Source organism: Yinghuangia soli (assembly GCF_021502675.1).
In the GTDB taxonomy this organism is placed as follows: Bacteria; Actinomycetota; Actinomycetes; order Streptomycetales; family Streptomycetaceae; genus Yinghuangia; species Yinghuangia soli.
The window spans coordinates 1-113773 of sequence record NZ_JAKFHA010000023.1; the positions used below are offsets into that span (position 1 = coordinate 1).

The 113773-nt window shown below is 70.9% G+C and carries 106 protein-coding genes, 1 tRNA gene and 1 pseudogene (1 of these 108 cut by a window edge); 72 read left to right on the forward strand and 36 right to left on the reverse strand.

All coding sequences use genetic code 11. The features are described 5' to 3' along the window. From LZ495_RS29410 to LZ495_RS29425, 4 genes and pseudogenes are all read left to right on the forward strand, one after another. A pseudogene (locus tag LZ495_RS29410) lies at positions 1–120 on the forward strand (IS5/IS1182 family transposase); the annotation flags it as partial. 84 nt (positions 121–204) lie between these two features. After that, the gene (locus LZ495_RS29415; protein ID WP_284701870.1) at positions 205–366 is read left to right on the forward strand and encodes a hypothetical protein; all 162 of its coding nucleotides are present in this window, start codon (positions 205–207) and stop codon (positions 364–366) included. 379 nt (positions 367–745) lie between these two features. Beyond that, positions 746–1198 (forward strand): hypothetical protein, encoded by a 453-nt coding sequence (locus LZ495_RS29420; protein WP_235055981.1) that lies wholly within the window; start codon positions 746–748, stop codon positions 1196–1198. Positions 1199–1633: 435 nt separating this feature from the next. Next, positions 1634–2206 (forward strand): HD domain-containing protein, encoded by a 573-nt coding sequence (locus LZ495_RS29425; protein WP_235055982.1) that lies wholly within the window; start codon positions 1634–1636, stop codon positions 2204–2206. On the opposite strand, the gene LZ495_RS29430 is transcribed toward LZ495_RS29425, so the two are convergent. Together LZ495_RS29430 and LZ495_RS29435 are read right to left on the reverse strand one after the other, a co-directional pair. Continuing rightward, positions 2174–2644 carry an NUDIX hydrolase gene (locus LZ495_RS29430; protein ID WP_235055983.1) on the reverse strand — a complete coding sequence of 157 codons (471 nt, stop codon included), beginning with the start codon at positions 2642–2644 and terminating at the stop codon, positions 2174–2176. The genes LZ495_RS29425 and LZ495_RS29430 overlap by 33 nt on opposite strands. Positions 2645–2656: 12 nt before the next feature. Then, entirely contained in the window at positions 2657–3406 is a 750-nt protein-coding gene (locus LZ495_RS29435; RefSeq protein ID WP_235055984.1) for a helix-turn-helix domain-containing protein, read from the reverse strand. Positions 3407–3547: 141 nt separating this feature from the next. Between LZ495_RS29435 and LZ495_RS29440 the strand changes: the two genes are divergently transcribed. The 14 genes from LZ495_RS29440 to LZ495_RS29505 all read left to right on the forward strand — a co-directional run bounded on the left by LZ495_RS29440 (position 3548) and on the right by LZ495_RS29505 (position 11486). Beyond that, entirely contained in the window at positions 3548–3895 is a 348-nt protein-coding gene (locus tag LZ495_RS29440) for an SCO3933 family regulatory protein (protein ID WP_235055985.1), read from the forward strand. Positions 3896–3898: 3 nt separating this feature from the next. Then, the gene (locus tag LZ495_RS29445; protein ID WP_235055986.1) at positions 3899–4396 is read left to right on the forward strand and encodes a hypothetical protein; all 498 of its coding nucleotides are present in this window, start codon (positions 3899–3901) and stop codon (positions 4394–4396) included. Beyond that, on the forward strand, positions 4387–5298 hold the full coding sequence (locus LZ495_RS29450) for an FtsK/SpoIIIE domain-containing protein (RefSeq protein ID WP_235055987.1): 912 nt from the start codon (positions 4387–4389) through the stop codon (positions 5296–5298). Before LZ495_RS29445 ends, LZ495_RS29450 begins: the two co-directional genes overlap by 10 nt. Before the next feature lie 89 nt (positions 5299–5387). Further along, complete coding sequence (locus tag LZ495_RS29455; RefSeq protein WP_235055988.1) at positions 5388–5603, forward strand: hypothetical protein; 216 nt, start codon at positions 5388–5390, stop codon at positions 5601–5603. After that, positions 5600–5779, forward strand: coding sequence for a hypothetical protein (locus tag LZ495_RS29460; RefSeq protein ID WP_235055989.1), 180 nt, complete (start codon positions 5600–5602; stop codon positions 5777–5779). The genes LZ495_RS29455 and LZ495_RS29460 overlap by 4 nt, the downstream gene beginning before the upstream one ends. Beyond that, positions 5776–6030, forward strand: a complete 255-nt coding sequence (locus LZ495_RS29465; protein ID WP_235055990.1) for a hypothetical protein — start codon at positions 5776–5778, stop codon at positions 6028–6030. Before LZ495_RS29460 ends, LZ495_RS29465 begins: the two co-directional genes overlap by 4 nt. Positions 6031–6248: 218 nt before the next feature. Then, positions 6249–6407, forward strand: a complete 159-nt coding sequence (locus LZ495_RS29470) for a hypothetical protein (protein ID WP_235055991.1) — start codon at positions 6249–6251, stop codon at positions 6405–6407. Further along, a complete protein-coding gene (locus tag LZ495_RS29475) occupies positions 6404–6637 on the forward strand; it encodes a hypothetical protein (protein ID WP_235055992.1) in 234 nt (77 codons plus the stop codon). Before LZ495_RS29470 ends, LZ495_RS29475 begins: the two co-directional genes overlap by 4 nt. Before the next feature lies 1 nt (position 6638). Continuing rightward, the gene (locus LZ495_RS29480) at positions 6639–6824 is read left to right on the forward strand and encodes a hypothetical protein (protein ID WP_235055993.1); all 186 of its coding nucleotides are present in this window, start codon (positions 6639–6641) and stop codon (positions 6822–6824) included. Between the two features lie 87 nt (positions 6825–6911). Next, on the forward strand, positions 6912–7847 hold the full coding sequence (locus LZ495_RS29485) for a DNA cytosine methyltransferase (protein ID WP_308268658.1): 936 nt from the start codon (positions 6912–6914) through the stop codon (positions 7845–7847). Further along, positions 7844–8494: a DUF2637 domain-containing protein gene (locus LZ495_RS29490; RefSeq protein WP_235055995.1), complete on the forward strand. Its 651-nt coding sequence runs from the start codon at positions 7844–7846 to the stop codon at positions 8492–8494. Before LZ495_RS29485 ends, LZ495_RS29490 begins: the two co-directional genes overlap by 4 nt. A gap of 16 nt (positions 8495–8510) precedes the next feature. Then, positions 8511–9929, forward strand: coding sequence for a replication initiator (locus LZ495_RS29495; protein WP_443732555.1), 1419 nt, complete (start codon positions 8511–8513; stop codon positions 9927–9929). Further along, complete coding sequence (locus LZ495_RS29500; protein WP_235055996.1) at positions 9919–10116, forward strand: helix-turn-helix transcriptional regulator; 198 nt, start codon at positions 9919–9921, stop codon at positions 10114–10116. Before LZ495_RS29495 ends, LZ495_RS29500 begins: the two co-directional genes overlap by 11 nt. Then, entirely contained in the window at positions 10113–11486 is a 1374-nt protein-coding gene (locus LZ495_RS29505) for a tyrosine-type recombinase/integrase (RefSeq protein WP_235055997.1), read from the forward strand. Before LZ495_RS29500 ends, LZ495_RS29505 begins: the two co-directional genes overlap by 4 nt. A 209-nt stretch (positions 11487–11695) precedes the next feature. On the opposite strand, the gene LZ495_RS29510 is transcribed toward LZ495_RS29505, so the two are convergent. Then, a tRNA-Arg gene (locus LZ495_RS29510) sits at positions 11696–11767 on the reverse strand. Positions 11768–11939: 172 nt separating this feature from the next. On the opposite strand from LZ495_RS29510, the gene LZ495_RS29520 reads away from it, so the two are divergent. From LZ495_RS29520 to LZ495_RS29645, 26 genes are all read left to right on the forward strand, one after another. Continuing rightward, entirely contained in the window at positions 11940–12329 is a 390-nt protein-coding gene (locus LZ495_RS29520; RefSeq protein WP_308268659.1) for a response regulator, read from the forward strand. 294 nt (positions 12330–12623) lie between these two features. Next, positions 12624–12839, forward strand: a complete 216-nt coding sequence (locus LZ495_RS29525; protein ID WP_235055998.1) for a KTSC domain-containing protein — start codon at positions 12624–12626, stop codon at positions 12837–12839. A 265-nt stretch (positions 12840–13104) separates the two neighbouring features. Next, positions 13105–14757: an arginine--tRNA ligase gene (gene argS, locus LZ495_RS29530; protein ID WP_235055999.1), complete on the forward strand. Its 1653-nt coding sequence runs from the start codon at positions 13105–13107 to the stop codon at positions 14755–14757. A 339-nt stretch (positions 14758–15096) separates the two neighbouring features. Next, positions 15097–16488 (forward strand): diaminopimelate decarboxylase, encoded by a 1392-nt coding sequence (gene lysA, locus LZ495_RS29535; protein ID WP_235056000.1) that lies wholly within the window; start codon positions 15097–15099, stop codon positions 16486–16488. 260 nt (positions 16489–16748) lie between these two features. Further along, the gene (locus LZ495_RS29540) at positions 16749–18041 is read left to right on the forward strand and encodes a homoserine dehydrogenase (RefSeq protein WP_235056081.1); all 1293 of its coding nucleotides are present in this window, start codon (positions 16749–16751) and stop codon (positions 18039–18041) included. Continuing rightward, positions 18038–19153, forward strand: coding sequence for a threonine synthase (thrC, locus tag LZ495_RS29545; RefSeq protein WP_235056001.1), 1116 nt, complete (start codon positions 18038–18040; stop codon positions 19151–19153). The genes LZ495_RS29540 and thrC overlap by 4 nt, the downstream gene beginning before the upstream one ends. Positions 19154–19539: 386 nt before the next feature. Then, the gene (thrB, locus tag LZ495_RS29550; protein WP_235056002.1) at positions 19540–20454 is read left to right on the forward strand and encodes a homoserine kinase; all 915 of its coding nucleotides are present in this window, start codon (positions 19540–19542) and stop codon (positions 20452–20454) included. Between the two features lie 562 nt (positions 20455–21016). Continuing rightward, positions 21017–23071: a transcription termination factor Rho gene (rho, locus tag LZ495_RS29555; protein ID WP_235056003.1), complete on the forward strand. Its 2055-nt coding sequence runs from the start codon at positions 21017–21019 to the stop codon at positions 23069–23071. Positions 23072–23298: 227 nt separating this feature from the next. Continuing rightward, on the forward strand, positions 23299–23523 hold the full coding sequence (gene rpmE, locus LZ495_RS29560) for a 50S ribosomal protein L31 (protein WP_235056004.1): 225 nt from the start codon (positions 23299–23301) through the stop codon (positions 23521–23523). Positions 23524–23702: 179 nt separating this feature from the next. Next, positions 23703–24776, forward strand: a complete 1074-nt coding sequence (gene prfA, locus LZ495_RS29565) for a peptide chain release factor 1 (RefSeq protein WP_235056005.1) — start codon at positions 23703–23705, stop codon at positions 24774–24776. 155 nt (positions 24777–24931) lie between these two features. After that, positions 24932–25777 carry a peptide chain release factor N(5)-glutamine methyltransferase gene (prmC, locus tag LZ495_RS29570; RefSeq protein ID WP_235056006.1) on the forward strand — a complete coding sequence of 282 codons (846 nt, stop codon included), beginning with the start codon at positions 24932–24934 and terminating at the stop codon, positions 25775–25777. Between the two features lie 130 nt (positions 25778–25907). Then, positions 25908–26555, forward strand: coding sequence for an L-threonylcarbamoyladenylate synthase (locus LZ495_RS29575; RefSeq protein WP_235056007.1), 648 nt, complete (start codon positions 25908–25910; stop codon positions 26553–26555). Further along, complete coding sequence (locus tag LZ495_RS29580; protein ID WP_235056008.1) at positions 26552–27181, forward strand: arsenate reductase/protein-tyrosine-phosphatase family protein; 630 nt, start codon at positions 26552–26554, stop codon at positions 27179–27181. The genes LZ495_RS29575 and LZ495_RS29580 overlap by 4 nt, the downstream gene beginning before the upstream one ends. Positions 27182–27321: 140 nt before the next feature. Beyond that, positions 27322–28596 carry a serine hydroxymethyltransferase gene (gene glyA / locus LZ495_RS29585; protein WP_235056009.1) on the forward strand — a complete coding sequence of 425 codons (1275 nt, stop codon included), beginning with the start codon at positions 27322–27324 and terminating at the stop codon, positions 28594–28596. A gap of 268 nt (positions 28597–28864) precedes the next feature. Next, a complete protein-coding gene (locus LZ495_RS29590) occupies positions 28865–30172 on the forward strand; it encodes an MraY family glycosyltransferase (protein ID WP_235056010.1) in 1308 nt (435 codons plus the stop codon). A gap of 203 nt (positions 30173–30375) precedes the next feature. Continuing rightward, positions 30376–30780 carry a Cg1360 family ATP-synthase-associated protein gene (locus LZ495_RS29595; protein ID WP_235056011.1) on the forward strand — a complete coding sequence of 135 codons (405 nt, stop codon included), beginning with the start codon at positions 30376–30378 and terminating at the stop codon, positions 30778–30780. A gap of 100 nt (positions 30781–30880) precedes the next feature. Continuing rightward, positions 30881–31126 carry an AtpZ/AtpI family protein gene (locus tag LZ495_RS29600; protein ID WP_235056012.1) on the forward strand — a complete coding sequence of 82 codons (246 nt, stop codon included), beginning with the start codon at positions 30881–30883 and terminating at the stop codon, positions 31124–31126. Positions 31127–31213: 87 nt separating this feature from the next. Beyond that, positions 31214–32023, forward strand: coding sequence for a F0F1 ATP synthase subunit A (gene atpB, locus LZ495_RS29605; RefSeq protein ID WP_235056013.1), 810 nt, complete (start codon positions 31214–31216; stop codon positions 32021–32023). A gap of 76 nt (positions 32024–32099) precedes the next feature. Then, a complete protein-coding gene (gene atpE, locus LZ495_RS29610; protein ID WP_235056014.1) occupies positions 32100–32324 on the forward strand; it encodes an ATP synthase F0 subunit C in 225 nt (74 codons plus the stop codon). A 29-nt stretch (positions 32325–32353) separates the two neighbouring features. After that, positions 32354–32908, forward strand: a complete 555-nt coding sequence (locus LZ495_RS29615) for a F0F1 ATP synthase subunit B (protein WP_308268660.1) — start codon at positions 32354–32356, stop codon at positions 32906–32908. After that, positions 32908–33723: a F0F1 ATP synthase subunit delta gene (locus LZ495_RS29620; RefSeq protein ID WP_235056015.1), complete on the forward strand. Its 816-nt coding sequence runs from the start codon at positions 32908–32910 to the stop codon at positions 33721–33723. Before LZ495_RS29615 ends, LZ495_RS29620 begins: the two co-directional genes overlap by 1 nt. A 115-nt stretch (positions 33724–33838) precedes the next feature. Next, positions 33839–35482 carry a F0F1 ATP synthase subunit alpha gene (gene atpA, locus LZ495_RS29625; RefSeq protein ID WP_235056016.1) on the forward strand — a complete coding sequence of 548 codons (1644 nt, stop codon included), beginning with the start codon at positions 33839–33841 and terminating at the stop codon, positions 35480–35482. A 19-nt stretch (positions 35483–35501) separates the two neighbouring features. Further along, complete coding sequence (locus tag LZ495_RS29630; protein ID WP_235056017.1) at positions 35502–36410, forward strand: F0F1 ATP synthase subunit gamma; 909 nt, start codon at positions 35502–35504, stop codon at positions 36408–36410. A gap of 2 nt (positions 36411–36412) precedes the next feature. After that, complete coding sequence (gene atpD, locus LZ495_RS29635; protein WP_235056018.1) at positions 36413–37861, forward strand: F0F1 ATP synthase subunit beta; 1449 nt, start codon at positions 36413–36415, stop codon at positions 37859–37861. Between the two features lie 238 nt (positions 37862–38099). After that, the gene (locus LZ495_RS29640; protein ID WP_235056019.1) at positions 38100–38474 is read left to right on the forward strand and encodes a F0F1 ATP synthase subunit epsilon; all 375 of its coding nucleotides are present in this window, start codon (positions 38100–38102) and stop codon (positions 38472–38474) included. A gap of 60 nt (positions 38475–38534) precedes the next feature. Continuing rightward, entirely contained in the window at positions 38535–39134 is a 600-nt protein-coding gene (locus LZ495_RS29645) for a DUF2550 domain-containing protein (RefSeq protein WP_235056020.1), read from the forward strand. A 1-nt stretch (position 39135) separates the two neighbouring features. On the opposite strand, the gene LZ495_RS29650 is transcribed toward LZ495_RS29645, so the two are convergent. Next, a complete protein-coding gene (locus tag LZ495_RS29650) occupies positions 39136–39708 on the reverse strand; it encodes a cob(I)yrinic acid a,c-diamide adenosyltransferase (RefSeq protein ID WP_235056021.1) in 573 nt (190 codons plus the stop codon). Between the two features lie 79 nt (positions 39709–39787). On the opposite strand from LZ495_RS29650, the gene murA reads away from it, so the two are divergent. After that, entirely contained in the window at positions 39788–41062 is a 1275-nt protein-coding gene (gene murA / locus LZ495_RS29655) for a UDP-N-acetylglucosamine 1-carboxyvinyltransferase (RefSeq protein ID WP_235056022.1), read from the forward strand. 98 nt (positions 41063–41160) lie between these two features. Here the strand turns inward: murA and LZ495_RS29660 are convergent, their stop codons facing one another. Continuing rightward, a complete protein-coding gene (locus LZ495_RS29660; protein ID WP_235056023.1) occupies positions 41161–41484 on the reverse strand; it encodes a hypothetical protein in 324 nt (107 codons plus the stop codon). Positions 41485–41608: 124 nt separating this feature from the next. On the opposite strand from LZ495_RS29660, the gene LZ495_RS29665 reads away from it, so the two are divergent. Beyond that, the gene (locus tag LZ495_RS29665) at positions 41609–42460 is read left to right on the forward strand and encodes a 3-hydroxyacyl-CoA dehydrogenase family protein (RefSeq protein ID WP_235056024.1); all 852 of its coding nucleotides are present in this window, start codon (positions 41609–41611) and stop codon (positions 42458–42460) included. Between the two features lie 268 nt (positions 42461–42728). After that, positions 42729–43034 carry an STAS domain-containing protein gene (locus LZ495_RS29670; protein ID WP_235056025.1) on the forward strand — a complete coding sequence of 102 codons (306 nt, stop codon included), beginning with the start codon at positions 42729–42731 and terminating at the stop codon, positions 43032–43034. Positions 43035–43131: 97 nt separating this feature from the next. Here LZ495_RS29670 and LZ495_RS29675 read toward each other — a convergent pair whose 3' ends face one another. From LZ495_RS29675 to LZ495_RS29685, 3 genes are all read right to left on the reverse strand, one after another. Beyond that, positions 43132–44172, reverse strand: a complete 1041-nt coding sequence (locus LZ495_RS29675; protein WP_235056026.1) for a hypothetical protein — start codon at positions 44170–44172, stop codon at positions 43132–43134. After that, a complete protein-coding gene (locus tag LZ495_RS29680; RefSeq protein WP_268823504.1) occupies positions 44169–44759 on the reverse strand; it encodes a SigE family RNA polymerase sigma factor in 591 nt (196 codons plus the stop codon). Before LZ495_RS29680 ends, LZ495_RS29675 begins: the two co-directional genes overlap by 4 nt. A 113-nt stretch (positions 44760–44872) precedes the next feature. Beyond that, the gene (locus tag LZ495_RS29685) at positions 44873–45535 is read right to left on the reverse strand and encodes a hypothetical protein (RefSeq protein WP_235056028.1); all 663 of its coding nucleotides are present in this window, start codon (positions 45533–45535) and stop codon (positions 44873–44875) included. Positions 45536–45946: 411 nt separating this feature from the next. Here LZ495_RS29685 and LZ495_RS29690 point away from each other — a divergent pair, with 411 nt between their 5' ends. Next, on the forward strand, positions 45947–47989 hold the full coding sequence (locus tag LZ495_RS29690; RefSeq protein ID WP_308268661.1) for an ethylmalonyl-CoA mutase: 2043 nt from the start codon (positions 45947–45949) through the stop codon (positions 47987–47989). Positions 47990–48105: 116 nt separating this feature from the next. Here the strand turns inward: LZ495_RS29690 and LZ495_RS29695 are convergent, their stop codons facing one another. Next, on the reverse strand, positions 48106–51111 hold the full coding sequence (locus tag LZ495_RS29695) for a LamG-like jellyroll fold domain-containing protein (protein WP_235056030.1): 3006 nt from the start codon (positions 51109–51111) through the stop codon (positions 48106–48108). Between the two features lie 1498 nt (positions 51112–52609). Here LZ495_RS29695 and LZ495_RS29700 point away from each other — a divergent pair. The 3 genes from LZ495_RS29700 to LZ495_RS29710 all read left to right on the forward strand — a co-directional run bounded on the left by LZ495_RS29700 (position 52610) and on the right by LZ495_RS29710 (position 58885). After that, positions 52610–55342: a hypothetical protein gene (locus LZ495_RS29700; RefSeq protein WP_235056031.1), complete on the forward strand. Its 2733-nt coding sequence runs from the start codon at positions 52610–52612 to the stop codon at positions 55340–55342. A gap of 103 nt (positions 55343–55445) precedes the next feature. Further along, positions 55446–55910 carry a hypothetical protein gene (locus tag LZ495_RS29705; protein WP_235056032.1) on the forward strand — a complete coding sequence of 155 codons (465 nt, stop codon included), beginning with the start codon at positions 55446–55448 and terminating at the stop codon, positions 55908–55910. A 1829-nt stretch (positions 55911–57739) separates the two neighbouring features. Beyond that, complete coding sequence (locus tag LZ495_RS29710; protein WP_308268662.1) at positions 57740–58885, forward strand: S8 family serine peptidase; 1146 nt, start codon at positions 57740–57742, stop codon at positions 58883–58885. Positions 58886–58888: 3 nt separating this feature from the next. Here LZ495_RS29710 and LZ495_RS29715 read toward each other — a convergent pair whose 3' ends face one another. After that, positions 58889–59773 carry a PhzF family phenazine biosynthesis protein gene (locus tag LZ495_RS29715; protein WP_235056034.1) on the reverse strand — a complete coding sequence of 295 codons (885 nt, stop codon included), beginning with the start codon at positions 59771–59773 and terminating at the stop codon, positions 58889–58891. 374 nt (positions 59774–60147) lie between these two features. After that, entirely contained in the window at positions 60148–60753 is a 606-nt protein-coding gene (locus LZ495_RS29720; RefSeq protein WP_235056035.1) for an SH3 domain-containing protein, read from the reverse strand. 232 nt (positions 60754–60985) lie between these two features. Here LZ495_RS29720 and LZ495_RS29725 point away from each other — a divergent pair, with 232 nt between their 5' ends. Continuing rightward, a complete protein-coding gene (locus LZ495_RS29725; protein WP_235056036.1) occupies positions 60986–61159 on the forward strand; it encodes a hypothetical protein in 174 nt (57 codons plus the stop codon). A 105-nt stretch (positions 61160–61264) separates the two neighbouring features. Here the strand turns inward: LZ495_RS29725 and nucS are convergent, their stop codons facing one another. From nucS to LZ495_RS29740, 3 genes are read right to left on the reverse strand one after another with little or no spacing between them, the layout of a single operon-like run. Continuing rightward, positions 61265–61924, reverse strand: coding sequence for an endonuclease NucS (nucS, locus tag LZ495_RS29730; RefSeq protein ID WP_235056037.1), 660 nt, complete (start codon positions 61922–61924; stop codon positions 61265–61267). Positions 61925–61934: 10 nt separating this feature from the next. Then, complete coding sequence (locus LZ495_RS29735; protein ID WP_235056038.1) at positions 61935–62417, reverse strand: hypothetical protein; 483 nt, start codon at positions 62415–62417, stop codon at positions 61935–61937. Beyond that, positions 62414–62689, reverse strand: a complete 276-nt coding sequence (locus tag LZ495_RS29740) for a hypothetical protein (RefSeq protein WP_235056039.1) — start codon at positions 62687–62689, stop codon at positions 62414–62416. The genes LZ495_RS29735 and LZ495_RS29740 overlap by 4 nt, the downstream gene beginning before the upstream one ends. Before the next feature lie 351 nt (positions 62690–63040). Between LZ495_RS29740 and LZ495_RS29745 the strand changes: the two genes are divergently transcribed. From LZ495_RS29745 to LZ495_RS29765, 5 genes are all read left to right on the forward strand, one after another. Continuing rightward, positions 63041–63433, forward strand: a complete 393-nt coding sequence (locus LZ495_RS29745) for an SCO5389 family protein (RefSeq protein WP_235056040.1) — start codon at positions 63041–63043, stop codon at positions 63431–63433. A 439-nt stretch (positions 63434–63872) separates the two neighbouring features. Next, the gene (locus LZ495_RS29750; protein ID WP_235056041.1) at positions 63873–65504 is read left to right on the forward strand and encodes an acyl-CoA synthetase; all 1632 of its coding nucleotides are present in this window, start codon (positions 63873–63875) and stop codon (positions 65502–65504) included. After that, a complete protein-coding gene (locus tag LZ495_RS29755) occupies positions 65501–67021 on the forward strand; it encodes an aldehyde dehydrogenase family protein (RefSeq protein ID WP_235056042.1) in 1521 nt (506 codons plus the stop codon). The genes LZ495_RS29750 and LZ495_RS29755 overlap by 4 nt, the downstream gene beginning before the upstream one ends. Positions 67022–67577: 556 nt before the next feature. After that, positions 67578–68375 carry a hypothetical protein gene (locus LZ495_RS29760; RefSeq protein WP_235056043.1) on the forward strand — a complete coding sequence of 266 codons (798 nt, stop codon included), beginning with the start codon at positions 67578–67580 and terminating at the stop codon, positions 68373–68375. Positions 68376–68701: 326 nt separating this feature from the next. After that, complete coding sequence (locus LZ495_RS29765) at positions 68702–69667, forward strand: hypothetical protein (protein ID WP_235056044.1); 966 nt, start codon at positions 68702–68704, stop codon at positions 69665–69667. A gap of 214 nt (positions 69668–69881) precedes the next feature. On the opposite strand, the gene LZ495_RS29770 is transcribed toward LZ495_RS29765, so the two are convergent. The 4 genes from LZ495_RS29770 to LZ495_RS29785 all read right to left on the reverse strand — a co-directional run bounded on the left by LZ495_RS29770 (position 69882) and on the right by LZ495_RS29785 (position 76815). Next, on the reverse strand, positions 69882–72212 hold the full coding sequence (locus LZ495_RS29770) for a WD40 repeat domain-containing protein (RefSeq protein WP_235056045.1): 2331 nt from the start codon (positions 72210–72212) through the stop codon (positions 69882–69884). 191 nt (positions 72213–72403) lie between these two features. Then, complete coding sequence (locus LZ495_RS44250) at positions 72404–73867, reverse strand: flavin-containing monooxygenase (RefSeq protein WP_308268663.1); 1464 nt, start codon at positions 73865–73867, stop codon at positions 72404–72406. 62 nt (positions 73868–73929) lie between these two features. Beyond that, positions 73930–75660 carry a hydroxysqualene dehydroxylase gene (locus LZ495_RS29780; RefSeq protein ID WP_235056046.1) on the reverse strand — a complete coding sequence of 577 codons (1731 nt, stop codon included), beginning with the start codon at positions 75658–75660 and terminating at the stop codon, positions 73930–73932. A gap of 462 nt (positions 75661–76122) precedes the next feature. Then, the gene (locus LZ495_RS29785) at positions 76123–76815 is read right to left on the reverse strand and encodes a TetR/AcrR family transcriptional regulator (protein WP_235056047.1); all 693 of its coding nucleotides are present in this window, start codon (positions 76813–76815) and stop codon (positions 76123–76125) included. A gap of 193 nt (positions 76816–77008) precedes the next feature. On the opposite strand from LZ495_RS29785, the gene LZ495_RS29790 reads away from it, so the two are divergent. Beyond that, on the forward strand, positions 77009–78376 hold the full coding sequence (locus tag LZ495_RS29790; RefSeq protein WP_235056048.1) for an NAD(P)/FAD-dependent oxidoreductase: 1368 nt from the start codon (positions 77009–77011) through the stop codon (positions 78374–78376). A gap of 21 nt (positions 78377–78397) precedes the next feature. Here the strand turns inward: LZ495_RS29790 and LZ495_RS29795 are convergent, their stop codons facing one another. Then, on the reverse strand, positions 78398–80758 hold the full coding sequence (locus LZ495_RS29795) for a CHAT domain-containing WD40 repeat protein (RefSeq protein ID WP_235056049.1): 2361 nt from the start codon (positions 80756–80758) through the stop codon (positions 78398–78400). Positions 80759–80907: 149 nt separating this feature from the next. Between LZ495_RS29795 and LZ495_RS29800 the strand changes: the two genes are divergently transcribed. Continuing rightward, a complete protein-coding gene (locus tag LZ495_RS29800) occupies positions 80908–81363 on the forward strand; it encodes a hypothetical protein (RefSeq protein WP_235056050.1) in 456 nt (151 codons plus the stop codon). A 36-nt stretch (positions 81364–81399) separates the two neighbouring features. On the opposite strand, the gene LZ495_RS29805 is transcribed toward LZ495_RS29800, so the two are convergent. Next, positions 81400–82416 carry an LLM class flavin-dependent oxidoreductase gene (locus LZ495_RS29805; protein ID WP_235056051.1) on the reverse strand — a complete coding sequence of 339 codons (1017 nt, stop codon included), beginning with the start codon at positions 82414–82416 and terminating at the stop codon, positions 81400–81402. 284 nt (positions 82417–82700) lie between these two features. Here LZ495_RS29805 and LZ495_RS29810 point away from each other — a divergent pair, with 284 nt between their 5' ends. Together LZ495_RS29810 and LZ495_RS29815 are read left to right on the forward strand one after the other, a co-directional pair. Further along, a complete protein-coding gene (locus tag LZ495_RS29810) occupies positions 82701–84476 on the forward strand; it encodes a 3-hydroxyacyl-CoA dehydrogenase family protein (protein WP_235056083.1) in 1776 nt (591 codons plus the stop codon). Between the two features lie 359 nt (positions 84477–84835). Further along, on the forward strand, positions 84836–85243 hold the full coding sequence (locus LZ495_RS29815; protein WP_235056052.1) for a hypothetical protein: 408 nt from the start codon (positions 84836–84838) through the stop codon (positions 85241–85243). A gap of 98 nt (positions 85244–85341) precedes the next feature. Here the strand turns inward: LZ495_RS29815 and LZ495_RS29820 are convergent, their stop codons facing one another. Further along, a complete protein-coding gene (locus LZ495_RS29820; protein WP_235056053.1) occupies positions 85342–85527 on the reverse strand; it encodes a DUF397 domain-containing protein in 186 nt (61 codons plus the stop codon). Between LZ495_RS29820 and LZ495_RS29825 the strand changes: the two genes are divergently transcribed. The 8 genes from LZ495_RS29825 to LZ495_RS29860 all read left to right on the forward strand — a co-directional run bounded on the left by LZ495_RS29825 (position 85526) and on the right by LZ495_RS29860 (position 92989). After that, positions 85526–86062: an ATP-binding protein gene (locus tag LZ495_RS29825; protein ID WP_235056054.1), complete on the forward strand. Its 537-nt coding sequence runs from the start codon at positions 85526–85528 to the stop codon at positions 86060–86062. The two genes, LZ495_RS29820 and LZ495_RS29825, sit on opposite strands and share 2 nt — an antisense overlap. Before the next feature lie 62 nt (positions 86063–86124). Then, complete coding sequence (locus LZ495_RS29830) at positions 86125–86685, forward strand: hypothetical protein (RefSeq protein WP_235056055.1); 561 nt, start codon at positions 86125–86127, stop codon at positions 86683–86685. Positions 86686–86807: 122 nt separating this feature from the next. Further along, positions 86808–87257: a hypothetical protein gene (locus LZ495_RS29835; RefSeq protein WP_235056056.1), complete on the forward strand. Its 450-nt coding sequence runs from the start codon at positions 86808–86810 to the stop codon at positions 87255–87257. A gap of 47 nt (positions 87258–87304) precedes the next feature. Next, complete coding sequence (locus LZ495_RS45470; RefSeq protein WP_235056057.1) at positions 87305–87613, forward strand: Rv1322 family protein; 309 nt, start codon at positions 87305–87307, stop codon at positions 87611–87613. 355 nt (positions 87614–87968) lie between these two features. Further along, positions 87969–88745 carry an ABC transporter ATP-binding protein gene (locus LZ495_RS29845; RefSeq protein ID WP_235056058.1) on the forward strand — a complete coding sequence of 259 codons (777 nt, stop codon included), beginning with the start codon at positions 87969–87971 and terminating at the stop codon, positions 88743–88745. Positions 88746–88748: 3 nt separating this feature from the next. Next, positions 88749–90710, forward strand: coding sequence for an ABC transporter permease (locus LZ495_RS29850; RefSeq protein WP_235056059.1), 1962 nt, complete (start codon positions 88749–88751; stop codon positions 90708–90710). A gap of 135 nt (positions 90711–90845) precedes the next feature. Further along, complete coding sequence (locus tag LZ495_RS29855; RefSeq protein WP_308268664.1) at positions 90846–92312, forward strand: sensor histidine kinase; 1467 nt, start codon at positions 90846–90848, stop codon at positions 92310–92312. Positions 92313–92326: 14 nt separating this feature from the next. Continuing rightward, on the forward strand, positions 92327–92989 hold the full coding sequence (locus LZ495_RS29860) for a response regulator transcription factor (protein ID WP_235056085.1): 663 nt from the start codon (positions 92327–92329) through the stop codon (positions 92987–92989). 45 nt (positions 92990–93034) lie between these two features. Here LZ495_RS29860 and LZ495_RS29865 read toward each other — a convergent pair whose 3' ends face one another. The 7 genes from LZ495_RS29865 to LZ495_RS29895 form a co-directional block, all read right to left on the reverse strand. After that, complete coding sequence (locus tag LZ495_RS29865; protein ID WP_235056060.1) at positions 93035–94000, reverse strand: hypothetical protein; 966 nt, start codon at positions 93998–94000, stop codon at positions 93035–93037. 58 nt (positions 94001–94058) lie between these two features. After that, positions 94059–94463, reverse strand: coding sequence for a tetratricopeptide repeat protein (locus tag LZ495_RS45015; RefSeq protein ID WP_235056061.1), 405 nt, complete (start codon positions 94461–94463; stop codon positions 94059–94061). Further along, positions 94460–96979: an Hsp70 family protein gene (locus LZ495_RS45020; RefSeq protein WP_235056062.1), complete on the reverse strand. Its 2520-nt coding sequence runs from the start codon at positions 96977–96979 to the stop codon at positions 94460–94462. Before LZ495_RS45020 ends, LZ495_RS45015 begins: the two co-directional genes overlap by 4 nt. A 3-nt stretch (positions 96980–96982) precedes the next feature. After that, entirely contained in the window at positions 96983–97555 is a 573-nt protein-coding gene (locus tag LZ495_RS29880; protein WP_235056063.1) for a nucleotide exchange factor GrpE, read from the reverse strand. Positions 97556–97610: 55 nt separating this feature from the next. After that, positions 97611–98012: a hypothetical protein gene (locus LZ495_RS45025; protein ID WP_235056064.1), complete on the reverse strand. Its 402-nt coding sequence runs from the start codon at positions 98010–98012 to the stop codon at positions 97611–97613. A 47-nt stretch (positions 98013–98059) separates the two neighbouring features. Next, complete coding sequence (locus LZ495_RS29890) at positions 98060–101467, reverse strand: tetratricopeptide repeat protein (RefSeq protein ID WP_235056065.1); 3408 nt, start codon at positions 101465–101467, stop codon at positions 98060–98062. Between the two features lie 285 nt (positions 101468–101752). Then, positions 101753–102811 carry a glycoside hydrolase family 18 protein gene (locus LZ495_RS29895; RefSeq protein WP_235056066.1) on the reverse strand — a complete coding sequence of 353 codons (1059 nt, stop codon included), beginning with the start codon at positions 102809–102811 and terminating at the stop codon, positions 101753–101755. 155 nt (positions 102812–102966) lie between these two features. Here LZ495_RS29895 and LZ495_RS29900 point away from each other — a divergent pair, with 155 nt between their 5' ends. The 3 genes from LZ495_RS29900 to LZ495_RS29910 all read left to right on the forward strand — a co-directional run bounded on the left by LZ495_RS29900 (position 102967) and on the right by LZ495_RS29910 (position 105100). Next, positions 102967–103572, forward strand: a complete 606-nt coding sequence (locus LZ495_RS29900; protein WP_235056067.1) for a sigma-70 family RNA polymerase sigma factor — start codon at positions 102967–102969, stop codon at positions 103570–103572. Beyond that, positions 103569–104417 carry a maleylpyruvate isomerase mycothiol-dependent enzyme family protein gene (locus tag LZ495_RS29905; protein WP_235056068.1) on the forward strand — a complete coding sequence of 283 codons (849 nt, stop codon included), beginning with the start codon at positions 103569–103571 and terminating at the stop codon, positions 104415–104417. Before LZ495_RS29900 ends, LZ495_RS29905 begins: the two co-directional genes overlap by 4 nt. A gap of 236 nt (positions 104418–104653) precedes the next feature. Next, positions 104654–105100 (forward strand): anthrone oxygenase family protein, encoded by a 447-nt coding sequence (locus LZ495_RS29910; protein ID WP_235056069.1) that lies wholly within the window; start codon positions 104654–104656, stop codon positions 105098–105100. On the opposite strand, the gene LZ495_RS29915 is transcribed toward LZ495_RS29910, so the two are convergent. The 8 genes from LZ495_RS29915 to LZ495_RS29950 all read right to left on the reverse strand — a co-directional run. Then, the gene (locus tag LZ495_RS29915) at positions 105097–106323 is read right to left on the reverse strand and encodes a styrene monooxygenase/indole monooxygenase family protein (protein WP_235056086.1); all 1227 of its coding nucleotides are present in this window, start codon (positions 106321–106323) and stop codon (positions 105097–105099) included. The two genes, LZ495_RS29910 and LZ495_RS29915, sit on opposite strands and share 4 nt — an antisense overlap. Before the next feature lie 116 nt (positions 106324–106439). After that, the gene (locus LZ495_RS29920; protein ID WP_372498665.1) at positions 106440–107078 is read right to left on the reverse strand and encodes a GTP-binding protein; all 639 of its coding nucleotides are present in this window, start codon (positions 107076–107078) and stop codon (positions 106440–106442) included. Beyond that, positions 107059–107472 (reverse strand): DUF742 domain-containing protein, encoded by a 414-nt coding sequence (locus LZ495_RS29925; protein WP_235056070.1) that lies wholly within the window; start codon positions 107470–107472, stop codon positions 107059–107061. The genes LZ495_RS29920 and LZ495_RS29925 overlap by 20 nt, the downstream gene beginning before the upstream one ends. A 6-nt stretch (positions 107473–107478) precedes the next feature. Further along, entirely contained in the window at positions 107479–107922 is a 444-nt protein-coding gene (locus tag LZ495_RS29930) for a roadblock/LC7 domain-containing protein (protein WP_235056071.1), read from the reverse strand. Beyond that, positions 107919–110357, reverse strand: a complete 2439-nt coding sequence (locus LZ495_RS29935) for a sensor histidine kinase (protein ID WP_235056072.1) — start codon at positions 110355–110357, stop codon at positions 107919–107921. The genes LZ495_RS29930 and LZ495_RS29935 overlap by 4 nt, the downstream gene beginning before the upstream one ends. A 196-nt stretch (positions 110358–110553) precedes the next feature. Beyond that, positions 110554–111567, reverse strand: coding sequence for an ABC-2 transporter permease family protein (locus LZ495_RS29940; protein ID WP_235056073.1), 1014 nt, complete (start codon positions 111565–111567; stop codon positions 110554–110556). 3 nt (positions 111568–111570) lie between these two features. Then, positions 111571–112698, reverse strand: coding sequence for an ABC transporter ATP-binding protein (locus tag LZ495_RS29945; protein ID WP_372498666.1), 1128 nt, complete (start codon positions 112696–112698; stop codon positions 111571–111573). Between the two features lie 190 nt (positions 112699–112888). Then, on the reverse strand, positions 112889–113773 hold the 3' portion of the coding sequence (locus tag LZ495_RS29950; protein ID WP_235056074.1) for an AI-2E family transporter. 405 nt of this gene lie beyond the right edge of the window; the window shows 885 of its 1290 coding nt (coding positions 406–1290); its start codon lies beyond the right edge, outside the window; the stop codon is at positions 112889–112891.

The window sequence follows — 113773 nt, forward strand, 5'->3', positions numbered from 1 at the left end:
TGGCTCCACGGCTTCCGCCGCCTACGGATCCGCTGGGAACGCCGCGACGACATCCACGAAGCCTTCCTCGCCCTCGCCACCTGCCTCATCACGCTCAGGCACGTACAACGCCTTTGTTAGGACCACTTACGCCACGGCGGGGTCTCGCTCGGGCTCAACGGCACGGCCGACCCGACGGACGTCGCCGAACGAGCCGGCCACAGTGTGGAGACGCTGCTGCGGGTCTACGCCAAGTGCATCGACGGGCGCCGCGACGCGAACAACAAGCTGATCGAGGAGCGCTTGAACGAGGGCCTGGCGAAGCCGGACAAGGCGGCGAAGGGCGGCAAGCGCAAGAAGAAGGGCAAGGGGAAGAAGCACAAGTGAATGAGGTCAGGCCCACTGACCTGCGCGAACACAGCGGCCCGCGGTCCTCACGGACTGGCGGGCCGTTTCGCACCTGTTTCGCAGATGGCGACAAACAGCCGCTCAGAGCGGCATGCGGCTGCACATGGTCTGGACCCTACAAACAGTAATGGCCCCTGGTGAGGGGCCATATCCGCTGGTCTTGCGAGGTGCCCCCGGCAGGATTCGAACCTGCGCACACGGCTCCGGAGGCACCTACAATCCCAAGCATATGTGCAGGTCAGAAGCTCGGAGGCCCTTCGTTATCAGGGTGCTCGCCACGAGTACGCCACGACCGGGTTGCGGCCCCTGCACCCCGCCCCGAGGGGCACTGACGTCATATGAGGCATAGCGTGGAGGCATGAAGTGGCTGGTCTTGGTGCCCGCAGCCATCGCCGTGGCTGCCTTGCTGAGCGGATTTCTCAACCATCAGTACAGGCAGCCGCGTGGTCGTCACAAGGTGAAGATGGACCTGGAGATTCTTGGGCTTCTGCCGAAGGACAGCGGAATCAGAACGAAACTTCTTGGCCACATCGACGCCACCATTAAGGGCATTATCGAGGTTGAGGATTCGCGGCGACGCGACTGGCAGGGTATTTGGCTAGCTGTTGTCTTCCTCGTGACTTCGGGTTCCTTGTTCTACGGCGCATCTGAGAACGACGGTGACTGGTGGTGGCTTGCGTCTGGGGCGATCGTCGCGTTCGTCGGAACGATGGGACTACTGGTCAGCGGCCCTAAAAGGCAGCGAGACATCGGGGGGTCGCCGATCGATCAGGTGGATGGCGATCAGGGCCGTGATCATGTGAAGCGTTGAAGCCGCTGGGGGTGGCGATCCCGCGCAATTCGATAGGTGGAGCGACGGTTTGCCGAACCTTGATCGCCGGGGCGGGAGCATGAACGGGGGCCCGTAAACTTGATCGGTGAATGTGGGGGGCTTGCCACCCCACCCGAATTCCCACATTGGGCCCCCGTTCTTGCTCCCGGTGGGCCCCCGGCTATCGAGGTTCGGCAAAGCTTCGTGGAGCCGGTCCCACGGATCGAGTCGCGCGCCTGCACTTCGTGGGCGCGCGGTGGCCGCCGCCGGCCGGGACCGGCGGAACGCCGCACGCCCGGCCGAGCGGCGAGCCGGCCGCGCGCCCGGCGCGCGTGGCGCGCCGGGCTTCTTGAACACGTAGGGAAACTTTTGACGCACCCCGCGTCGCGCGTTCCGGCTAGGGCCCGTCTCCGCGGAGCACCTACTGTGGCTGTCATGGGAACGGACCTCGCGACCCCCTCGGCTGCGGCAGCGCTGGCAGAGAAGATGCTGCCCCCACTCGGTGACCGTTGGGCACATGTCCAAGCCGTCGCCGCCAAGGCGGAAGCCATCGCTGTTGTCGTGCCCGAAGCAGACCGGAACCTGTTGGTGGCCAGCGCCTGGCTGCACGACATCGGATACGCGCCTGAGATTCGCCACACCGGCTTTCACCCGCTGGACGGCGCGAGATTCGGAGCGACTCAAGGTGCCAGCCGTCGCCTGTGCTGCCTGATCGCACATCACTCAGGCGCCGTGTATGAGGCTGAGCAGCGCAACCTGGCCACCGACCTTGCGGACTACGAGCGTGAGGACGGCCCGGTTCTGGACGCCCTGATCTACTCCGACATGACGACCGGTCCGCAGGGCCAGTCGTTGCCGTTCGAGGCGCGCATCGACGAGATTCTCGTCCGCTACTCGGCCGGTGACCCGGTGCACACGGCGATCACGAACGCACGCCCGTACCTGCGCGCTGCGGTACAGCGGACAGAATCTCGGCTAACCGATGTAGGGCTCAGTCCGGCCTTCTAGGTAGTGGTCGATTCGCATCCGCATCGACGGATGGATGCTCAGTGTGTCCAGCCGATCGACCGCAACGAACTCGACCTCCTTCGTCTCGCTGCTGGTCCGGAGTTCCCCGCCGAGCACACGGGTGGTGAAGCACACGCTGAACTGCTGGCGGACCTCGCCGTCGTCGTACGCCATGACGTGCCCCGGGTTGGTGTAGATCCCGATGATCCCGGTGACCTCGACGTCGATTCCCGTCTCTTCCTTCACCTCGCGGACCGCCGCGTGAGCGATCGATTCGCCGAGGTCCATGCCGCCACCGGGCAGCGCCCAAAGGTCGTTGTCGGTCTTGTGCACCAAGAGGATTCGCCCGGCTTCGTCTGTCGCAACTGCGGTGACGGACGGAACGAGGCTGTTCGCCGGCGGGGCTTCTGGGTCGTCCAGATAGTCGATACGAGCCATGCCATCAGCTTGTCACGACACCTCGGCGACCGGCCTTGCGCTCTCCCAGACACGATCAAAGCTGGCCATGTAGTGGGTGTACACGCGTCCCCCGGAGACTTGTCGCAGGTGGAGAACCGGGTTTTGCGCCGCTGGCGCCCCGTAGACATGCGTGTTGACCAAGGCATCCCGGTCGAAGCGGTAGATGGAGTTGTACAGCACCACACCGTGCAGACGAACATCGACACCCGGCTGTGCCAATGCCGGACGCAGGTAATTGAGCGCCAGCCGTACACGCGCCGCGAGGCCGTCGCCGATGCCCTCTTCATCCCCGCGCGCACGTACCGCAGGGCTATCAGGATCGCCGAGAAGGATGCGTACCCGCGTCCCTGAACGTCCCTTCTCCGCAAGAACATCGGCTAGATCGGCGCGTGTGTCGGCGAGGAACAACCCTGCGAACGCCAGTAGATCGATGGACTCACGGGAGCGGCCCAGCAGCGTTGACCACAGCTTGGCTGGCACGGCGCTGCGGTTCGGGTACATCGTGACTAGTTCGGCCTGACTGGCCCGCTTGGTGTGCGGGTCATCTTCGACACTTGGCCACAGGTAGATCTCATCCGCACCGAGGTAGCGTGCAGCACCTTCGCGGTGTGCACGGTGCGGAACGCGTTCTTTGGTGATCCACCGCTCCACGGTCTTGGGGTCAACACCGAGGTGTCCAGCGAGATCGCTGATCTTGATTCCCTTGTCAGCAACGGCATTTCGCAGCCGCTCGTTCGCCATGTCCACGCACCCCCGCGCGTAGTAGGGACGTTTCGAGAGTACTGAAGACGTCCCTGTACGTCCATGCCGGAGGTCCCGACGTCCCCGCATGCCGCGGTTTCTTTGTGAGGCAAGGAAGTTGCGACTCTCAAGGAGATGGACATGGTTGCGATTCCGGTGGACGTGACGGCAGCGATGGTGATGGTGGCCATGCCGCCGGTGCCGAAGGTCAAGGACAAGCGCACGGGTGAGATCGCGGTGGACCACGAGACCGGCGTTCCGCTGGTGAACGTGACGGTGAACTTCGTCTTCGACGGCGCGGTGGAGTTGCTGACGGTGGCGGTCCCGGAGACCGGCATCGCCGATGACCTGCTGCCCGGTGCGATGGTCGCGATGACCGGGATGGTCGCGCGGTCCTGGGAGATGGAGTTCAACGGGCGCAAGACCCACGGCGTCTCGTTCCGCGCTGTCGCGGTGACCGCGCTCGCGCCGGCCGGGAAGCAGGGCTGAGCGATGGCCTCGGATCTGGTCGTGGGCCTTGAGCTGCTGGGCCTGTCCTCGCCGTTCGTGGCGATCGGCGTGATGCGGATGAAGTACCTGGCCGGCCTTTCGCCTGAGGGGCGGGCCGGTATCCGGCTGGCGCGGCGCGCTCAGCGCGACTGGGTGCAGCTCGCGCTCAACCTCGGCCTGAAGTGGGAGGAGCCCACGGCGGGGCGTCGCGAGTTCGCGTGGCTGAACAACCCGCAGTTGCCGCGGGGCCGCACGCCCCGGGTCGAGGTGCCGCGGTTCCGGGCCGAGCCGATCGAGGGCGGGTTCGTGGCCACGGTCGGCACGATGCACGGTGTGGGCCTGGCGGAGGTGCAGAAGCAGGCCGAGCACCTGCGCAACGCCTGGCGCTGTGAGCGGGTCACGGTCGAGCAGGACGTCCCGGGCAAATTGAAGATCCGGGCGCTGATCACCGACCCGCTGACCGTCCCGTACAGCCCGAGGAAGGGCGCGACATGGGCCTGACCAGCGTCCTGCTCGGGCGTGACGAGGTTCGGGAGGAGATCCGACTGCGGCTGTCCGGCGTGCCGGGCATGACCGTGGTCGGCCTGCCGGGCTACGGAAAGACGCAGCTCATCATGCACCTGGTCGGCGAGTTGGCGGACTGCCCGTACGTGCAGTTCGCGTTCCTGGACGGCAAGGGCGGCCCGGACTACGACGACGTCGCACCGCGGGCGTTCGTGCACCTGGGCGACGACATCAAGGAAGCCCTGGAGCTGGTCCGGTACCTGTACGAGCTGATGCAGCAACGCCAGGGCGCCCTGCGCGAGCACCTGGGCGTGAAGAACCTGTGGCACGTGGGCCCGTCCGCGCTGTGGCCGCTGATCGTGCTGGTCGTGGACGAGGCGCACACGTTCTTCTACACCGGCAAGGGCACCACCCGCGAGGAGGCCGCCGCCGCACACGAACTGGTACGGCTGATCGAGCAGTTGGTCAAGAAGGGCCGCAACGTCGGCTTCTTCACCGTCCTGCTCACCCAGAAGGGCACCGGGGACGCGATCCCGACGCAGATCCGGGACGTGTGCACCCTGAAGGTCGCGTTCGCGGTCGCCACGATGGAAGCCGCGGACGCCGGCCTGGGGCAGGCGATCCGGATGTACCCGGACGCACACCCGATGTTCCTGCAAGACCCGAAGTACATCGGGGTCGCGACCATCGCCCGCGAGGGCGCCAAGGGCTTCACCCGGGTCCGCATCCCCACGGTTGACGAAGACGCCGTGGCCGAACGGGCCCACAAGTACAGGTTCCTGGCGTCCGACCCGGCTGGCCTGTTCGACGTGGCCTGCCGCACGCTCGGCAGCCCCGGGCCGGTCCCGCTGCCGGTGCCCGACGTGGACGCCGACGACGGCGCCGATCTGGTCGCCTAGCCCGACCGCATTCACCGTACCTCCGGCGGCGTGACCGCATCACGCCAGGTCCCTACCCGACCCATGCCCGAATCGAAAGGAGAACCGGCATGACCGACCGCCCCACGCTCTCCGAGGTCACCGCGCTCATCCGCGAGTTGAAGGAACTCATCGTGGACGGCGTCGGCGACCCGGCCGAGGTCATGGACCACAAGGCCGACCTGTTCGAACGCACCGCGCTCCACGACCCCGGCATGCCCGGCATCGCCGACGTCGCCCGGGACGCCCGCACCTACGCCGACCGGCTCAACGGCCGGCTGCCGTGACCGACTCCCCGGAACCGTGCACCGCGTGCGAGGGCGGCCAGACCGTGACCGTCCCGGTCCGCGTCGGTCGCGCCCGCCGCCGTGTCGGCAGCCAGGACGGCTGGTGCCTGCGGTGCTTCGGCACCGGCACCGAACCCGCTTCCTGCGACGAGACCCGAGAGGAGGACAACCCGTGATCTTCGGAACCGACTTCGAGGACGCACCGCGCGTGCCGACCCTGGGCGGCTGGCTCGCCGACAGTGCCCGCGAACTCTGGCACGGCGACGGCTTCACCACCCAGTGCCGCGACTGGCTCGCCGGCCGCCCGGTCCGCCGGACCTCGGTGCCCGTGCAGTCGCTCGGCGGCTGGCTCGCCACCGGCAGCGCGTACGCCGCACGCCGGTCCGTGCCCTGCTGCACCGACCCCGACTGCCCGCACCTGACCTGAAAGGAGGGCCCGTGATGTACCCCTGCCCCGACTGCGACGGCTTCCCCGTCGTTGCCACCGGCCATGGCACCGAACGCTGCCCGGCCTGCCACGGCACGGGCAACGACACCGCGACCGCACCTGCGCAGTAGCTCCGCCCCGGCCGGACGCCTCCAACCACCAAGTCATCGGCGTCCGGCCGGGTCACCCACCACCCACAAGGAGTGAGGAGAACTCCAGTGAACACCAGCGACATCACCGGCGCACCGCGCTACTCGGCCATGTGCAGCGTCTGCTCGGGCGCCGGAACCGTCCAGCGCGGCTGGGTCTTCCTGCGTCTGCGCCCGTGCCGCCACTGCCGCGGCACCCGCTACGCCACCGCGGCCGGCGCCCGATGAACGACTACTTCGGCTACGACCCGGACGAGTACCGGGCCCGCGTCCTGGACGATGCCGACCGCTCCGCCGACCTGGCGAACGGCTTCAACGCCTACGACGCGCTTCCCGGTCGCGACCGCGCATTCTCCGACGTCCTCTACGACGCGCTGACGCCGCCGCTCACCGCCACCGGCGAACTCGACTACGGCCAGTACCCGCCGCCCGGTCACAGCTTCCCGCGCGTGGGATGACATGGGCGTCGCCCTCGACTGGACAAGCGGATCGCACTGGGGCGGATCGCACGAACCCTGTGTGATCTGCGGCGAGTTGACGTTCCTCGTCTCCGACCGCGGCCGCCCCTGCCACAAGGAATGCGCCGAACGCTGGTACGACGCCCACCCCCACGTGGAGCCCTTCGGCCCGCACTGGCGCACCTGAAATCCCCGATTCCCCGGTACGGCACCGGCCGGCCACCCGCGCCCCGGTGCCGTACCGCACCACGCCTCCATCCGAAAGGAGTGCCTCGTGCTCGCCTCGACACCTGCACCCGGCTTGCGGATCGGGTCGCTGTGCTCCGGATACGGCGGCCTGGACCTGGCCGTGACCGACGTCGTCGGCGGCTCGGTCCTCTGGCACGCGGACAACGCCCCGGCCGCCGCCGCGGTGCTCGCCCGCCACTGGCCCGGCGTCCCGAACCTCGGCGACATCAAGACCGTCGACTGGCAGTCCGTTCCGCCCGTCGACCTGGTCACCGCCGGCTACCCGTGCCAACCGTTCTCGTCCGCCGGCCAGAAGAAGGGAGTCAACGATGCCCGGCACCTTTGGCCCCATGTCGCTCGTGCCCTGGGCCTCCTTCGACCTCGTTGGGTCGTGTTGGAGAACGTGGGGCATCACCTCCGGCTCGGCTTCGACGTCGTGCTCGGTGACCTTGCCCGCCTCGGGTTCGATGCGCGGTGGTGCTGTGTACGAGCGTCCGATGTGGGAGCGGCCCACGAGCGTCGCCGGCTGTTCGTCCTCGCGTGGGACGCGGCTGTTGCCGACCCCGCGGGCCTCGGACCACACCGGTCCCGGACTGCGCGGGAACGGCGGGCTGAACCTGCGCACCGCGGTCCGGCTGTTGCCGACCCCGGCGGCGCGGGACTGGAGGTCCGGCCGGTCGAACCTGCTGGGCACCAACGCCAGACCGCTGAACGAGGTGGCGCAGATGACGTTGGCACCTGGGGCCACTACGCCGCAGCCGTCGCCACGCAGGAAGCGGCGACCCGCCCCGCCCCTCGGCCAGTTGACGATCTGGGACGACTGAATCCCGGGTTCTCCGAGTGGCTGATGGGCCTGCCTGCCGGCTGGGTCGCCGACACCCCGGGGCTGTCCCGCACCGCGCAACTGACCGTGCTCGGCAACGGCGTGGTCCCGGCCCAGGCAGCTGCGGCACTGAATGCGCTGATCGGAGAGTCCTGGTGACCAAGACCCTTGCCCGCCTGCGCCTTGACCCGCTGCTCGTTCAGGCGGCCATCGCCGGTGCGCTGTCGTTCTCGCACCTGCACGACATCGCCCAGGCGGCCGGCCAGTCCGGCTGGCAGGCCTGGGCCTACCCCGTGTCCGTCGACCTGCTATTGGTCGCGGCGTGGCGCCGCCTGGTCGCCGCCCGCGACATCGGGGCCGGCCAGTTCATGCCGTGGCTGTGGTTCCTCGTCGCGCTCGCCGCGTCGCTCGGCGCGAACGTCGCCACCGCCGGACTCCTCGACCTGGAGAACCCGCCCGCGTGGCTGCGGCTGACGGTCGCCGGATGGCCGGCTCTGGCGTTCCTCGGCGGCACGCTCCTCGTCCACCGACCCGCCGCGGTTCGGCAGCCCGCACCCACGCCTGAACCAGCGCCGGCCGTCGAGGTCCTTCCCGACCTGGACGTCGAACCCGAACCGGTGGCTCTGCCTGCGCCTCCCAAGCCACCTGCGGTGGTTGCCCCCGCGCTGCTGGACCACGCGCGCCGCATCGCCGACACACACCGCCGAACGACCGGCCACCCGATGACCCCGGACGCTCTCCGAGCCCGACTGGGCGTCCCCGCCCCGCTCGCGGCACAGATCGCCGCGCACCTCGAACTCACCTGACCACCCTGGAGGAACCTTGCCCCAGCTGCTCGCGGGGGACGTGGCGCCGGCGGCGCTCGCCGATCTGGCCCGCGCCGCCCGCCACGGACGCAGTGCCGGACTTTTCGCGCAGCTCGAACGCCTCGGCGGCTGCGCCGACCCGATCCGCCTCGACGGCCACCGCACCGACATCGACACCACCAGCGGCGAAATCGTCCACACGGTGACCGCACACGACCTGCCCGCCGGCGCGCTGCTGGTCCGCTGCAACAACCGCCGCACCACCCGCTGCCCGGCCTGCGCCGAGACCTACCGCCGCGACACCTACCACCTCATCAGCGCCGGACTGGCCGGCGGCAAAGGCGTCCCGGACGACGTCGCCGCGCACCCGCGCGTGTTCGTCACGCTGACCGCCCCGTCGTTCGGGCCCGTGCACAACCGCCCGGACTCCGGACGCTGCCGCTGCGGCACCCGCCACCGCCCCGATGCCGCCGAACTCGGCACCCCGCTCGACCTGGACACCTACGACTACACCGCCGCGGTCCTGTGGAACGCGCACGCCGGAGCGCTGTGGGCGCGCTTCAGCATCGAACTTCGCCGCGCTCTGGCCGCCGCGGTCGGGCTGACGCAACGCGTCTGCGCCGAGTTGCTGCGCCCATCGTTCGCAAAGGTCGCTGAGTACCAGCGGCGCGGCGCCGTGCACTTCCACGCGGTCATCCGCCTCGACGCCGGACGCCGCGCCGGAGACGACATCACCCCACCACCCGACGGATACGGCGACTGGCACCACGTACTCGAGTCCGCCGTGCGCGTTGCCGCCGGCCGAGCCCGCGTCCCCGGACCCGACGCAGAAGGCACCGACCTGCCGAGCCACTTCGTGTTCGGGCGACAGGTCGACGTCCGGCCGATCCGCAGCAACGCACTCGCGGACGGGCCGCTCACCGATCGGTCGGTCGCCGGCTACATCGCCAAGTACGCCACCAAGGGCGCCGAGACCGCGACCGGGACGCTCGACCGCCGCATTGCCAGCCTGGCGGACCTGGACCGGCACGACCTGACCGACCACGCCCGCCGCCTGGTCGCCGCCTGCTGGACCCTCGGCACCCGTCCCGGCCTCGAACACCTGCTCCTGCGCAAGTGGGCCCACATGCTCGGCTTCCGCGGCCACTTCACCACCAAGTCTCGCTGCTACTCCACCACCCTGGGCGCCTTACGTGCAGTCCGCATGCTGTGGAACGAGACCCGCCGCCGCGCCGCCGCAGAAGCCGCCGGACACCCGCTGCCCGACCCGGACACCACACTCGTCCTCGCGCACTGGGAGTACGCCGGCCACGGACACACCGCCGGCGAATCCCTCATCGCCGCAGGACTCGACCGCACCCGACAACTCGGCCATGAAGCCGCACGAGAAGCACGCGCCGAACGGGACGAGGAAGGAGCGGACGATGCCCGGTAGGACCGATGAACTCATGACCGTGCCGCAGATCCTTGCCGAGCTCGGCGACGTGTCTCGGCGCACCTTCTACCGGTGGCGTGAACTTGGCACGGCACCCGCGGCCATGAAGCTCCCGAACGGTGAGCTGCGCGTCTGGCGCTCGGACTTCACGGCATGGCTCAACGGGCTTGAGGAGACCGCGGCATGAAGTCGCTGGACGTGCGCATCTGGGGTATCCGCCTGGACAAGCGCGCCAAGAACCCCATGTATGAACTGCGCTGGCGCGTGGCGGGTGAGGTGTTCCACGAGCGGTTCCGCACCAAGGGCCTGGTCGACACCTTCCGCGCGAAGCTCGTCACGGCGACGAAGGACGGGGAGCCCTTCGACACCGAATCGGGGCTGCCAGCGTCGATGGAGAAGAAGACGTCACCGCTGACCTGGTACGAGTTCGCTTGCGCCTACGCTGCGGCGAAGTGGCCCTTTGCGTCGGCCAATCACCGCGACAGCATCAGCGAGACGCTGACCGGCGCCACACTGGCGATGCTCGCGGACCGCCCCGGGCGACCTGATGCGGCCGTGTTGCGCGCGGCACTGCGGGGCTGGGCCTTCATCCCCGCGGAACGCTGGCCGGATCAGCCGACCGAGGTTGCGAACGCCCTTCACTGGGTGGGCCGCTCATCGCGACCGGTGGCCGATCTCGCGGAACCTGCCGCGATGCGCGCCCTCTTGGACGCGTTGGCGCTGCGCCAGGATGGCCGGCGTGCTGCGGCTGAGACGGTACGGCGCAAGAGGTCAGTCCTCTACGGGGCACTCACGCGCGCAGTCGAGCTGCGGGCGCTCACGGAACACCCGATCGACGCCATCAAAGTGGCTGGCGCCAAGGTGAACAAGCAGGTTGACCGCCGCGTCGTCGTCAACCCGAAGCAGGCACGCGAACTCCTCATCGCCGTTTCGTACGTGGGCGGCTACTCGCGTGCCCGCGGCCGCCGCCTGGTGGCCATGTTCGCGTGCATGTACTACGCCGGACTCCGGCCTGCGGAAGCGGTGGGGCTCCTGCGCACGGACTGCACTCTGCCCAAGAAGGGATGGGGCGTCATCGTCCTGCACAAGACCCGCCCGACGGCTGGCAAGAGGTGGACCGACTCCGGGGACACCCACGATGCCCGCGGGCTCAAGAACCGGGCCGAGGAAGAGACTCGTCGTATCCCGATCCCGCCCGTGTTGGTCAAGCATCTTCGGCGTCACCTCCGGGACTTCCCAGGTGCCAAGGACGGCCGCGTCTTCGGGAACGAACGCGGGGACCTGGTCGGCTCGTCCACCTACTCCCGAGCCTGGCAAGAGGCACGGGAACTTGCACTCACACCGGAGCAAGCAGCATCGCCGCTCGCCGGCACGCCGTACGACCTGCGGCACGCGGCTCTGTCGACATGGCTCAACGCGGGCATGGACCCGCCCGAAGTCGCGCAGCGCGCCGGCAACAGCGTGGACGTGCTGATGAGCCGGTACGCGAAGTGCCTGGACGGCCGAGACGAGATCAACAACCAGAAGATCGAGAAGTTGCTACGCGGCAAGCACTGAACGGCGGCGGTACGGTAGGCCCCTGGGGATTCCCGGGGGCCTCTTCGCTTTCCCGGCGTGACCTGCGAAAACGCAGCAAGATCCCCGCCACGAATACGCCACAGCGCAGGTCACACGCCTGCACATTGCCGCTTCCGGCTGCACATGGTCTGGACCCTACAAACAGTAATGGCCCCTGGTGAGGGGCCATATCCGCTGGTGAAACTGGGTGCCCCCGGCAGGATTCGAACCTGCGCACACGGCTCCGGAGGCCGTTGCTCTATCCCCTGAGCTACGGGGGCTCGAGGTGGGTGAAACATTACCAGTCCGTGGGTGGTGGTTGCGCCAGGGTTTCCCGTGGGGTGGGGGCGCGGGGGTGTGCGGGGGCGGCGGGTTGGGGGTGTGGGGGTGGTTGCGGGGTGGGAAGTGGCGGTTCGGGCACCGGAGGGTGCGGCGGGCGCTTAGGGTCTGGGTGTGGGCGGTAGGCCGGGGGCGAAGGCCGGGCGGGTCCTTGTCGTGGATGACGACGAGGTGATCCGGCGGCTCATCATGGTCAATCTGCAGATGGAGGGGTTCGAAGTGACCTCTGCTGCGGACGGTGAAGAGTGCCTGGGGAAGGTGCACGAAGTGCGGCCTGACCTGGTGACGCTGGATGTGATGATGCCGAGGTTGGACGGGATACGGACCGCGGCGCGGTTGCGTGCGGATCCGCGGACCAGCCATCTGAAGATCGTGATCATCAGTGCGTGTGCGCAGAGCGCGGATCTGGCGCGGGCCCGGGAGGCCGGCGTCGATGCGTATCTGACGAAGCCGTTCGACCCGGATCAGTTGATACGGGTGGTTCGGGGCCTGGCGATCCGGTGAAGGCCGGGCCCGAGGTCTGGGCCTGAAGGTCTGGGCTTGTGCGTTCGTTTCGTCGAAGGCCGTTGTCCGGTCGGGTGTCGGGCTGTCGTCCCCCACGGGGGTGGGGATGCGGGGTGCCCGGTCGCGGGATTGGATGGAATGACGGACGGATGGAGACGGGCGGGGAGCCCTGGTCGGGTGCGCGTCGCTGATGCGGATAGCGGTTATGGGATGCGGATGCGACGCGCGCCCGGGGGTTTTCGGAGTGGAGCCGGGCTGCGGTGGCGGGGGCGGAGCCGGCGAGGAGGCGGTCCGGTGGAGCGGCAGCCGGTGGTCTCGGGGCACATCGCGTCGGTGGGGTACGACGGCGAGTTGAGCGTGCTCGAAGTGGCGTTCCGGGACGGCGCGGTCTACCGGTATTTCGCGGTGCCTCGGTCGGTGCACCGGGCTTTCATGCGCGCGGCGAGCAAGGGGCGGTTTCTTACGGCGGTGGTGAAGCCGACGTATAGCTATGAGCGGGTAGCCGACTAATAGCCGACTTGTAGCTGCTTACAGCTGTGGACGGGGAGTGGGGCCGTCAGCGGGGGGTGATGGGGGAGTGGGGACCTCGTGCGGGTGGGGGAGTAGAGCGTCGGGGCTCGGGCTCGGGGGCTCGTCGTGTGGGGTGGTTGTGCGGCCGGCCGCAGGCTTGTGGTGGGCCTTTGGTCTGGGGCGGGGAGGGCCTTCGGCTCGATTGGGGTAGTCGGGGCGATACCGAGGGGCGTCGGGGGTGGGTGGTCGCTTAGGCTTGTGTGCCGTGACCCCCGAAGAACTTTCCCAGGCTGTTTTGTCCGCTGTCGGCGCGTCGGTCGAGGCCGGCGAGCTTGCTGTTGCCGTGCCCGAGCAGGTGACGGTGGAGCGATCCAAGAACCGGGACCACGGGGATTACGCGACGAATGTGGCGTTGCAGCTCGCGAAGCCGGCCGGGAAGCCGCCGCGGGAGGTTGCGGCGCTGCTGGCCGCCCGGCTGACGCAGGTCGCCGGTGTCGCGAAGGTGGACGTGGCCGGGCCCGGCTTCCTGAACATCACGCTGGACGCGGCGAGCGCCGGTGTCCTGGCGCGGAGCATCGTCGAGACGGGCGACGCGTACGGCAAGGGCGACAGCCTGCAGGGCCTCAAGATCAATCTTGAGTTCGTTTCCGCGAACCCGACCGGCCCGATTCATATCGGCGGCGTGCGCTGGGCCGCGGTGGGCGACTCGCTCGGCCGGATCCTGAAGGCGGCCGGCGCCGATGTGAGCACCGAGTACTACATCAACGACGCCGGCGTGCAGATCGACAAGTTCGGTTCGTCGCTGCAGGCGGCGGCGAACGGTCGGCCGGTGCCGGAGGACGGGTACGTCGGCGAGTACATCAACGACATCGCGCGGGACATCGTGGCCGAGGTGCCGGACGTCCTGGAGAAGAGCGACGAGGAGCAGAAGAAGGTCTTCACGGAGACCGGGCTCAAGCTGATGGTCGCCGAGATCCAGCGCTCGATGACCGAGTTCGGTGCGCACTTCGACGTGTGGTTCTCGGAGAAGTCGCTGCACGACTCGGGCGCGGTCGAGAAGGCCATCGAGCGGCTGCGCGAGCAGGGCCACGTGTACGACGACGGCGGCGCGATCTGGCTGCGCACGACGGACTTCGGCGACGACAAGGACCGGGTGCTCGTCAAGGGCGACGGCGAGAAGACGTACTTCGCCTCGGACGCCGCGTACTACCTGGACAAGCGCGACCGCGGCAACGAGGTCTGCGTCTACATGCTCGGCGCCGACCACCACGGCTATGTGGGCCGGCTCAAGGCGATCGTGGCGTGTGCGGGCGACGACCCGGAGCACAACATCGAGGTGCTCATCGGGCAGTTCGTGAAGATGCTGCGGGGCGGTGAAGAGGTCCGCATGAGCAAGCGTGCGGGCAACATCATCACGATCGACGACGTGGTCGAGTGGATCGGCGTGGACGCGGCGCGTTACTCGCTGGCGCGTTCCTCGACGGACTCGACGATCACGCTCGACATCGACGTGCTGACGAGCGCGACGAACGAGAACCCGGTCTACTACGTGCAGTACGCGCACACCCGGATGTGCGGTGTCGAGCGCAAGGCCAAGGAACTGGGCATCGTACGCGGCGAGTTCAAGCCCGAGCTGCTCACCACTGAGTGGGAGTCGAACCTGCTGAGCATGCTCGGCGAGTTCCCCCGCATCGTGGCCAAGGCCGCCGAGCTGCGCGAGCCGCACCACGTGGCCCGGTACCTCGAGGAACTGGCTGGCGTCTACCACCGGTTCTACGACAACTGCCGCATCATGCCGATGGGCGACGAGCCGGCGACCGACCTGACGTACGCGCGGATGTGGCTGGCGGACGCCGCCCGCATCGTGGTGGCGAACGGTCTGGATCTGCTCGGGGTCTCCGCACCGGAGCGGATGTGACGGAGTGAACGAGCGCGGCGGTCCGGTCCAACCGGCCGCCGCGATCGTTTATGAGGACCGAGGACCGAGGACCGAGGACCGAGGGCTGAGAGCTGAGGGCTGCGGATCTCGGCCTGCGGCCTCCAAGCGCCACCGCGCGATAGCCAGCCCGTGAGACACCCGGACCAGGATCCGAGACACGTAGGTACGGTCATCTCGTGCACCGGCCCCCGCGCCGGCACGCCCGACACTCGCAGCCGCAGCCAACACCCGCAGCCGCAGCCACACCCAGCCCCAGACCCACACCACCACCGCCGCGCAGCAGTACGCAGCACACAGCAGCAGGGGAGCGTTCGCACCATGAGCAGGTCTGCACACCCCGCCGGCCCCCGGCACGCCGACGTCCTGCCTGAGGGCCATGCCCTTCCGGCGCCCGAGGACCTCAACTTCCTCGACCCCAAGGTGTGGAGCAAGACCACCGAGCGCCGCGCCGCCGACGGTGTCGTGACGGTCGCGGGCCTGGACGTGCGCGAGCTCGCCCAGGAGTTCGGCACCCCGGCGTACATCCTCGACGAGGACGACATCCGGGAGCGCTGCCGCGCCTGGAAGGACGCGTTCGCCGGCTCCGACGTCTTCTACGCCGGCAAGGCCTTCCTGTGCCGCGCGCTGGTGAAGTGGATCGCCGAGGAGGGCCTCAACCTCGACGTGTGCTCCTCCGGCGAGCTGGCCGTCGCGCTCAGCGCCGGCATGGACCCGGCGCGCATCGCGTTCCACGGCAACAACAAGTCGGCCGCCGACATCACCCGCGCCATCGAGGCGGGTGTCGGCCGCATCATCGTCGACTCGTACGAGGAGATCGCGCGCGTCGCGTTCGCCGCCGAGCGCCACGGCGTGGTCCAGAAGGTCCTGGTCCGCGTCACCGTCGGCGTCGAGGCGCACACCCACGAGTTCATCGCCACCGCGCACGAGGACCAGAAGTTCGGCCTGTCCGTCGCGGACGGCAAGGCGGCCGAGGCGGTACGCCGCATCCTCAAGCTCGGCTCGCTCGAACTCCTGGGCCTGCACTCGCACATCGGCAGCCAGATCTTCGACACCGCGGGCTTCGAGGTGTCCGCCCGCCGCGTCGTCGCGCTGCTCGCCGCGATCCGCGACGAGCACGGTGTGCAGCTCCCCGAGATCGACCTCGGCGGCGGCCTCGGCATCGCGTACACGAGTGCCGACGACCCCAAGCAGCCCTCCGACATCGCCCGGGAGCTGGTCGACATCGTCAAGCGCGAGTGCGCCGCGGCCGACCTCGACGTGCCGCGCCTGTCCGTCGAGCCGGGCCGCGCGATCGCCGGGCCGAGCACCTTCACGCTGTACGAGGTCGGCACCGTCAAGCAGCTCGAAGGCCTGCGCACCTACGTGAGCGTCGACGGCGGCATGTCGGACAACATCCGCACCGCGCTGTACGACGCCGAGTACGCGGTGTCCCTCGTGTCCCGCGCCAGCGACGCCGAGCCCATGCTCTCGCGCGTGGTCGGCAAGCACTGCGAGTCCGGCGACATCGTGGTCCGCGATGCGTACCTGCCCGCCGACCTGGGCCCCGGCGACCTGGTGGCGGTCCCCGCGACCGGTGCCTACTGCCGCTCGATGGCCAGCAACTACAACCACATCACGCGTCCGCCGGTCGTCGCGGTCAAGGACGGCCAGGCGCGCGTGGTGGTCCGCCGCGAGACCGAGGACGACCTCCTCCGGTTGGACGTCGGCTGAGCAAGGGAACCCTGGAGGGCACCCCGAATAAGCCCGGCGCGACCGCAGACGCAGGGCCGCAAGGCCCTGCGTCCCGGAAAATCTCGCGCCGCGACCCGGTCTATTCCGCAAGAATTCCCGTCTCGGATCCTGGACGGGCGTGGGATTGCCGGATGATCCCGGCGACACTGGCCGGGACCGGCACCGCCGCATCGTGCGGGCGCCGGCGAGGCAGAGGCACAGCACAGGCAAACGAAGAAGTCCTGATGAAGCGAGGTCGGATGATGCGTACGCAGCCGCTCAAGGTGGCGCTGCTCGGTTGTGGTGTGGTGGGTTCCGAAGTGGCCCGCATCATGACGACGCACGCCACGGACCTCGCCGCCCGCATCGGCGCCCCTGTCGAGCTTGCCGGTGTCGCGGTACGCCGCGCCGGCCGCGACCGCGCGGGCATCGACCCCGCCCTGGTCACCACGGATGCCGAGGGGCTGCTGAAACGCGGCGACATCGACGTCGTCGTCGAGGTCATCGGCGGCATCGAGCCGGCCCGCGCGCACATCCTGACGGCGATGGAGCACGGCGCCTCCGTCGTGTCCGCCAACAAGGCGCTGCTCGCCGAGGACGGCGCGACCCTGCACGCCGCGGCCGCCAAGCACGGCGTCGACCTCTACTACGAGGCCGCGGTGGCCGGCGCGATCCCGCTGCTGCGCCCGCTGCGCGAGTCCCTCGCAGGCGACAAGGTCAACCGGGTCCTGGGCATCGTCAACGGCACCACGAACTTCATCCTGGACCGGATGGACTCGACCGGCGCCGGCTTCGCCGAGGCGCTCGACGAGGCCACCCAGCTCGGGTACGCCGAGGCCGACCCGACTGCCGACATCGAGGGCTTCGACGCGGCCGCCAAGGCCGCGATCCTGGCCGGCCTGGCCTTCCACACGCGCGTGACCGCCGCGGACGTCTACCGCGAGGGCATCACCGAGGTCACCGCCGCCGACGTGGCCAGCGCGAAGAGCATGGACAGCGTGGTCAAGCTGCTGGCGATCTGCGAGCGCAGCGCGGACGGCACCTCGGTCAGCGCCCGCGTGCACCCGGCGATGATCCCGCGGTCGCACCCGCTGGCGTCGGTGCGCGAGGCGTACAACGCGGTCTTCGTGGAGTCCGAGGCGGCCGGCAGCCTGATGTTCTACGGCCCCGGCGCGGGCGGCGCCCCGACCGCGAGCGCGGTGCTGGGCGACCTGGTCGCGGTATGCCGCAACAAGCTGTCCGGGACGACCGGCCCGGGGGAGTCCGCGTACGCGAACCTCGACGTGCGCCCGGTGGGCCAGGCGGTCACCCGCTACCACCTCAACCTCGACGTGGCCGACAAGCCCGGCGTGCTGGCCCAGGTGGCGGCCGTCTTCGCCAAGCACGATGTGTCGATCGACACCGTGCGGCAGCAGGGCCGCGACGGTGATGCGACACTCGTGATCGTCACGCACAGCGCCACCGACGCCGCCCTGTCGGCCACCGTGGACGAACTGCGCGGGCTGGAAATCGTCCGCGACATCGCCGGCATCATGCGGGTGGAAGGGGAATGACCATCGTGAGCGCGGAGAACAGCGCGGCGAGCGACGCCGCACGCGCCGGACAGACCCGCCAGTGGCGCGGGGTCATCGAGGAGTACCGGGACCGGCTGCCGGTCACCGCGTCGACTCCCGTGGTCACGCTCCGTGAAGGCGGCACGCCGCTCGTCCCGGCCCAGGTGCTCTCCGAGCGCACCGGCTGCGAGGTGCACCTCAAGGTCGAGGGCGCCAACCCCACCGGGTCCTTCAAGGACCGCGGCATGACGATGGCGATCTCGCACGCCAAGCAGGAAGGCGCGCAGGCGGTCATCTGCGCGTCGACCGGCAACACCAGTGCCTCGGCCGCGGCGTACGCGGTGCGCGCGGGCATGGTGTGCGCGGTGCTCGTGCCGTCCGGCAAGATCGCGCTGGGCAAGATGGGCCAGGCCCTCGTGCACGGCGCGCGCATCCTGCAGGTCGACGGCAACTTCGACGACTGCCTCACGCTGGCCCGCGACCTGGCCGACAAGTACCCGGTGGCGCTGGTCAATTCGGTCAACCCGGTGCGCATCGAGGGCCAGAAGACCGCGGCGTTCGAGATCGTCGACATGCTCGGCGACGCGCCCGACATCCACGTGCTGCCGGTCGGCAACGCGGGCAACATCACCGCCTACTGGCGCGGCTACAACGAGTACGCCGCGGACGGCCTCGCGCAGCGCCGCCCGCGCATGTGGGGCTACCAGGCGGCCGGTTCGGCCCCGATCGTGAACGGCGCCCCCGTCACGTCGCCGCAGACGATCGCCACCGCGATCCGCATCGGCAACCCCGCGTCGTGGGACTTCGCACTCGCCGCGCGCGACGAGTCCGGCGGCCACATCGACTCCGTGACTGACCGTCAGATCCTTTCTGCGTACCGCCTGTTGGCCTCGCAGGAGGGTGTGTTCGTGGAGCCGTCGTCGGCGGCCAGCGTCGCCGGTCTGCTCAAGGCCGCCGAGCTCGGCCTGGTCGACCCGGGGCAGCGCATCGTGTGCACCGTCACCGGCAACGGCCTGAAGGACCCGGACTGGGCGGTGGCCGGTGCGCCCAAGCCCGTCGTGGTCCCGGTCGACGCCGGCGCGGCCGCCGCGCAGCTCGGCCTCGACGGCTGACCGACCGCTGGTTTCCGGCCACTGCGCCGGAGCGAGTACGACGGGCGAGGGGTACGCAGAGCCATCCGCGTACCCCTCGCCCGCACCCGGGCCCGCCCGGCGGCCCCACGAGGGCCGGCGGCCCGGTGGCCCGGCCCCGCAAATGGTCGATACGGCGACTCGGCGCGAAATCGAGAATCTCTCGGGCGCGGCGTCCCGGTCCACCAGGTCCTTTCGCTACGCTGAAGCCCTGACGCGGCCATGCGACCTGCCCACAGGTCCGCGCCCGTCTCATCTGCCGTTCCCCAGTGCCCGGCATGGCCGACCGTTCGCCATGCCGCTCGAAGGTGCCCCAAGCCCTCGAAGGCGCGAGCGGGGGACTCCACGAGGAGGAGTGTCCGCAGCCGATGGCCGGTCCTGCTTTCCGCGCCGCCCCCGTCCGGGTGCGCGTTCCCGCGACAAGTGCCAACCTGGGTCCCGGATTCGACGCCTTCGGGCTCGCGCTCGGGCTGTACGACGACGTCGTCGTACGCGTCGCCGACCAGGGGCTCTCGATCGACATCGCGGGCGAGGGCGCCGACAATCTGGCGCGCGACGAGAACCACCTCGTCGTCCGCGCCCTGCACGCCACTTTCGAGGCGCTGGGCGGCCGTCCGCCCGGGCTCGAGATCGTGTGCGCCAACCGCATCCCGCACGGCCGCGGCCTGGGTTCGTCGGCGGCCGCGATCTGCGCGGGCGTGGTGGCGGCCCGCGCGCTGACGATAGGTGGCGCCGAGCGCCTCGACGACGCCGCGGCCCTGCGCGTCGCGACCGCGCTCGAAGGCCACCCGGACAACGTCGCGGCTTGCCTGTACGGCGGGTTCACCACCGCGTGGACCGACGAGGACGGCCCGCACGCGGTCCGCTCGATGCCGCACTCCGACGTGGCGCCGGTGGTCTTCGTGCCGGCCACCCCGCTCTCCACCGAGGTCGCCCGCGGCCTGCTGCCCTCCCACGTGCCGCACGCCGAGGCCGCGATCAACGCCGGCCGCGCCGCACTCCTGGTGACCGCGCTGACCGCGCGCCCGGACCTGCTGCTGCCCGCCACCGAGGACCGGCTGCACCAGGACTACCGCGCCAAGGCGATGGCGCCGAGCGCCGAGCTGGTCGGCAAACTCCGAGGTCAGGGCCATGCCGCGGTGATCTCCGGGGCGGGCCCCACGGTGCTCGCGCTGGTCACCGCCGAACGGGTGGACGACGTGATCGGGGCGGCGGGCGCCGAATGGGCGGCCACCCGGCTCGATGTCGACGCGGATGGGGCAGGCGTCCTCCCGCTCGGGTAACCCACGGGATGGTTGCTCGTTGGCAGGGGGCCGTACCACGCGACGTCCCTCGCGACGGACTCACCCGCGTGAGCCTGCACACCAGCCGATATCAGCCGACACAGGCCGACACACCGACTCGGAGGCGTCACGGGGTGGGGGAATGTCGTGCGGGTCCGGTAGTGTTAATGTCACCACCGCACCAGGAGTCCAGCCCTCATCGGGCCGGGCCGGTTCGGTGCCCCCGATCGGTGCATCGGTGTCGTTCTCCGTGGCCATGGTCCTACGGGAGCTCCCCCTCCTGCCTGTCCCTCGTGACGAAACATGGCTCCCCGAAGACGTGCGACGCCCTCCCGGCGCCGTACCGCATGTATTTCCCGGGGCCCCGAGGACGAGCCACTCCCGCATCATCGTGAGCCCGATCCCGACCGTGCCGGACGCAGTTTCGTTCGTTTCCCGCCGTCAGGCGGACCACCGCACCGGATCCGTACCCGGACCACCAGGGCCCGGGACCCGGGCCGGACAGCACAACCGGTCGCCGAGCCGTATCAAGGCCGACGCCCGCTCCAGGGAAGGACCCTTCGTGAGCGACACCACCGATCTCATGGACCAGGCCGCCGACCAGGCCGGGTCCGCCGCCAGTGACGCCACCGCCGCGCCGCGGCGCCGCCGCGCCGCGGGCAGCGGGCTCAACGGCATGGTGCTGGCGGAATTGCAGCAGGTTGCCGCCGGTCTCGGGATCAGCGGGACGGGCCGCATGCGCAAGAGCCAGCTCATCGAGGCCATCCAGGCCAAGCAGGGCGGCGGCGACGCGCCGGCCGCCGAGGCCGCCCCCGCCGCGCCGCGTGCCGCCAAGGCGAAGACGGCCGCCGAGGCCCCCGTGCAGGAGGCGCCCAAGGCCGCCGCCGAGCCCGCCCCGGCCGCCGACGCGGAGGCCGAGGCGCCCACCCGCACCCGCCGGGCCGCCCGCCGCGGCGTCACCGACGTCGCGCAGCAGTCGATCGACATCCCCGAGCAGACGGCGAACGAGGGCACTCCGGCCCGCGGCCGCCGTGCCGAGCGCGCCGAGGCCGCCGAGGGCGAGCAGCCCGCGAAGAGCCGCCGCGCGGCCCGCGAGCAGGACGCCGAGAGCGCGCCGGCCGAGGACGGCCAGGGCGGCCGCGCCGAGGGCGGCGAGCGCGAGTCCCGCCGGGACCGCCGGGAGCGCGGCCAGGGCCGCCGCGAGCGCGGTGAGGGCGACGCCCAGCGCGGCGAGCGCGGCGAGCGGGCCGGCCGTGCCGACCGCAACAACCGCGGCGACCGGGCCGAGCGCGCCGAGCGTGCCGACCGCGGCAACGACCGCGCCGCGGCCGCCGACCGCAACGACCGCAACGACAACGTCGGTCCGCAGGACGACGACGACTTCGAAGGCGGCGGCCGCCGGCGCCGCGGGCGCTACCGCGACCGCAACCGCCGCCGCGGGCGCGACGGCTTCGAGGCCAACGAGCCCGTGGTCGCCGACGACGACGTCCTGATCCCGGTCGCCGGCATCCTGGACATCCTCGACAACTACGCGTTCGTCCGGACCTCGGGCTACCTGCCCGGCCCGAACGACGTGTACGTCTCGCTCGCCCAGGTCCGCAAGAACGGCCTGCGCAAGGGCGACGCGATCGTCGGCGCGGTGCGCCAGCCGCGCGACGGCGAGCGCCGCGAGAAGTTCAACGCGCTGGTCCGCCTCGACACCGTCAACGGTGCCGAGCCCGAGCACTCGCGCGGCCGCCCGGACTTCACCAAGCTGACCCCGCTGTACCCCCAGGAGCGCCTGCGCCTGGAGACCGAGCCGAACATCCTGACGACCCGGATCATCGACCTGGTCGCCCCGATCGGCAAGGGCCAGCGCGGCCTCATCGTCTCGCCGCCGAAGGCCGGCAAGACGATGGTGCTGCAGTCGATCGCCAACGCGATCACGCACAACAACCCCGAGTGCCACCTCATGGTCGTCCTCGTCGACGAGCGGCCCGAAGAGGTCACCGACATGCAGCGCTCGGTCAAGGGCGAGGTCATCTCCTCGACCTTCGACCGGCCGGCCGAGGACCACACCATCGTCGCCGAGCTGGCCATCGAGCGCGCCAAGCGCCTGGTCGAGCTGGGCCACGACGTGGTCGTGCTGCTGGACTCGATCACCCGCCTGGGCCGCGCGTACAACCTGGCCGCGCCGGCCTCCGGCCGCATCCTGTCCGGTGGTGTCGACTCGACCGCGCTGTACCCGCCGAAGCGCTTCTTCGGTGCCGCGCGCAACATCGAGAACGGCGGCTCGCTGACCATCCTGGCCACCGCGCTGGTCGAGACCGGCTCGCGCATGGACGAGGTGATCTTCGAGGAGTTCAAGGGCACCGGCAACATGGAGCTCAAGCTCGACCGCAAGCTCGCCGACAAGCGCATCTTCCCCGCGGTGGACGTCGACGCGTCCGGTACCCGCAAGGAAGAGATCCTCATGGCGCCCGAGGAGCTGGCGATCGTGTGGAAGCTGCGCCGGGTGCTGCACGCGCTGGAGCAGCAGCAGGCGATCGAGCTTCTTCAGGACAAGATGAAGAAGACCAAGTCGAACGCCGAGTTCCTCATGCAGATCCAGAAGTCGACCCCGATGCCGAACGACTGACGGGTGTGACTCCGGCGAGGGCCCTGCCGACCGCTTCGCGCGGCGGCGGGGCCCTCCCGCATGTGCGGGCGGCTGCACCGCACCGGTCCCGTACCGCACCGGTACCGGACCCGATTTTGGCCGGACCGCCCCGGCCTGGCAGACTGGTACGTCGGCCCCGGTTCACGTCCGCCCCTCACTCGTACGGTGGCGACCCGGTGCCCTCCCGATTCGTCAAGGAGACTCCTGTGAAGCCCGAGATCCACCCGGAGTACGTGGAGACCGTCGTCTCTTGCACCTGCGGTGCCACGTTCACCACCCGCAGCACCGCCACGAGCGGCAAGATCAGCGCCGACGTGTGCTCGCAGTGCCACCCGTTCTACACGGGCAAGCAGAAGATCCTCGACACCGGCGGCCGCGTCGCCCGCTTCGAGAAGCGCTTCGGCAAGACGCCGGTCGGCGGCAACAAGTAGCGACCTTCGGCGCCGGAGGGGAGCGCAGGGCTCTTGCGAGCCCTGCCCGTCCCCTCCGGCGTCGTTCGTTTGTCCGCGCTTCCCCGGGCGGACTCCGCACACTGTCCTGCTTGTTCCACCTTGTCCGGCTTGCCCCGCATGCGCTGTTGCGCCGCGCGATCCACTGACAGGAGCCCCTCGTGTTCGAGGCGATGGACGAACTGCTCGCCGAGCACGCCGATCTGGAACGCCAGCTCGCCGACCCGCAGGTCCACGCCGACCAGGCGCGGGCCCGGAGCCTGGGTCGCCGGTATGCCGAGCTGAGCCCCATCGTCGAGACGCACCGGGCCTGGCTGCAGGCCGGCGACGACATCGCCGCGGCCCGCGAACTCGCCGCCGAGGACCCCGACTTCGCCGCCGAGGCGGTCGAGCAGGAGGCCCGCCGCGAGGAACTCGCCGAGAAGCTCCGGCACCTGCTCGTACCGCGCGACCCCGCGGACGACAAGGACGTCATCCTGGAGATCAAGGCCGGCGAGGGCGGCGACGAGTCCGCGCTGTTCGCCGGCGACCTGCTGCGCATGTACCTGCGGTACGCCGAACGGGCCGGCTGGAAGACCGAGATCATCGACGCCAACGAGTCCGACCTCGGCGGCTACAAGGACGTCTCGGTGGCGGTCAAGGCCAAGGGCACCCCGGCGCCCGGCGAGGGCGTCTTCGCCCGCCTCAAGTTCGAGGGCGGCGTGCACCGCGTGCAGCGCGTCCCGGCCACCGAGTCGCAGGGCCGCATCCACACCTCCGCGGCCGGCGTCCTGGTGCTGCCCGAGGCCGAGGACGTCGACGTCGAGATCAACCCGAACGATCTGCGCATCGACGTCTACCGCTCGTCCGGCCCCGGCGGCCAGTCGGTCAACACCACCGACTCCGCGGTCCGCATCACGCACCTGCCCACCGGCGTGGTCGCCTCGTGCCAGAACGAGAAGAGCCAGCTGCAGAACAAGGAGCAGGCGATGCGCATCCTGCGCTCCCGGCTGCTCGCCGCGGCGCAGGAGGAGGCCGAGAAGGAGGCCGCCGACCAGCGCCGCAGCCAGGTGCGCACGGTCGACCGCTCGGAGCGGATCCGCACGTACAACTTCCCGGAGAACCGGATTTCCGACCACCGGGTGGGCTACAAGGCCTACAACCTGGACCAGGTGCTCGACGGGGACATCGACGCGGTCGTCCAGGCCTGCGTGGACGCCGACATGGCCGCCAGACTGGCCCACAGCAACGGCTGACCGCGGCCGGCCCCAGGGCCCCGCGGCACTGCCACACAGCACGCCCACACAGCACGCCCCACACGGCGCCCCGCATCCGGGGACCGGGACCGCAGCACCGGCCCCGGACCCGGCCCGGGAGGCCAGGGACGCACGGGACCTGCGGACGGAGAAAGATGAACCTGCTGCTCGCCGAGGTGGCGCAGGCCACCCTGCGGCTGGCCGATGCGGGCGTGCCCTCGCCGCGCTTCGACGCCGAGGAGCTCGCCGCTTATGTGCACGGCGTGAAGCGGGGCGAGCTGCATTCGGTCGCGGACGGCGACTTCGACGCGCGCTTCTGGGAGGCGGTGGCCCGCCGCGAGGCCCGCGAACCGCTCCAGCACATCACCGGCCGCGCGTTCTTCCGCTACCTCGAACTCGAGGTCGGCCCGGGCGTGTTCGTACCCCGCCCGGAGACCGAGGTGGTGGTCGGCTGGGCCATAGAGGCGCTGCGCGCCATGGACGTCGCCGAGCCGCTGGTCGTCGACCTGTGCACCGGCTCCGGCGCGATCGCGCTCGCGGTCGCCCAGGAGGTGCCGCGCTCCGTGGTGCACGCCGTCGAGCTGGACGAGCGGGCCTTCGGGTACGCCGAGCGCAACGCCGCCGGGTCCCGCGTCAACCTGCACCAGGGCGACGCCCTGGCCGCGCTGCCGCACCTCAACGGCACCGTCGACCTGGTGATCAGCAACCCGCCGTACATCCCGCTCGAGGAGTGGGAGAACGTCGCCCCCGAGGCCCGCGACCACGACCCCGAGATGGCGCTGTTCTCCGGCCAGGACGGCCTGGACGTGATCCGCGGCCTGTCCCGGACCGCGTACCGGCTGCTGCGCCCGGGCGGCCTCGTGGTGGTCGAGCACGCCGACACCCAGGGCGGCACCGTGCCGTGGATCTTCAACGAGGAATCCGGCTGGGTCGACGCCGCCGACCACCGGGACCTCAACAACCGCCCCCGGTTCACCACGGCTCGGAAAGAGGGAGCCTGATGCGCGGCGGGTGCCCGGGGGCGCGCCCCGGGGTCGCACGGACCGTACCGACCGCACAGCCTGCCCGGCTTGCGGGGATGGCAGGGATCGCACCGGCACCGACCGCAGACCGTCTGGAAGGACAGCCCCGATGAGCCGACGCTACGACTGCTCCGACACGCTGGACCGCGGCCTCGGGCTGCGCGAGGCGACCAGCGCCGTCAAGCGTGGCGACCTGGTCGTGCTGCCCACCGACACGCTCTACGGCATCGGCGGCGACGCTTTCTCGCCGCACGCCGTCAAGGCGCTCCTGGAGGCCAAGGGCCGCGGCCGCAACATGCCCACGCCGGTCCTCGTCGGCTCGCCGACCACGCTGCACGGCCTGGTCACCGGGTTCCCCGAGGTCGGCTGGGAGCTCGTGGACGCCTTCTGGCCGGGCGCGCTGACCATCGTGGCGTTCCACCAGCCGTCCCTGCAGTGGGACCTGGGCGAGACGCGCGGCACCGTCGCGGTGCGCATGCCGCTGCACCCGGTGGCCATCGAGCTGCTCAACGAGACCGGCCCGATGGCGGTCAGCAGCGCCAACCGCAGCGGCAACCCGCCGGCCACCACCGTGGACCAGGCCGTCGACCAGCTCGGCGAGTCGGTGTCCGTGTACCTGGACGGCGGCAGCTGCCCGGCCACCACGCCCTCGTCGATCATCGACCTCACCGCCGGCCGGCCCCGGCTGCTGCGCGAGGGCGCCCTGTCCCTGGACGCCTTGCGCGAAGTCGTGCCCGACTTGGAGGGCGTCAATTGACGCCCCCTCCACCCGGGACCGGCACGAGCGGTGCGGTCCCGTTCCGCATCCTGTTCGTGTGCACGGGCAGCATCTGCCGCTCGCCGATCGCCGAGCGGCTGGCCCGGCTCGGCCTGGCCCGGCGGCTGCCCGCGTACGAGGTGGACCGCATCGAGGTGACGAGCGCCGGCACGTGGGGCCACGAGGGCGCCTCCATGGAGCCGTTCGCGGCCGAGGTGGTGCGCGAGTTCGGCGGCGACCCGGGCGACTTCAAGGGCCGCGAGCTGCAGGACGAGCACGTCGCCGAGGCCGACCTGGTGCTGACCGCGACGCTCGACCACCGCGCGCACGTGGTCTCGATGGGCCATGCCTCGGGTCTGCGCACCTTCACGCTCAAGGAGTTCACCCGTCTGGTGGGCGTCCTCGAACATTCCGCGGTGCCGGACGGCGACCTGGTCGAGCGGGGGCGCTTCCTGGTGCGCGCGGCCGCCGCGCTGCGCGGCCGGATGGCCGCTCCCGGGCCGGAATGGGACGAAGTGGCCGACCCGTACGGCTCGCCGCTGAACGTGTTCCGGGCCTGCGCCTCGGAGATCAACACCGCGATCGACCCGATGTTGACCGCGCTTACCGCGCGGACAGGGATGTGATGTAGGTCTCGCCGACCTACAGTAGAGGTTGCTCCCGCCCAAACCCGGGCAGCACCCCCCATTTCCCTGTCGCGCGGCCACGGCCAGGGACCGCCCCCCAGCGGGGACCCGACAGGCCGGCACGGTTAAGGAGTTGTGCCATGGGCACGACCGACGCCCCCTTCTGGGGTCCGGACTTCTCCCTGCTCCAGCGGACCGACCCCGATATCGCCGACGTGGTCCTCGGCGAGCTGGCCCGGCAGCGCGGCGGCCTCCAGCTGATCGCCAGCGAGAACTTCACCTCGCCCGCGGTGCTGGCGGTGCTCGGCAGCACGCTGTCCAACAAGTACGCCGAGGGCTACCCGGGCAAGCGCTACTACGGCGGCTGCGCGCAGGTGGACCAGGCCGAGGAGATCGGCATCCGCCGGGCCCGCGACCTGTTCGGCGCCGAGCACGCGAACCTGCAGCCGCACTCCGGCGCCTCCGCGAACCTGGCGGCGTACGCGGCCCTGCTGGTCCCGGGCGACACGGTGCTTGCGATGTCCCTGCCGCACGGCGGCCACCTCACCCACGGGTCGCGGGTGAACTTCTCCGGACGGTGGTTCTCCACGGTCGCCTACGGAGTCCGCGAGAGCACCGAGACCATCGACTACGACCAGGTCAGAGACCTGGCGCTGCGCCACCGCCCGAAGATGGTGATCTGCGGGGCCACCGCCTATCCGCGACTTGTCGATTTCGCTCTCTTTCGAGAAATCGCCGACGAGGTGGGCGCCTATCTGGTGGTCGACGCGGCGCACTTCATCGGCTTGGTGGCCGGCGGCGCGGTGCCCTCGCCGGTGCCGTACGCGGACGTCGTCACCTGCACCACGCACAAGGTCCTGCGCGGTCCGCGCGGCGGCATGATCCTGTGCCGCGAGGAGCTGGCCGAGCGCATCGACAAGGCGGTCTTCCCGTTCTGCCAGGGCGGCCCGCTGATGCATGCGGTGGCCGCCAAGGCGGTGGCGCTGCGCGAGGCCGCGCAGCCCGCCTTCGCGCAGTACGCCCGGCAGGTGGTGGTCAACGCGCAGGCGCTGGCCACCGGCCTGGAGGCGGAGGGCATGCGCGCGGTCTCCGGCGGCACCGATACCCACCTGGCCCTGCTCGACCTGCGCGGCCTCGGGGTCAGCGGGCGCGATGCGGAGACCCGGTGCGAGCGGGCCGGCATCACGCTCAACAAGAACGCCATCCCGTTCGACCCGGCGAAGCCGATGATCGCGTCCGGGATCCGGGTGGGCACCCCTGCGGTGACCACGCAGGGCATGACCGAGGGCGACATGAAGGAGATCGCCACGCTGGTGGGCCGCGCGGTCCGGGACACCGACGGAAGTGCGGCGCGGGAGGTCGCCGCGGCGGTCGCCGAGCTGGTCGCGACGCATCCGGCTTACCCGTACGCGTGATTCGGCCGGCCGTGCGCCTGAAAGGAGCAATGCGTCCCCTGAAGAGCGGGCGCCGGAGCGGTGGTTCTATCGTGACTACGCAGTGCACACGGCGGTTCATGGATGAGCACGGGTGAGTGCGCAGAGGTCCATGTGCCGTACGGGACGCGGGGTGCCGGTGGCCCGCAAGGTGTCCACTGTGCGATCGTTTCCCGCCGGGAAGACGATGACCTCTAGTGTGCTGCGTGTGGTGCGGCGATATGCAGAGTCCGGGGACGGTGGCTGAGTCTTGCGCGAGTACCTGCTGACGCTGTTCGTCACGGCAGCAGTCACGTACCTGCTCACCGGCGCCGTCCGACGGTTCGCGATCGCGGCGGGGGCGATGCCCGAGATCCGCGCGCGCGACGTGCACAAGGAGCCGACGCCGCGCCTCGGCGGTCTGGCGATGTTCGGCGGCCTGTGCGCGGGCCTGCTGATCTCCCGTCACCTGCCCGGCATGGAACGGGTCTTCACCGATTCGTCGGACGTGCAGGCGCTCATGTCCGGGTGCGCGCTGATCTGCCTGCTGGGCGTGATCGACGACAAGTGGGGCGTCGACGCCATCATCAAGCTGCTGGGCCAGGCGCTGGCCGCGGGGATCATGGTGTGGCAGGGCATCGTGATCCTGTGGCTGCCGATCCCCGGGCACGGCACGTACAGCCTCAGCCCGACGCAGGGCGCGATCCTGACCATCGCCGTGGTGGTGATCACCATCAACGCGGTGAACTTCGTGGACGGCCTCGACGGGCTCGCGGCCGGCATGGTCTGCATCGGCGCGCTGGCCTTCTTCGTGTACGCGTACCGGCTCTGGTTCGGCTACGGCATCGCCGAGGCGGCCGCCCCGACCATGTTCACCGCGCTGCTGATCGGCATGTGCGCCGGCTTCCTGCCGCACAACCTGCACCCCGCGCGCATCTTCATGGGCGACTCCGGGTCGATGCTCATCGGCTTGATGCTGTCCGCCGCCGCGATCACGCTGACCGGCCGCATCGACCCCGAGACGATCGCCGACCTGAGCGGTTCGCAGACATTCGCGACGCACAAGTTGGTGCCGGTCTACATCCCGCTGATCCTGCCGTTCGCGGTCCTGATCGTGCCGCTCCTGGACCTGGTGATGGCCGTCACCCGGCGCGGCTGGGCGGGCCGCTCGCCGTTCGCCGCGGACAAGGGCCACCTGCACCACCGGCTCCTGGAGATCGGCCACTCGCACAGCCGCGCGGTGCTGATCATGTACTTCTGGTCCGGGCTGATCGCCTCGTTCACGGTGCTCATCTCGGTGCGGCCGGCCCGGCGCCCGATCGTGTACGCGGGGCTCGGTTTCATCGCGCTCGGCCTGATCGTCCTGCTGCTGCCCTGGTTCCGTCCGAACGTCCCCAAATGGCTCTATGCCGCGGTCCCGCCGAGGTATCGCGGACAGGGCCGCCGACGGGCCTCCACGGAGGCCGAGAAGGACTCGGACATAGCTCCCGAATCGCTCGAACAGCCTTGGCCGGCACCGGAATCCGATCCGCGGCCGGTGGCCGGGAGCGGCTCGCGGGGCCGCCGCGGACCGCTGTGAGGTTGGGCACAGGATCGGGTAAAGCTCTGCTCAAATAGTTTGTGATACCGTTCACGAACCAGGAGATAAGAGCCGAAGGACCCTAGGGATACGGGCTTTCAGGCATCTGAACCCGCCGCCCGAACCGACGCAGTCCGGGGAAGTCGGCCAGGCCGTCCTGGTAGACCCTCGCACCACCCCCGACTCTTGCCGGAGACACCGACATGCAGGCCAATGACGCACGGCTTCTGCGCGGTTCGGCCATTCCCACGGCCGCCGTCGCAATCGTCGCGATGATCGTGGGCACGGTGATCGCCGGAACCAAGGGCTTGATCGGCGCTGCGTTCGCATCCGTCGTCGTCCTTGCGTTCTTCTCACTGGGCCAGATCGCGATCGGAAAGATCACCAACGGCAACCCGTTCATGATCATGAACATGGCGATGCTGACGTATCTGCTCCAGGTCGGCGGGGTCGCCATCCTGCTCTTCGCCTTCGCCGACGCCACCTGGTTCGACACCAAGGTGTTCGCCCTCACGATCCTCGCCGCGACCCTCGTGTGGATCGCTGCGCAGGTCCGGGTGTTCAGTCAGCTGAAGATCGCGTACGTCGAACCGGACGGGAAGCGATGACGAATGACACGTCATCCGCGCCCCGCGTTCACCGGCTCACCAGTGATCGACGGGCCGGGTGCAGTAACTGCTCGGGCCTCCTGCTATCGTCCGGTGCGTCATGAGCGAGAGTGGACGCCGCAGCGGCCCGGAAAGTTCCCGAGAAGGGGACCCGAAGGACCGCAGTCTGGCCGACGCCACGTGGTCGAGCATCAGCTACATCCTGGGCGGCATGGCCGTCTACGGAGGACTTGGCTGGCTGATCGACGACTGGACGGGACATTCCGCGCTCTTCCTGCCGATCGGTGTGATCGTCGGAGTCGCTCTGGCCCTGGTTCTTGTGTATTTCCGCCACGGCAGGTCCTGACCAGGAACTGCTGCGTGCCGCCCCGCGGTCCCGTACCGCGCCGACACACTGAGGTTGCCGCAAAGATGCTTCACGACGAAGGAGTCGATGGTGGCTGCTGACGTCCAGCTCGCCAGCAGCTGTCATCTGTTTGACCCCGGCTGCGGCTTCCCGTCACCGGGGCTGAACATCTACGAGTTCAAGCCGATCTTCTCGATCGGCAGCTTCGACTTCACGAAGCCGATGCTGCTCTGTCTGATCTCGGTGCTCATCGTGGTCGGCTTCTTCTGGAGCGCGTTCGCGAAGCCGAAGATGGTGCCCCGCGGCATGCAGAACGTCGGCGAGCTGGGCTACCTGTTCGTCCGCGACCAGATCTCGCGCGAGACGATCGGCAAGAAGGGCGACAAGTTCGTCCCGTTCTTGGTCTCGATCTTCTTCTTCGTGTGGATCATGAACCTGATGTCGATCATCCCGCTGGCGCAGTTCCCTGTGACCTCGCGGATCGCCTACCCGGCATCGATCGTCGGCATGGTCTGGCTGACCTACATGTACCTGGGCATCAAGCACCAGGGCTTCGTCGGCTACTTCAAGAACATGATGTTCCCGCCCGGCCTGCCGAAGTGGCTGTACTTCCTTCTGGCGCCGATCGAGTTCCTGTCGAACGTCATCGTCCGGCCGTTCACCCTGGCCGTGCGTCTGTTCGCGAACATGTTCGCCGGCCACATGCTGATCGTGACCTTCAGCGTCGCTACCTGGTACCTGCTCGGCCCGACCATCGGCGCCCTGTACTCGGCGACCTCGTTCATCGTGGTCGTGGCGCTGGTCGCCTTCGAGCTGCTGATCCAGGGGCTGCAGGCGTACATCATCACGCTGCTGACGGCCTCCTACATCTCCAGCTCGCTCGAAGCCGAGCACTGAGAGAGAAACCAGACCACCTCTCCTCAACCGTCGTCCGGTGGAAAGTCCACCGGCCTCGAAAAAAGGAAAAGCCCCCATGCTTCTCGCTGAAGTTTCCGGCAGCCTCGGCTCCATCGGTTACGGCCTCGCGGCGATCGGCCCCGGCGTCGGCATCGGCATCATCTTCGGTAACGGTGTCCAGGCCATGGCCCGCCAGCCCGAGGCCACCGGCCTGATCCGCCAGAACATGCTGCTCGGCTTCGCGCTCGCCGAGGCGCTCGCCCTCATCGGCGTCGTCATGCCGTTCGTCTTCGGTAAGTGACGCTTCACTTCCCAACGGAGGTTCCCACCGTGATTTACCTCGCCAGCGGCGAAGAGGAGATGAACCCTCTCCTTCCGCCGCTCGACGAAATCATCATCGGTGGCGTGGCGTTCCTCATCGTCTTCTTCTTCCTCGGCAAGGTCCTCCTGCCGAAGATCCAGAAGACGCTGGCGGACCGTACGGACGCCATCGAGGGCGGCCTCGCTCGTGCATCGGAGGCCCAGGCGGAAGCCCAGGCCGAGCTCGAGCGCTACCGCGCCCAGCTGATCGACGCCCGTCGCGAAGCCGGCCGCCTCACCGAGGACGCCCGTGAGCAGGGTGCCGCGGCACTCGCCGAGATGCGCGCCGAAGGCGCCCGCATCAAGGACGAGATCGTCGCGTCCGGCCACGCCCAGATCGACGCCGACCGCAAGCAGGCCTCGGCCGTGCTGCGGCAGGACATCGGCAAGCTCGCGACCGAGCTGGCCGGCCGCATCGTCGGCGAATCGCTCGAGGACGAGGCGCGCCAGCGCCGCGTGGTCGACCGCTTCCTGGACGAGCTCGAGGCCAAGGCCGCTGCTCAGACCGCCGAGCAGGTGCGCTGATGCAGGGCGCCAGCCGGGAGTCGATCGCTGCGGCGCGTGAGCGCCTGGACGCGCTCGCGCAGTCCACGGGCACCGACATGCAGGCACTCGCCGAGGACCTGCACTCCGTCGTGCTGTTGCTCGACCGCACGGTGGTCCTGCGTCGGGTCCTGACGGACCCGGCGCGGTCCGGGGAGTCGCGGGCCGCGTTCCTGGCCCAGCTCCTCGACGGCCAGATCAGCGGCGAAGCCGCGGATCTGCTCGGCGGCCTGGTGCGGGCTCGCTGGTCGAGCCCGCGCGACCTGGTCGACGCGGTCGACGCCCTGTCGACCGAAGCCGAACTGATCGGCGCGGACCGGGACAACGCCCTCGACGACCTCGAGGACGAGCTGTTCCGCTTCGGCCGCATCGTGGCCGGAGAACGCGAGCTGCGGTCCACGCTCGCCGACCCGTCCGTCACGGACACCCGCAAGGCCGAGCTGGTCTCGGGTCTGCTGGCCGGCCGGGTCCGCCCGGTCACCCAGCGCCTGGTGGCCCGCCTGGTCGCGCACCCGCGCAGCCGTAGCCTGGAAGCGGGACTCGAGGCGTACGCCCGGCTCGCCGCCGAGCGCCGGCGCCGCATGGTCGCCCTGGTCACGGTGGCTCTGCCCCTCACCGAGGAGCAGAACACCCGCCTGGCGGCCGCCCTGGGCCGGATGTACGGCCGCCAGGTGCACCTCAACGTCGAGATCGACGCCGAGGTCATCGGAGGGGTCCGCGTGCAGATCGGTGACGATGTCATCGACGGCACCGTGGCCACCCGCCTCGACGAGGCAGGGCGCAAGCTGGTGCGTTGACCTCCCGCGGGGTCAGCGAGCAACGAAACACGACAGACAGCAGCATCGCGGTTCCGAGATCGCCGTCACCGACGGCGGACCGTAACCCCACCACCTAGGAGAGCAGGGACACCAGATGGCGGAGCTCACGATCCGGCCGGAGGAGATCCGGGACGCGCTGGAGCGCTTCGTCGACTCGTACGAGCCGGACACGGCGTCGCGCGAGGAAGTCGGCACGGTCAGCGAGTGCATGGACGGCATCGCCAAGGTCGAGGGCCTGCCCTCGGTCATGGCCAACGAACTCCTGAAGTTCGAGGACGGCACCCTCGGCCTCGCGCTGAACCTCGACGTCCGCGAGATCGGTGTCGTCATCCTCGGTGACTTCAGCGCGATCGAAGAGGGCCAGACGGTCCGCCGGACCGGCGAGGTTCTGTCCGTGCCGGTCGGCGACGGCTACCTCGGCCGCGTGGTCGACCCCCTCGGCAACCCGATCGACGGCAAGGGCGACATCGAGAGCGAGGGCCGCCGCGCCCTCGAGCTCCAGGCGCCCGGCGTCATGATGCGCAAGTCGGTCCACGAGCCGATGCAGACCGGCATCAAGGCGATCGACTCGATGACCCCGATCGGCCGCGGTCAGCGCCAGCTGATCATCGGCGACCGCCAGACCGGCAAGACCGCGGTCTGCGTCGACACGATCATCAACCAGAAGAAGAACTGGGAGTCGGGCGACCCGACGAAGCAGGTCCGCTGCATCTACGTCGCGGTCGGCCAGAAGGGCTCGACGATCGCGGGCGTCCGCCGCTCGCTCGAAGAGGCCGGCGCGATGGACTACACGACCATCGTCGCGGCCCCCGCGTCCGACCCGGCCGGCTTCAAGTACCTGTCGCCGTACACCGGCTCGGCCATCGGCCAGCACTGGATGTACCAGGGCAAGCACGTCCTCATCGTCTTCGACGACCTGACCAAGCAGGCCGAGGCGTACCGCGCCGTGTCCCTGCTGCTCCGCCGCCCGCCGGGCCGCGAGGCCTACCCGGGTGACGTCTTCTACCTGCACTCCCGCCTGCTGGAGCGTTGCGCGAAGCTGTCCGACGAGCTCGGCGCCGGCTCGATGACGGGTCTCCCGATCATCGAGACCAAGGCGAACGACGTCTCGGCGTACATCCCGACCAACGTCATCTCCATCACCGACGGCCAGTGCTTCCTGGAGTCGGACCTGTTCAACCAGGGCGTCCGCCCGGCGGTCAACGTCGGTATCTCGGTCTCCCGCGTCGGCGGTTCGGCGCAGACGAAGGCGATGAAGTCGGTCTCCGGCCAGCTGCGTCTGTCGCTCGCCCAGTACCGCGAGCTCGAGGCGTTCGCCGCCTTCGGCTCCGACCTGGACGCCGCGTCGAAGTCCTCCCTCGAGCGCGGCGCGCGCATGGTCGAGCTGCTCAAGCAGGGCCAGTACTCGCCGTTCCCGATGGAGGAGCAGGTCGTCTCCATCTGGGCCGGCACCACCGGCCGCCTGGACGACGTCCCGGTCGAGGACATCCGCCGCTTCGAGACGGAGTTCCTCTCCTACCTGCGCAACTCGCGCAAGGAGATCCTCACCACGATCGCCGAGACCGGCAAGCTCGAGGACTCGACCATCGAGTCCATGGGCGACTCGCTCGCGGCGTTCAAGCAGATGTTCGCCAAGGCCGACGGCTCGCCGCTGGTCACCGAGGTGGCCGTCGACGCGCTGGGCAAGGACGAGGTCGGCCAGGAGACCATCAAGCGCCACGTCAAGTCCGGCAACTGAGAACGGAGAGACCTGACCCATGGGAGCCCAACTTCGGGTCTACCGGCGTCGGATCCGTTCCGTGTCGGCGACCAAGAAGATCACGCGCGCCCAGGAGCTGATCGCGGCGTCGCGGATCGTCAAGGCGCAGCAGCGCGTCGCGGCGGCCAAGCCGTACGCCGACGAGCTGACCCGCGCCGTCTCCGCGGTCGCCACCTTCTCCAACGCGAAGCACCCGCTGACCGAGGCGAACCCGGGCGCGACCCGCGCCGCGGTGCTGCTGGTCACCTCCGACCGCGGTTTCGCGGGTGCCTACAACTCCTCGGCCATCAAGGCGGCGGAGCAGCTCGTCGAGCTGCTCCGCGCCGAGGGCAAGGAAGTTGAGCGCTTCGTCATCGGAAACAAGGGCATCGGATACAACCGGTTCCGCGGCCGCGAGCTCGCGGGCGAGTGGAACGGTTTCTCCGACAACCCGCAGTACTCCGACGCGAAGAAGGTGGCCGGCGCGCTGATCGACGCGTTCGTCCTGCCGACCGCGGACGGCGGTGTGGACGAGATCCACATCGTCAGCACCGAGTTCGAGTCCATGCTCACGCAGAACGCGGTCGCGAAGCGGGTCCTCCCGCTCGTGGTCGAGGACACGGACGAGGAGCCGACCGGCGGCGCCTTCCCGCTCTACGAGTTCGAGCCTTCGGCTGCCGGGGTGCTCGACGCACTGCTCCCGCGGTACGTCGAGAGCCGCATCTACAACGCCCTGCTGCAGTCCGCTGCCTCCGAGCACGCGGCCCGCCGCAAGGCGATGAAGTCGGCCACCGAGAACGCCGAAGACCTCATCCGTACTCTGACTCGACTTGCGAACAACGCGCGCCAGGCCGAGATCACCAACGAAATCAGCGAGATCGTCGGCGGCGCGGACGCCCTGGCCGACGCGACCGCGGGGAGTGAATGAGAATGACTGCCACTGCAACGACGGCCCCGGCCACGGGCCGCGTCGCCCGGGTCATCGGCCCGGTCGTCGACGTGGAGTTCCCCGTCGACGCGATGCCGGAAATGTTCAACGCGCTGCACGTCACCGTGGACCTGAGCGACCAGGGTGAGGGCGAGGGCAAGAAGACCCTCACCCTCGAGGTCGCCCAGCACCTCGCCGACGGCATGGTCCGCGCGATCTCGATGCAGCCGACCGACGGCCTGACCCGCGGTTCGGTCGTCACCGACACCGGCGAGGCCATCTCGGTGCCGGTCGGCGAGGGCACCAAGGGCGTCGTGTTCAACGCCCTGGGCGAGCCGCTGAACGTGCCGAAGTCGGAGTTCAAGGTCACCGAGCGCTGGCCGATCCACCGCAAGGCCCCGGCCTTCGACCAGCTCGACTCGAAGACCGAGATGTTCGAGACCGGCGTCAAGGTCATCGACCTGCTGACCCCGTACGTCAAGGGCGGCAAGATCGGCCTCTTCGGTGGTGCGGGCGTCGGCAAGACGGTCCTCATCCAGGAGATGATCGTCCGTGTCGCGCGCAACCACGACGGTGTGTCGGTGTTCGCGGGCGTCGGCGAGCGCACTCGTGAGGGCAACGACCTCATCGAGGAGATGAAGGAATCCGACGTTCTGGACAAGACCGCTCTGGTCTTCGGCCAGATGGACGAGCCGCCGGGCACCCGCCTGCGCGTCGCCCTGTCGGGTCTGACGATGGCGGAGTACTTCCGCGACGTCCAGAAGCAGGACGTGCTTCTGTTCATCGACAACATCTTCCGCTTCACCCAGGCCGGTTCCGAGGTCTCCACGCTGCTCGGCCGCATGCCCTCCGCGGTGGGTTACCAGCCGACGCTGGCGGACGAGATGGGTGTGCTCCAGGAGCGCATCACCTCGACCCGCGGTCACTCGATCACCTCGATGCAGGCGATCTACGTCCCCGCGGACGACCTGACCGACCCCGCGCCGGCGACGACGTTCGCGCACCTCGACGCCACGACGGTGCTCTCGCGTCCGATCTCCGAGCTGGGCATCTACCCGGCCGTGGACCCGCTGGACTCCTCGTCCCGGATCCTCGACCCGCGGTACATCTCGCAGGAGCACTACGACTGCGCGACCCGCGTCAAGGGGATCCTGCAGAAGTACAAGGACCTGCAGGACATCATCGCGATCCTCGGTATCGACGAGCTCTCCGAAGAGGACAAGCTCGTCGTGCACCGCGCGCGTCGTATCCAGCGGTTCCTGTCGCAGAACACCCACGTCGCCAAGCAGTTCACCGGTCTTGACGGATCGGACGTGCCGCTGTCGGAGACGATCGAGGCGTTCAACGCGATCGCGGACGGCAAGTACGACCACGCCCCGGAGCAGGCCTTCTTCATGCTCGGTGGTCTCGACGACCTCGAGAAGAAGATCGCCGAGCTCGCCAAGGGCTGAACGCGAACGCAAGGGTGACGAGCGAGGGGCGGTCCGCTACGGGCCGTCCCTCGCCCGCCACCTGCCGCTTTGCGGTCTGCGGAACCCGGCAGGCGCTCCGGCGCGGCCGGGCCTCGCGGTCCCGGTTGGAACCGGGGTCCGCGGGACCGATATTCTGACAGCATCCCGCGCCGGTGATCCGGCCGCGCGGGACACGGCCGGGCCCAGCGCGCCCGCCCGTACGACCTGAGGAGCCACGTTGGCTGAGCTGCACGTCGAGCTGGTCGCGGCCGACCGCAAGGTGTGGTCCGGCGAGGCCACCATCGTGGTCGCCCGGACCACCGATGGCGACACCGGTATCCAGCCCGGGCACACCCCGGTCCTCGGGGTGCTCGAGTCCGGTCCGGTCACCATCCGCCAGGCGGACGGCACCACCATCGTCGCCGCCGTGCACGGCGGCTTCATCTCCTTCGCGAACAACGAGCTGTCGCTGCTCGCGGAGATCGTCGAGCTGGCCGACGAGATCGACGTCGCCCGGGCCGAGCGTGCGCTCGAGCGGGCCGGCGCCGAGAAGGACGCTGCCGCGGAGCGCCGTGCGGACACCCGCCTGCGCGCGGCCGGCGTCGGCCACTGACGCCGGGCGCACAGGCGTCGGCCGGGACCGGGACGCAAGGGTACGAGGAGGTCTGACGAGATGGTCCTCGTTCTTGTGGCGGTGGTCTTGGCCGTCGTCGTGGTTGCTGCCGCGGCGATCGGCGTATTCGCGCTGCGGCGGCGGCTGATCCAGCGGCCGGGCGGCACGTTCGACTGCTCGCTGCGCCGCCTGCCCGATGTACCTCCCGCCTCCCCGGCCGACTCGGCCGAGGGGGCGGACCCTTTGGCGGCCCCGGGCGGCGCCGGGCCCCGGAGCGCCGACGCCCCGGCGGACCCGCCGGCCGCCGGCGAGGCCGCGGCCGGCGACGAGGACCCCGCCCCGCCCGCCGCGGAGTCCGGCGACCACGGCAAGGGCTGGGTCTTCGGCATCGCCCGCTACAGCGGGGACCGCATCGAGTGGTTCCGGGTCTTCAGCTACGCCCCCCGCCCGCGCCGCACGCTGGAGCGCCACGACATCGTCGTGGTGCAGCGCCGGCTGCCGGTGGGCCAGGAGGAGCTCGCGCTGCTGGCCGGTTCCGTGGTGCTGGTGTGCAGTTACGAAGGCCAGTTCCTGGAACTGGCGATGAGCGAGGACGCACTGACCGGGTTCCTGGCCTGGCTGGAGGCCGCCCCTCCCGGTCAGCGCGTAAACGTCGCGTGATTTAGCGGTTGGCGCCGGGGACCCACAGGACGTCGCCGTGTTCGCGGTTGGCGTGCCGGGCCAGGATGAACAGCAGGTCCGAGAGCCGGTTCAGGTACTTCGCGGTGAGGGCGTTCATGCTGTCGCCATGCACCTCCAGCGCCGCCCAGGTGCTGCGCTCGGCGCGGCGGGCGACCGTGCGGGCCTGGTGCAGGAGCGCGGCGCCCGGGGTGCCGCCGTTGAGGATGAAGCTGCGCAGCTTGGGCAGGTCCTCGTTGTACTTGTCGCAGGCCGCCTCAAGGGCGTCGACGTACGACTCCTCGACGCGCAGCGGCGGGTACTTCGGGTCCTCGACGACCGGGGTGCACAGGTCCGCGCCCACGTCGAACAGGTCGTTCTGAATACGCGTCAGCAGAACGGCCACGTCCTCCTCCAGGCCGCCCATGGCCAGCGCGACCCCGATGACCGAGTTGGCCTCGTCGACGTCCGCGTAAGCGGTCAGCCGGGGGTCGTTCTTCGAGGTGCGGCTCATGTCGCCCAGCGCGGTGGTGCCGTCGTCGCCGGTGCGTGTGTAGATGCGTGTCAGGTTGACCATGTCTCCAAACCTACGCGGGTGTGTCACCACGCTGCGACACGTGTTCGGAACGGCCGTGCGGAGCCCATACGATGCCGTGATGGACAGGTTCCGGGTGACCGGCGGGGCACGGCTCGCCGGCGAGGTGCGTATCACGGGCGCGAAGAACAGCGCGCTGAAGCTCATGGCGGCAGCCCTCCTGGCGGAGGGGGTGACGGTCCTCGAAGAGGTGCCGAAGATCCTCGACGTGCAGATCATGAGCGAACTGCTGCGTCGGCTGGGCTGCGTGGTGGAGGGGGAGACCACCGGCACGCTGAGCATCGACGTCCCCGCGTCGCCCGGCCACGTGACGGATTACGACCTGGTGCGCAGCATGCGGGCCTCGATCTGCGTGCTGGGCCCGCTGCTGGCCCGCTGCGGCGAGGTGCAGGTGGCGTTCCCGGGCGGCGACGCGATCGGCTCGCGCGGTCTCGACATGCACATAGACGGGCTGGTCAAGCTCGGTGCGACGGTCGAGAACGAGCACGGCTACCTGATCGCGAAGGCGCCCAAGGGGCTGGTCGGCACGCCGGTGTGGCTGGACTTCCCGAGCGTGGGGGCGACCGAGAACATCCTCATGGCGGCGGTGCTCGCCAAGGGCACCACGGTGATCGACAACGCGGCGCGCGAGCCGGAGATCGTCGACATCTGCACGATGCTCAGCGGCATGGGCGCCAAGATCGAGGGGGCCGGCACCTCGACCATCGAGATCCACGGTGTCGACGGGCTGAGCCCGGTGCGGCACCGGACCGTCCCGGACCGCATCGTGGCGGGCACGTTCGCGGTGGCCGCGGCGGTGACGCACGGGGACGTGACGGTCCGCAACGCGCGGCCCGAGCACCTGGAGATCGCCCTCGACAAGCTGACCGTGTCGGGGGCCGCGGTGACCACGGTCGAGGACGGCTTCCGGGTGGTCATGGACCGCCGCCCGGGCGCGGTGGACGTGGTGACGCTGCCGTACCCCGGCTTCGCGACCGACATGCAGCCGCAGTTCGCGGTGCTCAACGCGGTCTCGGACGGGCACGCGATGATCACCGAGAACATCTTCGAGGCGCGCTTCGTCTTCCTGCAGGAGCTGCTGCGCCTGGGGGCGTCGATCCGGACCGACGGGCACCACGCGATCGTGCGCGGGGTGGACCGGCTCTCCGGTGCCCCGGTGCTGGCCACCGACGTGCGGGCGGGGGCCGGGCTGGTGCTGGCGGGACTGGTCGCGGACGGCGAGACGCTGGTGAGCGGGGTGCACCACATCGACCGGGGGTACGACGACCTGGTGAACCAGCTGCAGGTGCTGGGCGGGTCGATCGAGCGCGAGCCGGAGCCCGAGCCGCGCTTCTGAGTGCGGCGTACGAGGCCCGCGAAGGCATTTCTGACGGCCCGTCAGCTCTCCCTGGGGGAGCAGGCGGGCCGTCGGCGTTCCGGGGCTCGCAGGGGACCTCAGGCGGCGTCGGGATAGCGGGTGAGGGCGAGCCGCGCGGCCTCTTCGTCGGGCGGCCACACCATGACCCGCAGTCCGTCGGTGGTCTCCACCAGGGTGCTGCGGATCCCGTCCGCGGCCAGCGAGCGGCACAGCCGCCGGCCGTGCACCGCGTCGGCCGGCGCGGCGACCGCGATCAGCAGGCCGTAGTCCTCCGGCGCGCCTTGCTGCGGCGACCGGGGCACCAATGACGTACCGCGTCCGAACGCCCAGCGCAGCAAGAGCGCCAGCACGCCGACCACGGCGAACCCGACCAACGGCGTGAGCAGGTACGAACGGTCCATTTGACCTCCCCTCCAAGACTGCCGCACGGGGTGTACAAGGGACCAGCGGCGGCGCCCGATCGAGTGGCCGTTACCCTCGGCCAAGGACCGCCGCACGACCGCATGTACGAGAGAGGTTTTCGACGTGACGAAGAAGATCGCCGTCATCGGTGCCGGGCTCATGGGAGCCGGCATCGCCCAGGTGTCCGCCCAGGCCGGGTACGAGGTCACCCTGCGCGACGTGACCGACGCCGCGCTGGAGCGCGCCCAGGGCGGCATCCGCGCGTCGTACGAGAAGTTCGTGGCCAAGGGCAAGATGTCCGCGGAGGACGCCGAGGCCGCGCTCGCGCGCCTGACGGTGACCACCGACCTGGACGCGGTGGCCGACGCCGACCTGATCGTCGAGGCGGTCTTCGAGAAGATCGAGATCAAGCAGGAGGTGTTCCGCCAGTTGGACGCCGTCGCCAAGGACGGCGCGGTCCTGGCGAGCAACACCTCGGCGCTGCCGATCACCCAGATCGCCGCGGTCACGAACCGTCCCGAGTTCGTGGTCGGCACGCACTTCTTCTCGCCGGTCCCGCTCATGCAGCTGTGCGAACTGGTCCGCGGCTACAAGACCTCCGACGAGACGCTGGCGGTGGCCCGCGCGTTCGCCGAGGGCGTCGGCAAGACCTGCATCGTGGTCAACCGCGACGTCGCGGGCTTCGTGACCACGCGCCTGATCACCGCACTCACCACCGAGGCCGTGCGCCTGTACGAGGCGGGCGTCGCGACCGCCGAGGACATCGACGTCGCCTGCAAGCTCGGCTTCGGCCACGCGATGGGCCCGCTGGCGACCATCGACCTGACCGGCGTCGACATCATGCGCAACGCCACGAGCAACATTTACGAAGAGACCAAGGACGAGAAGTTCGCGCCGCCGGAGCTGCTCAACCGCATGGTCACCGCGGGCGACCTGGGCCGCAAGAGCGGCAAGGGCTTCTACGACTACAAGTAGGCCGTGCGGGGGCGGATGCCCCCGGATGCGCGCCCGACATGCGTAACCGCCGTCCGACAAGGACAATTCGCGCGGAAATGGCGTGGAACGCATGAGATATGCACGACAGGCGGAAATAGGCCGGACCGGGAATGATCCCGGTCCGGCCTTTGTCGCTGAAAGGGGTGAAATTCCTCAAGGAATCGGAGTAATCGCCTACTCCGGTGGTCTGATGAGGACGCAAACGCGCACCAGGACCGGATCTGTCCCCGACCGGAGGAGGCGACACATGCATGTCTGGGGCGACGACCGTGAACTGCACCTGAGCGGAACGCTGGACGTGCACTCCGCCGCCGACGTGCGGGCCCGGGTGCACACCGCGGTCGACCGCGGCACCGGCGACTTCGTGCTCGACGTCTCGCGCGTGGACACCTTGGACGCCACCGGCCTCGGCCTGCTGGTGGCCATACACCGCCGCGCGGGCCGCCGCGAACGCCGGTTCGTGCTGCGCGGAGCCACCCCGGCGGTGCACCGGATCCTGGTCATCACCCGGCTGCACCGGATCCTGGTCCTGCAGGGCGCAGTCGCGGCGTGACCCGCGCTGCTGCCCGTCCTGCGCCCCGCTGCCCGCCGAGCGCGCAGCAGCGGCTCGGCGGGCAGTTGCCGGCCGCCCGACGCGGCCGGCAGTCCGACTACGGCCGGCAGTCCGGCTTCAGCGAGGAGGGCGTGCGCGTCGCGTCCTCGCCGACCGTGAACGGCGCCGCCCCGCCGTCGAACGTCACCGTCCACCCGTTGACCGTCGTTCCGGACGCCGGGCTGTCCAGCACCCAGCGCTTCGGCTGCGTGCTCTGGCAGGTCAGCCCGGCCAAAGTGGCGGGGGCCTCGGGGCCCGCCTCGGTGATGATGCGGGTGATCTCGGCCTGCGTCGCGGGCCGCGACGCGGACACGATGCCGCCGTAGGCCATGGTGAAGGCCAGGCCTTCCGCTACCACCTTCGGGTTGACCGGTCGCGGGGTGCATGTGATCGAGGTGATCAGTCCGGCCGCGTCGACGGTCACGCGCGCTTCCTTGTCCTGGAGCGCCCGGCCCTTGTAGAGCCGCACGATCGCGATGAACCGCCCGTCGCCGGAGGAGTCCAGTACGCCGATCTGCGGGATCAGGGCACCGTTGACGCCTGCGGTCCCGCAGTGCGCCCGGGGCAGCTCGGTCGCCTCCTTGCCGGGCGCGAAGAGCGACTGGGCGGGCGCGGGCTGGTAGGTCGTCCGTCCCGACGCGTCGGTTTCCGCGGTCGTGTAGAGCCGGCGCAGGGTTGCGAGGAACTGCCCATGGCCGCTGCTGTCGGGGTTCCCGGCGTTCTGGCCGGTCTGAGCACCGGTGCGAGTGCCGTTCGGCGTACCGGTGCCGGTCCGCGGGCCGGTCGGCTCAGCAGTCGGTGCGGATGCCTGCGGAGCCGGGGAGTCGGACGCCGATGCGGTCGGCTGGACGGTCACGCCCGCCTTTTCGCCCGCATCGCCCGGTGCCAGCGCCACGACGGTGCCACCGGCAAGTACCGCGACAGCGGCTGCGGCCGCGACGGCGGTGTACCGGCGGTTGCGCCGTCCGCGCACGGTCGCCCGGATGGCCTCGGGGTCGAAGGCGCGCGGCGTCCGCCGGTCGGCGAAGTCGCGCATGCTGCCCGCCAGTTCCGCTTCGAAGCCGTCGCGGGCCGACGGGGTGGTCCGGTCGGTGTTCATACGGCCTCTCCGAACGGCAGGTGGATGACGTCCGCGCCCGGCCCGTCCGAGCGCGCCGCGTCGTGCATGTGCGCGCGCAGCTTCGCGAGTCCCCGTGCGGCCTGGGAGCGCACTGCTCCGGCCGTGATGTCGAGCGCGTCGGCGATCTCCGCATCGCTCTGCTCGTCGAAGTAGCGCAGGACCAGGACGGTCCGCATCCCCATCGGCAGCCGGAGCAGCGCACGCATGAGCTCGTCGCGGTGCTCGATGCGTCCGTAACCGGGCTCCGGCCGGGTGCGGTCGTCCGCGAGCGGGACGGACGGCGCCTGGTTCAGCTGCCGCCAGCGGTCGTTGGCGAGATTGGCCACGATGCGCCGCACGTACGCTTCCGGCGAGTCCGCGATGCCGATCCGGGCCCAGTTGCGGCAGGCCTTCTCCAGGGCGTGCTGCACCAGGTCCTCGGCGGTGTGCAGGTCGCCGACCAGCAGCGTGGCGGTACGCACGAGTGCGCCCGAGCGGGCGCGTACGAAGTCCGCGAAGTCGACCGGCGCGGCCTCCGCCGCATTATCCGGTCGTGGCGGCTTCCTGAGTATTCCGCGTAGACGCATGGCCCCCGTCCTGGTTCGCCGCGACGTGCCTGTCGCCGATATGACCGGCCGGGGGAGTGGCCTGCTGCACGCCGCCTGCGAGTGTGACCCAAGTCACATTCGCGTGGCATTCGTCAGTCTTTGCAGTCGATGCGGGAGAGCTTGCCGTCCTGGGCTTCCACGGTGATCTTGGTGAAATGGAACACCAGGAGGGACCACGACGTCACCGGACCGGACGTGGTCGCGGAGTCGGCCATCCAGTAGCTGGGCATCCGGCCGCAGGCCAGGTCCTGGGGCTTGATGGACGGCACGGCGTGACGCGAGGTGAGTGCTGCTGCGGTGGCCTCGGCCGGTTCCGCGCCGTCCCGCCCGAACAGCCCGGCCATGCCGCCGTACAGGGAGGTGAGGGGAACCGCGGGCACCTGCGCCGGGACGGGCGCGGCGGAGCAGGTGCCGTCGGTGACCATGGAGAGCTTGTCGTCCTGCTTGACCACGGCACGCTGGGCCAGCATCCGGTCGCCGCGGAAGAACAGGACCTCGGTGCCTGCTGCGGACGGTGTGCCGATGAGGACGCCGTTGATCCCGGTCATCCCGCAGGAGATGGTGCCCGGTGCGGATGCGGTGCCCCAGGCGGTGTCGAACGCCTTGTCCGAGGCGAAGTTGAAGCGCCGGATCAGCTCGTCGGGTTCGAGGAGCATGTCGGTCGACATGGGAGGCAGTCCGGCGAGTGGAGTGGGCTCGGAGCCCGGCAGCGCGTAGCGGAGCAGTACTTGCTGGTAGAGCGAGCGCAGGATCACGGGGCGGTAGTCGTCGTCCGGGGCCGACGACGGTGTGCCCGATCCCGAGGGTGCGGTCGCGGGCGGGGCGGCCGGGGTCGTGCCGGCCGGGGCGGGCGTCGGCGGGGATGATGGCGGGCTCCGACCGTGCAGCGCATTCGCGTGAATTCGATCGCTTCTTTCCGCAGGCGAGATATCTCTGTCTGCTTCTGTCATCCCTTGAACGGGTTCGTCGGCGGCCCGCGGATCCGACACAGTGTCAGATCCGGCGCCCAAGATGTGGCGGGGCACACCCTGCCGAGGCCGATTACCCGTCAGTACACTCCGAGGTAAGCAGGGCCGCGTCTCGGTGCGGCGTGCGCCGGACCCCGGGCAGCATGGGGCCGGTAGCCGTCGTCCGTACGGGGCCCGGAACCCTCCCGGAGGTCCCCCGTGGCGAGCCAGACGCCCTCAGCTCAGCCCTCTCCCGACCGGCCGACGCGCGACCGCCCCTGGGTCATGCGTACGTACGCGGGCCACTCCTCGGCCAAGGAGTCCAACGCGCTGTACCGCCGGAACCTGGCCAAGGGCCAGACCGGCCTCTCGGTCGCGTTCGACCTGCCCACGCAGACCGGCTACGACCCGGACCACGAGCTCGCCCGCGGCGAGGTCGGCAAGGTCGGCGTGCCGATCTCGCACATCGGCGACATGCGGCAGCTCTTCGACGGCATCCCCCTGGAGGGGATGAACACGTCGATGACCATCAACGCGGTCGCGCTGTGGATGCTGGCGCTCTACCAGGTCGCCGCCGAGGAGCAGGGCGCGGACATCGCCAAGCTCAACGGGACCACGCAGAACGACATCATCAAGGAGTACCTGTCGCGCGGGACGTACGTCTTCCCGCCCGGGCCCTCCCTGAAGCTCATCACCGACACGGTCGCGTACACCGTCTCGAACATCCCCAAGTGGAACCCGATCAACATCTGCAGCTACCACCTGCAGGAGGCCGGGGCCACGCCGGTGCAGGAGATCGCGTACGCGATGTGCACCGCGATCGCCGTGCTGGACGCGGTGCGCGACAGCGGCCAGGTGCCGGCCGAGCGCATGGGCGAGGTCGTGCAGCGCATCTCCTTCTTCGTGAACGCCGGCGTGCGGTTCGTCGAGGAGATGTGCAAGATGCGCGCCTTCGTCGAGCTGTGGGACGAACTCACCCGGGAGCGCTACGGCGTCACCGACGCGAAGGCCCGCCGCTTCCGCTACGGCGTGCAGGTCAACTCGCTCGGCCTGACCGAGGCGCAGCCCGAGAACAACGTGCAGCGCATCGTGCTGGAGATGCTCGCCGTCACGCTGTCCAAGGACGCCCGGGCCCGCGCGGTGCAACTGCCCGCCTGGAACGAGGCGCTGGGCCTGCCGCGCCCGTGGGACCAGCAGTGGTCGCTGCGGATCCAGCAGGTCCTGGCGTACGAGTCGGACCTGCTCGAGTACGACGACATCTTCACCGGCTCCGTGGTGGTCGAGCGCAAGGTCGCCGACCTGATCGCGGGCGCCAAGGAGGAGATCGACCGGGTCCAGGCGATGGGCGGCGCGGTCGCCGCGATCGAGTCCGGCTACATGAAGTCGCAGCTGGTCGCCTCGCACGCGGCCCGCCGGGCGCGCATCGAGGGCGGCGACGAGATCGTCGTCGGCGTCAACAAGTTCGAGACCACCGAGCCGAACCCGCTCACCGCGGACCTGGATGCGGCGATCTTCGTGCCGGACGCCGCGGTCGAGACCGCGGCCGCCGCTGCGGTGCAGGCCTGGCGCGCGGACCGCGACCAGGCGGCCGCCGACGCGGCCCTGGACCGGCTCCGGGTCGACGCCCGGGCCTGGAAGGCCACCGGCACCAATGCCGCGGTCAACCTGATGCCCGCCACTTTGGACTGCGTGCGGGCCGGGGTGACCACCGGGGAGTGGGCGCACGCGCTGCGCGACGAGTTCGGCGAGTACCGCGCCCCGACTGGCGTCTCCGGCGTGGTCGGCGTGCAGGAGGGCGGCGCCGAGCTGACCGCGGTCCGCGAGTCGGTGCGCGCCACGGGTGAGGAACTCGGCGGCCGGCTGCGGCTGCTGGTCGGCAAGCCGGGCCTGGACGGGCACTCCAACGGCGCCGAGCAGATCGCCGTGCGGGCCCGCGACGTCGGCTTCGAGGTGGTCTACCAGGGCATCCGCCTGACCCCCGCGCAGATCGTGGCCGCCGCGGTCGAGGAGGACGTGCACTGCGTCGGCCTGTCGATCCTGTCCGGCTCGCACCTGGAGCTCATCCCGGACGTGCTGGCGCGGATGCGCGAAGCCGGCCTGGACGACGTCCCGGTCGTGGTCGGCGGCATCATCCCGGCCGCCGACGAACAGGCCCTGCTTGCCCAGGGCGTCGCCGCGGTGTTCACCCCGAAGGACTTCGGCATCACCGAGATCATGGGCCGCATCGTGGCGGAAATCCGCAAGGCCAACGAGCTGGCCTGAAGGGCCGACGAACAGGGCTGAAAGGCCGACGTCTTGGCTTGAGCCGGTCGGAACGGAGACGGCAAGAAGGGCCCGCGCGACCGCGCGGGCCCTTCCGCTGCTTTCCGACGCTGCTGCTAGATCGCCGTGTTCATGTCCGTGGTGATCTCGGCTGCGCTCAACGCCCTGTTATACAGGCGTACTTCATCGATCTGGCCGGTGAAGTACTCGCCCCACACGCTGTTGCCGCCGATGCGCAGGTCACCCGTTCCATTGGTGAGTGCGCCCGTCTGCGCGCGCGAGGCCACCTGGGCGCCGTTCACGTAGAAGCGCATGGTCGCGCCGTCGTACGTGAACGCGATGTGCGTCCAGGTGTTCAGGGCCAGGTTGGCCGGCGAGCCGAGGGACTGGTCGACCGTGCCGATGCGGCAGTAGCCGGCCGCCCGGTCGTCGCCGCCCGCATACAGGCCGTACGACAGGGCGTTCGTCCCGCGCTCCTTGAGCAGCACGGTCCGCCAGCCCGTCACCGACGCGGGCTTGACCCACGCTTCCATGGTCACCTTGTCGGTCATCGACAGCGACGCGCTGTTCGCCACCGTGACCCACGCGTTGGTGCCGTTGAAGGTGAGGGCCTGGCCGTACCGGCCCGCGGTCCACGCCGTGTTGGCCGCGGTGCCGTTGTTGCCGTTGCCGGACGTGTCGGCGACCGCCGTCCCGGTCCCTGCGTTGAACCCGTACGCCGCCACCAGGCCGCTGGGTGCCGCGACTTCCTGGTAGACCGCGGTCAGGGTCTGCGCGGTGGCCAGTGCGACGATGTTGTGCGACTGGGTGCCCCCGTCCGACCACGAAACGAACTGGTACGTCTTGCCGTTGAGCGTCTGCGGCGACGGCGCCGCGATCGAGTTGGTGCCGCCGACGATGACCGTTCTGGTCACCGGCGCCGCGCTCTGCGTGGAGTTGAAGCCGAGGTTCAGGCCGGCCGGCGAACTGGCCAGCGTGATGTTCACCGTCTTCGGATCCAGCCGGACCCCCGAGGTGCCGGTCAGCCCGCCGGAGTCCGTTGCGGTGAGCCGCACTTCGAGCCACGACGGGTACTCGTGGTCGACCGCGGTGAACGTGCCGCTCGCGACGCCGTCGAGCGAGGTCACGGTGTGCTCGTGGCAGGTGCTCGGCGTCGTGCAGTGGTTCATGATCAGCGTCCAGCGCAGTGCGGACGCCGGCAGATTGCCGTCCTGCGGATCGGTGGCCCGCCCGCTGAACGGGATCGGATCGCCGACCTTCCAGGTCAGCGCGCTGGTCGGGGTGTCGATGATCGCGGTCGGCGGCGCATTGCCCGCGGTGATGGTGGTCTGCGCGGTGCCGCGCAGGCCGGTGGGGTCGGTGACGGTGAGCTGCGGCTGATAGGTACCGGGCGTGGTGTACGTCCACGACGGGGTCGCGGACGTCGAGTCGACCGTGCCGTTGCGGTCGAAGTCCCAGGCGTAGGTGAGGGTCTGGCCCGGATCCGGGTCACTGGACGTGGTCCCGCTGAAGGCCACGGCCAGCGGCACCGCGCCGCTGGTCGGGGTGGCGGTGATGCGGGCGATCGGCCGGCTGCCGGTGTAGTGGATGCGCCCGATGCGGCCGCCCTCGAAGTCGACGTAGTAGATGTCGCCGTCCGGGCCGGTCTTGAGCGCGACCGGGTTCACGGCGGTGGCCACGACGATGCGCTTCGCCGGGTCGGGCACGCCGTTCGCGTCCGGTCCCATCGCCCAGATGCAGCGGCGGCTGTGGTCGGCGAAGAACAGCGCGTTCTGGTACGCCGTGGGGTAGTTGTTGGCCGACGAGAAGGCGATACCGCTGATCGCCGAGCCGTTGGCGGTCGGGCAGCCGTCGCCCGCGACCACGGCGGCCGCGTGGTCGTAGGCGTAGTGCGGGGCCTTCACCGCGCCGGTGCCGGCCGCGTACAGGTTGTTGCACAGGTTGAGGTTGATCGACTCGTAGCCGCCCTGGCGGCCGTTGCCTTCGTAGCAGGGCCAGCCGAAGTTGGTCGCCGCGGACGTGGTGCTGATCCGGTCGACCTCCTCCCACTTGCCCCAGCCGACATCGCCCAGCCACAGCTCGCCGGTCCCGGGGCGGAAGCCCATCCGGAACGGGTTGCGCATCCCGTACGCGAGGATCCGGCGCGCATTGGCGTCCGAGCTGCTCGCGAACGGGTTGCCGGGCGCGCCCTGGCCGGTGTTCGGGTCGATGCGGATGACGGTGCCGTCCAGGCCGGCCGCGTCGCCGGTGGTCCGCATGTCCTGCGAACGCAGCGCGCCGCCTTCGGCAGTGGGCGCGGTGAGCGCGGTGCCGACCGGGGAGGGCGCGTCGGCGCACGGGTTGGCGGGGATCGGGTCCTTGCCCGGGATCGCTCCGCTGGTGCCGGTCTGGCCGTAGTCCGCCCAGTCGAAGCTGGCGCCGTCGCCGGCCGAGGCGTACAGATAGCCGTCGGGGCCGAAGGCGAGCGAGCCGGTCGAGTGCGACGGGAACTGCTGGCACCAGTCGGTGATCAGCACCTGCTCGGGGCCTGCGGTGTTGCCGCCGCCGACCGCGGTGAGCTTGGAGAGGCGGCCGGTGATGACGCAGCCGTACGTCTGGGCGCCGGGCGGCGTCGCGCAGTTGTCCGCGCTGGTCCCGGCGGTGCCCCAGTAAGGGGCGGTCTTGCCGGGGGCGGCGTCGTGCGCGTACAGCACGAACACGGACGGGTCGGCCGGGAAGTTGGGTGAGACCTCGATGCCGAGCATGCCGCGGTCCCAGAAGTTGAACACCTGGGTGCGCAGGTCCGCGAAGACCGTCGCGGTGGGGTCGGAGAGCGAGTCGAAGACCTTGACGATCCCGGACTTCTCGGCGACGAACACCCGTCCGTCCGGCGCGAATTCGATGTCCGCGGGATCGGTGAGGCCGGAGAAGGCGGTCTGGTCCTCGAAACCGGCCGGGACGGCCGCGGCTGCTTGCGCGGCCTGCGCGGTGGTCTTGGACCGGCTTCCGCCGTCGGACGTGCTGCCGGACGCGCTTCCGGAGGTGAAGATCTCCGGGCCGGTCCGGGTACCGGACGGTGCCGGTGAGGTGTCCGCGGGCGCTGCGGCGAGCGCGCCGGTCGCGGACGGTGCGGTGGCGAGCATCACCGCGGCGAGCAGGGCCGCGGTCGCGGCGGCGGTGCGCCGCCGGTGCCGCGTACGCGTACGCGTGGGTGTAAGGGATTTGCGGGATATGGGCGAGATTCGGGGTAGGCGAGAGAGCGCGCTTTTGCGCGTGCGGGTACTGCCGGTCATGAAGCCCCCCTGGACACGAACCGACGAACCGACGGGAAGAGGTGCGCCCGCACCCGGGTCGGCCGGGCACAGGGTGGCGCTGTTCCTCGCGCGAGCAGGCGGAGTGCAGGTGTGCCTGTGTGTCTGTATGGCTGTGTGCCTGCTGTACCTGTGTGTCCGTGTGCCGGCGGGACTGAGCCGATCGCCGTCGGCACACATGGGCAGAACCTTAGGGCGGTGCGGATTGCGGTGTTGTGCCTTTGCCGTAAAGAAGACTGATGGTCTGTTAGGGAAGCCGGTGCTTTGCGTGGTTTCCTGTGGGTATCCGACGGTCGGGTGACCTCGCGTCGGTTACGCGCGTTGTGGAGAGTGGGCGAAGGTTTGGCATCGAAGGGCGCGGCAGGGCCTGGTCCGGTGGCACGCTGGTGCAGGTGTGGCGGTCGCCGAGGCGGCGCGGCACACTGATGATCCACATCCGGGCGGCAGCGCTCTCGGGACGGCCGCCCGGCGGCGTCCGAGCGGCCCGCGTGGCCCGCGGGGCCGGATGGGGGCCACACACCGGGGCGGGGCGCGGCAGGGGGCGGACGGGGATCGAAGGAGAGCGATGGACGCAACCCCGCGGGGTGTCGGGGAGGAACACCCGACCCCGCAGGGCCGGGGCGGAGCTGCGACCGGAACCCGCCAGGACTCCTCGGCGGCGGTCCGGGACACGGCATCCGGCACCTCGGCCGGGCGACCGCCCGGCGACGAGGCGCGCGACGGACGAGGCACGGCCGACCCGGCCGGCACCCTCGCCGCGGACGCACCGGCTGTACCTACGGAGTCAGGCCCGGTCGATGCGCCTGACGCGCTGGACACATGGGATGAGTGGGACGCACCGGAGCGGGCCGGTGGCGGGGAACGGGCCTGGGAGCAGGGCGGGGAACAGGGCACGGAACGGGGCAGGGCGGCGGAACAGCACGGGCAGGCCGAACGGGGCGAGAGCGTGATGCGTGGGGGGACCGGACCGGGGGGTCTGGAGGACCGGGAGAGCCGTGCGGACCGCGGCTACCGGGAAGAGCGCAGAGGGGAGCGCATGGGGCGGGCGGAACGCGTCCGCTTGGCCATGCGTACGGGCGATGCAGCGGACTCGGTGACGGCGGGCTCGGTCGCGGGCTCGGATTGGGGCTCGGATCTGGGCTTGAGCCTGGGGTCGGACGCGGGTTTGGACGCAGGTAATGGGAACGGCGCCGCTGCGGCGTCGGGCGCGGGGATGGAGACGGAGGCGTCGACGGCGCCCGAATCGGTGTCCGATTCGGTGTCCGAATCGACGTCCGCGGCTGCTTCTGGACCGTCCGACGAGCCGGTGCGTCCGCGCCGTCCGTCACGTGTGGAATACCCGTGGCGCCGCACGCGGTTCGAGGACGACACCGACGATGCCGACGACCACGCGAGCGGCTTCGAGGACACGGCGTCACCGCTGCGCAACGGGAAGGCCAACGGCGCCGCGTCGCGTCCGGCGGACGGCACGCAGAATGGATCCGGCGCCGAGCACGACGCCCGGGCCGGAGCCGCGATCGAGGCCGCGGCCGATGCCCGGACGCAGGGCCGGGGCAAGGCTCCGGGAGCCGACCCCAGGACCGGATCCGCGTACGACGGCGTTAAGGGGCGGACGCCGGGCCAGCCGCAGAACCAAGCGCACGGACAAGGCCATTCCGCGGACCAGGGCCAGCGGCACACCCAGGCTCAAGACCGGAGCCAAGGCCAAGGCCAAGGCCAAGGCCAAGGCCAAGGCCAGGTTCGAAGCCAGGCCCAGAACCAAGCGCAGTCGCAGCCCCAGGCTCAGCCGCAGGCTCAGGGGTCGGCCCAAGGCCAGGCGTTCGGCGGCCGCACGTCGTATCCGAACGGCCTCGCCGGCCCGGGATCGCTCGTCCAACTCGCGGTGGGCAACCACCTGTTGACCATCGGCGGCCCGGACGGCAGCGAGATCGTCCCGCTGCCCGCGACCTCGCGTCCGCTGCCGGTCCGCAAGTCCGCGCCGCCTCGTTCGATCGGATACCCGCCGATAGGGCGGCAGGCCGAGATCGCCGAACTCCGCGGACTCCTCGCCCGCGGCACGTCCGTCCGCGTCGGCGGACCCGCCGGGATCGGCCGCAGCACGCTGCTGCGCTACCTGGCCTCAGGTGACGCCGCGGGAGCACCGGACGGCGTCGTCTTCCTGACCGGGCACAAGCGCGGACTGGACGACCTGCTCCAGCAGTTCCACGACGCGTGCTTCGCAGGAGAGGCGTACCGGCCGACGCGCGAGACGCTCGCCGACCTGCTGGCCGAAGTGGCGGCCCTGGTCGTCGTGGACGACCTCGACCTGCCCGCGGACGAGGTCGAGGAACTGCTGCGCATCGCACCGGAATGCGTCTTCCTGGTGGCCTCGTCGTCCAGCGGTGCCTCGGGTGCGTCCGGTGCTGCGGGAACCCACGGCAGCTCCGGCCTCGCCGCCCTGGCGGGTCTGCCGGGCGGGTCGAGCGCGTCCGGCGGGTCCGGCTTTCCCGGGCTCCCTGCGCTGCCCGGCGACAGCTCCGGATCGCCGAGCCGGGCGGATTCGCCGTTCTACGAGATCACCCTCGGCGGCCTGCCGCAGGAGGCGGCGTTCGCGCTGCTGGCGCGCTGCGCCGGACGCGAACTCGACGACGAGGAACTGGCCTGGTCCGCGGCGCTGTGGTTCGAGGTCGACGGGCACCCGGGCCGCTTCGCGCAGGCCGGTGCGCTGCTCGCCCGGCTGGGTACCGGCGTCCAACCCGACGATCACGACGAATTCGGCGGTCTGTCAGGGGACTTCGACCCGTTCGAGTCTTTCGACGCATTCGGCTCCGAGTTCGGGTTCGCCGCTCCGGAACTGCCGTCCCCCGGAGAGCCGCAGCTGTTCGTGCCGCGGCTCATCCCGCTGCTGTCGCGTCCGGCCCAGCAGGTGCTGCGCCTTGGCGCGGCGCTCGACGGCGTCCTGCCCGATCCTGCCCACTTGCCTGCTCTGACCGGCGCGGTCGACGCGCACGGCGCCGCCGCCGAACTCGTCGCGGCCGGCCTGGTCGTCGTCGAATCGGGCCGCTACCGGCTGGCCGGCGGCGTCGCGGACGAAGCGGCCGGGCTCATGCGCGGCCCCTCGTCATGGGCGGTCGCCGCGATGCAGCACTTCACCTGGTGGGTCTCGCACCCGACGGTGACCGCGGCGCAGGTGGCCGAGGAAGCGGACGTCATCCTCGCCTGCCTGCGCGAGGTACAGCGGCTCGGGAAGCCGAGTTCGGTACGTGTACTGGCCCGCGCGGCGGCCCCGGCGTTCGCGTCCGCCCTCCGCTTCGAGGCGTGGCACGACTGCCTGGAGATCGGCGGTGCAGCCGCGGGGGCGTCCTCCGCGGCTGCCGAACAGGCTTGGTTCCACCACGAGTTGGCCGTACTCGCACTGTGCTCGGCGGACGTCGGGCAGGCCCGCGAGCAGGCCACCGCGGCCTCGCGTCTGCGCGACGCGGGGGACAAGCGGGGGATAGCGGCCGACCGGCGGATCCTCGTCCTGGCGGGCGAACGCCCGGGCGCCTTCGGCATCGACACGAGCGCTGCGGCGGCCGCGGGGCGGCGCCGGGCGATGTCGGCCTCTGTGTCCGGCAAGCGCGGCGTTATGACGTTGGGCGCCGCGGGCGTGCTGGTGGCGACCCTTGCGGTCATCATCGCGATGGGCAGCGACGCACCCGGCAGCGGCGGCGGCAACACGCCGTCGACCGGCGTCACGGTCACGGGCGGGACGGCCGACCCGGGAAGTGCCCCGGCGGGCGCGGGAATGCCGGGAGTGCCGTCCTCGGCGGGCGACCGTACGCCGGGGGGAACTCCGTCCACGGGACGTTCCGGCAGCCGTACCCCCAGTGGCATATCCGGCACCCCGGGAACGAAGACGCCGACGTCGACCCGGGGTGCCACCACGAGACCGGCGACCCAGACCACCCCGCCGGCCAACCCGAACCCCAACCCGGGCGGGAATCAGCCGGGCAACCCGCCCCCACCCGTCCAACCGCCGCCGCAGCCCACCCCGAGCCCGACCACCGAGTCCCCGACCGCGACGGCGACCGAAACGCCGTGAACTGCCTTACTGAGGGGGCGTTTCTGCGGAATGGTTGGCTAGACTCGCCCTGACCGCGGCATGGCCGCGGGAAATTGATGCTTCCACGGGGGAGGCGAGCACAATGATCAACGAGATGGACGGCGTTTCGCTCGAGCGCATGATGGTGGACCTCGACTCGCTCAAGGAGTTCGAGGCGAGCATCCTCTCCGTCCTCGACGACCTGACCAGTGGTTCGGTTTCGGCCGTGAACCCGGTCGACGGCGTCGTCAAGGCGGATGACTACGGCACAGGCTTCAACGAGGCGTACTTCATCGCCTGGGGCACGATCGGTGTCGTCGAGCACGTCAAGCGACTGGCCACGATGCTGCACCAGCAGATCGAAGCAATGGCGATGACGATCCAGATGGCCGGTGACAAGACGGTCGCGGCGGACGACGGTGCCAAGCAGAAGCTCTCGAAACTGCTTTACGGCGACGGGAAGAGCGCCGACACCCGGCCCTACTCCGACAAACCGACCCAGGTGGCGCCGTCCCAGACTTCGGCCGGGACCGGAGCGTCCACCACGGAAGTCGCCGGCACCGGCTGACGCTGCCGGATCTCAACGGGGGAATCGCATGTCTTTCGCCAGCACGAACTTCGACGGGTTCAGCCACCAGCAACTGGTCGACATGATCGCCGCTGCAAAGAGCGGGAACGTCATGGACGCCGGTCAGCGTCTGCAGACCGCCGGGCTCAAGATTCAGATAGCTGCGAACGTCCTGAAACTGAAGACCGGCACCGTGGCGTGGGAAGGCCCGGCCGCCGCCAGCTTCCGCACCTGGACAGACGATCTCGTAGCCTCGACTCTTGCGCTGTCGGACTATACGTACAACTCGGGTCTCCAACTGGACATCGTCGGCAACAAGCTCGCCTCGACGCACTTGCCGCCGGTTCCCGTCCAGGACCAGGCCACGGCCGTCGCCATGGCGCAGAACCCGGCCGCTGCGTCGGCGGTGGACCCTGTGACGGGACAGAGCGAGATCGCCAAACTCGAGGCGTCCATTGAACGCCAACGGCAAGAAGCTGTCGCCCAGATGCAGGCGCTGGCGGCAACGTATGTCACGTCATCGGAGCGGATGCGAGACATGCCGCTGCCTGCCTTCAAAGAGCCGGTGGACGTGCATGCGGTCGGACGCAGCGATCCGGACTCGGAGGACTATGGCGGTTCTACCGGCGTGGCGGCCGCCACAATGGTCGGGCTCGGCGGGCAGACATCGCTCGCAGGCGGGGCATCGGGGCGCGGCTCGGCGAACCTGGGGTCGGCGCCCGGAGCGCCTGCCGGCTGGCCACCGGCTCAGGGCCCAGCGGTTCCGTCTGTGGTCGGCACCGGGCCGATGACGGGGCCGCCGCAGGGCGTGAATCTACTCGGCCAGACGAACACACCGCCGGCCCCTCAGCCGAACCAGACGACACCTGGCGGCACTGGTCAACTTCCCGGTGGCACAAACGGCAATCCCCCCATTCCTTCGCGCGGTCCTACCACGGGTCCGGTGCCTGGAACTGTCGGGCTGAACAAGCCCGCACCCTCCAACGGGCTGCCAGGGAGCCGCCCTCCGGGCACGCCCGGTATGCCAGGAGGTTCGACCGGGCCGACACAAGGTGGGGGTGGCCAGTATCGCAGTGGCCAACCGACTGGAATCAGTGGTGGGGCGCCCAGCCGCACTCCGCCTGGAAGCAGCCGCAACATCGGTGCCACCGGACTTCGGAACGGGCCGATCGAGGGCGGAACACAGCGCCCCGGGCAGATGACCGGCGAAGCACGCGCAACAGGCGGTGGGCGGACCGGCATGCCCATGGGCGGCGGAACGGGCGGTGCCCCTGGGGGGACGCCGGCGTCCACTGGTGGACGGTCCGGATCGGGTCGGCTGCCACTCGGGACCCCAGGGGGCATGGTCGGCGGCCCCCCGGCCCGAATTGGGCAAGGGGCCTTCTCGGCGGGCGGATCCGGACTGCGTTCTGGGCCAGGCCAACCAGGCGGGGGCGCTTCGGGAACCGGTCACGGAGCCGGACGTCCTATGGGCGGCATGGGCGGCGGCGGGACTCCGGACGACCGTGAGCGTCGACGTCGCGAGCGTGCCGATTACCTTGAAGAGGACGAGGAGACCTGGGGCGGCGGGCAATCGGGGAGCGTCCCGCCGGTGATCGGCTGAACGAAAGCCGAAGTTTGTCCGTCGGAAGAGAGGTCGATCACGCGTGCGCACTAGGCAGCGCTGCCTGCAGCGGAGCATTGCAGGACTGGCGTCAGCGATTGCGGTGCTTGTCGGTCCGATTGCGTCGGCTCCACCCGCCCACGCCGTCGATCCGATTCGACCGGCGCAGTGGTACCTCGACAGTTGGAAGATCGAGGAGGCTTGGAAGACCTCCCAAGGCGATGGTGTGACAGTGGCATTGGTGGATGGCGGGGTGGATCTTGCGCACCCCGACCTGGTCGGTCAGGTGACGTTGGCCCAGTTCAACGGTGGCGTGAACATCCCGACCAGGCACGGAACATCCATGGCCAGCCTGATTGCCGGGAGCGGCAAAGGCGTGGGAGGCCAAGGAGCCTTTGGAGTCGCCCCCAAGGCCCGGGTCCTGGCGTTCAGCGTCCCCGAGTCGGGGAGCAAGGACCTGGACTCCGACAAAACGACCGAGGCGATTCGAGCCGCGGCCGACTCACCCGCCAAGATCATCAGTTTGTCGTTGGGCAGCGGTCGGAACCCGATCCGATCCGAGGCGATTGCCTATGCTCTCAAGAAGGGCAAACTCGTAATTGCCGCAAGCGGCAACGTTGAAGAGGCCTATCCTCGGCCGGCGTACCCGGCTGCCGACCCTGGGGTTCTCGGCGTCGGAGGATATGACCAGTCCGGTCGTTTGTCTCCAGGAAGCGTGACTGGAAACTGGGTTTCATTGGCCGGCCCAGGCGTCGACATCGTCAGTGCGTGCACCGGTCCGACGGGATACTGCAAGGGGACCGGTACATCTGATGCGACCGCACTCACCGCGGGCGTCGCAGCGCTCCTGTGGGCCCAGCGCCCCGAATACACCGCGAATCAGATCATCAAGGTCCTCATCGACTCGGCGAACAAGCCGGAAGGCCCGCTGCCCAACGACTCGCTCGGCTACGGCAACGTCAGTCCGCGCAAGGCACTCGGCTGGACCGGGGACCCTGGCCCGCCAGACGTCAATCCCCTCGTGGGCAAGCGTGGCAACCTGCCCTCGCCCAGTGCCGCGTCGCCGGTCGACCAGACAACGCCATCGCAAAGCGCCGCTGCGCCGGGTGGAGCCCAGTCTGCGCCCGAGTCGTCGGCCGCGGCTGCAGGTTCCGCAGCGGAGAAGTCCGACGGCGGCGGCTCGAACACCCTTGTCGTGGTGGCCATCGTCGGCGGCGGAGTGATCGCCATCGCGGTGTCTGTCGGCCTGCTCCTCCGGTCGAGGCGTAACCGAGGGGGACCGGGCGGACCGCCGCCGTCCATGCCCAACTCGGCTCCTCCATACGGCGCTTCGTATCCACCGGGCCCACCGCCTCCGGGTTCGTATCGCTGACGGTCAGGGCAGCGGGAGGCGTACCACCCGTCCGACCCTGGCCACGCCTCCTAGGCGGACCGCGGGGCTGCCCGTGTCCTCCGTCGCGTCTGCCGTGGCGGTGATCGTCGCGGGGCTGCCCAGCGAGTCGCCCATGTCGACGGCGATCCGGTTGATCCCGCGTCCGGCCATGTACGCCGCCAGGCACGCCGTGCTGTTGGCGTTGGCGATGTCCTCCGGGACGCCGATCGACGGTGCGAACATCCGTGCCGCGGTGCGGCCGTCCGGCCCCGGCGTGACGTACACGTAGCACCCCAGGAAGCCGAACCGGTCGCAGGCCTCGCGCAGGCGGGCGAAGTCCGGTGCCAGGGAATCCAGTACGGACCGGTCCTTCACCTGTACCAGCAGGCGGGGCCGTCCGATCGATGCGACGACAGCGTCGTCGAGGTCGCCATCGCCGTCGAGCCCAAGCGCGGCTCGGACGGCCGTCAGTTCCGGCTCTGTCGCCGCCCGCAGGTCGACCGCGCCCGGGTCGAAGGCGGCCTCGACCGTGTCGGTCTCGCGGCCCCCGCGTACCCATCCGTCGAAGGCTCGACCGGACGCTTCCAGATGCACGTTGTCGGACCTGGATTCCGCCAGGAACGCCAAGGCGGCGACCGTCCCATGCCCGCATGCCGGCAGTTCGCCGTCCCGGGTGAAGAACCGCAGGGTGGCGACCGTCGAACCGTCCTGCGGCCGGGATACGAAGACCGCGTGCGACGTACCCGCCAGCACCGGTACGCGGCGCCGCTGTTCGTCGCTGAGCGCACGCTCGTCCAGCACAGCGGTGGGGCTTCCGCCGGTGCCGTCCCGCAGGCAGGCGTCCACGATCGTGACCTGCAGGTCTTCCACACTCATCGACGTCTTCACGCCGGTCAACGCTACCCGTCACCTCGGCCCACTAGCGTGCGCGGCATGGCGATCCCCGGACTCGGTCCCCTGATCGTCGACACCGTGTACGCCAACGCCGGTGCTGCCGGTGCGGGCGAATACGTGGGCTACCGGAGCATGCCGCTGCACGTTCCCGTACTCGGCGACGGCCTCCGCGAGTTCATGCTCTTCGGCTATGCCGAAGCCGACGCGCAGGACGACTGTTCCGCGGCGGCCGTACGGTCACGAAGGTGGGCCCGTACGACGGACACATCAGCAACGCTGCCGCGTACGCGGATCCGGCCCTGGCGTATGTCGTGTACAACCGGTCCCGCCGGGGCAGCGCGCACTGACCTGCCCGCGATCACTCGCGGTCAGCAGGCCTCGACGAGCGTCGGTACTTCGGCCTCGGTGAGCACCCACACATCCGGCACGTACCCGGTGTTGCCGCCCGGCGTGGTGACCTTGTCCCACAGCGTCGACGACTTCGCGTTGCGGCCGTACACGGCCGGGCCGGTTGTGTGGCAGACCAGCGTGACCTGCGTCTCGTAGCCGAGGCGGGCGATGACCTCGCTTGTGTTGTTCGGTTCGGACCGCACGATCAGCGACGTGCGGTGCTGCGTGAACGCGGTTTTCCCCTTCGGTATCCGCGTCCCCGTGGCAGTCGCCGCAGGCTGGTTCGGATCGCCGCTCGCGGCTCCGGTGCCGTCTCCGCCCGGTGCGCCGGCCCCGGATGCCGTCGCGGACGAACTCACCGTGGGTGAGCCGGAATCCGAGGCATTCTCCGTCGGTGTCCCGTTGTCGTTGCCGCCGAGGAGAACGACGACGATCACCACCACGGAGAGGCCGAGCGCGATCCACATGCCGCGCGAGAGCCGCAGCCCGCCGCCGCTTCCTGTCGCCTCTTCACCGCCGCCGGACGGCTTCCGCTGCACCTGGGTCTTGAGCCAGGAGCCCAGCGACGACGGCTCGTCCGCCACGGATGGTCCCCTTCGATCGTGTTTGCCGGTTCGAAGCCCAGGCTAGCGACCAGGTCCCCCATACGTACCGTCAAATACGCCGAACACCCGGTCACTTGGCGTCGAGCAGCCGTTGAACGAGCGGTGTGCGGCAGCCCTGTGCACAGCCGCCCGTGTGCATGGCAGCCGCGTCGCAGGGCAGCGCCAGTTACAGGCCCGCCGTTCCCGGCGGGCCGCGACCGAAGGGTGAACCATGACCATCCGCAGCCGAATTCGCAGCCTCGAACGCGCCCTCGCGCTGCACCGCGGCCGACGGACCGGCACGCGCACCCGCAGGGGTACCGGCACCGGTCGCCGCACCCGCGGCGTCGGCCTCCGCGCCCGCCTGGGCCGCTTCCGCATCGGTGCGGGCGCCGGCCGCCGCTGAAGTACGCCGGGTCCTGCCGGTCCTGCCAGTCTTATCGGACCTATCGGTCTTATCGGTCTTGTCGGCCCCGGCGCACCGCCGGGCCGCGCCTGCTAGAAGAGCCGGCTAGAAGAGCTTGAGCTTGTCGTCCTCGACACCCCGGAGGGCGTCGTAGTCCAGGACGACGCAGCCGATGCCGCGGTCGGTGGCCAGGACCTTCGCCTGGGGCTTGATCTCCTGCGCCGCGAAGATGCCCTTGACGGGGGCGAGCAGGGGGTCGCGGTTCAGCAGTTCCAGGTAGCGGGTGAGCTGCTCGACGCCGTCGATCTCGCCGCGGCGCTTGATCTCGACCGCGACCGTCGCGCCGTCGGCGTCCTTGCACAGGATGTCGACGGGGCCGATGGCGGTCGGGTACTCGCGGCGGACCAGGGTCCAGCCGTCGCCGAGCGTGGTGATGCGGTCCGCGAGCAGTTCCTGCAGGTGGGCCTCGACGCCGTCCTTGACCAGGCCCGGGTCGACGCCGAGCTCGTGCGAGGAGTCGTGCAGCTTCTCCTCGATGGTGATGATCAGTTTCTCGCCGGCCTTGTTGACCACGGTCCAGGTGTCGCCGTCCTCCTTGAGGGAGCACGGCGGGCTCATCCAGTTCAACGGCTTGTACGCGCGGTCGTCCGCGTGGATCGAGACGCTGCCGTCCGCCTTGACCATGATCAGGCGCTGGGCGGAGGGCAGGTGGGCCGAGAGCCGTCCCGCGTAGTCGACGGTGCAGCGGGCGATGACGAGACGCATGGGGACCAGCCTAACCGCCGTCGGAGCCGCTCCCGTGCGGTGTGCCGGAAGGCGGGGGCGCGAACGGCGGCGACGGGGGCGCGAAAGGCGGAGGGGCGGGTGGGGCAGGCGGTGCGTAGGGCGGGGACGCGTACGCAGGCGGCAGCGGTGCCACCGGAGGCACCGGGGGAGGCGTCGGGGGAGGTGCGTGCAGCGGCCGAGGCGGTGCGTCCGCCCGCGGCACGCTGCCCGCGACAACGAAGGCCATGAAGTCGAAGCCCCCGTGCTGGTAGCTGCCCGCGTACTCGTAGCCGAGGCTGCGTGCGATGCGGAGTAGTTCCAGCGTGTCGACCGGATAGAAGGCGTACAGGAAGAAGACGGGTGCGGTACCGCTGAAGCGTGCCCGGATGTCGGCGTCCAGGCGGGCCCGGGACCAGCGGAACGGGCGGGTCATGCGCACGACGATCCACACGAGGATGACCGCGGTCACCAGGATCGCGAAGGACTCGCTCACGGCATCCACCACCGCTTGGGCAGCACCAGCTGCGGCCTGGCCGGGAACCCGGGGTGGCGGGCGAAGTGGTACTCGATGCCGTCCGTACCGCGGCCGGACGTGGCCCGTGCGGCGAGCCGGGCGCCGATGCCCGCACCCCTGCCCGCACCCCTGCCCGCGCCGATACCCGTACCGGGGCCGGGGCCGGTACGTGCCGCCCCCGTGAGCGGGCGATGCCCCGTGCAGTCGTACCCGTACTGCACGGCGATCGCCCCGACCTCCGCCGGCGACACGTCGCGGGCCCGCAGGACGCAGGTGGCTGCGGCCCGCCCCGTCCAGGGCCCGGGTGATCAGCCGCAGCACGAGCGCGCGGCGCCGCTCCGCGGGTGACTGGAGACGGCGGAAATACCAGACCATCCAGGCGACTGCCGCCACCAGGATGAGGATGGCCGCGAGCCTGAACACCAGCACATCGACTCCCCCGTAGTCGTCGAAGTCCCGCACGCTACCAGCGAGGACGCGCGGCCGGGCTCGGAAGCCGGAACCGGCCAACTGCCCAGGCGGCTCTGGTGCGATCCGTCAGCACCGGCATACGGTGAGTCAAACCGCTTGCTGTTTCAGTCAGTTGGTGGAGGGAGCGCACCATGTCGCTAGATGTGCCGCCGGAGCTGCTCGCACAGGCCGAATCCGGAGACGTCGACGAGGCCGAGTTCGTCGAATGCATCCGCACTTCCTTGCCGTACGCCTGGGACCTGATCGCCGAGCTGGTGGTCCGACTCGAGGTGGACGGCGGGGAGTTCGCCGACAATCAGGTTCCGCCGCCGGACGAACAGGCGCGCGGGCAACTGCTGCGCGCGTTGGCCAGTGACGCCATCAAGGGGGCGCTGGAGCGCCACCACGGGGTGAAGCTGGCGTTCCAGAACTGCCACCGGGTGGGGGTGTTCCCGGCCGGTGCCGAAGCGTCCGACCGTTATGCCAAGTTCACTTCGGTGCGCGGCCAGTTGCTGAACCAGTCGCCGCTGCTGCGGGACTGCTGAACGAAGTTCAACAAGATTCGACTACCCCGGCCGGGCCTGTTGCCAGCAGGTCCGGCCTGCGGTTTGCTGTGCTGAGCGAGCGCTAGTACCGCAACAGGCAACGTTCACCCCGTCACGGCGCCCGGCACCGCACCTCGCGGCGTTGCAGGGCCTTGCGAGTACGACCGAGTACGAGCTTCGGCCCTGCGCCTTGCGATGCACGGCACCGGACACCGCGACGGGGCAAACGTTGCCTGCCGCGGTACTGGAGAACTGGTACTTCCGGCCGTCGGCTGCCGTCCGCCCTGCCCATGCTGCCTGCCCGCACGCCGCAGCGTCCCTGATGTCCCGATCCGCTTCTCCCCGGGCCGTACGTCCCAGGCCCTGCTCCCCGGACCGCGCCGAGAGCCCTGCGCACCACGTACGGATCCCGCATCCCCACCCCAGGGAGACTTCGCCCATGGGCATCACTCAGCCTCTGCACCGCATGGCCCAGCAGAACCCCGGCAAGACCGCGCTGGTCGAGGGCGACACGGTCGTCACGTTCGGCGAGTTCCGCGACCGGACCGCGCACTCCGCGGGCGCCCTGCAGAACCTCGGCGTGGCGGCCGGCGACCGGGTGGCCGTCCTGTCGCTCAACTCGGTCCGCTACCTGGAGGTGCTGGCCGGGACGATCTGGGCCGGCGCCGTGGTGAATCCGGTCAACATCCGCTGGAGCCCGGTCGAGATCGCCTACTCCCTCGACGACTCCGATACGCGCGTCCTGTTCGTCGACGACGTCTTCGCCGCCATGGTCGGCAAGCTGCGCGACCTGAGCAGCAGCCTGCAGACGGTCGTCCACTTCGGCGTCGGACCGACCCCCGAGGGGATGCTGTCGTACGCCGAACTCCTCGACGGCGCCGTGCAGGTGCCCGATGCGAGCGGGCAGGGCAGCGACCTCGTCGGCATCTTCTACACCGGCGGCACGACGGGTTTCCCCAAGGGCGTCATGCTCAGCCACACCAACCTGCACACCTCGGCGCTGGGCGGCCTGGTGGCGACCGCGAAGCTGCGGGAGGGCGACGACGCGTGCGCGCTGTACGCCGCACCCATGTTCCACATCGCCGGCTTCGGCACCTGGGTCATGACCTCGATGCTCGGCGTCACCGGGATCATCCTGCCGTTCTTCGAGCCCAAGGCCGTCCTGGAGGCCGTCGAACGGCACTCCGTCACCGAGGTCTTCCTCGTCCCCACGATGATCCAAATGGTGCTGGACCACCCGGATTTCGAGAAGCACGACATGTCGTCCGTGCGCTTCCTGAGCTACGGCGCGTCGCCGATCAGCGAGACGCTCCTGGACCGCACCCTCGCCGCGCTCCCGGCCGCGCGCCTCACGCAGGCGTACGGGCAGACCGAGGTCTCGCCGCTGCTCACCTTCCTGATGCCGGAGGACCACGACGAGCGCGACCCCAAGCGGCTGCGCTCGGCCGGGCGTCCGCTCGTGCACACCGAGGTGCGGATCGTCGACCCCGACGACAACGAGGTCGAACGCGGCGTGGTCGGGGAGATCGTGGGCCGCGGCGACCACATCATGCTCGGCTACTGGAACCGGCCGGAGGAAACCGCGGCGGCGCTGCGCGGCGGCTGGATGCACACCGGCGACCTCGGGTTCATGGACGAGGACGGCTACGTGACCGTGGTCGACCGCCTCAAGGACATGATCGTGACCGGCGCCGAGAACGTGTACTCGGCCGAGGTCGAGAACGCCCTCGCGGCCCACCCGGCGGTCGCGGCCTGCGCGGTCATCGGCGTACCGGACCCGCAGTGGGGCGAGCGCGTGCACGCGGTCGTCGTCCTGCACCCGGGGGCGACGGCGACCGAGAAGGAACTGCGCGACCATGCGCACACGCTCATCGCGAACTACAAGTGCCCGCGGTCGGTCGAGTTCGTCGACGAACTCCCTTTGACCGCAGCCAACAAGGTCTCCAAGCCGGTGCTGCGCGAGCGGGTCCGCGCGGCGAGCCTGATCGAGGTCGAGCAAGCGTCGGGCACCGCGTCCGAGACCGTGTCGGAGACCGCCCCCGAGACCCCCTCCGAGGAGGGAACGCCATGACCGCATCGTCCATCGACAGCCCGGCCGCACAGCCGCTGCGCGAGACGTTCGCGTCGCTGAATCCGGCGACGGGCGAGGAAGTCGCCCGCTATCCGGTCGACGGCGAGCACGAGGTCGCCGAGGCGGTGGCCCAGGCGCGCATCGGCGCCGCGTGGTGGGCCGCCCTCAAGCCGTCCGAGCGCAAGCGGCGCCTGGGGGCGTGGGCCGCGACCATCGTGCGTGAGCGCGCCGCGCTGTGCGAGCTGGTCCACGAGGAGAACGGCAAGCCCCGGGACGACGCGTTCCTGGAGGTCCTGCTCGGCCTCGAACAGCTCAACTGGGCGGCCCGGCACGCCGGACGCGTGCTGCGCCGCCGCCGGGTCCCGAGCGGGCTGGCGATGGCCAACCAAAGCGCGACCATCGAATACCGGCCGCTGGGCGTGGTCGGCGTGATCGGGCCGTGGAACTACCCGATCTTCACGCCGATGGGCTCCATCGCGTATGCCCTCGCGGCCGGCAATGCGGTCGTCTTCAAGCCCAGCGAGTTCACGACGGGCACCGGCGTGTGGCTGTCCGAGTCCTTTGCCCGCGCGAACCCGGACGCACCGACCGGCGTCTTCCAGACCGTCACCGGTCTCGGCGCCACCGGCGCGGCACTGTGCGCGGCCGGGGTGGACAAGATCGCGTTCACCGGGTCGGCACGTACCGGCCGCAAGGTGATGGCTGCGTGCGCCGAGCGCCTCACCCCCGTGCTGATGGAATGCGGCGGCAAGGACGCCCTGATCGTCGCCGAGGGCGCGGACGTCAAGGCCGCCGCACAGGGCACGCTGTGGGGCGCGCTGGCCAATGCCGGCCAGACCTGCGTCGGGATCGAGCGCGTGTACGTCGTCAAGGGGCTCGAAGGCGCGTTCCTCGACGAACTGCGCGCCGGGCTCGCGGAGATCAAGACGGGCGCCGATGCCGAGGACCGGGCGTACGGGCCGATGACGATGCCCGGCCAGGTCGAGGTCGTGCGCCGGCACATCGAGGAGGCCATCGCGAAGGGCGCGACGCCGCTCTTCGGCGGTGTGGACTCGGTGAAGCCGCCGTTCATCGACCCGGTGGTGCTGGTCGACGCCCCCGAGGACAGCTCGGCCGTCTGCGAGGAGACCTTCGGCCCGACCATCACGGTGCGGACGGTCGCGGACGTCGACGAGGCTGTCGAACTCGCCAATGCGAGCATCTACGGGCTCTCGGCATCGGTGTACGCCGGGAGCGCACGCCGGGGCGCGGAGATCGCCCAGCGCCTGCGGACCGGCATGGCGTCCGTCAACGCGGTCATCGCCTTCGCGGGCATCCCTGCCCTGCCCTTCGGCGGGGTCGGCGAGAGCGGCTTCGGGCGCACGCACGGCGAGGACGGACTCAAGGAGTTCGCCCGCGTGCAAGCCGTCACCCGCAAGCGCTTCAGTACGCCGCTCGACCCCACTACGTTCAAGCGCACACCGGCGACCATGAAGGCGCTGGACCGCTATGTCACGATGCGGTTCGGGCGCAAGTAGGACGACAACTGCAGGAGGGTGCGTGGGCGGGGGCTCCGGGCGACGGCGCGGCATAAGAGCGTCGCTATTTCGCGGGGTCCCCGCCCTCGCTTCGTCCGGAGCCCGCGCCTTCTCCCGAGCCCTGGTTTCCTCCGGAGCCCGTGCCTTCTCCGAAGCCCTCGTTTCCTCCCGAGCGCTGGCCTCCGCCCGTGCTGCCGTTTCCTCCCGAGAGCAAGCCTCCTCCCGAGCTGCCGGTTCCTCCCGAGAGCAAGCCTCCCGAGCGCCAGCCTCCTCCCGAGCGCCCGCCTCCGCCCGTGCTGCCGTTTCCTCCCACGCCCGCGCTGTTGCTTGCTCCCGAGCCCCCGCACTCGCCGCAACCCTCGCTGTTGGCCTCGCCATCACGGCCATCTCCGGCTGCGCGCTCTCCGGTGAGACCCCCGGCCGCCCGGACTCCTACTGCTGGGACACCGTCACCGCCGCCGAGTTCGAGGCCCTCGTTCCGGCCGGCCCGGACTACCAGGATCGCTCTGGCCGCCCGGCCTACCCGTCGGCCGGAGGCGCGGCCCACTGCCTGGTCATGGACGAGGCCGGCAGCGTGCTGCCGGTGTTCGAGTACGCGGTGCACCAGTCGTACCAGGGCCTGGACTGGCCCGGCGGCCTCTACGCCGGCGCGAAGGTCTCCGTCCCCCTCGGCCCCGGCCTGCTCGGCGCAGTCGCGGAGACCGAGGCATGGGTCGAAGTCCCGCGCTGCGGCCAGACCGACGCCAGCCGCTACGCCCAGCTGACCGTCCGCAGCCCGCGCTACGACACCGAGCCCTGGACGCTCAGGCAGCGCCTGGCCACCACCCTCGTGGCGATGACCAACCGCCTGCGCGCGGCATCCGACTGCGCAGGAGGCGGCGTGCTTCCGCAGCCCCAACTCGCGGCACCCCCGGCCCCCGCACCGGTCGACCCCGCGTCTCTCTGCGGCGCCGAGACCCCGCCGGTCATCCCGACGACAGGCCCGACGTCGCCCGCCGCCCGCGCCTGGACGCAGCAACGCTCCGGCATCGACACGTACCTCGAAGACTGCGTCATATCCGACGGCACACCCGGCGCCATGCCGGAACTCCGCGTCGAGATCTACCGCGACATCCTCGGCCGCCTGGAGACATCCGTCCTCCAGCGCAACAGCATGGCCGGGCAGATGTACACCACCCAACTGAACAACGCCTACTCCACCGGCTATTGGGGCGTCTGCAGCGGTGGCCCGGTCGTCTACCGCGTCGAGGTAAAGGACATCGAACAACTCCCGTCCTCCGAGGCGCTCCTCACCGCGTTGATAGCCGCCAACTACCCAAAGGACGGCTGCCCGTTGCCTCGCCCCTCGGCGTGATCGGCCACACCGCCGACGCACCTCTGTTGTCCGTTCCCTCAACTGCCTGGGTGACCTTCCTGGCGGCCGCGCAGTAGGTCCACAGTGGACGTATGAGACGGGTCCCGCGTCGGCCGCGCCGCGCTCCCGTACGTCCTGAGTCCGCCCGCGCCACCGCCCGCGGCTCGCCGGCCGGCCGCCGTCCACGTACCCGTCGAAACGCCACCGGGCGTGCAGTTGCTGCCCTGTTGGCCGCGGCGCTCGGGGCCTGCGGCTGTTCGGTATTCGAAGCCGGGCCTCCGGGCCCGCCAACGTCCTATTGCTGGGGAGCCATCGAGGCCACCCAAGTGGCCGAACTCCTCGGCTCCGCGCCGTCCGGCAACGCATCTGTCTCGGCGAAGTCCCGCACTTACCAAGATCGTTCCGAGCCGCTTGCGTACCCGACCGCGTACGAGACCTACTGTCAAGTCCTGGAGCCCGGCGGCGTCCTGCCTGTCTTCGAGTACGCGATCCGCCGCACTTACCAGGACATTCAGTGGCCGGGTGGGCTGCCCGCCGCGGACTCCGGTCCGATCCTTCTGCTCGGCGAAGGTCTCGTGGGCTCGTCATCGCAGGCCGGGGCATGGATCCGCGTCCCGCAATGCCGGGCGGACGATGGAACGCGCTACGCCCAGATCGCTATGCGCCCATCGCAGCGGCCTGCCCCGAATGCGCTGCAGTCAGCCGATGGGCTCCGCCGCCGCCAGTCGTTGGTCGCCATGCTGATCGAAACGACCAACGCCTTGCGGACCAAGGCCGGTTGCATCGGCGATCCCATTCCGATCCCGGCCCCACGCACACCTCCCGCCTCCGTCCCCGCCCTCCCAGGCAGCCTCTGCGGCACGGTCCTGCCTGCCTCTCCAGCGCCGCTCCGCTATGCCCCGGCCGCCACATGGACCGAGTCATGGTCCGGTTTCGACGACCGGCTCGAGGACTGCCTGGTCGTCGACAACGCCCCGGGGACCGGATCCGAGGCTGGAGCCCGTCCTCTGCTTCGTGTACAGACGTACCGCGGTGAACTGGCCCGGCTCGAAATCAGTGTGATCCAGGAAGGCGATCCCGCGGGAACGATGCACACCACCCAACTGCAAGGCGCCCAATCCACGTTCTACTGGGGTGTCTGCGCCAACGGCCCGGTCATCTACCGGGTCGAGACGGCGACCCGTGCCGACCTCCCCACCGCGGAATCCCTGCTCACCGCCCTCATCGCTGCCAACACCTCCCGTGACGGCTGCAGCCCACCGGGGCCCGACATCCGGGCCGGCAGCACTTGAGACGCCGGCGTCGTCCAGGTAGCTGAAGCAATGCGCCGGCCGCCCTTGAACTCGGTGGGGGCTGCCGTCGGTCGAGTCGGCTGACGCCCGAGGCCCGACGAGTCGGCCCCGCGGGAGCCCTGCGAGCACCGGCAGGGCCACGACGTGAGACGGACGCGCCGATCGCATACGGGGGCCGGTCATGATCCCTGCGGCCCGACGCGGTTTCGTCGAATCAGCATCCGTGTCGGCGCAGTTCGCGTGCGGACAGCACCGCGATGTCGTCCCCGAAGGCGGCTACGATTCGGTGGGTGGCGGTGATCGCGATATGGGTGACCGGTGCGGGCAGGTGGGTGCACGAGCGTTCATGGCCGGTCTCGAGGTCCCACGCACGGACGGTGCCGTCGTCGCTGCCGGTGAAAGCGATCGGGTGGTGTCCGTCGTCCTCGGCGACGGCAACGCACCGAATAGGTTGCGTGTGTCCGGTGAGAGCCGGGCGGACCGGGCGTCCGGTGGACACGTCCCAAACGCGCACGCTGTGGTCCTCGCCGCCGGTGATGGCGACCAGGGCGTTGCCGAGGCGGGTGAGGGCGATGGCATTGACGAAGCCGTCGTGGCCGATCTCGGGGTGGCAGACCGGTTCGCCGTCGCCGAGCCACCAGACACGTACTTCGGGGGTGAAGCCCGAGCCTGCGGTGATTGCCACGGCCCGGCCTTGGAGGAGGCCGACGGCTGCCGCGGTGACGATGCCGTCGCCGCGGCCGGCGAGCGCGGTGAGCAGAGTTCCGTCATCCGCGTACCACGCTCGTGCCTCGTTGTCAGGACCGCCGGTGACGATGACAGGTCGGTGGTCGTGCGTGCCGGTGGCGAGCGCGCACACGTTGCCCTTGTGGTCCTGGGAATGGTGGCGGGTCCTGAAGGTGGTGCCCACGTCCTCGGCCTCCGGCAGGCGCAACAGACGCGGCCCGTCCCACCAATTGACGACCGCGACGGGCTCTGTGCCCACATGGGTCAGTGCGAGGCGGCGCAGTCCCTCGTCCGTTGCAGCAACAGGTGCGGCCGGGGAGCCGTCCGCGAGGTCGGTGACGCGGAGGAAGCTCTCGCCGCGGGTGGGGTGTTCCTCGTCGGCGTTTTTGGTGTGCGTAGTGACGATGGCCTCGCGGCCGCGTAGCTTGGCGACGGCAAGCCCGGTCACGGTGCCGGGCGTCGGCGGCATATGCGCGGGCGGCATGGCATCGCATGCGGCAGCGAGGTCCCAGGCATGGACGGTGGACGAGCCGTACCCGCCGACCACGGCGACCGGGTGGCCGTCCGCGTCCGCAACGGACACTTTCACGGGCGTGCCGTCGTAGGAAGGAAGCGGTGTGCACAGCTCGCGCCCGCTGGCCGGATCGACCACGTGTACGCGGCCTTTGCGGTCCGCGGCGACGAGGACCGGACGCCCATGGAGGTCCGCAACGGCGAGTGCCTCGCCGAGGGAGCCGGGACGGGTGTCCGGGAGGAGTTCGGCGAGGATTTCGCCGGACAGGTCTCGGAGCTGGATCGGGCCGTCCGCGGTCCACGTCGCCAGGACGGTCCGCCCTTCGAGGGCGAGGACGGCCAGCCCCGAGATACGGCGTTCGGGAAGCGTGATCGGTGGCGCGACCTCTTTCCGGTCCCGCAGATCCCAAGTCCGGACGACCCCGTGCGTGTCGCCCGTGATCGCGACGATGCGCCCGCTCAAGAGGGTGATGGCGGCCGCTTCGATTGCCTGCCCGGTGTGCCCCTCGAAAGGTTCTCCCCAGGGGAGTTCTTCGCTCAAGTCCCAGACGCGGACGGATGATCCGTCACCGGCGAGCGCGACCGAGCGTCCGTCGACGGTCGCGGTCGCCAGAGCCCCGCTGGTACTGGCGTACGTGATGAACGGCGTCCCCAGCCGGACACCGGACGCGGCGTCCATGGTGTACACGCTTGCTCGTGTGATGCCTTCGACGGCTGTGTAGCCGGTGACGGCCAGTACTCCGCGTCCGCCGACTGTGACCGGTCCGAGCGCGGCGACACCGCCGTCCAGACGCAGGCGCGCAATGGTTGCCCCGGTTGCCAGGTCCCAGACTCGGCCCTCGTCCCCGTACGCTGTGGCGGCCGCGACCGGGCGACCGTTCAGCACGCCGGCGGTCACTGTGCGAACACCTTGGATGTTCCGGTCGTCGGAATCAACGTCACCCGACCAAAGCAGTGCGCCGTGCAGCGCCGAGCCGGTTGCCCAGTCGACTCGATAGGCCCCCGATGCACCATGCGCGACCGTCACTTCGGCCAGCCGTCGACTCAGGTCGGTGGCACCCCAGCGCGCGGCGTCCACGGCCAGAATGTCCCGGCGGGCTGCCGGGGGCGCGTGCCGGTGCCGCCCGACCGACGTGCGGTAGACCTGCGCAGCTGTCACGGCGGTGGCGCTGCGGGCACGCCTGGCCCACGCCAACACGTCGGCAGGCTCGGAGTGGACCAAGAATGCTGCGTTGTCCAGCAGTTCGTCGTCGGACCCGCCGAGTGTGCCGGTATCGGGGTTCGTCTGCTGATCACGGGAGGACATGGCTCGTGAGGCTAACAACCGCCACCCGCAGGTAAGTCGCGCTGCAGCCTTCGGACCCGCGGTGCGGTGTGTTCGGTGCGAACGATCCGCGCCATGTGTCCCAGGCTCCCGCGCAACTGGGATGACCCGTGCAGTCGGCCAGTGAGTCGGTCGGAGGGTCAGGACGCCGCTTGAGGCGCGTCGCTGTGCGCTCACTTCGTGGCGCGGCGGTAGGTGAGGGTTCTCAGGGGCCAGTTGGTGGTCACCTGGCCGGTGGGGGTGCGGTACCAGCTGGTGCAGCCGGCGGTGAAGGCTGAGGTGGCGAGGGCGGCCTGGAGGCGTTCTTGGTGGGCGTCGTGGGCGGGCCGGCTGGGCTCGTGGACCTTGTCGGCCTTGATGTGGCGGAGGATGTGGGCCGCCTGGGACTCGATCATGTAGATGATCGAGTTGTGGCCGAGGTTCGTGCCGGGGCCGTACAGCATGTACAGGTTGGGGAAGTCCGGGACCGTGATGCCCAGGTAGGCGGTGGCGCCGTCCTTCCAGGCGTCGTGGAGGTTGGCGCCGGCCCGGCCGGTGATGGTCATCGGCTTGAGGAACTCGGTGGCCAGGAAGCCCGTGCCGTAGATGACGGTGTCGACGGGGTGGTGGGTGCCGTCGGCGGTGTCGATGCCGGTCTTGATGATGCGGGCGACTGGGGACGTCACTAGTTGGACGTTGTCTCGGGCGAGGGTGGGGTACCAGTCGTCGGAGATCAGGATGCGTTTGCAGCCGATGGGGAAGTCGGGCTTGAGCTGGGCGCGGAGCCTGGGGTCTTGGATTTGGGTCTCGAGGTGCTTGCGGGAGGCCCATTCGGCGAGGCCGGCGAGCTTGCCGCCGCGGATGGCCCAGTAGACGACGGTCTCCCCACGGAGGTAAGTCAGGAGGCGCAGGAGTAGGCGTACGGGGGCTACTCGGTCTCGGAGGGTGAGAGCGAGGCGGCCGAACTCGGCGTCCGGCTTCGGGATCACCCAGTTTGCGCTGCGTTGGAAGACGTAGAGCTTGGCCGCGGACTTGGCTACTTCGGGGACGAATTGGACGGCGGACGGGCCGGTGCCGATGACAGCTACCCGGCGGCCGGTCAGGTCGTGGTCGTGGTTCCACTCGGCGGAGTGGAAGGACGTCCCGGTGAAGGTCCGCATGCCGGGGATGTCCGGGTAGCGGGGGCGGTTGAGCTGGCCTACGCCCGTGATCAGGTTCCGGGCGTGGACGTCCTCGCCGGTGGTGGTGCGGAGATGCCAGATGGAGGTCTCGTCGTTCCAGTGGGCGGCGGTGACCTCGGTGTCGAAGCGGATGTGCGGGGTGATGTTGTACTGGTCGGCGGTGCGCCGGAGGTACGCCAGGATCTCGTGCTGGAGGGGGAACTTCCGGCTCCACCTGCCGTGTTGGGCAAAGGAATAGCTGTAGAGGATCGAGGGGACGTCGCAGCCGGCGCCGGGGTAGGTGTTGTCGCGCCAGACGCCGCCGAGGGTCGAGGACTTCTCGTAGACGGTGAAGTCGGTGATCCCGGACTGCCGGAGACGGATGGCCATGCACAGGCCCGCGAAGCCGGCGCCGATGATGGCCGCGCGTTGGACGGGCGGGTGCCCGGGCGGCGCGGTGGGGTCGGCGGGGCTTGGCGTTTGGTTCGTCTCCGGCACGGTCCGGTTGCCTTTCCGTCGGGGGGCGGTCCCGCGGGCCGGGTCAGGGGCCGGGCGGGACGTCAGGGCCAGTACGGCTTGAGCACGTCGAACGCGTTCGGCAGGCCGAGGCGGTAGCGCAGGTCGTCGGCCCGGCAGAACCCTGCGAGTGCGGGCTCCTGGTACATCTCGTGGATCGTGACGCGGGGGGCGGAGGAACCGGCGGCCGCGAGGACGCCGTTGGCCGCCTTGCGGCCGGCTTCGTTGGCACCTTCCATGGTGGCCAGGTTGATGGAGACGCGTACATAGTCCCCGGCGAGGAAGAGGTTGGGAATACGCGTCGTCGCCTCGGGGCGGTCGTCCCAGGAGCCGATCGTGTTGACGAGCAGCGGCTCGTCGTTGGCCACGGACGGGGTGCCCGATCCGGTGATGCCGGGGTCCAGGAACCACGAGTGGATGAGCGAGTCGGGGACGATCGCGGCGCCGTTGTCGAGATTGGCGCGGAGCTGGGCCAAGACCTCGTCGACGATCTGGCGCGGGGTGCATTGGCGCGCGGAGCGTCCGTAGACGATGCCGGGTGCGTCCCAGTCGGACAGGTCGAGCGACAGGCAGTCCTGCACGCTGCCGTCGCCATACGTGGCCGCGAAATCGTTGCGCCAGAACTGCCCTTGGGTCAGCCCGGTGACCGCCCACGGGGAGTCCATGAAGGCCAAGTGGCCATGTGTGATGGGGGTCTTGCGCTTGAGGTAGAGCATCAGGCCGTTCATCCAGTCGGTCTGGAGGCGGCGCAGGCGGCCGAGCGCGGGGTCGGCGGCGACCAGGGCAGGGCTCATGAGCGGTACGGCGCGTTCGACGGGGACGGCCAGGACGTAGTGGTCGGCGTCGATGGTCGCGGCGTTGCCGGACGGGTCGGTCATGCGCGCACCCGTGATGCGGCCGCCCGAGTAGTCGAGGCCGGTGACGGTCCAACCGACCCTGAACTCGACGCCCAGGGACGTGAGAAGGGTGTGCCAGGGGTCGATCCAGGCCTCGTTGGTCGGGCCGTTGAGGACGCGGTCCGGGGCGCCCTCGTTGCCGCGGCCGAGCATGGTCCACAGGAAGATCTCGACCATCATGGTGATGGTGCGCGTGCTGGCGACGGTCTCCTTCGCGGCCACGAGGGTGGAGGTGAAGGAGCGGACGAGGATGTTGCGGTACGCCTCCGACATCTTGTCCATCTGGAGGTACTCGGAGTACGGCATGTACTCCCACTGGTGGCGCCGCCGCAGCTCGCCGCTGGTGAAGAAGACGAGCATCTTCTCGGCCCAGAACGCGATCTCCCACCAAGGGACTTGGCCTGCGACGTTGGCCATCGTCTTGAGCGCGGCGCGGAGGGCTTCGGGGGTGATGCTGTCGATGCCGCCGTCCGGGAGGATCAGCTTGTTGTCGGGACGTCCGGCCTGGGCGAAGATCGCCTCGGGTGCGTCGACGAGGTTGTCGTGGACGCCGTTGGGGTTGCCCGGGAACGGGATGCGCCGCATGGTGTCCGGCACGTTCAGGTAGAAGCCCGGGAAGAAGCGGAAGCCGTGCTCGCCGGGGAGGTCGCGGCGGCCGCCTGATCCGGTGCCTGCGACGGGGATGCTGCGGGCCTTGCCGCCGAGCGATTTGCGTTCGTAGACGGTGACTTGGAAGCCGCGTTCGGCGAGCTCGTGGGCGACGGTGAGGCCGGCCATGCCGCCGCCGAGGACGGCGACGCGGCGTCCGGACCCCGACGCGACCAGCGGTGCGCCGAAGGCGGGGGCGGCGAGCGGGCCGCCGGCGCCGAGGGCGGTCAAGCCTGCGGCTGCGGCGCCTGCGCCTAAGGTCCCGGCGACGAACTTGCGCCGGGTGGGCGACGGTTCGGGTTGGGCAGCCGACTTGGCAACGCGCGACGACGCGGGTGCCGAGGGGGTCGGTGCCGTCGGGAGTGGTGCCGTCGGGAGTGGTGCGGGCGTCGGAGACTTGAGGGATGGGGTCCTGGGGGACGTGGGCCGATCCTGTGGCGCGGTGCGGGGGAGGTGCGGCTCGTACGTTGGCACGGGTCCTCCTACACGGGGTCCTCGTCGAGCGGGGGTCTCTCCTTCGGAGTTCCGCGGGCTCGCAGGGGCGCGGTCCGCGGGGCTCGGAGTACGCGATAACCGACACATGTGTCGACAGGATGCAGAGCCGACTATCGCGCCCGTGATACAGCGGGTCAAGAGTTGTACCGATGCCTGTTTTTGACGCAGCGTCAGGTCATGGGTACAGGTTGGGAACGGTCAGTCGCGTGGTGTGTTGAGGCGTTCGAGGCCACCCCACAGGACGTCCGCGGCCATCGTCTCCAGGGTCGCGCGCGGCACCTCGGGGTGGTGCGCCCACCACTGGGCCACCCCGTCAAGGCTGCTGATCAGCAGCTCGATCAGCACCTCGGCCTCGGGGGAGTCGGGTGCGAGGCCGGCCCGCTCGGTGTCGTGCGCCATCATCGCCATGACCGCGCGCGTACGGGTCTGCCGGATGCCCCAACGCACGGCGCTCAGCTCCGGGTCGCCTTCGTCCGTCTGGTCGAAGAGCAGGCGGCGCGCGACCGGGTTGGCCTCGGCAAAGTCGAAGTACGCAGCGACAGTTGCACGCATGCGGGTATGGCGGCCGCCGCGTCCGGTGATGGCTGCGCCCATGTGCGCGACCAGGGCGGCGTTCTGCGCGCCGAGGATGGTCAGGAACAGCACGCGCTTGGTCGCGAAGTGCTCGTACAGCACGCTACGGGTGACCCCCGCGGCCTCGGCTATCTCGCCCATCGAGGCGGCCCCGTAGCCGCGCGAGCCGAACACCGCGAGCGCGGCGTCCTCGATGCGGCGGCGCCGTGCGGGGCCCGTCATGCGGCGGCGAACGGCCGTCGGCGGGACGGGGGGCTTCGGCGCGACCGGGCCGGGGGACGGCTCGTTCGGCTGTTCCGGGTTCGGGAGGGCGGACATGTCCTCAGCGTAGCCGGACGAGGGGTCTTGTCCGGGGCGGTACTGCAGGACTAGCGTCGCAATAACCGACAGTGCTGTCGGTTGCGATCTTTGCGCTGCGCGGCCCGTCGGCCGTGTGGTGATCTCTCGCTCCGGGTACGGCATTTGACGATCCCGCGGCACCGCGGCCGCGGCTCTGCGCAAGGGGAGTCCCGTGACCGAAGAGCACGTCGACGCCATCGTGGTCGGGGCGCGCTGCGCCGGATCCGCTGCGGCCATTGCGCTGGCCAGGTCGGGGCGGCGGGTGGTGGCGCTGGACTCGGCGAAGTTCCCTTCGACGACTGTCTCCACGCATTTGCTGTTCGCGGGTGGCGTCGCGGAGTTGGACCGGTTGGGCGCTCTGGAGCGGGTCGAAGAGCTGGGACCGCCGAGGCACTTCGATGCCTTCATCGGCACGCCGTTGGCCGAAGTGCGCGGTACGTACTCGCCGGTGGACGGCATCGCGTACGGCATGTGCGTACGCCGGGCCGGGCTGGACGCGGCGCTGGTCGCGACGGCGCGGGCGGCGGGCGCGGAGGTGCGCGAGGGCGTCAAGGTCACCGAACTCGTCGAGAAGGACGGCCGGGTGGTCGGCGTCCGGGCCGGTGCGCGGGGCGGGCAGGGCGAGTACACGCTCCGGGCTCCGCTGGTGATCGGTGCGGACGGGCGCAGGTCGACGATCGCCCGGCTGGTCGGCGCGGACGTCCCGTACCTGTCGAACGCCAATGCCCGCGCGGGCTACTACGCGTACTACGAGGACCCGCGGACGGAATGGCACGGCACGGCGGCGATGTGGCTGGGCGGACGGGAGTTGGGCACCGCGTTCCCGACGGACGGCGGCCTGGTGCTGTGCCTGCTGATGCCGCCGATGGAGCGGGTGGACGAGTTCCGGCTCGATCTGGAAGGCGAGTTCGACCGCACGGTGGCGATGCTGCCGGGGCTTGCCGAGCGTATGCAGGGGTGTACGCGGGCGACGAAGATCGTCGCGTCGGTCGACCAGCCGTCGTACTTCCGCCGGTCGTCGGGACCGGGCTGGGCGCTGGCCGGGGACGCGGGGCACTTCAAGGACCCGGTGACCGCGCAGGGCATCCGCGATGCGCTGCGGTTCGGGCGCTTGCTGGGGGAGGCGGCGGCTCCGGTGCTGAACAACCCGGCCCGGCTCGATGCGGCCATACGGGCGTGGGAACGCCGGCGCGATGCCGAATGCCGCGAGACATACCACTGGACGAACCGCTTCGCGCGCGCCGACGAGGTCAACCCGCTGCAGGAGCAGATGCTGCGCATGCTGGCGAAGGAACCCCACGGGTCGCGGCGGCTGTTGGACGTCTATTCGCGGGCGCTGCGGCCGAGCCAGTTGCTGACGCCGGGGTTCGTTGCGGCGTGCGCTGCGGGCGCTTTCCGGCGGCGTGACACCAAGCGGCGTGAGCTGTTCCGTACGTTGCGCAGCGAGATGAGGACGGAGTTGGAGGTGCGGCGGGATTTGGCGCAGGCGGCTCGCTCCGCACGTGCGGCGCGTGCGTCAGGTGTGGAGCGCGGGCACTGAAGGCGAATCCGGGGCGGGTGATCAGCGGCGCAACTGCCAGAACTGGCAGGTCATATCAGCGCTTGCAGTGGCGAGCAGTCGGCTGTCCCCGCTGAAGGAGACACCTGTCACCGGGCCTTCGTGGTCGATCTGGAGCAGCTTCTTTCCGTTCCGGACATTCCAGATGTACGCATGGTTGCCGAGGGTGCCCGTCGCCAGGTAGCGGCCGTCGGGCGACAGGGCGACCCGGCTGACGTAGGCGGTGTGCGGGAAGGTCTTCACGATATGTGCCGTCTGGGCGTCCCATAGGCGCGCGTTGCCGTCGCCGCAGGTGACGAACTGCCGGCCGTCCTGGGCGAAGGCGACCGAGTGGACATTGCTGCCCCACTCGCCGTGCCTGACCTGGAGGGTTCCTTTGCCGGAGAGTACGTCGTAGATACGGGCCCATTTGGTCACGTCGCCGACGAGTATGCGTGTGCCGTCCGGGGCGAAGGCGACGGAGTTGACGGCCTTCAGGAGCAGGTTCGGACTGGTGATCTTCCGGATGGCCTCACCGTTCGGGACCTTGCAGACCAACGTCGAGCCGTCCGCCGCGCCGCCGGCCACCAGGCGTCCGTCCGGGCTGAACGCGACCGCGCAGACGGTCGCGGAATGGCGGGCGCGCCAGATCTCGTCGCCGGTCGTCTCCCACACGCGGATGAAATGGTCGCTGCCTGCGGTGGCGAACAAGCGGCCGTCCGGGCTGAAAGCGATCTGGTAGATGCGGCATCTCGGATTGGCCGGGATGCTGCGGACCAGCTGGCCCTGCGGGTTGATGATCATCGCGGCATTGTCGGCGAAGGCCAGTGCCAGCAAATCGCCTTGCGGGTTCAGCGCGGCGAACTGGATCTTGTGCGGGAGGGTGTGCTGCGCGATGCGCTCCGCGGTGAAGCGGGCGGGCGAGGACTTCGCGCGCTTGGGCGGGGGTTGCGGCGGGCGCGGGGGCAGAGTCGGCGGGTCGGCGGCTCGTCGCGGAGATCCGAGAGCGTCGGGGGACGCGGGAACCGCTACGGCCTCGCTCTTTGGGAAGGCCTCGGCTTCGACGTCTCGCGCCACGGTTTCTGCCGGAACCGCGGTGATCGGGGCGGACCCGGGTGGGGTCATTTCGGCGGCGGAGGACTCGGAGGTCTCGGAGTTCTCCTTCGGACTGGCCTCTGTCAGGAACGCCGATGCTTCCACCGCGGACACGGCGATGTTCTGTACGGGGACCACTTGTGTCGGAGCCTCAGTGAGGTTGAACAGCACGCCGTCCAACGACCGCATATGCAGGACCGGCGTCCCCCATTCGAGGCTGTGCCGCTGAGCGATCCACATCGCCTGCCGGGCCTCCATGACCGCGACGTCGATGGGCAGTTGCCGGGCGAGGCCTTCGTAGAACGTGCGGGCGCACTCCAGGGCCGACGCGTCGGTGATCGGGTACCGCATCGCCAGTACCGCCGGCATGCCCTTGCGCATCAGAGCCCCGGCGACGCTCGAGAACGGGTCGACGGTGCCCGACCGCGCCGTCTCGCACGCGTTGAGGACCGCCAGGCGCAGCGACGGGTGCCCGGCGAGCAGGACGGCCAGCTGCGTGGCGCCGAGGTAGTGCGTACCGCCGTGTTCGCCGGCCAGGGCGAGGGTGCCCTCCTGGGCGCGGCTGTCGAAAGCGCCGTGCCCGATGAAGTGCAGGACGTGCCAAGGCCCGCCCGAGCCTGATCGGCCCCCTGCCTCCGTACCCCGGGCGTCGCGGCGTACCGCATCGCGCAGGGCGCGCCACGTCTGCCCGGCCACCCACCCCAGCTCGACGCGGCCTTCGTCGACAAGATCGGCCAGCGCTTCTTGCAGCCGTTCCGCTTCGTGCTGGGTGTCCAGCGGCACCAGGTCGTCCGGACGCGCGATCATGCACAGGATCCGCAAGGGTGCGCCGACCCGCAGGGGAGCCACCGGACGGGCGACTTGCGGGTACCTGACCAGCGGGATCTCGTGGCCGAGGTAGTCGCCTTCGTCCGGGTCGTACATGAACTCCCACGGGAGTACGGCCAGTTCCGGGGCGTTGACACGCAGGATCAGCCGTACGTTAGTGCCGCGCTCCGCGGCGCGGTGCCGGGCGGCGCGCAGTTGTCCGGCGCCGGCGCGGACCAGGAGGGCTTCGAAGAGCAACTGCCCGAGTTCACGGACGGGGCCTTCGTCGCCGACCACGGCCCGGCGTACCTGCGCGGTCGACGCGAGCACCGCATCGGGCACCCGGGCGGCCAGGGCCGCGAGGACGCTCGGCGGCGGGAGCTGCAGCACCCCGGATGTCTCGCCACCGGTCGAGTCCCGGAACAGCACGGCGTAGGTCTCCGGCCCGCCCGGAGCCACTTCGACCTGCAGGTCGACGTCCACGGCGGCCCCCCGTCCACGTCCCGTCCGCTGCCGCGGCACGCCAACTAGGGTGCGCTGCCGCAGTGACGGCAGACTACTCGCGCCGGACACGACCCATCGGTGAATCGCGGCCGTGACCGGGACCTTGGAGCAGGGAAGGGCACAGACGAGTGACGGAAGCACCCAGCCTCATCGTGGAGTTGTGGCACCGCGAGGAAGTACTGACCTGGGACGCGGTGTACTACGCGGACGGGCGCGCGTGGGAACTCGCGCTCGACGACGAGACCCGCTCCCGGGTCGAGCTGCTGGACGAGCTCGACATCGCCGCCCCGTCGCCCGAAGGCCGCGACGGCGCCGCGTGGTTCGGCACGCTGGTCCGCGCGGCGGATCCCGCCGGGGGTTTCGTGCACGGCGGCGAGTGCGCGTACCCCGGGTCGGCAGGCTGGTTCGCGCGGCTGGACGATGCAGGCGAACTGTTGTGGATCGTCCACCTTGGCTACGACAACCCTTTCGACCGCGTCGATTTCGGCGACGGCGTGACGACCGTGCACTCGACCAACGGCGCCACCGTGGCCTTCCGCAGCGGCCCCGGCATCACCGACTTCCACCCGGTCGCCGCAGCGTGACATAGGGGCCCACCAGGACGAGGCCGGGGCGGGGGCTCAGTCGGCCTGCAGGTGCGGCAGGACCTCCTTCCCCAGCCGGTGGATGTTCTCCAGCGTTCGCTCCCTCGTGCCTGCGCCCTCCACGAACAGGAGCTGGCGGGTGATGCCGGTGGCCTCCGCGGTGCGCCTCAGCCGGGCGATGCACTCCTTCGGGGTGCCGATCGGGTGGATGCTGCACAGGTAGTCGGTGTACGTGCGCGGGTCGCGCATCGTGCGGGGGTGGCCGTCGAGGGTCTGGTGGGCGGGGAGGCCCAGGCCGAGCCACTTGGGCAGGGCGGTGCGGAGCTCGCGTACGGCCTCGGTGCGGGAGTCGGCGACGAGGGCGACCGCGGCGGCGGCATGGGGGACGCCGCGCGGGTCGCGGCCGCAGGCTCGGGCGGCGGCGTCGTACGTGCGGATCATCTCGGCCTTCTCGGTGTCGTCCGCGTGCATCCCCAGCAGCATGGGCAGGCCCTGGCGGGCGGCCAGCGCTGCGGATGCGGGTGTGGTGCACGCCACGATGACCGGGGGGTGGGGGCGGGTCAGCGGGCGCGGGACGACCGGGACCTCGCGGAAGTGGTACTGCGGGCCGTCGGCGGCCACCCGGCGGCGCGTCAGCCAGCGCATCAGCAGGTCGACGGACTCCGCCCAGCCCTCCTCCTCGTACCGCTCCAGGCCGCCGCCGAAGACCTCCAGGTCCACCCACGGGCCGCCGCGCCCGATGCCGAGGGTGAAGCGGCCGTGCGACAGCTGGTCGAGCAGCGCGGTCTGCTCACCCAGTAAAACCGGATGGGTATTCGGTAACACACTGATGGCGGTGCCTACTCGCAGCCGGTCCGTACGCCCCAGTAGCATGGCGGCGAACGTGACCGCGGACGGGCAAACCCCGTACGGCACGAAGTGGTGCTCGGCGATCCAAGCCTCGCCGAACCCCGCCACCTCCGCGGCGCAGCCTGCGTCCAGTGCGGCGGTGAGCACCGCACCCTGGTCTCCGGCCTCGAACTGGGCCGCGAGCAGGAAGATCCCCAACTCCATGGGCAGCCTCTCGGTATCCCTGCACCGGCATAACGGGTGAAATCCCCATTGGGGCACGAACGGCTTGTCCGACCGGTCTGTGCCCGTTCGGCGGGGCCTGCAATACTCCCGGCAAGCTGAACTACTTCGCGGTAACCAAAGCGGAACCCTCGCAGCACCCCCTCGCAGCATCCGCAGCGCCCGCAGAACACGTACAGCGCACACGCAGCAGAACCCCCGAAACCCTCACAGCAACCCTCAAGGCGTACTCCCGTCCCCGGGAGACGGCATTCAAGGAGCGCATGATGGCGCGTGACATCACTACGGTCGGCGTGGTCGGCCTGGGCACCATGGGTGCCGGCATCGTCGAGATCCTCGCCCGCGGCGGCGTCCGCGCGATCGGCGTGGAGGTCGACGACGCGGCGGCCGCCCGCGGCCTGGCCCGGATCCAGCACTCCACCGCACGCGCCGTCGAGCGCGGCAAGCTGACCGAGGACGAGCAGACCGCCCTGTACGAGCTGATCAGCATCGGCACCGACCTCGCCGCGGTGGCCGACGCAGACCTGGTGCTCGAGGCCATACCGGAGCAGCTGGAGCTCAAGCAGGACATCTTCGCCCAGCTCGACAAGATCTGCGGCCCGGAGACGATCCTCGCGACCAACACCTCGTCGCTTTCGGTGACCGAGCTCTCGGTCGCCACCGGCCGCTCGTCGCGCGTCGTCGGCCTGCACTTCTTCAACCCGGCGCCGGTCATGAAGCTGGTCGAGGTCGTGCGCACGGTCGTCACCGAGCCCGAGGTCCTGGAGGACGTCGTGGCGCTCGCCGAGAAGCTCGGCAAGTCGCCGGTCGTCGCGGGCGACCGCGCCGGGTTCATCGCCAACGGCCTGCTGTTCGCGTACCTCAACCACGCAGCCGCGATGTTCGAGGAGAAGTACGCCACCCGCGAGGACATCGACGCCGCCATGCGCTTCGGCTGTGGCCTCCCGATGGGCCCGCTGGCCGTGCTCGACCTGGTCGGCATCGACACCGCGTACAACATCCTGCAGCAGATGTACCGGCAGTCCCGGGACCGCCTGCACGCGCCCGCGCCGATCCTCAAGCAGATGGCCACCGCGGGCCTGCTGGGCCGCAAGAGCGGCCGCGGCTTCTACCGCTACGAGGAGCCGGGCTCCTCGGTCGTGGTCGCCGACGCCGCGTCGTCCGCCGCCGTCGCCGGTACGCCGCGCCAGATCGACTCCGTCGGCGTGGTCGGCTCCGGCACCATGGCGACCGGCATCGTCGAGGTCTTCGCCAAGTCCGGCTACACCGTCACCTTCGTGGCGCGCAGCGAGGAGAAGGTCGCCGGCGTCACCAACGCCCTGACCCGCTCGCTCGACAAGCAGGTCCAGCGCGGCCGCCTCTCCGAGGCCGACCGCGACGCGGCCCTCGCCCGCGTCACCGGCACCACCAAGCTGGACGACCTGGGCTCGGCCGACCTGGTCCTCGAAGCCGTGGTCGAGGAACTCTCGGTCAAGCAGGCGCTGTTCGAGAACTTCGACGAGATCTGCAAGCCGGGCGCGGTGCTCGCCACCACGACCTCCTCGCTGCCGGTCATCGAGTGCGCGATGGCGACCTCGCGTCCCGAAGACGTCGTCGGCATGCACTTCTTCAACCCGGCGCCGGTCATGAAGCTCGTCGAGGTCGTGCGCACGGTCACCACCTCGGACGACGTCGTGGCCACCATCCACGAGGTCTGCAAGCGCACCCGCAAGCACGCGGTGGACTGCGGCGACCGCGCGGGCTTCATCGTCAACGCGCTGCTCTTCCCGTACCTGAACGACGCGGTCAAGATGCTGCAGGCCAACTACGCCTCGGCGGACGAGATCGACACCGCGATCAAGACCGGCGCGGGCTACCCGATGGGCCCGTTCGAACTCCTGGACGTGGTCGGCCTGGACGTCTCGCTCGCCATCGAGCAGGTCCTCTTCGCCGAGTTCCGCGAGCCGGGCTGGGCCCCCGCGACCCTGCTGGAGCACCTGGTCACGGCCGGCTACCTGGGCCGCAAGACGGGCCGCGGCTTCCGCGACTACGCCAAGAAGTAACCCGTACGGCATAGCAACATCTGACAGGGCGCCGGGGGCCCCCCGGGCGCCGCGCCCCCGGCGGGGGGTGGGGGGCGGGGCGAAACCCCCAAACTTAAACCCTAAGGCCAACCCAACATCTCACCGGCCCCCGCGCCCCCCGGGCCCGCGGCGCCCTGTCGTCGTCTTGGGGCACTGCTCCAGGGCTATTGCAGCGAGACGGCAGTGCGTTCCCTGGGGCGAGACGGCCCCGCGGAGCAGACGTCCTCCCCGGGAGAGAGCCGGGCGAAGCGTGGGGTAAGTCCCTCGGCTATTGCCGGGCGAAGGCGGAAAGCTTGCGGTGGTCCGCCAAACGGCCTTTCTGCACTGGAGGTTCCGCCATGTCGCAGCCGTACCGTCGTCCCCCGCGGTCCCGGTCGGGCACCGAAACGGCCGCGGGAGTGCTCGGCTTCACGTACGGACTGATCATCGGCGGCGCCGGGGCGGCCGGGATGATGTGGGGGATAAGCGACTTCGGCGAGGTGGGGTGGCTCGCTCTCCTCTGCCCGTTCGTCATCGCGCTCGGCGTGGCCATGCTGCGCAACGGATGGTGGCTGCTGAAGGGCGACGGGGACGGCGAGCGCCTGGCCCAACTCCTCTTCGTACCGGCCGGCCTGTCCGGCGTCGCGATCGGGAGCATCATCGCCCAAGGCGACCTGTCGACCGACTCCATACAGAAGCAACTGACAGGCTTTATCGCTGCTTTCGTGCTCTCGGTCATCGGAATCGTCATGGCATCCCGCGCCTGACTCCCAGGTGGAGCAACGACTTTCCGTTGCGCCGCCGCCCATCAGGGCGGCGGCGCGATACTCCTGATCATGTGCAGCTCTCGGATTCCCGAGAAGCTTCAGCGACGCAGGCCGTCGACCAACTCGGACCATGCGGAGGCGGGAAACCGGAACGCGGCGAGTTCGGGGCGCTTGGAGTCGCGGAGGGCTATGTGGGCGGGGAGTGGGGCGACTTCGACGCACTGATCTTCGCCGACGCTGTAGGTGGATGTACGCCAGGCCAAGGTCATGGTGTGCTCGGTCATGCTCTGCCTTCCGGCCTCGCGGATCAGGGCGATCAAGTCGTCGACAGGGAGCACGACGGCTCTGACCCCGGAGAACGCCAGCGGAAAGCCCAGGCCTCTCGGTGCCCTCAAGGTAGCTGAGGCCGCGCAGGTTTTCGAATGCCACGACGTCTCCTTCCCGCCCATCGATGCGGGTCTGCACCTCTCCCGAAAAGGTGGGCCAAATCCGAGAGTTGATCCCACGGATCCTCGCCGTTGCGGGGGCGTCCCCGCAGACCTCGTCGACACCGTGCGGCTCTGCGCCCACGAGCTCGTCGCGAACGTCGTCAAGCACGTGGGGGACGGGGCGCCGTTTCGGCTCGTGCTCGGGGCCGACGCGTACGGGGTCTCTGTCGAGGTCCATGACCGCGACGACGTCCGGCACCCCGTCGTGCGCGAGGTCGACTGGGAGGCCGTCGGCGGACGCGGCATGCAGATCGTTCGGGAGTGTGCGCCGGCTTGGACCTCGACGGCCAGCGACTTCGGGAAGGCCGTTGCCTTTCGGGTGGCGTATTGAGGGTCGAAGGTTGCCGGGGGATGGCAATGACCGGGGCGTGGGCGGCGGGCAGGGTGGCAGCCATGGAACGGAGCTACCTGTGGCATGCGGGGGTTGCGGCGGGGTTGGGGATGGTGGCACTCGGGCTGGCCGGGCTTACCTGGTTGCCGGGGGTGGCGCCGTTCACCGGGGCGACGTGGCCGGGCGCGGTGATGTGGGTGTTGGCTGCCCTGGTGTTCCTGGCTGCGGTGGTTCGGGTGTTGGTGAACCGTGCCTACGGGCAGCGCGGGGTGGACGCCGTCTGGCGGCTGATGCTTGCGGGCAAGGGATGGTTCGGACTGCTCGGGCTCGCGGTGTTCTGCGCGGCGGTCACCGTGACGGTCGGACTGGATGGCGGCGCGCGGCCGGAAAAGGTCGAGGACGGGCGCTACTTCGCGGCCGACAGCGGTCAGAAGGTGGACGGCAGGCCCACGGTGTTCGAGGTGTCCCGTGCGGAGTACGAGGACGCGCGGGAGAACGGCCTGCGCGCGGCGCTGGGTGTCCCGGGAGGACTTCTCGTCATCGCGGCGTGCCTGGCGCTCGTTGCCGGCGAGGCGCAGCGGATGAACGTGGAGGGCGTACTGAGCGAGGGCGCCCTGGTGTAGGGCCTGGTGGTCGCGAGGGACTGGGGGATATGGGGCGGAGTTATCGGTGGCTTGCCGGAGCGATGGCCGGGGTGTCGGCTGGCTGCTGTGCGCTGGGCTGCATCGTCTGGTTGCCAGGGGTCGTGCCGTTCGCTGGGGCGAAATGGCCGGTGGTGGTGGTTGTCGTGCTGGTCTTCGGGTTCGGCGGGGCTGTGCTGGTGCGGGCGAGGGCGGGCTTCGTGCCCGGGAACCAGTGGGAGGCAGCACGGGGGTTGGCGCGGTGGGTGAAGGCGGGGCTGTTGGGGGCGGGGGCTGCGGGGGTGGTTCTCGCGGTGTGTGCGGTGGTGCCGCTGTCCAAGGACGGGCAGGCGCACGAGGTCAGGGACGGGCGGTACTACGTCTCCGACAAGGATCGGAGCGGCAAGGTCGTGGTACGCGAGGTGTCGCGGCGTACCTACGAGGACGTGCAGGAGGGCGGCCTGCGGTTCATGTTCGGCGTCTCGGGGTTCATGCTCGCCGGGATGTCGTTCGCTGTGCTGGTGGCGGGGGAGGCGCGGCGGTCGGGTGCGGTCAGCGTGCGGGCAGCGGGGTAGGGCGTGGTGGCCGCGGGTGGGTGTGGCCGGGTCGGTAGCCTTGGGGGGTGCCACGTCGAAATCGTCCGCCGCGTCCTGAACGCCCTGAGCCCGAGGGGGGCTCCGGGGGTTGGTTCGGGCTTGAGGACCGCGAGTCCGGGGCGGACGGGGAGTGGGTCGTCCGGCCGGTGAGCGGGGCGGCGGCGACGAAGGTCTACCGGTGCCCGGGCTGCGATCACGAGATCGCGGTGGGAGTGCCGCATGTGGTCGCGTGGCGAGCCGACGGGGTCGGGACCGTGGAGGACCGGCGGCACTGGCATCGGGCCTGCTGGAACAACCGGGGGCATCGGCGGATCGGGCGACGGCCCGGGCGTTGAGCAGCGGGGTGGTCGGGCTTCTGTCCTGGGGTGGAGCGGCCGGGCAGTCGGGCGTCCGACTCGGGCATGGAGCCGAGGAACCGTCAGATGCCGGGTGCCACGTTGAACCGGGCTGTCGAGTGCCGGACCGGGCGTCGAATCGCGGGATAGCCGATTGTCGGGCGGCGCGTTCGGCCAGTGGCCTGCCGCTGGTCAAGCTCTGGGACGCCAGCGGCGGTGTCGTGCCTGTCGGCCACGGGGTACACCTGGGTGTACCTGGGATCCGGCTGTCTGCCGCAGTGTCCTGGACCGCTCCTCTTGATGGACTTTCGGTACCGCCTGAACCACGGCGGCGGGGCGGCACCGGGAGGGTGGCATGGGGCAGAACTTGCTGGATCGGGCGGAGGGTTCGCAGGCTGCGCGGGCGGGTGACGTCGCCTTGGAGATGCGGCAGGTCGTGCGCTCGTACGGGACCGGCGAGGCGCGGGTGCGCGCGTTGGACGGGGTGGACCTGACGCTGGACGCGGGCTCGTGGGTCGCGGTGATGGGGCCGTCCGGGTCGGGCAAGTCGACGCTGCTGCAGTGCGCGGCGGGGCTGGACGGCGTGGATGCCGGGCAGGTCTTGTTGTTCGGTGAGGACTTGGCCGGGGCGGACGACCGGCGGCTGACGAGGTTGCGGCGCGACACGGTCGGGTTCGTCTTCCAGAACTTCAACCTGGTTGCGTCGCTGACCGCAGAGCAGAACGTGGCACTGCCGTTGCGGCTCGCCGGGCGGCGGGTGGGTGGTGCGGAGGTCCGGCGGGCGCTGGATGGCGTCGGTCTCGGCGACCGGGGGCGGCACCGGCCCCGCGAGTTGTCCGGTGGGCAGCAGCAACGCGTCGCGATTGCCCGGGCGATGGTCGCCAAGCCGAAGGTGCTGTTCGCGGACGAGCCGACCGGGGCGCTGGATTCGACGTCCGCTCGGGTGGTGCTGAGTCTCCTGCGGAGGATGGTCGACGGGGCGGGGCAGACGATCGCCATGGTCACGCACGATCCCATCGCTGCGGCGGCTGCGGACGCGGTGGTGTTCCTCGCCGACGGACGGGTGGTCGACCGGATGGAGCGGCCGTCCGCGCGCCGTGTCGCCGAGCGCCTTGCGTCTCTGGAGGTCTGAGCCGTGTTCACGCTTTCGCTGAGTACGCTGCGCGACCGCCGGCAGCTCTTCGCCGGGGCCTTGGTAGCCATCGCCTTGGGTGTCGCGCTGGTCCAGGCGTCGCTGCATGTGCTGACGTCCGTGTCGGATCCCGTCATCCCGGCGGGGCTGTCCGCCGCGGAGCGCGACGAGATGCGCGAGGGCTTCGTCGGCGCGTCGGTGGTGATGGGCCTTCAGGCCCCGCTGGTGGTCTTCCTTGCCGTCTTCGTGGTCGGTTCGACCTGCTCGTTCGCGGTCGCGCAGCGGCGCCGGGACCTTGCGCTGCTGCGCCTGCTGGGTGCTGGACGCGGTCAGACGCGGCGGCTGCTGGTGACCGAATCGCTGGTCCTGGGGGCGGCGGGGGCGTTGTGCGGCGCTCCGCTGGGTGTCGTGATGACGTGGATCCAGACCCGGGTGCTGGAACAAGTCGGCTTCGTACCCGCGGGATTCCAGCCGGTGTACTGGAACTGGGGCGCCGTGCTCGCCGCGGGAGCCACCGGGGCCGGTATCGCGCTGCTCGGGTCCTGGAACGCGGCCCGGCGGGCGGGGCGCGTCCGTCCGCTGGAGGCGATGGCCGACACGGGGGCGGCCGCCCGGGTCATGACGCCGGGACGCTGGTGTGCGGGCGTACTGAGCCTGGCCTTGTCGGCGCTGCTGGTGGCCGGGGGACAGGCGGCCGATCCGATCGGCGCCATCACCATCGCGATGGCGCTGTCGGTGGTCGGCGCGGTGGCGCTGTCGGCGCTCAGCCCGCTGGTCGTGCCGCTGGTGGCCCGGCTGTTCGGGCTGGTGTTCCGGCGCAGCCTGCTGGGCGGGCTGGCCGAGGCGAACATCCGTGACGGTGCGCGCCGCAACGCGTCGGTCGCGGCCCCGCTGATCACCCTGGTCGCGCTGGTGCTCGGTCTGTCCGGCGCGCTGGGCGTGCTGGCCCGGTCGATCGGCGTCGAGCAGGAACGCCTGACGCGCGGCGACCTCGTCGTCACGTCCGCGGACGGCGCGTCGGCGGCACGGCTGGCCGGCATCCCGGGTGTTGCGGACGTCTCGTCCCAGCTGGCGGTGCCCGCGTCGGTGACCGCCAAGGTACGCAAGGACGGTGCGCGCGCCGCCCGGCCGCACACGTTCGACGAGCGCGTGGTCGCGGTGGACGGGGCCGCGTACGAGCGGGCGCGTACGCTCGCGCCGACGTCGGGTTCGCTCGCGGACCTGCACGGCGACGCCGTCGCGGTCGGTCCCGCGGTGTCCGCCGAGGGCTTCTCCACGCCGCGCGTCGGCGACACGGTGACGGTCACTGCCGACGGCGTCGAACGGGTTCTGCGGGTCGTCGCGGTCCTGCCGGAAACCCTGGAAATCGGCGACGAGTTCCTGATCGCGAAGGACGCTCTGCCGACCGCTCTGCTGGCCGCCGCCCCCGGGGAGTCGATCGTCACGGTGGCGCCGGGGGCCTCCGTCGATGAAGTCGCGGAGCGCATCCGCGCCGCGGGGATCGGCGACACCGAGAGCGTGGCCCAGTGGGCGCAAGGCAAAGCCGACGTCCAACAGGACGGCAACGACAAGGTCTTCGCGGTCCTGCTCGGCCTCGCGGGCGTCTACGCGCTGATCGGCGTGATCAACGCCCTGGTCATCGCCACCGCCGAACGCCGCACCGAATTCGCGGTCGCCCGGCTCAGCGGGCTCGAACGCCGGCAGGTCGTCCGGATGGCGGTCGTCGAGGCCTGCGCGGTGGCCACGATCGGACTCGTGCTCGGCGGCCTGGTCGCGGCGGCCGGGATGGCGGGGATGGCCAAGAGCACGGCGGCGGCGACCGGGACGGCGATCGTCGTGGTGCCGTGGGGGACGCTGGCGGCGACGGTGCTCGGGGCGTTCGCGGTCACGGTCGGGGCGGCCGTGCTGACGGCGCGGGCGGCGACGCGGGAGCGCCCGGCTGCGCTGGCCGCCGCGCGGACCTGAGGATCGGCCGGCCGTCCGCAGCCGGAGTGCGGCCGGACGCCGGGACGGAAGCAGAGGGGACCGGCCGCATCGACCCGTCCGTCCCGATGTGTACCGTTCACGGTCCGACCGAAAACGATCTTGAGGGGGACCGCCGTGCCGCAGCCCGACCGATCCGGCAGCCCCAGCCGCCCCGCCCGCCTCGGCGGCTCCTGGTCCGAAACCCCGTCCTGGACCGGAACCCTGCCCTGGACCGGAAGGCGCCCCCCGGCCTCCGGCGCCCTCCTCCCCCAGGTGGCCCGCGCGGTCGGGTACGTCGTCCTCGGCCTGCCGTCCGGCCTCCTGGCCCTCCTCGTCCTCGGCGGGCTCGCGGCACCGGCCGCGATGGCGGCGGCAAGCCTGGACGACATCTCCTCCTGGCGCGACGCCGCCCGCCCCGCGGTCCTCCTCCTGCTTGCGGCCCTCCTGACGGCCGGCGTCGCACCGCTGGCCGCGGTCCCGCTGGCCGCGCTGGAACGCCGCAGGCTCCGCGTCCTGACTCCGGCCGCAGCCGACTTCCGCGACGACGAACCCCGCGCTCCCGCGGCCCTGTTCCGCGACCGGTACACCACCGCGCAGGCCTGGCGCGAGGTGGCCGCCGGATACGTCGCCGCAGTGGCCGGAACCGTGCTTGCGGCGCTCACGCTGGTCTGGGCCCTCATGTGCCTGGCCTGGCTGACGGCTCCGCTCCTGGTCGCGATGAGCAGCGGCCCGGTAGCGCTCGTCGTCGGGCAGACCGGCAGCGTCGCCGGAGCGCTCCCGTACGCCGCGGCCGGGCTGGCCGGCACCGTCCTCGGCGCCTTCGGCCTCACCGTCCTCGCCCACGCGCAGGCCGTGCTGATGCGGTCGCTCGTCGAACGCCGCCGCGACGAACTGGCCGCACGCCTGGTCGAGGTCACCCGCTCCCGGTCCCGCCTCGCGGACGCGTTCGCCGCCGAGCGCCGCCGCATCGAACGCGACCTGCACGACGGCGCCCAGCAGCAACTCCTCGCACTCACCCTCGAGTTGGGCCTGGCCCGGCTCGACCTTCCGGCCGATTCCCCGGCTGCGGAGTCGGTCGCCAGGGCCCACGATCAGGCCAAGACGCTCATGGCCGACCTGCGCAGGCTGATCCGCGGCATCCACCCGCAGGCGTTGACCGATCGCGGGCTCGGCGCGGCACTCCGCGAACTCGCCGAGTTCTGCCCGCTGCCGGTCGGCACCGACATCCGGCTGCCCCACCGTCCGCCGCAAGCCGTGGAGACCGCCGCCTACTTCGCCGCCGCCGAGGCACTGGCGAACGCCCTCAAGCACAGCGGCGCCGACGACATACGCATCACCGCAGGCCTGCGGCGCGGACGCCTGACCGTGGACGTCGAGGACAACGGCCGCGGCGGCGCCCGGATCTCCGACGGCACCGGCCTTACCGGGCTCGCCGACCGGGTCGCCGTGGTCGACGGGACGCTCCGCGTGTCCAGCCCGCCCGGTGGGCCCACCTTGGTACGGGTGGAAATCCCCTGCCCCGCGCCGCAGGACCCGCCGGACTTGCCCGACTCGCGCATCTCCCGGGAATCCCGGCCCCTCGAGAGCAAGGACGAACACTGAACACCCTGCGCCTCATCCTCGCCGAAGACTCCGTGCTGCTCCGCGCCGGACTCACCGGGCTGCTGGAACGCCTCGGGTTCGAGGTGGCCTCGGTGCCGGATGGCGCCGCGCTCACCGCCGCCGTCCGCGAAAGCGTCCCCGATCTGGTGGTGACCGACGTCCGCATGCCCCCGGCGTACGCCGACGAGGGCCTGCGCGCCGCACTCGCGCTGCGCGCCACGTGGCCGGCCCTCCCGATCGTCGTCCTCAGCCAGTACATCGAGCCGGACGGCGCCGCCGAACTCCTCACCAGCGGCGGCGGCCGGGCGATCGGCTACCTGCTCAAGGACCGCATCGTCGACGTCGACGACTTCGCCGCCACCCTCCGCCGCGTCGCAGCAGGCGGAACCGCCGTCGACCCCCAGGTCGTCGCCCGCCTCCTGCGCCGCCGCGCGGAACCCCTCGCCGCACTGTCGCCGCGGGAGCGCGAAGTCCTCGCGCTGATCGCGGAAGGCCTGTCCAATGCGGCGATCATGCGCGCGCTGGGCATCTCGGAGCCGGCCGTCGCCAAGCACGTCCGCGGCATCTTCACCAAACTCGGCCTGCCGTCGGACGACGACACCAACCGCCGCGTCCTGGCCGTGGTGGCGTATCTCGGCTCGGGCAACGGTCCCGCCACGGGCCTCGGCGAGGGCTGACCGCGCGGTGCCCGGCCCCCTGGGTGCTCCGGGGCGCCGAAGGGGTCAGGCCTGCGCCGCGCGGGACAGGATGCGGCCGAGTGTCCACCACTCGATGGTGCCGGGGGCATGCTCGTCGCCATTGGGCCAGGTCATGGCGACCACGGGTTTTGTGCCAGGGCGGATCTCGACGGTCGCGTCGGGCAGGGTGACCTCCCCAAGTCCGTCGAGCGACCGGGCTTCGGCGCCGAGGGCGGCGGCGATCCGCTTGGCCGCGTCCGGGGATGTGGCCTGGATGCACAGTCTTTCCGTGAGGGCGTTCTTCCAGTCGCTGCGGGCGCCGAGGGCCGCCACCGTGTAGTTCGGCGTGGCCGGATCCGCGGAGAACTGCGCGTAGTAGACGTCGCCCAGGCATCGTGCGGTGGCGAGGTAGGGCTCGCTGTCGGCGAGGGTCTCGCCTGTCGGGACGATGGATTCCACGGTGGACAGGTCGTGGCCGTAACGGAGTTCGGTCTTGGTGACCCGGAGTACGGCAGCCCCCCGGTCCGAGACCCCCTCGGGGCGCTCCATGAACAGGACGCCGTCGCGGATGTGCGCGACGTAGCCGCGGCGTTCGGTCGCGGCGCGTATCGCGTCCGGATCGAAGCGGCCGAAGAGCCGGGTGCCGTGGTCGAGCCGGACGGCCTTGGTGACGTCCGTGCGGTCGAAGCCCAGGGCGGCGCGGTCCGAGTTGAAGTCGCTGTTGAAATCTCCTTCCCCCAGGGGCGGTGCCCCGAGGTGCATGACGAAGAGGAACCGCTCCCACCCGCCGCGGGTGAGCTCGCGCAGGGCCGTGCCGTCCCCGTAGCCGGCCTCGGACTCGTCCGACCACGGCAGGAGGCCGAGTGCGCGGACGAGATCCGACTCCCCGGGCCGGTCCGGCAAAGGGCCCGAGGAGCCGAACCACGAGCAACTCGTGGCGAGCAGGGACAAGGCCGTGGCGGCGACCAATGCGGTGAACCCATGCCGGGCGGCGCCCGCGCGGATACGCATGGCCGCAGTGTGGCAGCGGGGCGACGTATTAGAGAAGGTATTCTAAAACTTTGCGGGGTCAGGTTGCCAAGCGGTCCAGGTGGGCCAGGCCGGCGGTGGCGGACGGGTGGTCGGGGGCGGCCTTCAGGGCGCGCTGCCAGGCGGCCCGCGCCTCGGCTTCGTTGCCGAGTTGGGCGTGGACCTTGCCGAGTACGACCAGGGCGTCGACGAAGGATCCGTCGTCCGCGAGCGCGAGTTCCAGCGCCGCCACAGCCTGTTCGCCCAGACCGTGCTTGGCGAGGTCCAGGCCGAGGTTGTACGCGCGGTCCGCGCGCGAGCGCAGGAACGCCAGCGGTGCGAGGTCCTCGCGGCAGTCCGGGCACGTGAAGGTGCGGGGGTGGGGCGGCACGCGGCACACCGGGCAGGTGACGCCCGGTGCGGACCGGCGGGCGGGGGCGGCGGCCGCCGTGATCGGGGCCGTCACTTGAGGCGGTCCGTGGGCTTGGCCGGACCCTGCGGCCCGATACGCCGGTCGCCGAGTTCCTCCGCGGCGGCCGTCCACAAGGGCTGCACCTGGTCGAGGTAGCGCTCCAGGGCCACCCGGTCGTTGCGGTCCGCGGCGTCGTCCAGGTTGCCGGTCAGTTCGGCGATCTGGTGGGACAGCCGTGGCGAAACGGAGCCCTGAGCCGCGACGGTGCGCATCTCCATGATCATCGCGACGATGGGCGGCAGGCCGTCGATGGTCGACTGCACCTGCTCGGCGATGGCCAGGCCCGCCACCCAGTCGGCCTGCTCGCGCGCCCTTTCCAGCTGGTCGCCGAGCAGTTCGAGTCGGGACTGCTGCTCGGCGGTCAGGTACTTCCCGGTCCAGTGCAGGATCATCGCGAGCCGCGCCGCCGCGTAGCGGATCTCGGTGGCGAAGCGCAGCTGCTCGCGGATCCGCTTGATCAGCGGCTCGATCGGCTCGCTCCCCGGCCCCTCCAGCAGGATGTGCTCCAACTGCGCGAGCGAAGAGCGGAGTTCGTCGCGCTCGCGGTCGGTGAGCTCCTGTTCGAGGGTGTCCAGGAAGCGCACGAGGTCCTCGCGGGCCGCCGACACGACCTCCTTCTTCTGCGGGTCCAGCCGCCCGAAGCGCTGCAGCTGGACCACGTGCGGCTCGGCGCCCGGGGTGCGGACCAGCACCGAGACGGTGATGGTCCGGTCGGACGACAGCCCGAACGAGATGGTCAGCGGCGTGCCGTCCGGGAGGTCGGGCGGCAGTTGGACGTTGACGTGCCCGCACAGCTCGTTGCGCTCCGCGATGTTGTGGGAGCCCTCGTACACGGACACCTCGAGCCGCGTCGCACCCGCGCCCGAGGTGTGGAAGTCCCGCGAAACCGGGGACGTCGTCGGGTAGTTGGTCCCCTTGGGGATCACCACGCTCATCCGCCCGTCGTCGAGTTCGACGCCGAGGTCCTTCGGGGTGATGTCCTGCGGATCGGTGATCGGCATCGGCTGCTCGCACGAGACGCAGTCCAGGACGCCCGGCGGGTTGACGCGCCCGCAGGCCGGGCAGCGCAGGCCCTCGCTGCGCGCCGGCCCCTCACCGCACACCGAACACGACTTGCTCTCCGGGGCGTTCGCTTTGCCGCACTGGTCGCACGTCCACAGCTTGGCGACGCTCACGGTCGGCGCGCTGTGCACCGGAGCGCCCGCGCCCGTACCCGCGCCGCCGAGCGCAGTGCCGCATTTGCCGCACGACGCCGCATCGACGTCCACCGGCATGTGGCAGGTCGCGCAGTCCGTCTTCGGCGCCCCGACCAGCGATCCGGCGCACGACGAACAGAACTCCTCGGCAAGGTCGTTCACCGCGGCGCAGGCCGGGCACTCGATCTCCGCGGACAGCGCCGACTGGACCGCCGCACCGACCGCCACGCACTGCATCGGATTGACGTCCTTGCGGATCCGCTCGGCGCCGAACACCTCCGCGAGCCGCTGCTCGACCAGCGGGATGGACGTGGAGCCGCCGACCAGCAGCACCTGGTCGACCGTGTCGACGTCCAGGTGGGCCTCGGCGAGCGCCTTCCGCACCAGCGTGATGGTGCGGTCCACCGCACCCGAGACCAGCTTCTCGAACTGCTCGCGCGTCACCTCGGTGTCCAGCGTGACGGCCTGCCGCCCCAGCGCGGGCAGGACCACCTCGGTGGCCAGCTGGTCGGACAGCGCGACCTTCGCCTCCTCCGCGGCGGTGCGCAGCCGCGTGGTGGCCACCAGGTCGCCGTCCAGCGCGACGCCGTGCTCCCGCTCGGCCTCCGCGGCGAGCCGGTGCCGCAGCAGGTCGTCGAAGTCGTCGCCGCCGAGCAGGTTGTCGCCCTCGATGCCGATCACGTCGATCATGCCCTGCACGAGCAGCAGCACCGAGATGTCGAACGTGCCGCCGCCCAGGTCGTAGACCAGGATCGTGCGCGGCTCCTGCCCCGGGTCGGCGGCCAGCCCGAACGCGAGCGCTGCCGCGGTCGGCTCGTTGATGATCTTCAGCACGTGGAACCCGGCCAGCCGCCCGGCCTCCCGGGTGGCCGCGACCTGCCGCTCGCCGAAGTACGCGGGCACCGTGATGACGGCCCGGTTGAACTGCTCGTGGGTGCGCTGCTCGGCGTCCAGCTTGAGGCGCCGCAGGATCATCGCGGATATCTCGATGGGCGTGTAGTCGTACGCCCCGAGCCGCACGTGCACGTCCCCGTCCGCGCCTCGCCCGATCCGGTACGCCACCCGGTCGAGCGCCGCGGCCACCTCCGGGTCGTCGAACCGGCGGCCCATGAACCGCTTCACGGATGTGACCGCGTCGGTGCCGCGGCCGCGCGCCGGGGCGCCGACCAGCAACTCGTCGCGGCGGCCGAGGGCCACGACGGACGGCGTGGAGTCGCGGTTCTGGCGGTTCAGCAGGATCTTCGGTTCACCGCGCGACAGGTACGCCATCACCGAGTTCGTCGTGCCGAGGTCGATGCCGAGAGTGCGCTGCACAGGTCATCCTTCTTCCGGAGCGTCGGCAGGGCTGCCGTCGGGGATTTCGGCGGAGAGGTCGGTGGGGAGGTCGGTTTCGAGCGGCTGCCGGCTCACCACGACCTTGGCCGGCCGCAGGACGTCGTCGCCCAGCCAGTAGCCCGCCGCCACCACCCGGAGGATCGTGCCTTCCGGCCGCCTCGGGTCGTCCTCGGTGTCCACCACGTCGCAGCGCTCGGCATCGGAGATCGCGCCCAGCGCCATGCGCTCGACGCCCGCCCGCCGCATCCTCTGCAGCAGCAGCCGCTGCGTGGCCTCGATGTTCTCGCGCAGCCGCTCCAGCCCGCGGGACGACCCCATCACCGCGTCGGCGGGCAGCTGCCGGGTCAGGACTTCATCGAGCGCATCGCATACGTCGAGGAGCCCGGTGACGAGTTCGCGGCGCTCGCCGGCCCGCGCGCTGCGCTCCTTGTCGAGCAGGGTCTCCACGGTCGCGCGGCGCTGCAACTGCCGGGCGTACGCGGCATACAGGTCGGTGTCGGGGACGTCCGCGCCGCCGGCCCGGGGTTCCTCGACCACCGCGAGCGGATCGGTCACGGGTGCCTCCTTGTCCACGTCCTGTGCCTCCGACTCCGCCGCGCCGTGCGCGGCCTCACAAGGGCGGTTCCAGATCGGGCAGCAGACCGGGGTCGGGCCCCGGGAACGCCGCGAGGCCGACCGGGGCGACGGGCAGCGGGCGGATGTCGGCGGCGCGTTCCGCGGCCGTCGAACCGAACATGTCGCCGGTGTCCGGGACCGGCAGCAGTTCCGGGGCCAGGAAGTCGACCTCGCCCGGCGGCCCGAGCGACTCCCGTGTCTCATCGTCGAGTTCGGCGTCGAAGTAGTACAGGACGTCGTGTTCGAGCCGGTTCCGGAGCAGCTCCTGACGGGCCTGGCCCAGCTCGGTGCGGCGGTCGCGCGCGGTGCGGGCGGCCTGGACGTAGGCGGCGTACACGGCCTTGTCGTCGGCATCGGGCCCGATGCCGAGCAGGTCGTACAGGGATTCCTCGGCCACGCTCCTCCTCGCGGATCTTCGCCTGCCTGCGGGGACGCGGATCGGCGTCAGAGGCCGAGTCGCCCCTGCTCGATGAGCATCTTGAGCCGGTACCAGGTCACGTTGTCCGGATCGAGCCGGATCGCCTTGTGGATGCGCTCCAGCGCCGCAGTGATGTGGCGCTGCTCGAACGCGTCGCTCGCCCACAGCCCGTAGCACTGCGCCATCATCTGGCGCACCACCGGATCCGGATCGAGCGCGAGCGCCTGCTCGAACTCGCTGATCCCGTCCGCGAACCGCCTCTGGTTGGTGAGCTGCACCCCGAGGTTGTGCCGCAGCACCCCGAGGCGCTGGGTCAGCACGGGATCGTCGACGCGCTTCCGGGCCTCCTCGACAACCGTGCAGGCCTTGCGCAGGTTGCCGTCCTCGACCATCTTGGCGACGTAATTATCCGTGCTGACCACGTAGTTGCGGCGGATCAGCGGGGCGTCCGGGGCGTAGTCCAGCGCCGTGGTGATGAGCTGGTGGGCCTTCCTCGTGTCGCCTTCCGCGCTCTTCGACGCCGCCCACCGGTTGAACGTCGCGGCCAGGTCTTCGGTGATCCGCTCGTCGCCTGGGACCAGCTTGCGGCCGCGGCGCAGCACCGCCACCGCGGCGTCGTAGTCGTCGTGGTCGGCCAGGATCGAGCGGGCCAGCTCGGTGGCCGCGTCGGCGACCTTGTCCTCCTGGCCGCCGACCTGCCCGATGCGCTTGTCCATCGCCTCGAAGTGGTCGAGGCACGCCGCCCACGAGCGCCGGGCGTGCAGGTCGACGCCCTTGAACGTCAGGGCGCGCACCAGGAAGACGCGGTTGCCGGCGGTCACCGCGGACGGCGTCAGCTCCGCGATGATCCGCTCGTGGTCGCCCTCGGCGAGCAGCAGTTCGTACCGGCCCTCGGGGCTCAGCAGGCGGCGCAGCTCCTCGTCGTGCCGGGCCGGCCCGGCGAGACCGTCGCGGATGCCCTCGCCGTCGGCACCCAGTGCGTCCAGGGCGTCGGCCAGCAGCGGGCCGTTGACGATGACCTTGGCGTTCGGCTCCAGCGCTGCGGGCAGCTGCCGGATCCGGGCCGCGACCGCGAGCTCCAGGCGCAGTGTGGCCGCGAACCGGGCGGCCTCCGGGTCCTCGTGGCCGCGCTCCCGGACCAGCTGGGTGAGCCGCTCCACGTGGAACGCCCGGGCGCGCTCCGTGCGTTCCTCGTCCGCGCTGCGCCCGGTGCGCTGGCCGAGGTAGCGCCAGAAGGCGTCGGAATGCAGCAGTGCCACCCACGTGCCGCCGAGCAGCGGCCAGATCCCCGGGAACGCCCGGCCGCTGCGCGCGCAGCGGTCGGCGACCACGGCCGCGGACCAGATGACGTTGAAGCGCGGGGCGGTACGCAGCGCCTCCTGGATCAGCGCGAGCGCCTCCGCGTGCCGCCCTTCCCGCGAGGCGCGCCCGGCCGCCCGCTGCAGCAGCACGGCCCGCAGCCCGGGCGGGGCCGTGATGCTCTCCAGAGCCGCCGCGACCGCAGCCGGAACCGGCGGCCCGCCCTTGGTGCCCAGCCCGGCCCGGGCCTTGAGGGCATCCAGCGCCTGCAGCGCCGCCAAGGCCGTCGCGTCGTCGCCCTGGACCATCGCGAGCCGGGCCTGCTCGGCCCGCACCAGCGGCAAGTACGGCTGCCCGTCGCCCAGGAGCGCCGCACGGTGCAGTCCCTCGGCAGCCTCGTCCGGTGCCAGATTGCGGACATCGGCGGCCAGCAGCGCGGCCACCGCTGCGGCGTACCGGCCCGCGGCACCGCTGTCCGCGAGCAGTCCGGCGCACAGGGAGCCCGCCCGGTCGTGGTCGCCTTCCTGGACGGACTGCCGCAGCCGCGCCACGTCGGTGTACGGCTGCGGGGCGCCGGCTGCCTCGAAGAAGTAGACCGCCTGGTCGGTGCGCCCCGACGCCAGGTACGCGGCCGCCCGCCACCGCTGCGTGCGCGGATCCAAGTCGCCGGCGAGCGGCCCCTCGAAGCGCGTCCGCAGTTCTGCTGCGATCGCCTCGCGGTCGCCGCCGAGCAGCACTGCACGCGCCGCGTGGCGGTGCACGCGCGGGTCCTCGGGCAGGAACTGCTTTGCCTCGTGCACCAATACGCCGAGCCGCTCGCCGGTGACGTCCTCGGCCGCCAGTTCGCGGACGTACGTCTCGCCGAGCGCCTCCCGGAAGCACGCTTCCTGCGGGAGCAGCGCGGCCGCGAGGCGCCAGTGCCGCCGGGCCTCCCCGGTGTCCCCGCCGGCCAGTGCGTCCCGTGCGAGCGCGTCGTGCGTGGCGGCCCGGTCGCCGGGCAGGCTCGCCGGGGCGGACCGGCCCGGGCCGCGGGTCGGCCGGCCCGCGGCGCCGCCGACTCCCGCGGCCGGCGGCAGCGCCGTCATCTCCGCCCACCGGTCGAGCGCGTCCTGCCCGTGGCCCGACCGGGCGAGCCCCAGCCCCACCAGGTAGGGATCGCCGAGTGCCTCGATCCGCCGCCGCGCATCGGGCTCACCGGCGGCGGTCGCCGTCGCCGCCAGCCGCTCCGGAAGCCCCGGCCAGGCTCCGGCGATCGTGCGGTATTCCGCGTAGGCCTTGGCGTGCTCGCCCTCGAACTCGTACGCCATCCCCAGCCCGTAGCGGGCCTGTTCGAGCCCCGGGTCGCGTACCAGCGCGGCCATGAAGTGCAGCCGCGCGCTCTCGTAGTCCTGCTCGCCGAGCGCGAGCCGGCCCTGCGCGTAGGACGCCGGAGCCGACGCCCCGGCCTGCTCCAGGTCGCGGAACGCGCGGTCCGGGAAGCCGATCCGGCGCAGCACGTCACCGCGGTGCAGCAGCACCTCGGGCGTCTGCTCGGCCCGGTCGTACGCCGCGGCCGCATCGTGCAGGCGGCCCGCCCTGACCAGCACGTGGCCGAGCGTGGCCGCCGCGCCGGGGTCTTGCTCCAGCACGGCCGCGGCCCGCTCCAGATGCCCGATCCTGGCCAGCGACCGGCCCAGCAGCTCCGTCTGCGGCGTGGTCCGGGCCGGCATCGCGGACAGCACGTCGGCCGCCTCGGCATAGCGCTGGTGCGCGAACCGGTAGCGCCCCAGCCGGTGACGGAACTCGGCCAGGGGAGCAGCGAGTTGCGGATCGAGCGCGGCCGCCGCCGCGAGCACCGCCACGGCCGGGGCCAAACCCTCCGGGTCCTGGGCCAGTTCGTGTGCGCATGCGGCCGCCTCGGCGGGCCGCGCCTCCTGGCAGGCGATCTCGCCGAGGGCGGCCAGTGCCCGCCGCCGCGATTCCCGCAGCGGCTCGGGGACACCGAGCCGGTCGGCGGTCGCCACGATCCGCTCGTACAGTCTGCGGGCGCGGTCCAGTTGGTTCTTCTCCCGGCTCTTGTCGGCCCGGTCCAGCGCCGCATCGTGCCCCGCCGGGTCGTCGCCCAGCCGCATGAAGCCGTCGAAGAGCCCGGCCATCAGCCCGCGCTCCGCAGCGGACCGCGCGCGCCGACCGCGCAGACGTCGTCGTGGCCGGCCAAAGTCCTTGGCATGCCTCCCCCTTCGTCGGCCTGGCGGCTCCCGCGGTGGTCCACAGTTGCAGGCTATCCGCGGGCATGCACGTCCCGGCCAGAGGATCGCGGCGATCAGAGGGAAGTCCCGCACGGAACTCGCCTGCGGCAAAAGGCCGAACGCCCCCGCGGGTGCCGGTGCGCGTCGGGCAGCAAGAGCCGGGCATCCTGCCGGTCGGATGACAGCCCCCGGCTACGGCTGCCGCATCCACTCCCGGTGGTAGGCCGCCCAGTCCTCCTCGGTGGCCGCGAAGTCGACGTACAGCGCCACGCCGAAGTTCCGGCGGTCCGAGCCGGCCGCGTCCAGGCCGATCCGGACGGCCCGGGCCGCGGTCCCGGCCCGCTCGGCGTTCTCGTGATGGCCGATCGTGTCGTCGTGGTAGAACGGCAGCCCGATCAGCAGGTCCGTGCGCTCCGGCGTGTGCTCCAGGGCGAGTTCGGTCTGCCGGGTGACATAGCCGCCGAAGAGGCCGCGGGTCGGCATCCAGGTGTCGTAGGCCATCACCGCGATCTGGTCGACCCGGGACGCGATCGCCGTGAAGTAGCCCGGCGTCCACCACTTCGTGCGGTCGGCGCCGCCGAGCCGGGCCAGGTCGACCAGGTTCCCGGCGGGCTCGATCTGGTGCGCCGCGACCGAGAGCACCGCGCCGCGGGCGTGCGCCGCATCGCGCGCCCGGCCGAGGATGTCGAGGTAGTCGGTGTTGCCGTCGCCCATCGGCTCCAGGTCGAAGTGCACCCCGTCGAAGCCGGCGTCCAGCGCCTGCGCGGCGGACGCCACCACCCGGTCCCGGTTCGGGCCGCGGCTCAGGTCGAGGCGGTCCGGGCGGGCCGGGTCGGCCGGTCCGACCACGTTGCCCAGCCAGGCCTGCACCCGTACGCCGGGCAGGGCCGTGCGCATCCCGGCCAGGAACCACGGCGCCTGCGGGTAGCGCGCCGGATCGAGGCTGCCGTCGTTCTCGAGCGGCCCGGCGTGCACGTACACGTCGTGCACGCCGGTGGTGCGCAACCGGTCGCCGAGCGCGGCCAGATCGGCCGGCCCCTTGCGGCCGTCCAGCCAGGCGTGCCCGAGCCACAGCGCATCGCGGCCGCGGGACCGGTCGGCTTCCCCGGGCGAGCCGGTGTACTGCAGCCGCAGCGTGGTGAGCACCCCGATGACGACGATCAGCACCGCGACGGCGAACGACGCCACGACGGCGAAGGCGACGCGCAGGATCCGGCGGATTCGGGTCGGGTGTGGCGGGCGTTCGGTCATTGCCGGGCATCCTGCCGTATCGGGTACGGGCCTGCCGAACCAGCCGCCGCACCGTGTGGGGCTCTGCCCTGGTGCGACGGCGTCGCTCGGCGTAACGTCATTGCCCGACCAGCATCGGAGCATGCCAAAAGGCGTGCCGGACAAGGGTGGTGGCCGTGGTGGGGGTGGTTCCGCACAGCCGCGACGACGAGGCCGACCATCGCGGCCTGCTGCGCGGCGACGAGCAGACGCTCGGCCGGCTGTACGACGCCTATGCGGACTTCGTGTTCGGCGTGGCGCTGGGGGTGACCCGCGAGGAGTCCTCGGCCGAGGACATCACGTGCGAGGTCTTCGTCGCGCTGTGGGAGCGTCCCTACGACTACGACCCGGCGCAATGGTCCCTGGGCGCCTGGCTGGTGGCCGGCGCGCACCGGCGCGCGGTGGTCCGGCGGGGCGCCGCGCAGACGGCGCAATCCGCACGGGCGGCCGGCTCCGAATCCGTTGGCAAGGACAGCACAGCCAGCACGGACAGCACGGCCGGATTCGCCGCGGACGGCGCCGTCGCCGCGACGCTGGCCGGGCTGGCGCCCGAACTGCGCGACGTGGTCGAACTGGCCTACTTCCAGGGCCTGACGTACCGCGAGGTGGCCGCGAAGCTCGGCCTCGGCGAGACGGTCGTCGCGGAGCGCGTGCGCAACGGGCTGTGGGCGTGGGCGGACGACACCGCGCCGACCGGCGGCCGAGCGGCCGCCGAGGACGACGGGACGGGGGCGACGACATGAACGCGCTGCCGGCCGCACTGCGCGACCGGGTCATGGGCGAAGCGGTACGCCGCCGCCCGCCCGCCGTGCAGACCGGCCCCCACGCACGCGCCTACGCGCACGCGGTGGCGAGCCTCGACGCGATGCTGCGCAGCCTCACCGCCGACGAGTGGGCGCTCCCGGTACGGCACGACTGGGACGTGCAGCGGACCGTGGTCCACCTGATGGCCGGCGACGGTGCGCTGTGCGCGGCGGCGCGGGTGCCCGAGGCGGTCCCGCTGCCGCGCTACGAGGGCTTGTTCGCCGAGGCGGACATCCCCGGCAGCCCGGGCGCGGGCTGGGCGGGCCGCAGCACCTACGTGCTGTCCCGGCACTCCGGCCGCCCCTTCCGGATGAGCTGGCACGCCTGGCGCGCCCAGTCCCGCAGCCTGCTGGGCTGCCCGGCCGCCCGGGACCGCGACGAGACCGCGATCGAGTACGCGGGCCGCCGCATGAGCCTGGCGGACGCGTTCCTCGCCCGCGGCTTCGAGACGTGGCTGCACGGCGACGACATCGGGCGCGCGGTCGGCCGGCCGATGCCCGAGCCCGCCGACGAGTCGATGGCGCTGCTGGTCGGCCTGGGCCTGGCCATGCTCTCCAAGGCCGACCTGCCGGCCCAGACCCGGCTCGCGCTCACCGGCCCGGGGGCTGCGGACGCCCGGCTCGGCGTCGGCCCGGTGGCCGCGGAACTCACGATGAGCACCTCGGACTTCTGCCGGCTTCTCGGCGGCAACCGGCGGGCGGACGAGATCGCCGTGCGGGCGGACGGCGACGCGGACGCGGCGGAGCAGGCCCTGGCGGCGATCGCCGCGATGGCGATCCTGTGAGGGAGTGACGCGGCCGCTGCTTGCGTCGGCGTGACCGGCCCTCTCGTACCGCGAGAGGGGTTACGCACTTCCGAGTGCCTTCTTATGCCCGCGGGTCCGGGAATCCACCATGGAGTCATCGCCGAACGATCACCTGATCGCCTTCGGCGGCTCCGGCACCCGAGCGTGCCGCCTGCCCGGCCGGTGCATCGCAAAGCCGGGTGGGCCCGCCGTCCCGAAACCCTGAAGGAACCGTCATGCTCAGTGCATTCGAGGTGCTCACCATCGTGGTCGTCGGGCTGATGGTGGGGGTGGAATGCTCCGTCGTGTTCGTCATGAAGCCGATCCTCGACGCCCTGCCCGGCGATGCCGGCCAGCTCGGCCACGCGCACGGCGGCCGGATGCTCGGCGCGGCCATGCCGGTCTGGTACATCGGCTCGCTTGCCCTCAGCGCCGTCTGGGCCGTCGCCCGATGGGACGAGCAGGGCACCGGCCTCGTCGTCACCGCCGCCGCACTCCTGGTCCTCAGCGTGGCCATGTCGCTTCTGCTGCTCGTCCCGATCAACAACCGGAACAAGACGTGGACCCCCGAGAACCGGCCCGCGGACTGGAAGCAGCAGCTGAACCGCTGGGAACGCTGGCACTACGCCCGCATCGCCGTCATCACCGGCGCCTTCGCCCTGCTGGCGGCCGCGCTCGCCTAATGCGACGCCAGATAGGCGTTCGCCTTCTCCTCGGCGTAGAACCACGACTCGAAGTCCGCCGGTTCGTCGAACCCGTTCGCGAAGCGGTCGGCCACCGGCTGGAGTTGGCCGGCCGCGCCGAGCAGGTTCAGGACGTGCGGGGGCGGCGGGGCCAGCATGGCGTTGGTCCACTTGGTGACCGGCGCGACCACCGACCAGAAGTCCTCGAACGTCTGCTCCATCCAAGCCCGGTCGAACGGCTGCGTGCCCCGCGCCTCGATCGCCGCCAGATAGCCTGCCGCGCACTTCGCCGCATTGTTCGAACCCTGGCCGGTGATCGGGTCGTTCGCGACCACCACGTCCGCGACGCCCAGCACCAGCCCGCCGGAGGCGAGTTCGACCACCGGCTTGCGGACCGTCGGTGCGTAGCGGCCCGCCAGCGTGGCGCCCTCGTCGGCCAACTGCACGCCGTTCGCCGCCCGTTCGTACTCCCACGGGACGAACTGCTTCATCAGCGCAAGGGTCAGCTCCAGGTGCGCCTCCGGCTCGCGCACGCCCTGGAACGCGTCCAGCGGCCCGCCGGGGACGCCCTCGAAGAAGAAGATGTCGCACGGGCCCGACAGCGTCAGTGCCGGCATCACGAACAGCTCGCCCACCCCCGGCACCAAATTGCAGCGCACTGCGGGGAAGTCGTGCTCCGGGCGCGGCGCGAGGCCTTCCACGTACGCCACCGCGAGCGACCGCATCGGCTTGTCGTACGGCGAGCGCGCCGGGTCCCGGTCGAACATCCCGGCCAGCGGGCCCTTGCCCGCCGCCAGCAGCACCAGGTCGTAGCGGCCGGCGTACCAGTCCAGGTCGGAGACCGACACCGGGTGCACCACCAGGTTGCCGCCGCGCCCGGTGAAGAGGTCCAGCCACGCGGCCATCTTGACCCGCTGGTCCACGGACTGCGCGGGGGCGTCCAGGTGCCCGACCCAGTCGATCGGACGGCTGCCGTCCGGCCCCGCGACCGAGACCCCGAGCCCGTCGACGCGCGGCGCCCGGTCGTCCCACAGGTTCAGGCCCAGGTCGCGTTCGTGCGCGAGGGCCTTGCCGAACATGCACTGGGTGGACAAGACCCGCCCGGTCCGGATCTCCTCGGCGGTGCGGTCCGACACCACCGTCACCTCGTAGCCCCGGGACTGGAGCCCCAGGGCGAGCATGAGGCCGGCCTGCCCGGCGCCGACTATCAGGACTTTGCGCACGACGAACTCGCCTCCGTGGACTGGCAAGGATCAAGAGAACCGCAGGGGACCGCAAGAAGATGCACCGCAAGAAGATGGACCGCACGGGGAAACGCGGCTGCAGGGGCCGCGTCCGGTCAGCGGGTGGCCATCTGCAGCGCGTGCATCACGAGCGTGGCCAGCGCGTTCGCGGAGCTCTGCCGGTCGCGGGCGTCGCACGCGATCAGCGGCGTCTCCGGGCGCAGCGACAGCGCGTCGCGCAGGTCCTGCACCGGGTACACCGGGGCGCCGTCGAAGGTGTTGATCGCGACCACGAACGGCATTCCGCTGCGCTCGAAGTAGTCGACGGCCGGGAAGCACTCCTCGATGCGCCGGGTGTCCACGAGCACGACCGCTCCGACCGCGCCGCGCACCAGGTCGTCCCACATGAACTGGAAGCGCCCCTGGCCCGGTGTGCCGAACAGGTAGAGCACCAGGTCCGATTCCAGGGTGACGCGGCCGAAGTCCAGCGCGACCGTGGTGGTGACCTTGTCGGGCAGCCCGTCGAGCCGGTCGGTCGCCTCGCTCATCACCGTCATGACCGACTCGGTGGTGAGCGGTTCGATCTCCGACACCGAACCGACCAGCGTGGTCTTGCCGACCCCGAAGCCGCCGGACACCACGATCTTGGTCGAGGTGATCGGCGGCATGCCGTCCGCGGCCCGGCGGGGCGCCGGGACGGCGAGCGGAGGTACGGAACGTCCGGCCGTACCGGGGTCAGAGTCTGCGTAGTCCACCCAGCAGCCTTTCGAGCAGTGCGCGGTCGGGTCCGTCGCCGTCGCCGGCGGTCTGGTAGACGCTGATGCGGCCTTGGTTGGCCAGGTCGCCGATGAGCACCCGGACGACGCCGAGCGGGAGGTCGAGCAGGGCGGACACTTCGGCGACGGAGCGTACGCCACGGCAGAGTTCGATGATCGCGCGGACCTCGGGCATGTCGCTGCGGCCGGTCTCCAGGCGGGCCACGTCGACCACGCCGGCGGCCGCATCGGCCTCGTCGCAGTCGAGCGTGGTGACCAGGGTCTCCACCGACAGGACGTGGCTGTACCGGGTGCGCCCCCGGGTCAGTGCGTAGGGCCGCACGCGCGCGGAGCGGCCTCCGACCGTGCTGCGTCCCCCGTCGTCAGCGGCCATGGCGTTCTACCTCCCTGGTTCGGTGCCCGGTTCGTGGCTGCGGTGGAGCTCGGCGCGGAGGGCCGGGGTCAGGACATGCCCGGCCCTGCGGACGAATGCTGTCATCTGATAGGCGATGACGGCCAGATCCGACGTGCCCGCGGCATGCACGCCGAGGCAGGAACCGTCGCTGATGGACATCGCGACGACGTGCCCCTCGCTCATCGTGACGATCTCCTGGCGCACCTCGCCCAGCCCCATCACCCGGGCCGCGCCCTGCGCGAGGCTCACCAGGCCGGACACGATCGCGCCGAGGCGCTCACCGCCGGCCTCGGTGTTGTTGCCGCCGGCCGAGGCCAGCAGCAGCCCGTCCGACGAGACGAGGACGACTTGCCGGATGCCGGGGACGTCCTGGGCCAGCCCGTCCACCAGCCACTTCACGTGGACGACGGCGGTGTCCTGTGCGGTCACCGGTTCTCACCTCCGGGTGCCGGTGCGGCGGCGGATGTCCTGCTGCCTGCGGAATCGACGGGTTCGACGGGTGCAGCGGTCTCGAGGGGTGCAGCAGTCTCGAGGGGTGCGGCGGAGTCCGGGAGCGCGGCGGCGGGATCCGGTGCGGATCCCGGTGGTGCGGCAGGCCCGGGGGCAGCGGCGTCGGCGGGCAGCACGGGCATCACCCGGGTCACCGCGTCGGCGCCGTCCTCCTCGGCCGCTTGCCGGGCGGCCGTGCTGCCCATCTGGAATCCGCTGAGCCTACGCCGCAGTTCCTCGGCCGCGATAGGCCCGCTGTCGCGTACCGAAGCGGGGTTCGCGGGGGCTGCGGCGCCGGCCGGACCGGCGGCGCCGGGGGACAGTCCAGGGGCTGCCCCGGAGACGCCTGCCGCGTCCGTGCGCGGGAGGCGCTTGGGCAGGCCCGCGCTGGTGATCCCGATCGGCGAGCCGTGCACCGGGGTGTCGTCGCGGTACGGGGCGGGCGGGGCGGATGCCGACGCCAGGGCCGCGGCCGCGGTGGCGCCGCGGCGTACCCCGGCACCGCGGCGCGGCAGCAGCGGAGGGGCCTCCGGGGCGGGTTCGGGGGGCGGGGCGGGCGCTTCGCGGCGGGTGAGCGGGGGTGCATCTGCGTCCGGCGCATCGATTCGGCCGACGGACTCGTTCTCGCGGGCCGGGGCGTGACCGCCCCGCCGCGGCAGCGAGGGGAGAGCCGTACTCGTGGCGCCCGCGGCCTCCACCGGCTCGGCAGGGGCTGCCCCGCCGCGGCGGGGCAAGGTGCCCGCGCCTGCTGCCGGGTTGCCCTGCGGGACGAACGGGACGGCCTCGTCGCCGTCCACCTGGCCGTACGCGGTCAGCGCGGCGAGCAGCCGGGTCGCATTGAGGTCGTCCAGCGTCTCCGCACGCGGCTGCACTTGCGGCTGCGGCTGCGGCTGCGGCTGAGGGGCGGAGGCCGGAACCGGCTCCGCGGATGCTGCGGCGTGCCGGCCCGGAGTGCGGGTCGGTGCGGCCGGCTCGGCCGCGGCGGACCGGTCGCCGTGGGCCGGGGCGTCCGCATCGGACACCGGGCGTATCGGCTCGCGCCGGGGCAGGGGCGGCAGTTCCGCGGCTTCGGGCGCTGCGGCGTCCGCGGCCGCCGCAGCGCCGGGTATCTCGGCGGCTGCGGGCGTCTCGGTGGCCGCGACCGGTGCCGCCGCGTCCACCGGTGCCGGTTCGGCGGGTCCCTGGGCGGCCGGGGTGGCCGTCAGGGCGGCCTTCTGCCGGACCCGGGCCAGCGCGGCCTGCTCGCGGGTGAGTTCGCGTTCGCGGGTGATCTCGGTCGGCGTGGGGCCCGGGCCGTGGATGAGGGACACCGGGAGCATCACGATCGCGGCGAGGCCGCCCTCGCGGCGCGGGCGCAGCTGCACGCGCACGCCGTGGCGTACCGCGAGCGCGCCGACCACGAAGACGCCGAGGCCGGCGAGGTCCGAGGCGCCCGCGGCGGCACGGCCGCCCTGGAGCTGGGCGTTCAGCTCGGGCAGCCGGTCCGGCGCGACACCGAAGCCCTCGTCCTCGACGGTCAGCAGGATGCCGCGGTTCTCCAGCGTGCGGCCGGCGATGGTGACGCGCGTGCCGGGCGGCGAGTACGCCGCCGCGTTCTCCAGGAGTTCGGCCAGCAGGTGGCTGATGTCGTCGGCGGTGTGCCCGGCCATCTCGGCCCGGGGGATGTGGCCGATGTCGATGCGCTCGTAGAACTCGATCTCGGACACCGCGGCGCGTACGACGTCGAGGAGCGTGCCGGGCGGGCGGTGCCCGTGGTGCTCGTCGGCGTCCGCGAGCACCAGGACGTTCTCGCTGTTGCGCCGCATGCGGGTGGCGAGGTGGTCCAGCCGGAACAGGTCTTCCAGGCGCTGAGCGTTCTCCTCGGTGCGCTCCAGCTTCTCGATCAGGTCCAGCTGGCGCTCGACCAGGGTCAGCGAGCGCATCGAAAGGTTCACGAAGGATTCCTGCATGCGTTCGCGCAGCAGGTCGTCCTCGGCGATCAGGAGCTGCTGGCGGCGCGTCAGGTCGGCGATCTCGCCGCCCCGGCGGTCCAGCTCCTCGGTGAGCCGGCGCTGCGCCTCGTCGCGGCGCGCGATCTCGGCCTGGAGTGCGGCCATGTGGTCGCCGACGAAACGGCGCTGCAGGGCCGCGGAGACGACCCCGATGATGCCGGACGGGACGTAGAAGAGCGCGACGATGCCCGCGTGCAGGTGCGCACCGTCCGAGACCAGGGTCAGGATCGAGATGACCGCAGCGGTCAGGCCGAGTACGCCGGCCGCGGTCGCGGTCGCCACCGCGGGCCCGCTGACGGGCGTGATCCGCTTGTCGGGCAGGCCGCCTGACAGCAGGTCAGGATCGGCTCCCGGGCTGCTGCGGCCCCGCTGTCCCCCGGCCATTTTCGTCCCCTCCCGAAACATGGCTAGCGATCCTATCCTCACACTTCTCGGGCGGATGGTCCCGGTTCCAACAACTCCTTTGGCAATGTTGCCAGTACGCAACCGTATGCAAAGCCGCAAAACGCGAAGCCCCGTCCGGGACAAGCCGGACGGGGCTTCGCATTCGTACGCGTGAGCCGCGTGACGGGACGCAGTATCAGACGTCGCGCGACTTGATCAGCGTGGCCGCACCGACCAGCGCGGCGGCGGCGTAGCAGGCCATCAGGATCATGCCGGGCCACGGGCCGAGGCCGCCGCCCAAGTCCGCGTCGTCGGCCGGCGCGATCATCTTGATCAGCAGCATCATCGGCGAGTAGTCCACGACCCAGTCGCCGAACTTGCCCGGGATGAAGCCGCCGAAGATGGACGGCACCAGCATGATGCCGAGCACGGTCGTGATGGCGCCCGCGGAGTGCCGCAGCATCGTGCCGACGCCCAGCGCGAACAGGCCGATCAGGGCCAGGTAGGTCGCCGAGCCCACGACGCCCTTGACGACCTCCTTGCCGCTCGACGAGCCCGCCACGTCACTCGCGACCACCGCATCGCAGACGAGGTACGCGAGGTAGCACGCCACCAGGCCGACCACGAACATCAGCGTGCCGAACACGACCGACTTGGCCGCCAGCACCGTGATGCGGCGCGGGTACGCGGTCAGCGTGGAGCGGATCATGCCGGTGGTGTACTCGGCCGAGATGGTGAGCACGCCCAGCGTCGCCGCCGCGATCTGCGCGATCATCACGCCGATCAGCGCGAGGGAGACGCTCGGGTCCGGGTTCCCGGAGCCGTCGTTGTCGGACACCGTCGCACCGAGCAGCGCGGCCAGACCGACGATGAGCACGACCATCACGAGCAGCGACCACATCGTGGAGCGGACCGTGCGGATCTTCGTCCATTCGGACTGCAGCATGCGGGTGAAGTGCAGGCTGCCGGTCGGGGCCTGCTGGTAGAGCCCCTGCGCGGGCACGGCGCCGGCGCCATGCGGGGCCTGGCCGTTCGGCTGCCACTGCGGTGCTCCGCCGGGCTGCCCGTTCGCGCCCGGTGCGGCGTTCGGCGGTGCGGCGTACGCGTGGCCGTTGGCCGCGGCACCCTGGTGCACGCCTGCGGGGACCGGCTGCGGCGGCTGGTTGGGCGGCTGGTTCGGCTGCTGAGGCTGAGGGGTGGGGGTGGCCATGGCTCAGGCCTCGCTTCCGTGGGTCGGGGCCTGCTGGGCCGGCGCGGGCGGCGCCTGCGGCGGGAACGGCTGCCCGCCGGGCCCGGGCGGCGGCGCCCAGCCCTGCGGCTGCTGCTGACCCCAGCCCGGGGCGCCCTGCGGCTGCCCCCAGCCCGGCTGCGGCTGCCCCCAGCCCTGCGGGGCGCCGGGCGCACCCGGACCGCCGGGCAGGCCCGCGCGGTACTCGACCGCACCCTGGGTGAGCCGCATGTAGACCTCTTCGAGGGAGGCGAAGCGCGGCGAGAGTTCGTGCAGGCGGATGCCGTGCTCGGCGGCCATGTCGCCGATCGCGGCCGGCTCGGGACCGGTCACGCGCAGCGCACCGCTGTCGCCTTCCGGAGTCACCGTGCCGCCCTTCGCGGTGACCAGCTTGGTCAGCTGGTCGGCCTGCGGGGAGCGGACCACCGTGTACGCCTGGGAGTTGCGCTCGATGAAGTCGCGCATCGAGGTGTCGGCGATCAGCCGGCCCTGCCCGATGACGATCAGGTGGTCGGCGGTCACCTCCATCTCGCTCATCAGGTGGCTGGACACGAAGACCGTGCGGCCTTCGGCGGCCAGCGCCTTCATCAGGTTGCGGATCCAGAGGATGCCCTCCGGGTCCAGGCCGTTGACCGGCTCGTCGAACATCAGGATCCCGGGGTCGCCGAGCAGCGCCGACGCGATGCCGAGGCGCTGCCCCATGCCCAGCGAGAAGCCCTTGGTGCGCTTCTTCGCGACCGCGGTGATGCCGACCATGTTGAGCACGTCGTCGACGCGGCGGCGCGGGATGCCGTTGCTCTGCGCGAGGCACAGCAGGTGGTTGTAGGCGCTGCGGCCGCCGTGCATGGCCTTCGCGTCCAGCAGCGCACCGACCTCGCGCAGCGGCGCCGACAAGTACTCGTACGGACGCCCGTTGACCAGGACGTTCCCCGCGGTGGGGGAGTCGAGGCCGAGGATCATGCGCATCGTCGTGGACTTGCCCGCACCGTTCGGGCCGAGGAACCCGGTGACCGTGCCGGGCCGGACCTGGAAGGAGAGCTGATCCACCGCCAGCTTGTTGCCGTACCTCTTCGTCAAGCCTTGGGCTTCGATCATCGCGTCCTCGTCGGGCATCGGCGGTCATTCGGAAGTGCCACGACGCCGGATATCGACGGAAAATCCGATATCGGGCGTCGTGGTCGTCGGCACCCACTGTAGAGAACCGGGGACATCGCTACGTCTCTCGGAGGACTGGATCGGCGACCTTCCCAAGGTCGAGGGAAGTCCCTTGTCTCATCCTTGCGGTGTAGGGGGGCGCCCCGACTCAGACCTTGTCCTGACGGGGTGTGACCACCTCGCGGATGATGAGAAGTACCGCCGCGGCCACCGGTATGGCGAGCAGCGCGCCGGTGACGCCGAGCAGCGCGGCGCCTATGAGCGCGGCGATCACGGTCAGCGCGGGCGGCACGTTGATGACGCGCTTCATGACCTTGGGGTAGACCAGGTAGTTCTCGAACTGCTGGTAGCAGACGTAGAAGATGATGCAGATCAGCGCCTTGCCGGGGGAGTCGAAGAACGCCACCGCGGAGACCACGACCGCGCCGATCGTGGCACCGATCATCGGGATCAGGTCGGTGAGCGCCACGATCAGCGCCAGCGGCAGCGCGTACTCCAGGTCGATCACGGTCAGGAACACGAACGACGAGACGCCCGCGCATGTGGCCACCAGCAGCATGCCGTTCACGTAGCCGCCGATGCCGCCGATGATCTCGTTGCCCAGTGCTCGGACGCGCGGGCGGCGGCTCGCCGGGAAGAGCCGGTAGATCGCTTCCTTGATGCCGGGCAGCGAACCGAGGAAGTACAGCGTCAGGCACAGCACGGTCAGGGTGTCGAACACCGAGTTCAGGATCAGCTTCCCGAAGCCCAGCAGGCCGCCCGCGACGGATTCCGCGGTATTGGCGCTGGCCGCCGCCTCCTTGGCCTTCTCGATGATGTCGTATTTCTCGTCGAGCTTCTTGAACTGCTCGTTGTGCAGGAGTTCGGTGAGCTTGTCGGGAATGCTGTTGATCAGATCCGTGGTCTGCTCGGCGAGCGGTTGGGCTATCGCGGTGATGAACCCCGCGATCACCAACAGGAATCCGAGACCGACGGTGACCACGGCCCATTTGCGCGGCAGTCCCACGCGCTGCAGGCGCTCCACGAACGGATT

What these genes read in the sequence shown, in the direction of transcription:
- LZ495_RS29420 (WP_235055981.1), top strand. Translation starts at nt 746, where the DNA reads ATGAAGTGGCTGGTCTTGGTGCCCGCAGCCATCGCCGTGGCTGCCTTG.
- LZ495_RS29425 (WP_235055982.1), top strand. Translation starts at nt 1,634, where the DNA reads ATGGGAACGGACCTCGCGACCCCCTCGGCTGCGGCAGCGCTGGCAGAG.
- LZ495_RS29430 (WP_235055983.1), bottom strand. Translation starts at nt 2,644, where the DNA reads ATGGCTCGTATCGACTATCTGGACGACCCAGAAGCCCCGCCGGCGAAC.
- LZ495_RS29435 (WP_235055984.1), bottom strand. Translation starts at nt 3,406, where the DNA reads ATGGCGAACGAGCGGCTGCGAAATGCCGTTGCTGACAAGGGAATCAAG.
- LZ495_RS29440 (WP_235055985.1), top strand. Translation starts at nt 3,548, where the DNA reads ATGGTTGCGATTCCGGTGGACGTGACGGCAGCGATGGTGATGGTGGCC.
- LZ495_RS29445 (WP_235055986.1), top strand. Translation starts at nt 3,899, where the DNA reads ATGGCCTCGGATCTGGTCGTGGGCCTTGAGCTGCTGGGCCTGTCCTCG.
- LZ495_RS29450 (WP_235055987.1), top strand. Translation starts at nt 4,387, where the DNA reads ATGGGCCTGACCAGCGTCCTGCTCGGGCGTGACGAGGTTCGGGAGGAG.
- LZ495_RS29455 (WP_235055988.1), top strand. Translation starts at nt 5,388, where the DNA reads ATGACCGACCGCCCCACGCTCTCCGAGGTCACCGCGCTCATCCGCGAG.
- LZ495_RS29475 (WP_235055992.1), top strand. Translation starts at nt 6,404, where the DNA reads ATGAACGACTACTTCGGCTACGACCCGGACGAGTACCGGGCCCGCGTC.
- LZ495_RS29480 (WP_235055993.1), top strand. Translation starts at nt 6,639, where the DNA reads ATGGGCGTCGCCCTCGACTGGACAAGCGGATCGCACTGGGGCGGATCG.
- LZ495_RS29500 (WP_235055996.1), top strand. Translation starts at nt 9,919, where the DNA reads ATGCCCGGTAGGACCGATGAACTCATGACCGTGCCGCAGATCCTTGCC.
- LZ495_RS29505 (WP_235055997.1), top strand. Translation starts at nt 10,113, where the DNA reads ATGAAGTCGCTGGACGTGCGCATCTGGGGTATCCGCCTGGACAAGCGC.
- lysA (WP_235056000.1), top strand. Translation starts at nt 15,097, where the DNA reads ATGAGCAGGTCTGCACACCCCGCCGGCCCCCGGCACGCCGACGTCCTG.
- LZ495_RS29540 (WP_235056081.1), top strand. Translation starts at nt 16,749, where the DNA reads ATGATGCGTACGCAGCCGCTCAAGGTGGCGCTGCTCGGTTGTGGTGTG.
- thrC (WP_235056001.1), top strand. Translation starts at nt 18,038, where the DNA reads ATGACCATCGTGAGCGCGGAGAACAGCGCGGCGAGCGACGCCGCACGC.
- thrB (WP_235056002.1), top strand. Translation starts at nt 19,540, where the DNA reads ATGGCCGGTCCTGCTTTCCGCGCCGCCCCCGTCCGGGTGCGCGTTCCC.
- prmC (WP_235056006.1), top strand. Translation starts at nt 24,932, where the DNA reads ATGAACCTGCTGCTCGCCGAGGTGGCGCAGGCCACCCTGCGGCTGGCC.
- LZ495_RS29575 (WP_235056007.1), top strand. Translation starts at nt 25,908, where the DNA reads ATGAGCCGACGCTACGACTGCTCCGACACGCTGGACCGCGGCCTCGGG.
- glyA (WP_235056009.1), top strand. Translation starts at nt 27,322, where the DNA reads ATGGGCACGACCGACGCCCCCTTCTGGGGTCCGGACTTCTCCCTGCTC.
- LZ495_RS29595 (WP_235056011.1), top strand. Translation starts at nt 30,376, where the DNA reads ATGCAGGCCAATGACGCACGGCTTCTGCGCGGTTCGGCCATTCCCACG.
- LZ495_RS29600 (WP_235056012.1), top strand. Translation starts at nt 30,881, where the DNA reads ATGAGCGAGAGTGGACGCCGCAGCGGCCCGGAAAGTTCCCGAGAAGGG.
- atpB (WP_235056013.1), top strand. Translation starts at nt 31,214, where the DNA reads ATGGTGGCTGCTGACGTCCAGCTCGCCAGCAGCTGTCATCTGTTTGAC.
- atpE (WP_235056014.1), top strand. Translation starts at nt 32,100, where the DNA reads ATGCTTCTCGCTGAAGTTTCCGGCAGCCTCGGCTCCATCGGTTACGGC.
- LZ495_RS29620 (WP_235056015.1), top strand. Translation starts at nt 32,908, where the DNA reads ATGCAGGGCGCCAGCCGGGAGTCGATCGCTGCGGCGCGTGAGCGCCTG.
- atpA (WP_235056016.1), top strand. Translation starts at nt 33,839, where the DNA reads ATGGCGGAGCTCACGATCCGGCCGGAGGAGATCCGGGACGCGCTGGAG.
- LZ495_RS29630 (WP_235056017.1), top strand. Translation starts at nt 35,502, where the DNA reads ATGGGAGCCCAACTTCGGGTCTACCGGCGTCGGATCCGTTCCGTGTCG.
- atpD (WP_235056018.1), top strand. Translation starts at nt 36,413, where the DNA reads ATGACTGCCACTGCAACGACGGCCCCGGCCACGGGCCGCGTCGCCCGG.
- LZ495_RS29645 (WP_235056020.1), top strand. Translation starts at nt 38,535, where the DNA reads ATGGTCCTCGTTCTTGTGGCGGTGGTCTTGGCCGTCGTCGTGGTTGCT.
- LZ495_RS29650 (WP_235056021.1), bottom strand. Translation starts at nt 39,708, where the DNA reads ATGGTCAACCTGACACGCATCTACACACGCACCGGCGACGACGGCACC.
- murA (WP_235056022.1), top strand. Translation starts at nt 39,788, where the DNA reads ATGGACAGGTTCCGGGTGACCGGCGGGGCACGGCTCGCCGGCGAGGTG.
- LZ495_RS29660 (WP_235056023.1), bottom strand. Translation starts at nt 41,484, where the DNA reads ATGGACCGTTCGTACCTGCTCACGCCGTTGGTCGGGTTCGCCGTGGTC.
- LZ495_RS29670 (WP_235056025.1), top strand. Translation starts at nt 42,729, where the DNA reads ATGCATGTCTGGGGCGACGACCGTGAACTGCACCTGAGCGGAACGCTG.
- LZ495_RS29675 (WP_235056026.1), bottom strand. Translation starts at nt 44,172, where the DNA reads ATGAACACCGACCGGACCACCCCGTCGGCCCGCGACGGCTTCGAAGCG.
- LZ495_RS29680 (WP_268823504.1), bottom strand. Translation starts at nt 44,759, where the DNA reads ATGCGTCTACGCGGAATACTCAGGAAGCCGCCACGACCGGATAATGCG.
- LZ495_RS29695 (WP_235056030.1), bottom strand. Translation starts at nt 51,111, where the DNA reads ATGCTCGCCACCGCACCGTCCGCGACCGGCGCGCTCGCCGCAGCGCCC.
- LZ495_RS29705 (WP_235056032.1), top strand. Translation starts at nt 55,446, where the DNA reads ATGATCAACGAGATGGACGGCGTTTCGCTCGAGCGCATGATGGTGGAC.
- LZ495_RS29725 (WP_235056036.1), top strand. Translation starts at nt 60,986, where the DNA reads ATGACCATCCGCAGCCGAATTCGCAGCCTCGAACGCGCCCTCGCGCTG.
- nucS (WP_235056037.1), bottom strand. Translation starts at nt 61,924, where the DNA reads ATGCGTCTCGTCATCGCCCGCTGCACCGTCGACTACGCGGGACGGCTC.
- LZ495_RS29745 (WP_235056040.1), top strand. Translation starts at nt 63,041, where the DNA reads ATGTCGCTAGATGTGCCGCCGGAGCTGCTCGCACAGGCCGAATCCGGA.
- LZ495_RS29750 (WP_235056041.1), top strand. Translation starts at nt 63,873, where the DNA reads ATGGGCATCACTCAGCCTCTGCACCGCATGGCCCAGCAGAACCCCGGC.
- LZ495_RS29755 (WP_235056042.1), top strand. Translation starts at nt 65,501, where the DNA reads ATGACCGCATCGTCCATCGACAGCCCGGCCGCACAGCCGCTGCGCGAG.
- LZ495_RS29760 (WP_235056043.1), top strand. Translation starts at nt 67,578, where the DNA reads ATGGACGAGGCCGGCAGCGTGCTGCCGGTGTTCGAGTACGCGGTGCAC.
- LZ495_RS29770 (WP_235056045.1), bottom strand. Translation starts at nt 72,212, where the DNA reads ATGTCCTCCCGTGATCAGCAGACGAACCCCGATACCGGCACACTCGGC.
- LZ495_RS29785 (WP_235056047.1), bottom strand. Translation starts at nt 76,815, where the DNA reads ATGTCCGCCCTCCCGAACCCGGAACAGCCGAACGAGCCGTCCCCCGGC.
- LZ495_RS29805 (WP_235056051.1), bottom strand. Translation starts at nt 82,416, where the DNA reads ATGGAGTTGGGGATCTTCCTGCTCGCGGCCCAGTTCGAGGCCGGAGAC.
- LZ495_RS29810 (WP_235056083.1), top strand. Translation starts at nt 82,701, where the DNA reads ATGGCGCGTGACATCACTACGGTCGGCGTGGTCGGCCTGGGCACCATG.
- LZ495_RS29815 (WP_235056052.1), top strand. Translation starts at nt 84,836, where the DNA reads ATGTCGCAGCCGTACCGTCGTCCCCCGCGGTCCCGGTCGGGCACCGAA.
- LZ495_RS29825 (WP_235056054.1), top strand. Translation starts at nt 85,526, where the DNA reads ATGCTCTGCCTTCCGGCCTCGCGGATCAGGGCGATCAAGTCGTCGACA.
- LZ495_RS29820 (WP_235056053.1), bottom strand. Translation starts at nt 85,527, where the DNA reads ATGACCGAGCACACCATGACCTTGGCCTGGCGTACATCCACCTACAGC.
- LZ495_RS29830 (WP_235056055.1), top strand. Translation starts at nt 86,125, where the DNA reads ATGGAACGGAGCTACCTGTGGCATGCGGGGGTTGCGGCGGGGTTGGGG.
- LZ495_RS29845 (WP_235056058.1), top strand. Translation starts at nt 87,969, where the DNA reads ATGGGGCAGAACTTGCTGGATCGGGCGGAGGGTTCGCAGGCTGCGCGG.
- LZ495_RS29865 (WP_235056060.1), bottom strand. Translation starts at nt 94,000, where the DNA reads ATGCGTATCCGCGCGGGCGCCGCCCGGCATGGGTTCACCGCATTGGTC.
- LZ495_RS29890 (WP_235056065.1), bottom strand. Translation starts at nt 101,467, where the DNA reads ATGGCCGGGCTCTTCGACGGCTTCATGCGGCTGGGCGACGACCCGGCG.
- LZ495_RS29895 (WP_235056066.1), bottom strand. Translation starts at nt 102,811, where the DNA reads ATGACCGAACGCCCGCCACACCCGACCCGAATCCGCCGGATCCTGCGC.
- LZ495_RS29905 (WP_235056068.1), top strand. Translation starts at nt 103,569, where the DNA reads ATGAACGCGCTGCCGGCCGCACTGCGCGACCGGGTCATGGGCGAAGCG.
- LZ495_RS29910 (WP_235056069.1), top strand. Translation starts at nt 104,654, where the DNA reads ATGCTCAGTGCATTCGAGGTGCTCACCATCGTGGTCGTCGGGCTGATG.
- LZ495_RS29925 (WP_235056070.1), bottom strand. Translation starts at nt 107,472, where the DNA reads ATGGCCGCTGACGACGGGGGACGCAGCACGGTCGGAGGCCGCTCCGCG.
- LZ495_RS29935 (WP_235056072.1), bottom strand. Translation starts at nt 110,357, where the DNA reads ATGGCCGGGGGACAGCGGGGCCGCAGCAGCCCGGGAGCCGATCCTGAC.
- LZ495_RS29940 (WP_235056073.1), bottom strand. Translation starts at nt 111,567, where the DNA reads ATGGCCACCCCCACCCCTCAGCCTCAGCAGCCGAACCAGCCGCCCAAC.
- LZ495_RS29945 (WP_372498666.1), bottom strand. Translation starts at nt 112,698, where the DNA reads ATGCCCGACGAGGACGCGATGATCGAAGCCCAAGGCTTGACGAAGAGG.